Origin of the sequence: Kurthia sp. YJT4 (assembly GCF_030219945.1) — a bacterium.
In the GTDB taxonomy this organism is placed as follows: Bacteria; Bacillota; Bacilli; order Bacillales_A; family Planococcaceae; genus Kurthia; species Kurthia gibsonii.
Genome location: NZ_CP126689.1, coordinates 2737672 through 2853014 on the forward strand (window position 1 = coordinate 2737672; position 115343 = coordinate 2853014).

Annotated in this window: 121 protein-coding genes, 4 pseudogenes and 3 riboswitches (3 of these 128 cut by a window edge); of the genes and pseudogenes, 50 read left to right on the forward strand and 75 right to left on the reverse strand. The window is 36.7% G+C overall.

What is annotated here, in order from left to right; translation table 11 throughout:
• Positions 1-328 carry the start of an MFS transporter gene (locus QN089_RS13630; protein ID WP_121177165.1) on the reverse strand. It extends 881 nt beyond the left edge of the window, so the window shows 328 of its 1209 coding nt (coding positions 1-328); the start codon lies at positions 326-328; the stop codon falls past the left edge of the window.
• 227 nt (positions 329-555) lie between these two features.
• On the opposite strand from QN089_RS13630, the gene thrC reads away from it, so the two are divergent.
• On the forward strand, positions 556-1608 hold the full coding sequence (thrC, locus tag QN089_RS13635) for a threonine synthase (protein ID WP_285215514.1): 1053 nt from the start codon (positions 556-558) through the stop codon (positions 1606-1608).
• A complete protein-coding gene (gene thrB / locus QN089_RS13640; protein WP_285215515.1) occupies positions 1605-2510 on the forward strand; it encodes a homoserine kinase in 906 nt (301 codons plus the stop codon). Before thrC ends, thrB begins: the two co-directional genes overlap by 4 nt.
• Before the next feature lie 64 nt (positions 2511-2574).
• Here thrB and QN089_RS13645 read toward each other — a convergent pair whose 3' ends face one another.
• The gene (locus QN089_RS13645) at positions 2575-3465 is read right to left on the reverse strand and encodes a LysR family transcriptional regulator (protein ID WP_285215517.1); all 891 of its coding nucleotides are present in this window, start codon (positions 3463-3465) and stop codon (positions 2575-2577) included.
• A 118-nt stretch (positions 3466-3583) separates the two neighbouring features.
• Here QN089_RS13645 and QN089_RS13650 point away from each other — a divergent pair, with 118 nt between their 5' ends.
• Entirely contained in the window at positions 3584-4822 is a 1239-nt protein-coding gene (locus QN089_RS13650) for an MFS transporter (RefSeq protein WP_285215518.1), read from the forward strand.
• A 40-nt stretch (positions 4823-4862) separates the two neighbouring features.
• On the opposite strand, the gene QN089_RS13655 is transcribed toward QN089_RS13650, so the two are convergent.
• The gene (locus tag QN089_RS13655; RefSeq protein ID WP_087681089.1) at positions 4863-5462 is read right to left on the reverse strand and encodes a phosphatase PAP2 family protein; all 600 of its coding nucleotides are present in this window, start codon (positions 5460-5462) and stop codon (positions 4863-4865) included.
• A 110-nt stretch (positions 5463-5572) separates the two neighbouring features.
• On the opposite strand from QN089_RS13655, the gene solA reads away from it, so the two are divergent.
• The gene (gene solA, locus QN089_RS13660; protein ID WP_285215519.1) at positions 5573-6697 is read left to right on the forward strand and encodes an N-methyl-L-tryptophan oxidase; all 1125 of its coding nucleotides are present in this window, start codon (positions 5573-5575) and stop codon (positions 6695-6697) included.
• Positions 6698-6747: 50 nt separating this feature from the next.
• Here solA and QN089_RS13665 read toward each other — a convergent pair whose 3' ends face one another.
• The 8 genes from QN089_RS13665 to putP form a co-directional block, all read right to left on the reverse strand.
• Positions 6748-7737 (reverse strand): siderophore ABC transporter substrate-binding protein, encoded by a 990-nt coding sequence (locus QN089_RS13665; protein WP_068450495.1) that lies wholly within the window; start codon positions 7735-7737, stop codon positions 6748-6750.
• A gap of 16 nt (positions 7738-7753) precedes the next feature.
• Entirely contained in the window at positions 7754-8518 is a 765-nt protein-coding gene (locus QN089_RS13670) for an iron ABC transporter ATP-binding protein (RefSeq protein ID WP_068450493.1), read from the reverse strand.
• Positions 8515-9468 carry an iron chelate uptake ABC transporter family permease subunit gene (locus tag QN089_RS13675; protein ID WP_087681087.1) on the reverse strand — a complete coding sequence of 318 codons (954 nt, stop codon included), beginning with the start codon at positions 9466-9468 and terminating at the stop codon, positions 8515-8517. Before QN089_RS13675 ends, QN089_RS13670 begins: the two co-directional genes overlap by 4 nt.
• On the reverse strand, positions 9455-10411 hold the full coding sequence (locus QN089_RS13680; protein WP_068450486.1) for an ABC transporter permease: 957 nt from the start codon (positions 10409-10411) through the stop codon (positions 9455-9457). The genes QN089_RS13675 and QN089_RS13680 overlap by 14 nt, the downstream gene beginning before the upstream one ends.
• Positions 10412-10731: 320 nt before the next feature.
• Positions 10732-12219 (reverse strand): peptide MFS transporter, encoded by a 1488-nt coding sequence (locus tag QN089_RS13685; RefSeq protein WP_068450485.1) that lies wholly within the window; start codon positions 12217-12219, stop codon positions 10732-10734.
• A 308-nt stretch (positions 12220-12527) separates the two neighbouring features.
• A complete protein-coding gene (gene hflX, locus QN089_RS13690) occupies positions 12528-13799 on the reverse strand; it encodes a GTPase HflX (protein WP_285215521.1) in 1272 nt (423 codons plus the stop codon).
• A 240-nt stretch (positions 13800-14039) separates the two neighbouring features.
• Entirely contained in the window at positions 14040-14744 is a 705-nt protein-coding gene (locus QN089_RS13695; protein WP_068450481.1) for a VOC family protein, read from the reverse strand.
• A gap of 76 nt (positions 14745-14820) precedes the next feature.
• Positions 14821-16302 carry a sodium/proline symporter PutP gene (putP, locus tag QN089_RS13700; protein ID WP_285215523.1) on the reverse strand — a complete coding sequence of 494 codons (1482 nt, stop codon included), beginning with the start codon at positions 16300-16302 and terminating at the stop codon, positions 14821-14823.
• A gap of 283 nt (positions 16303-16585) precedes the next feature.
• On the opposite strand from putP, the gene nhaC reads away from it, so the two are divergent.
• The 5 genes from nhaC (at position 16586) to QN089_RS13725 (ending at position 23326) form a co-directional block, all read left to right on the forward strand.
• Positions 16586-17977: a Na+/H+ antiporter NhaC gene (nhaC, locus tag QN089_RS13705; RefSeq protein WP_087681086.1), complete on the forward strand. Its 1392-nt coding sequence runs from the start codon at positions 16586-16588 to the stop codon at positions 17975-17977.
• Between the two features lie 81 nt (positions 17978-18058).
• The gene (locus QN089_RS13710; RefSeq protein ID WP_068450473.1) at positions 18059-19219 is read left to right on the forward strand and encodes a class I SAM-dependent methyltransferase; all 1161 of its coding nucleotides are present in this window, start codon (positions 18059-18061) and stop codon (positions 19217-19219) included.
• A 252-nt stretch (positions 19220-19471) separates the two neighbouring features.
• The gene (gene efeO / locus QN089_RS13715; RefSeq protein ID WP_285215524.1) at positions 19472-20344 is read left to right on the forward strand and encodes an iron uptake system protein EfeO; all 873 of its coding nucleotides are present in this window, start codon (positions 19472-19474) and stop codon (positions 20342-20344) included.
• Between the two features lie 5 nt (positions 20345-20349).
• Positions 20350-21618: an iron uptake transporter deferrochelatase/peroxidase subunit gene (gene efeB, locus QN089_RS13720; protein WP_285215525.1), complete on the forward strand. Its 1269-nt coding sequence runs from the start codon at positions 20350-20352 to the stop codon at positions 21616-21618.
• On the forward strand, positions 21593-23326 hold the full coding sequence (locus tag QN089_RS13725) for an FTR1 family iron permease (RefSeq protein ID WP_068450467.1): 1734 nt from the start codon (positions 21593-21595) through the stop codon (positions 23324-23326). Before efeB ends, QN089_RS13725 begins: the two co-directional genes overlap by 26 nt.
• 28 nt (positions 23327-23354) lie before the next feature.
• Here the strand turns inward: QN089_RS13725 and QN089_RS13730 are convergent, their stop codons facing one another.
• Entirely contained in the window at positions 23355-24173 is an 819-nt protein-coding gene (locus tag QN089_RS13730) for a LysR family transcriptional regulator (protein ID WP_285215526.1), read from the reverse strand.
• Between the two features lie 112 nt (positions 24174-24285).
• Here QN089_RS13730 and QN089_RS13735 point away from each other — a divergent pair, with 112 nt between their 5' ends.
• Entirely contained in the window at positions 24286-25242 is a 957-nt protein-coding gene (locus QN089_RS13735) for a TDT family transporter (RefSeq protein ID WP_285215527.1), read from the forward strand.
• 45 nt (positions 25243-25287) lie between these two features.
• Here the strand turns inward: QN089_RS13735 and QN089_RS13740 are convergent, their stop codons facing one another.
• Positions 25288-25680, reverse strand: coding sequence for a DUF3139 domain-containing protein (locus tag QN089_RS13740; protein ID WP_285215528.1), 393 nt, complete (start codon positions 25678-25680; stop codon positions 25288-25290).
• Between the two features lie 94 nt (positions 25681-25774).
• Entirely contained in the window at positions 25775-27154 is a 1380-nt protein-coding gene (fumC, locus tag QN089_RS13745; RefSeq protein ID WP_068450459.1) for a class II fumarate hydratase, read from the reverse strand.
• Between the two features lie 363 nt (positions 27155-27517).
• On the opposite strand from fumC, the gene QN089_RS13750 reads away from it, so the two are divergent.
• The 3 genes from QN089_RS13750 to QN089_RS13760 all read left to right on the forward strand — a co-directional run bounded on the left by QN089_RS13750 (position 27518) and on the right by QN089_RS13760 (position 31486).
• Complete coding sequence (locus QN089_RS13750; protein WP_068450458.1) at positions 27518-28138, forward strand: DUF47 domain-containing protein; 621 nt, start codon at positions 27518-27520, stop codon at positions 28136-28138.
• Positions 28139-28149: 11 nt separating this feature from the next.
• A complete protein-coding gene (locus QN089_RS13755) occupies positions 28150-29151 on the forward strand; it encodes an inorganic phosphate transporter (protein WP_068450457.1) in 1002 nt (333 codons plus the stop codon).
• A gap of 220 nt (positions 29152-29371) precedes the next feature.
• Entirely contained in the window at positions 29372-31486 is a 2115-nt protein-coding gene (locus QN089_RS13760) for an MMPL family transporter (RefSeq protein ID WP_087681080.1), read from the forward strand.
• Between the two features lie 157 nt (positions 31487-31643).
• Here QN089_RS13760 and QN089_RS13765 read toward each other — a convergent pair whose 3' ends face one another.
• The 4 genes from QN089_RS13765 to QN089_RS13780 form a co-directional block, all read right to left on the reverse strand.
• Positions 31644-32249: an alpha/beta hydrolase gene (locus QN089_RS13765; RefSeq protein ID WP_285215529.1), complete on the reverse strand. Its 606-nt coding sequence runs from the start codon at positions 32247-32249 to the stop codon at positions 31644-31646.
• An 88-nt stretch (positions 32250-32337) separates the two neighbouring features.
• Positions 32338-32802 carry a hypothetical protein gene (locus QN089_RS13770; protein WP_068450452.1) on the reverse strand — a complete coding sequence of 155 codons (465 nt, stop codon included), beginning with the start codon at positions 32800-32802 and terminating at the stop codon, positions 32338-32340.
• Between the two features lie 43 nt (positions 32803-32845).
• Positions 32846-33925: an AI-2E family transporter gene (locus QN089_RS13775; RefSeq protein WP_068450451.1), complete on the reverse strand. Its 1080-nt coding sequence runs from the start codon at positions 33923-33925 to the stop codon at positions 32846-32848.
• 111 nt (positions 33926-34036) lie between these two features.
• Positions 34037-35737 (reverse strand): M3 family oligoendopeptidase, encoded by a 1701-nt coding sequence (locus QN089_RS13780; protein WP_285215531.1) that lies wholly within the window; start codon positions 35735-35737, stop codon positions 34037-34039.
• Positions 35738-35928: 191 nt separating this feature from the next.
• On the opposite strand from QN089_RS13780, the gene QN089_RS13785 reads away from it, so the two are divergent.
• The gene (locus QN089_RS13785; protein WP_068450447.1) at positions 35929-36945 is read left to right on the forward strand and encodes a YecA family protein; all 1017 of its coding nucleotides are present in this window, start codon (positions 35929-35931) and stop codon (positions 36943-36945) included.
• 43 nt (positions 36946-36988) lie between these two features.
• Here the strand turns inward: QN089_RS13785 and QN089_RS13790 are convergent, their stop codons facing one another.
• The 11 genes from QN089_RS13790 to QN089_RS13840 form a co-directional block, all read right to left on the reverse strand.
• Positions 36989-37564 carry a YdcF family protein gene (locus tag QN089_RS13790; protein ID WP_285215532.1) on the reverse strand — a complete coding sequence of 192 codons (576 nt, stop codon included), beginning with the start codon at positions 37562-37564 and terminating at the stop codon, positions 36989-36991.
• 107 nt (positions 37565-37671) lie between these two features.
• A complete protein-coding gene (locus QN089_RS13795) occupies positions 37672-38388 on the reverse strand; it encodes a YebC/PmpR family DNA-binding transcriptional regulator (RefSeq protein WP_068450444.1) in 717 nt (238 codons plus the stop codon).
• Positions 38389-38580: 192 nt separating this feature from the next.
• Positions 38581-39036, reverse strand: coding sequence for a low molecular weight protein-tyrosine-phosphatase (locus tag QN089_RS13800; RefSeq protein WP_285215533.1), 456 nt, complete (start codon positions 39034-39036; stop codon positions 38581-38583).
• Positions 39037-39050: 14 nt separating this feature from the next.
• Positions 39051-39557 (reverse strand): signal peptidase I, encoded by a 507-nt coding sequence (gene lepB, locus QN089_RS13805; protein WP_231726969.1) that lies wholly within the window; start codon positions 39555-39557, stop codon positions 39051-39053.
• A 179-nt stretch (positions 39558-39736) separates the two neighbouring features.
• A complete protein-coding gene (locus QN089_RS13810; RefSeq protein WP_068450438.1) occupies positions 39737-40006 on the reverse strand; it encodes a helix-turn-helix domain-containing protein in 270 nt (89 codons plus the stop codon).
• Between the two features lie 90 nt (positions 40007-40096).
• Complete coding sequence (locus tag QN089_RS13815) at positions 40097-40702, reverse strand: lysophospholipid acyltransferase family protein (RefSeq protein WP_068450436.1); 606 nt, start codon at positions 40700-40702, stop codon at positions 40097-40099.
• 502 nt (positions 40703-41204) lie between these two features.
• Positions 41205-41729 (reverse strand): DUF2179 domain-containing protein, encoded by a 525-nt coding sequence (locus QN089_RS13820; protein WP_068450434.1) that lies wholly within the window; start codon positions 41727-41729, stop codon positions 41205-41207.
• A gap of 67 nt (positions 41730-41796) precedes the next feature.
• Positions 41797-42003, reverse strand: a complete 207-nt coding sequence (locus QN089_RS13825; RefSeq protein WP_068450431.1) for a hypothetical protein — start codon at positions 42001-42003, stop codon at positions 41797-41799.
• 21 nt (positions 42004-42024) lie between these two features.
• Positions 42025-42345: a DUF7662 domain-containing protein gene (locus QN089_RS13830; protein ID WP_068450429.1), complete on the reverse strand. Its 321-nt coding sequence runs from the start codon at positions 42343-42345 to the stop codon at positions 42025-42027.
• A gap of 146 nt (positions 42346-42491) precedes the next feature.
• The gene (locus QN089_RS13835) at positions 42492-43511 is read right to left on the reverse strand and encodes a YcjF family protein (RefSeq protein WP_068450425.1); all 1020 of its coding nucleotides are present in this window, start codon (positions 43509-43511) and stop codon (positions 42492-42494) included.
• Between the two features lie 55 nt (positions 43512-43566).
• Positions 43567-44508 (reverse strand): YecA family protein, encoded by a 942-nt coding sequence (locus tag QN089_RS13840; RefSeq protein ID WP_068450423.1) that lies wholly within the window; start codon positions 44506-44508, stop codon positions 43567-43569.
• Between the two features lie 104 nt (positions 44509-44612).
• Between QN089_RS13840 and QN089_RS13845 the strand changes: the two genes are divergently transcribed.
• Complete coding sequence (locus tag QN089_RS13845; protein WP_068450421.1) at positions 44613-45086, forward strand: VanZ family protein; 474 nt, start codon at positions 44613-44615, stop codon at positions 45084-45086.
• A 39-nt stretch (positions 45087-45125) separates the two neighbouring features.
• Here the strand turns inward: QN089_RS13845 and QN089_RS13850 are convergent, their stop codons facing one another.
• The 3 genes from QN089_RS13850 to QN089_RS13860 all read right to left on the reverse strand — a co-directional run bounded on the left by QN089_RS13850 (position 45126) and on the right by QN089_RS13860 (position 47561).
• The gene (locus QN089_RS13850; protein WP_231726968.1) at positions 45126-45632 is read right to left on the reverse strand and encodes a GNAT family N-acetyltransferase; all 507 of its coding nucleotides are present in this window, start codon (positions 45630-45632) and stop codon (positions 45126-45128) included.
• 96 nt (positions 45633-45728) lie between these two features.
• Positions 45729-46571 (reverse strand): putative RNA methyltransferase, encoded by an 843-nt coding sequence (locus QN089_RS13855; RefSeq protein ID WP_068450419.1) that lies wholly within the window; start codon positions 46569-46571, stop codon positions 45729-45731.
• 60 nt (positions 46572-46631) lie between these two features.
• Positions 46632-47561, reverse strand: coding sequence for a 1,4-dihydroxy-2-naphthoate polyprenyltransferase (locus tag QN089_RS13860; protein ID WP_068450417.1), 930 nt, complete (start codon positions 47559-47561; stop codon positions 46632-46634).
• A gap of 114 nt (positions 47562-47675) precedes the next feature.
• Positions 47676-47777: riboswitch (guanidine-I (ykkC/yxkD leader) on the forward strand.
• A gap of 58 nt (positions 47778-47835) precedes the next feature.
• Here QN089_RS13860 and QN089_RS13865 point away from each other — a divergent pair.
• Genes QN089_RS13865 through QN089_RS13875 form a run of 3 tightly spaced genes read left to right on the forward strand, consistent with a single transcriptional unit; the run spans position 47836 to position 48968 of the window.
• Positions 47836-48174 carry a DMT family transporter gene (locus QN089_RS13865; RefSeq protein WP_269465201.1) on the forward strand — a complete coding sequence of 113 codons (339 nt, stop codon included), beginning with the start codon at positions 47836-47838 and terminating at the stop codon, positions 48172-48174.
• Complete coding sequence (locus tag QN089_RS13870; RefSeq protein ID WP_068450411.1) at positions 48174-48488, forward strand: DMT family transporter; 315 nt, start codon at positions 48174-48176, stop codon at positions 48486-48488. The genes QN089_RS13865 and QN089_RS13870 overlap by 1 nt, the downstream gene beginning before the upstream one ends.
• Positions 48489-48533: 45 nt before the next feature.
• Positions 48534-48968, forward strand: coding sequence for a GNAT family N-acetyltransferase (locus QN089_RS13875; RefSeq protein WP_068450409.1), 435 nt, complete (start codon positions 48534-48536; stop codon positions 48966-48968).
• An 18-nt stretch (positions 48969-48986) separates the two neighbouring features.
• Here QN089_RS13875 and QN089_RS13880 read toward each other — a convergent pair whose 3' ends face one another.
• From QN089_RS13880 to QN089_RS13895, 4 genes are all read right to left on the reverse strand, one after another.
• A complete protein-coding gene (locus tag QN089_RS13880; protein WP_068450407.1) occupies positions 48987-49877 on the reverse strand; it encodes a DMT family transporter in 891 nt (296 codons plus the stop codon).
• 81 nt (positions 49878-49958) lie between these two features.
• Positions 49959-50390, reverse strand: coding sequence for a GyrI-like domain-containing protein (locus QN089_RS13885; protein ID WP_068450405.1), 432 nt, complete (start codon positions 50388-50390; stop codon positions 49959-49961).
• A 71-nt stretch (positions 50391-50461) separates the two neighbouring features.
• Positions 50462-52282 carry an APC family permease gene (locus QN089_RS13890; RefSeq protein WP_285215537.1) on the reverse strand — a complete coding sequence of 607 codons (1821 nt, stop codon included), beginning with the start codon at positions 52280-52282 and terminating at the stop codon, positions 50462-50464.
• A 119-nt stretch (positions 52283-52401) separates the two neighbouring features.
• A riboswitch (cyclic di-AMP (ydaO/yuaA leader) is annotated at positions 52402-52546 on the reverse strand.
• A 57-nt stretch (positions 52547-52603) separates the two neighbouring features.
• Positions 52604-53848, reverse strand: a complete 1245-nt coding sequence (locus QN089_RS13895; protein ID WP_068450401.1) for an MFS transporter — start codon at positions 53846-53848, stop codon at positions 52604-52606.
• A 130-nt stretch (positions 53849-53978) separates the two neighbouring features.
• Between QN089_RS13895 and QN089_RS13900 the strand changes: the two genes are divergently transcribed.
• The 4 genes from QN089_RS13900 (at position 53979) to QN089_RS13915 (ending at position 57933) form a co-directional block, all read left to right on the forward strand.
• Positions 53979-54653 carry a response regulator transcription factor gene (locus QN089_RS13900; protein ID WP_285215538.1) on the forward strand — a complete coding sequence of 225 codons (675 nt, stop codon included), beginning with the start codon at positions 53979-53981 and terminating at the stop codon, positions 54651-54653.
• On the forward strand, positions 54650-56038 hold the full coding sequence (locus tag QN089_RS13905) for a sensor histidine kinase (protein ID WP_285215539.1): 1389 nt from the start codon (positions 54650-54652) through the stop codon (positions 56036-56038). The genes QN089_RS13900 and QN089_RS13905 overlap by 4 nt, the downstream gene beginning before the upstream one ends.
• A gap of 126 nt (positions 56039-56164) precedes the next feature.
• The gene (locus QN089_RS13910; protein WP_285215540.1) at positions 56165-57253 is read left to right on the forward strand and encodes an ABC transporter permease; all 1089 of its coding nucleotides are present in this window, start codon (positions 56165-56167) and stop codon (positions 57251-57253) included.
• Positions 57253-57933: an ABC transporter ATP-binding protein gene (locus QN089_RS13915; protein ID WP_068450392.1), complete on the forward strand. Its 681-nt coding sequence runs from the start codon at positions 57253-57255 to the stop codon at positions 57931-57933. Before QN089_RS13910 ends, QN089_RS13915 begins: the two co-directional genes overlap by 1 nt.
• A gap of 46 nt (positions 57934-57979) precedes the next feature.
• Here the strand turns inward: QN089_RS13915 and cydC are convergent, their stop codons facing one another.
• The 4 genes from cydC to QN089_RS13935 form a co-directional block, all read right to left on the reverse strand.
• Entirely contained in the window at positions 57980-59683 is a 1704-nt protein-coding gene (gene cydC / locus QN089_RS13920) for a thiol reductant ABC exporter subunit CydC (protein ID WP_285215541.1), read from the reverse strand.
• The gene (gene cydD, locus QN089_RS13925) at positions 59667-61385 is read right to left on the reverse strand and encodes a thiol reductant ABC exporter subunit CydD (RefSeq protein WP_285215542.1); all 1719 of its coding nucleotides are present in this window, start codon (positions 61383-61385) and stop codon (positions 59667-59669) included. Before cydD ends, cydC begins: the two co-directional genes overlap by 17 nt.
• Positions 61386-61766: 381 nt before the next feature.
• Positions 61767-62249, reverse strand: coding sequence for a hypothetical protein (locus QN089_RS13930; RefSeq protein ID WP_285215543.1), 483 nt, complete (start codon positions 62247-62249; stop codon positions 61767-61769).
• A 51-nt stretch (positions 62250-62300) separates the two neighbouring features.
• Positions 62301-62765 (reverse strand): GNAT family N-acetyltransferase, encoded by a 465-nt coding sequence (locus QN089_RS13935; RefSeq protein WP_285215544.1) that lies wholly within the window; start codon positions 62763-62765, stop codon positions 62301-62303.
• Positions 62766-62843: 78 nt separating this feature from the next.
• On the opposite strand from QN089_RS13935, the gene QN089_RS13940 reads away from it, so the two are divergent.
• Together QN089_RS13940 and QN089_RS13945 are read left to right on the forward strand one after the other, a co-directional pair.
• Entirely contained in the window at positions 62844-63653 is an 810-nt protein-coding gene (locus QN089_RS13940) for a lipid II flippase Amj family protein (protein ID WP_285215545.1), read from the forward strand.
• Positions 63654-63750: 97 nt separating this feature from the next.
• Positions 63751-64365, forward strand: coding sequence for a trimeric intracellular cation channel family protein (locus tag QN089_RS13945; protein ID WP_285215546.1), 615 nt, complete (start codon positions 63751-63753; stop codon positions 64363-64365).
• A gap of 44 nt (positions 64366-64409) precedes the next feature.
• Here the strand turns inward: QN089_RS13945 and QN089_RS13950 are convergent, their stop codons facing one another.
• The 13 genes and pseudogenes from QN089_RS13950 to QN089_RS14010 all read right to left on the reverse strand — a co-directional run bounded on the left by QN089_RS13950 (position 64410) and on the right by QN089_RS14010 (position 73272).
• Positions 64410-64907 (reverse strand): DNA-deoxyinosine glycosylase, encoded by a 498-nt coding sequence (locus tag QN089_RS13950; RefSeq protein WP_285215547.1) that lies wholly within the window; start codon positions 64905-64907, stop codon positions 64410-64412.
• On the reverse strand, positions 64900-65241 hold the full coding sequence (locus tag QN089_RS13955) for a hypothetical protein (RefSeq protein ID WP_068450373.1): 342 nt from the start codon (positions 65239-65241) through the stop codon (positions 64900-64902). The genes QN089_RS13950 and QN089_RS13955 overlap by 8 nt, the downstream gene beginning before the upstream one ends.
• A gap of 91 nt (positions 65242-65332) precedes the next feature.
• Positions 65333-66004, reverse strand: coding sequence for a leucine-rich repeat domain-containing protein (locus tag QN089_RS13960; RefSeq protein WP_285215548.1), 672 nt, complete (start codon positions 66002-66004; stop codon positions 65333-65335).
• 222 nt (positions 66005-66226) lie between these two features.
• Positions 66227-67156, reverse strand: a pseudogene (locus tag QN089_RS13965) (IS256-like element IS256 family transposase); the annotation flags it as partial.
• A 31-nt stretch (positions 67157-67187) separates the two neighbouring features.
• A protein-coding gene (locus QN089_RS13970) for an IS3 family transposase (protein ID WP_285215549.1) occupies positions 67188-68542 on the reverse strand; the annotation gives its coding sequence in 2 pieces (ribosomal slippage) (positions 67188-68089 and positions 68089-68542; 1356 coding nt in all).
• 52 nt (positions 68543-68594) lie between these two features.
• Positions 68595-68843, reverse strand: a pseudogene (locus QN089_RS13975) (transposase); the annotation flags it as partial.
• Positions 68844-69072: 229 nt separating this feature from the next.
• On the reverse strand, positions 69073-69381 hold the full coding sequence (locus QN089_RS13980) for a hypothetical protein (protein ID WP_131004906.1): 309 nt from the start codon (positions 69379-69381) through the stop codon (positions 69073-69075).
• A 3-nt stretch (positions 69382-69384) separates the two neighbouring features.
• Positions 69385-70011, reverse strand: coding sequence for a class I SAM-dependent methyltransferase (locus QN089_RS13985; RefSeq protein ID WP_285215550.1), 627 nt, complete (start codon positions 70009-70011; stop codon positions 69385-69387).
• Positions 70012-70131: 120 nt separating this feature from the next.
• Positions 70132-70647 carry a GNAT family N-acetyltransferase gene (locus tag QN089_RS13990; RefSeq protein ID WP_068450365.1) on the reverse strand — a complete coding sequence of 172 codons (516 nt, stop codon included), beginning with the start codon at positions 70645-70647 and terminating at the stop codon, positions 70132-70134.
• Positions 70648-70952: 305 nt separating this feature from the next.
• Positions 70953-71501: a histidine phosphatase family protein gene (locus QN089_RS13995; RefSeq protein WP_285215551.1), complete on the reverse strand. Its 549-nt coding sequence runs from the start codon at positions 71499-71501 to the stop codon at positions 70953-70955.
• Between the two features lie 251 nt (positions 71502-71752).
• The gene (locus QN089_RS14000) at positions 71753-72376 is read right to left on the reverse strand and encodes a LysE family translocator (protein ID WP_285215552.1); all 624 of its coding nucleotides are present in this window, start codon (positions 72374-72376) and stop codon (positions 71753-71755) included.
• A gap of 137 nt (positions 72377-72513) precedes the next feature.
• On the reverse strand, positions 72514-72714 hold the full coding sequence (locus tag QN089_RS14005) for a cold-shock protein (protein ID WP_068450358.1): 201 nt from the start codon (positions 72712-72714) through the stop codon (positions 72514-72516).
• A 222-nt stretch (positions 72715-72936) separates the two neighbouring features.
• Positions 72937-73272: a nuclear transport factor 2 family protein gene (locus tag QN089_RS14010; RefSeq protein WP_068450356.1), complete on the reverse strand. Its 336-nt coding sequence runs from the start codon at positions 73270-73272 to the stop codon at positions 72937-72939.
• A 143-nt stretch (positions 73273-73415) separates the two neighbouring features.
• On the opposite strand from QN089_RS14010, the gene QN089_RS14015 reads away from it, so the two are divergent.
• Together QN089_RS14015 and QN089_RS14020 are read left to right on the forward strand one after the other, a co-directional pair.
• Entirely contained in the window at positions 73416-74306 is an 891-nt protein-coding gene (locus tag QN089_RS14015; protein ID WP_285215553.1) for a 3-hydroxyacyl-CoA dehydrogenase, read from the forward strand.
• Positions 74307-74420: 114 nt separating this feature from the next.
• Entirely contained in the window at positions 74421-76169 is a 1749-nt protein-coding gene (locus tag QN089_RS14020; protein ID WP_285215554.1) for an ABC transporter ATP-binding protein, read from the forward strand.
• A 51-nt stretch (positions 76170-76220) separates the two neighbouring features.
• On the opposite strand, the gene QN089_RS14025 is transcribed toward QN089_RS14020, so the two are convergent.
• The 4 genes from QN089_RS14025 to QN089_RS14040 all read right to left on the reverse strand — a co-directional run bounded on the left by QN089_RS14025 (position 76221) and on the right by QN089_RS14040 (position 79411).
• Positions 76221-76709 carry a GNAT family N-acetyltransferase gene (locus QN089_RS14025; protein ID WP_285215555.1) on the reverse strand — a complete coding sequence of 163 codons (489 nt, stop codon included), beginning with the start codon at positions 76707-76709 and terminating at the stop codon, positions 76221-76223.
• 73 nt (positions 76710-76782) lie between these two features.
• Positions 76783-77526, reverse strand: coding sequence for an alpha/beta hydrolase (locus tag QN089_RS14030; RefSeq protein WP_285215556.1), 744 nt, complete (start codon positions 77524-77526; stop codon positions 76783-76785).
• 159 nt (positions 77527-77685) lie between these two features.
• On the reverse strand, positions 77686-78807 hold the full coding sequence (locus QN089_RS14035) for an RNA-guided endonuclease InsQ/TnpB family protein (protein ID WP_285215557.1): 1122 nt from the start codon (positions 78805-78807) through the stop codon (positions 77686-77688).
• Positions 78779-79411, reverse strand: a complete 633-nt coding sequence (locus QN089_RS14040; protein ID WP_285215558.1) for an IS607 family transposase — start codon at positions 79409-79411, stop codon at positions 78779-78781. Before QN089_RS14040 ends, QN089_RS14035 begins: the two co-directional genes overlap by 29 nt.
• Before the next feature lie 204 nt (positions 79412-79615).
• Between QN089_RS14040 and QN089_RS14045 the strand changes: the two genes are divergently transcribed.
• Positions 79616-79894, forward strand: coding sequence for a hypothetical protein (locus QN089_RS14045; RefSeq protein WP_068450348.1), 279 nt, complete (start codon positions 79616-79618; stop codon positions 79892-79894).
• Positions 79895-79990: 96 nt separating this feature from the next.
• A complete protein-coding gene (locus QN089_RS14050) occupies positions 79991-80338 on the forward strand; it encodes a YxeA family protein (protein WP_285215559.1) in 348 nt (115 codons plus the stop codon).
• A gap of 37 nt (positions 80339-80375) precedes the next feature.
• Here the strand turns inward: QN089_RS14050 and QN089_RS14055 are convergent, their stop codons facing one another.
• A complete protein-coding gene (locus QN089_RS14055) occupies positions 80376-81284 on the reverse strand; it encodes a DMT family transporter (protein ID WP_141274183.1) in 909 nt (302 codons plus the stop codon).
• A gap of 112 nt (positions 81285-81396) precedes the next feature.
• Here QN089_RS14055 and QN089_RS14060 point away from each other — a divergent pair, with 112 nt between their 5' ends.
• On the forward strand, positions 81397-82278 hold the full coding sequence (locus QN089_RS14060; RefSeq protein ID WP_068450342.1) for a LysR family transcriptional regulator: 882 nt from the start codon (positions 81397-81399) through the stop codon (positions 82276-82278).
• Between the two features lie 20 nt (positions 82279-82298).
• Here the strand turns inward: QN089_RS14060 and QN089_RS14065 are convergent, their stop codons facing one another.
• From QN089_RS14065 to QN089_RS14095, 7 genes are all read right to left on the reverse strand, one after another.
• Positions 82299-83252 carry an aldolase catalytic domain-containing protein gene (locus QN089_RS14065; protein WP_068450340.1) on the reverse strand — a complete coding sequence of 318 codons (954 nt, stop codon included), beginning with the start codon at positions 83250-83252 and terminating at the stop codon, positions 82299-82301.
• Between the two features lie 135 nt (positions 83253-83387).
• Positions 83388-84029: a hypothetical protein gene (locus QN089_RS14070; RefSeq protein WP_068450338.1), complete on the reverse strand. Its 642-nt coding sequence runs from the start codon at positions 84027-84029 to the stop codon at positions 83388-83390.
• Positions 84030-84075: 46 nt separating this feature from the next.
• Positions 84076-84723 (reverse strand): P-loop NTPase family protein, encoded by a 648-nt coding sequence (locus tag QN089_RS14075; protein ID WP_285215560.1) that lies wholly within the window; start codon positions 84721-84723, stop codon positions 84076-84078.
• Complete coding sequence (locus tag QN089_RS14080) at positions 84716-85906, reverse strand: hypothetical protein (protein ID WP_285215561.1); 1191 nt, start codon at positions 85904-85906, stop codon at positions 84716-84718. The genes QN089_RS14075 and QN089_RS14080 overlap by 8 nt, the downstream gene beginning before the upstream one ends.
• A gap of 150 nt (positions 85907-86056) precedes the next feature.
• Positions 86057-87397: a branched-chain amino acid transport system II carrier protein gene (brnQ, locus tag QN089_RS14085; protein ID WP_285215562.1), complete on the reverse strand. Its 1341-nt coding sequence runs from the start codon at positions 87395-87397 to the stop codon at positions 86057-86059.
• Between the two features lie 218 nt (positions 87398-87615).
• Entirely contained in the window at positions 87616-88053 is a 438-nt protein-coding gene (locus tag QN089_RS14090) for a transposase (RefSeq protein ID WP_141274190.1), read from the reverse strand.
• A 370-nt stretch (positions 88054-88423) separates the two neighbouring features.
• Positions 88424-88666 (reverse strand): hypothetical protein, encoded by a 243-nt coding sequence (locus QN089_RS14095; protein WP_285215563.1) that lies wholly within the window; start codon positions 88664-88666, stop codon positions 88424-88426.
• Positions 88667-89104: 438 nt separating this feature from the next.
• Here QN089_RS14095 and QN089_RS14100 point away from each other — a divergent pair, with 438 nt between their 5' ends.
• The 17 genes and pseudogenes from QN089_RS14100 to QN089_RS14180 all read left to right on the forward strand — a co-directional run.
• Positions 89105-89419 (forward strand): YdcP family protein, encoded by a 315-nt coding sequence (locus QN089_RS14100; RefSeq protein ID WP_000420682.1) that lies wholly within the window; start codon positions 89105-89107, stop codon positions 89417-89419.
• Between the two features lie 18 nt (positions 89420-89437).
• Positions 89438-89821, forward strand: coding sequence for a YdcP family protein (locus QN089_RS14105; protein ID WP_001234286.1), 384 nt, complete (start codon positions 89438-89440; stop codon positions 89819-89821).
• A 28-nt stretch (positions 89822-89849) separates the two neighbouring features.
• Positions 89850-91235: an FtsK/SpoIIIE domain-containing protein gene (locus tag QN089_RS14110; protein ID WP_285215564.1), complete on the forward strand. Its 1386-nt coding sequence runs from the start codon at positions 89850-89852 to the stop codon at positions 91233-91235.
• 177 nt (positions 91236-91412) lie between these two features.
• Positions 91413-92618 (forward strand): MobT family relaxase, encoded by a 1206-nt coding sequence (gene mobT / locus QN089_RS14120; protein ID WP_285215565.1) that lies wholly within the window; start codon positions 91413-91415, stop codon positions 92616-92618.
• Positions 92619-92660: 42 nt separating this feature from the next.
• Positions 92661-92882 (forward strand): hypothetical protein, encoded by a 222-nt coding sequence (locus tag QN089_RS14125; protein ID WP_001009056.1) that lies wholly within the window; start codon positions 92661-92663, stop codon positions 92880-92882.
• Positions 92883-92998: 116 nt separating this feature from the next.
• The gene (locus QN089_RS14130; protein WP_002324555.1) at positions 92999-93496 is read left to right on the forward strand and encodes an antirestriction protein ArdA; all 498 of its coding nucleotides are present in this window, start codon (positions 92999-93001) and stop codon (positions 93494-93496) included.
• A gap of 87 nt (positions 93497-93583) precedes the next feature.
• Positions 93584-93976: a conjugal transfer protein gene (locus tag QN089_RS14135; protein ID WP_002324554.1), complete on the forward strand. Its 393-nt coding sequence runs from the start codon at positions 93584-93586 to the stop codon at positions 93974-93976.
• Positions 93960-96407, forward strand: a complete 2448-nt coding sequence (gene tcpF / locus QN089_RS14140) for a conjugal transfer ATPase TcpF (RefSeq protein WP_285215566.1) — start codon at positions 93960-93962, stop codon at positions 96405-96407. Before QN089_RS14135 ends, tcpF begins: the two co-directional genes overlap by 17 nt.
• A 2-nt stretch (positions 96408-96409) precedes the next feature.
• A complete protein-coding gene (locus QN089_RS14145) occupies positions 96410-98587 on the forward strand; it encodes a CD3337/EF1877 family mobilome membrane protein (RefSeq protein WP_285215567.1) in 2178 nt (725 codons plus the stop codon).
• Positions 98584-99585, forward strand: a complete 1002-nt coding sequence (locus QN089_RS14150) for a bifunctional lytic transglycosylase/C40 family peptidase (protein ID WP_000769868.1) — start codon at positions 98584-98586, stop codon at positions 99583-99585. The genes QN089_RS14145 and QN089_RS14150 overlap by 4 nt, the downstream gene beginning before the upstream one ends.
• On the forward strand, positions 99582-100514 hold the full coding sequence (locus QN089_RS14155; protein ID WP_001224318.1) for a conjugal transfer protein: 933 nt from the start codon (positions 99582-99584) through the stop codon (positions 100512-100514). Before QN089_RS14150 ends, QN089_RS14155 begins: the two co-directional genes overlap by 4 nt.
• A gap of 283 nt (positions 100515-100797) precedes the next feature.
• Positions 100798-100875: a tetracycline resistance determinant leader peptide gene (locus QN089_RS14160; RefSeq protein WP_078372222.1), complete on the forward strand. Its 78-nt coding sequence runs from the start codon at positions 100798-100800 to the stop codon at positions 100873-100875.
• A 15-nt stretch (positions 100876-100890) separates the two neighbouring features.
• Positions 100891-102810 carry a tetracycline resistance ribosomal protection protein Tet(M) gene (gene tet(M) / locus QN089_RS14165; protein ID WP_285215568.1) on the forward strand — a complete coding sequence of 640 codons (1920 nt, stop codon included), beginning with the start codon at positions 100891-100893 and terminating at the stop codon, positions 102808-102810.
• 102 nt (positions 102811-102912) lie between these two features.
• Positions 102913-102975, forward strand: a pseudogene (locus tag QN089_RS16040) (tetracycline resistance efflux system leader peptide).
• Positions 102976-103008: 33 nt separating this feature from the next.
• Positions 103009-104385: a tetracycline efflux MFS transporter Tet(L) gene (gene tet(L) / locus QN089_RS14170; RefSeq protein ID WP_285215569.1), complete on the forward strand. Its 1377-nt coding sequence runs from the start codon at positions 103009-103011 to the stop codon at positions 104383-104385.
• Positions 104386-104948: 563 nt separating this feature from the next.
• Positions 104949-106211, forward strand: coding sequence for a MobV family relaxase (gene mobV / locus QN089_RS14175; protein WP_000119405.1), 1263 nt, complete (start codon positions 104949-104951; stop codon positions 106209-106211).
• Positions 106212-106272: 61 nt separating this feature from the next.
• Positions 106273-106950 (forward strand): annotated as a pseudogene (locus QN089_RS14180) (site-specific integrase); the annotation flags it as partial.
• A 153-nt stretch (positions 106951-107103) separates the two neighbouring features.
• Here QN089_RS14180 and QN089_RS14185 read toward each other — a convergent pair.
• The 8 genes from QN089_RS14185 to QN089_RS14220 form a co-directional block, all read right to left on the reverse strand.
• Positions 107104-107469, reverse strand: coding sequence for a hypothetical protein (locus QN089_RS14185; protein WP_285215570.1), 366 nt, complete (start codon positions 107467-107469; stop codon positions 107104-107106).
• A gap of 745 nt (positions 107470-108214) precedes the next feature.
• Positions 108215-108382, reverse strand: coding sequence for a hypothetical protein (locus tag QN089_RS14190; RefSeq protein WP_170214782.1), 168 nt, complete (start codon positions 108380-108382; stop codon positions 108215-108217).
• A gap of 180 nt (positions 108383-108562) precedes the next feature.
• Positions 108563-108747, reverse strand: a riboswitch (cobalamin riboswitch).
• A 167-nt stretch (positions 108748-108914) separates the two neighbouring features.
• Complete coding sequence (locus tag QN089_RS14195; protein ID WP_285215571.1) at positions 108915-109358, reverse strand: GNAT family N-acetyltransferase; 444 nt, start codon at positions 109356-109358, stop codon at positions 108915-108917.
• Positions 109359-109598: 240 nt separating this feature from the next.
• Positions 109599-110057, reverse strand: a complete 459-nt coding sequence (locus QN089_RS14200; RefSeq protein ID WP_285215572.1) for a nucleoside deaminase — start codon at positions 110055-110057, stop codon at positions 109599-109601.
• An 86-nt stretch (positions 110058-110143) separates the two neighbouring features.
• Positions 110144-110800 carry an O-methyltransferase gene (locus QN089_RS14205; RefSeq protein ID WP_285216439.1) on the reverse strand — a complete coding sequence of 219 codons (657 nt, stop codon included), beginning with the start codon at positions 110798-110800 and terminating at the stop codon, positions 110144-110146.
• The gene (locus tag QN089_RS14210; RefSeq protein ID WP_068450322.1) at positions 110800-111084 is read right to left on the reverse strand and encodes a hypothetical protein; all 285 of its coding nucleotides are present in this window, start codon (positions 111082-111084) and stop codon (positions 110800-110802) included. Before QN089_RS14210 ends, QN089_RS14205 begins: the two co-directional genes overlap by 1 nt.
• A 43-nt stretch (positions 111085-111127) precedes the next feature.
• Complete coding sequence (locus tag QN089_RS14215; RefSeq protein WP_285215573.1) at positions 111128-111799, reverse strand: GNAT family N-acetyltransferase; 672 nt, start codon at positions 111797-111799, stop codon at positions 111128-111130.
• Between the two features lie 21 nt (positions 111800-111820).
• Complete coding sequence (locus QN089_RS14220; protein ID WP_068450318.1) at positions 111821-112327, reverse strand: YfiT family bacillithiol transferase; 507 nt, start codon at positions 112325-112327, stop codon at positions 111821-111823.
• Positions 112328-112564: 237 nt separating this feature from the next.
• Between QN089_RS14220 and QN089_RS14225 the strand changes: the two genes are divergently transcribed.
• Together QN089_RS14225 and QN089_RS14230 are read left to right on the forward strand one after the other, a co-directional pair.
• Entirely contained in the window at positions 112565-112861 is a 297-nt protein-coding gene (locus QN089_RS14225) for a type II toxin-antitoxin system Phd/YefM family antitoxin (protein ID WP_285215574.1), read from the forward strand.
• The gene (locus QN089_RS14230; RefSeq protein WP_285215575.1) at positions 112858-113121 is read left to right on the forward strand and encodes a Txe/YoeB family addiction module toxin; all 264 of its coding nucleotides are present in this window, start codon (positions 112858-112860) and stop codon (positions 113119-113121) included. The genes QN089_RS14225 and QN089_RS14230 overlap by 4 nt, the downstream gene beginning before the upstream one ends.
• 130 nt (positions 113122-113251) lie before the next feature.
• Here the strand turns inward: QN089_RS14230 and QN089_RS14235 are convergent, their stop codons facing one another.
• Both QN089_RS14235 and QN089_RS14240 read right to left on the reverse strand, forming a co-directional pair.
• Complete coding sequence (locus tag QN089_RS14235; protein ID WP_068450317.1) at positions 113252-113725, reverse strand: FixH family protein; 474 nt, start codon at positions 113723-113725, stop codon at positions 113252-113254.
• A gap of 10 nt (positions 113726-113735) precedes the next feature.
• Positions 113736-115079 carry a PepSY-associated TM helix domain-containing protein gene (locus QN089_RS14240; protein WP_087681040.1) on the reverse strand — a complete coding sequence of 448 codons (1344 nt, stop codon included), beginning with the start codon at positions 115077-115079 and terminating at the stop codon, positions 113736-113738.
• A gap of 96 nt (positions 115080-115175) precedes the next feature.
• Between QN089_RS14240 and QN089_RS14245 the strand changes: the two genes are divergently transcribed.
• Positions 115176-115343, forward strand: the 5' portion of a protein-coding gene (locus QN089_RS14245; RefSeq protein ID WP_285215576.1) for a hypothetical protein. It continues 18 nt past the right edge of the window; 168 of the gene's 186 nt are visible here — the first part of the coding sequence; its start codon is at positions 115176-115178; the stop codon falls past the right edge of the window.
• Positions 115342-115343 carry a 2-nt sliver of a hypothetical protein gene (locus tag QN089_RS14250; protein WP_285215577.1) on the forward strand. It continues 187 nt past the right edge of the window, so a 2-nt sliver of its 189-nt coding sequence is all that appears in the window; the start codon is cut by the window's right edge — 2 of its three bases fall inside, at positions 115342-115343; the stop codon falls past the right edge of the window. The genes QN089_RS14245 and QN089_RS14250 overlap by 20 nt, the downstream gene beginning before the upstream one ends.

Genomic DNA, 115343 nt, shown 5'->3' on the forward strand with positions numbered 1-115343 from the left:
AGAATCGTAGTACCATGAAAGCTGCTAGCGTTGTTGTAGCAGCTGATAGACCACTTGCTACAGAAAAAATAACGAGCGTCCACATGAATACAGATTTTCGTCCAAAACGATCTGCCATCAAACCAAATGCGAGTGCACCAACAGCCATACCAATCGAGTTGATACTACCAATCCATCCCATCTCTGTCGGCGTTAAATTCCACTCTACTGCTAAAGCTGCAATAACGAATGATAAAATTCCTACGTCTAATGCATCAAAGAGCCAGCCAACTCCTGCAATTGCTAATAATTTATTTCGTGTAATCGGCTTCTTTTTGCCTTTTGTCATTGTTGTCACGTAAAACCCTCCAACTGTCTTGTCACTAGAATATACATACTATAACCTTTTTCATTTATTGTGACAATCCCTTTACAAATTCAAATTGTTCCGAAAATTTCTAAAGAACTATAGATATAAATGCAAAAATAAGTTAAAATGTCTTTTATAGAAAAACAGTTGTCTTTTCAAGATGAACAACTGTAATTGAAGAACGTACAAAAAAGGAGCGCATTTATATGTGGAAAGGCTTAATTGAACAATACAAAGAATATTTACCCGTAACTGACAAAACACCAGCATTAACTTTACATGAAGGGAATACACCTTTAATCCGTTTAAACGCATTATCAGAAGAATTAGGAATCGATCTTCACGTAAAATATGAAGGATTAAATCCAACAGGTTCATTTAAAGACCGCGGTATGGTAATGGCTGTAGCCAAGGCTGTAGAAGATGGTAGTAAGTGCGTCATCTGTGCTTCAACAGGGAACACATCAGCGGCAGCGGCAGCATATGCAGCACGCGCTGGTATTCAATCGCTTGTTGTAATTCCAAAAGGAAAAGTAGCAGCAGGTAAATTAGCTCAGGCATATATGTACGGTGCAAAAATTATCGAAATCGACGGCAACTTCGACGAAGCATTACAAGCAGTACGTGATATTTCTGAAACAACAGACGTAGCACTTGTAAACTCTGTAAATCCTTATCGTTTAGAAGGTCAAAAAACAGCTGCTTTTGAAATTTGCGACCAATTAGGTGCTGCACCTGATATTTTAGCAATTCCTGTAGGTAACGCAGGTAACATTAGCGCTTACTGGAAAGGCTTTAAAGAATATAACCAGAAGAAAGGTACAACACTTCCAAAAATGTTCGGTTTCGAAGCTGAAGGTGCTGCAGCGATTGTACAAGGCGCACCAATTGCAAAACCTGAAACAATTGCAACAGCGATTCGTATCGGTAACCCTGCAAGCTGGAAATTAGCTGAAGCAGCACGCGATGAATCACATGGTAAAATTGGTGCTGTAACAGACGAAGAAATTTTAAATGCATACCGTTTAATCGCTGCAAAAGAAGGTATTTTTGCTGAGCCAGGTTCAGCTGCTTCTGTGGCAGGTGTTATTCAATCCGTTCAAAATGGTTCAATTCCAAAAGGCAGTAAAGTCGTAGCCATTTTAACAGGTAACGGTTTAAAAGACCCTGATACAGCTGTTTCTGCGTCAACAATCAGCATGGTTTCTTTACCAAATAACGAAGAAAAAATCCGCGAATACATCGAGGGTGTTCTATGAGTAAAATGTGGTCCATCTCCGTTCCTGGAAGTACGGCAAATCTTGGACCGGGATTTGATTCGGTTGGACTCGCATTAGGTCTTTACTTAAAACTAGACGTTACATTACAAGATGAATGGCAGTTTGTGCACCATTCAACTCATTTACCAGTTGAAATCATCGTGGAAGATCACCTTGTTTATCAAGTGGCGCAACAAGTAGCTCAAAAATTCAATGTACAACTACCTGCTTGCAAAGTGGACATGTATAGTGAATTACCACTCGCACGTGGTTTAGGCAGTAGTGCTTCTGCGATTGTCGCTGCAATCGAACTTGTCAATGTCGTATGTGATTTACAATTAGATGAACAAGCAAAATGTGCATTATCTTCTGAGATTGAAGGTCATCCAGATAACGCTGCTGCTTCTGTATGTGGTGGATTAGTTGTAGGGGCGACATTACCAAATGGCGAACTCCACTTAGTTAATGAAAAACAAGTAGACGCTGCTTTCGCTGTCTTTATTCCAAATGTCGAATTAAAAACAGCCGAGGCTCGTAAAGCGCTCCCTACTACATATGAAAAAGGATATGCAGTACATGCAAGTGCATATAGTAACCTACTTGTCGCAGCACTTTTAAAACAAGACTACGCATTAGCTGGACAATTCATGGAAGCAGATTTATTCCATGAACCGTTCCGCGCTCATTTAATTCCAAACTATGAAACGATTCGTACATTAGCACGCGATCATGGAGCTTTCGGTACTTCTATTAGCGGTGCAGGCCCTACGATGATTTCATTAATTGAATCATCTAAAGTAGAGGCATTCGTTGAAAAGATGCAACAGTACTTACCTGACTATACAATCAAAGCAGCACATGTGGATACACAAGGTGTGCAAGTGACTGTTCAAAACGGATAGATAAAAAGTATTCATTATAAAAAGGTAGGAGTCATATCAAATGGCTTCTACCTTTTATGTTTTTTTATAGTTGTGTAAAATGATATAAATGTTCACTCACAAATGCTTCAAATTGTTTCGCAACTTGTGGAATGTAGCGGTCTTTCATCGTCGCAATCCCAATTCGACGCTCGCAAACTACATCGGTTACATGCAGCCTTTTAATTTGATAGCCATCAATTCTCTGTAAATCAGGTAACAAGCCCACTCCAAAACCTGCTTCTACAAAACTTGCGACCGTATGAAATTCTTCCCCTTCAAATACGATATCAGGAGAAATACCAACCTGTTCAAAAACATGATTCTGAATTTGTCGTAAAGAGTTTCCTTCTTTAATCGTCACAAAAGGATCTTCTGCTAAATCTTGTAATCGAACCGTATCTTGTTTGGCAAAACGATGATGAAGTGGCACAATAACATATACTTCTTCACGCCACAGTTCCCGCCAATCAATCGGAATATCTGTTTCTAAATGGGGAATTAGACAAAGATCACATAGACCTTTATTTAAGTCTTGTACAAGAGGTAACGAGTTCCTTTGAACAAATTCAAAATCCGTCTCCGGATACTCTTTTTGAAATGCCTGAACAGCTCTTGAAACTAATCTCGTTCCCATCGAGTGTGTAAAACCAATCGCAACAGTTCCAGAATTCGGTGCAACCAAATCACGTATTTCCTGTTTAGCTTCATCTAGTATTTGAGTGATTGGTTCTGTTCTTTCTAAGAATAAAGCGCCATAACGATTGAGCCGAATCGCGCGTCCTACTCGTTCAAATAGCGGCGCCCCCACCTCATGTTCAAGTTGTGAAATTGCCTTACTGAGCGCTGGTTGTGATATATTCAAAACCTCTGCTGCACGCGTCATATGTTCTAAACGTGCAACCGTCTGAAAATACTTTAACTGTTGTAAGTCCATGTCCCCCACCCCTTCCATCCATAACCAAATCGAATGAATTCAATCAATATAATAGATTGTTATTATGAATTGTAACTCATTATAATAAAAAGAAACAAGAATTTCGGAGGTTGCTATCGTGAAATACATTGAAAAAGGATCACGCGCTTTTCGTTTTACCACATTCGCTTTATTTGCGGGTGCTTTTAGTACGTACGCCAATCTTTACATGACGCAACCTGTTCTTCCCATGATTGCTGATACATTTAATATCTCACCCGCAACAGCCTCTCTCTCGCTCTCTTTAACAACTGTTGCACTTGCTATTTGTATGTTAATTGTCGGCTCTGTTTCTGAAGCATGGGGACGAAAAAATTTAATGACTTTCTCAATGATAGCTGTAGCCATTTTATCAATCGCAATTGCCTTTGCTCCTTCCTTTGGCGCACTACTCACATTACGCATTATCCAAGGCGCTGTGTTCGCTGGTCTCCCTGCAATCGCCATGGCTTATTTAGGAGAAGAAATTGAGCCAAAAAGCTTAGGCATTGCGATGGGCCTCTACGTGAGTGGTAGCTCAATTGGTGGCCTTGCAGGACGCGTTATGATGGGGGCTGTTAGTGATGTCTATGACTGGCATATCGCGATGCTCTCCATCGGTGTTTTAAGTTTAATTTTGGCTGTCGCATTCTATCTTTTACTACCAAAATCAAAACATTTTGTCCCTGCAAAATTAGCCTTTAAACCTTTAGCACATTCTATGGTTGAACACTTAAAAGATCCAGGTCTACTTCTGTTGTTTAGTCTTGGTTTTGTTTTAATGGGTTCATTCGTAACGCTTTATAATTATATTAGCTTTTTACTAATCGCCCCTCCCTATAACCTAAGTCAGACACTTGTAGGCAGTATCTTCGTTGTCTATTTAGTGGGAACATTCAGTTCTACATGGATGGGAAAATTAGCAGATCGACATGGTCAATTCGCGATGATTTTACTAGCGATTCTACTCATGTTAAGTGGTGCTGTTTTAACTCTTTTCAATAGTCTACTCTTTATTTTAATTGGTATTGCATTATTCACATTCGGCTTTTTTGGCGGACATGCGATTGCAAGTAGCTGGGTGAGTGCGCGTGCTTCACATGATAAGGCGCAAGCTTCATCGCTTTATTTATTCTTTTATTACGTCGGTTCCAGTGTCGGTGGAACAATTGGCGGTTTCTTCTGGCTATCATTCGGTTGGTTCGGCGTTGTTTGTTTCCTAAGTGGTATTTTAATACTTGGTGTCGGATTAACATTCGCCTTACACAAATACATTCTATTTGAACAACGCGAAAAGCGTGTAGCTCTAAAACGATTATCACATAAAAAAAGCACATAAAGAAAAGGTGAATCGCTCTCACAAACGATTCACCTTTTTTCTACTTTTCAAGTTGTTTAAATACTCGTTTTCGACGCTCGTACCATAATAAAGCAAGTGCAAATACCGTATATCCCAGTGCCCAACCACTCACCACATCTGATAAATAATGTCGAGACTCGGCAACACGTGATAAACCGATACAAAATGCAATAACAATCGCAATACTCATCGCGATAACTTTTGTCTTTTTCGTTTGATATTCTGTCGTAATGTACGCCACTGTTAACAGATAAAGTAATCCCGTCATTGCATGTCCTGAAGGAAAACTAAAACTTGTCAATTGTTCTAAAATGTATGGTCGATCTCGTTTAATAAGACCTTTCACAAATAAATTCACGAGATTGCCACCTGCAATCGTAATTAATACAAAAATCATACCACGAAAGTTTTGTGCTTTAACCCATAGCCAGATTAACAAGAGAACCGCGACGATGACAACAAATATCGGTTCACCAATATAGTGGAACGGAATTAAAAACTCATTCCCCTTTAATAAATGACTTCCCCACTCATCAAAGTCATATACCCAAACTGATTTTAAATTAAATGCGAAAATAAGGAATACAATAAATGTGAGAATTCCTAAAATATATTTCACCGAAAAACACTTCCTTTTCTTTTCTCGTTACTATTTAACCACCTTTTATTCCAAAATATATTTTTCAGATTATTCTTTACATTATACTGGAGGAAAAGGAGGAATTCATTATGCATTATCATACGATTATTATCGGTGCAGGTTCCATGGGAATGCCGACAAGTTACTTTTCTGCAAAAAATGGTCACAAAACGTTACTAATTGATACATATGAACCACCTCATACATTTGGAACACATCATGGGGATACACGTATTATTCGTTATGCCTATGGCGAGGGAGCTCAGTATGTACCTCTTGCGCTTCGTGCTGCTACATTATTTACAGAAGCTGAACATCTCACAAAAAGAAAACTTTTAGAAGAAGTTGGGGTATTGAATATTGGAAAAGAAGATACCGATTTCATGCAAAATGTATTTAAAAGTGCGGAACGTTTTCAATTACCGATCGAGAAACTTTCGACAAGTGACATCGAAAAGAGATGGACAGGTATAAATTTAGTACACAATGAAATTGGGGCTTACGAGCCGAATGCTGGGTTTTTACATGTAGAGGAATGCATTCGTGCCTATAAAGACTTGGCGTCTCAAGAAGGCGCTGTATTTGCTTTTAACGAAAAGGTTGTATCCATTACAGAAGGAGATGGGCATGTAGAAGTTAAAACGAATAAAAGTTGCTATACCACAGACTATCTCATTGTAACGGCAGGTGCTTTCGTAAAAGAATTGATGTCTTCTATTCATTTACCCCTTCCTGTCACAATTTTGCGCAAAACATTTGCATGGTACGATTCAGATGAACGATTTTCAGAACAAAACTTTCCTTGCTTTAGTTTTGAATTAGAAAATGCAACTTACTATGGATTTCCAAGTGTAAATGGTACAGGGCTTAAAATTGGGCGACATGATGGAGGCGTCGTCATCGATCCAAATAAAGACAGAGACGATTTTAACCTTTCAGACCAAGAAGAATTAGATGAATTCTTACATGAATACATGCCCAGTATTCAAAATTTGAAGTTCGGTAAAACTTGTATGTATGATATGACACCGGATGAAGACTTCATTATTGACTATTTCCCAGGAAATGACCGAATTGTTTTAGCGAGTGGCTTTAGTGGACATGGCTTTAAATTCGCGAGTGCTATTGGAGAATTACTTGTGGATATGACGAATAAAAAAGATGTAAACTTTGACTTATCTCTCTTCTCTTTAGAGAGATTTAAAAATTCATAACATAAAAAGGGTAATCGCTTTATATCGCGATTACCCTTTTCTCATCATTATTATTTTAATGCTGCTGAAGCGTCTGTTACCATTTGTGATACTGATTCGATACCGCCACCTGCTAAGTACCAAGTTTCAGCATTTAGGTAAACAATTTTACCGTTTTTATAAGCATTTGTTTTCTTAATTAATTCGTTCTCTAAATCTTTTTTAACTGAAGATTTTTCGCCGATTGCTGAATCACGGTCGATTACGAATAATACATCTGGATTTTTCTCATAAACATATTCTGAAGTAACTGTTTGACCATGTGTTGATACTTCAATTTTCTTGTCTGTTTGACCAAAGCCAAATACATCATGAATTAAACCAAAACGAGAACCTGCACCGTATGCACTTAAGCTACCTTGTGTACCTAATACGATTAATGCTTTTTCATTTGCTTTTGTTGCTTTTTCATTTAATTCTTTAATTTGATCATCTACTTTTGCTAATTCTGTTTTTACAGCGTCTTCTTTATTGAAGATTTTACCTGCTAATTCAGTGTTTGCTTTGAATGAATCCATGTAGTTTGTTGTATCAATACCTACATATACAGTTGGAGCGATTTCGTTAAATTCTTTGAATTGAGAAGCTTGACGACCTGAGATAAAGATGACATCTGGATTTAATTCAGCGATTTTTTCAAAATCAGGCTCTTTTAATCCACCAACATTTGCATATTTTGAATCTTTATATTGTTTTAAGTAAGCAGGAATGTTTTGTTGTGGTACACCTACTACGCGATCTGATAATCCTAAAGCATCCAATGTATCTAAATAACCCATATCAAATACGACAACTTTTTTAGCGTCTTTTGGTACGTTTACAGTTTCTTTTACTGTGTTTGTTGATTTACCATCTTCACTTGTTACACCGAAGTTATTTTCGATTTTAATTGTATCATCATTTGAAGCTGCGTTTGATTTTTCATCCTTTGTTGAAGAACCACATGCTGCTAAAGCTAATACTAAACACATTAATACGGCTGCGAATGCCCATTTTTTCATGATTAAAAATCTCCTTTTATTTTGAATTAAAGTACACACAAATACGACAATCATTCATTTCTTGAATTGGAATGTCCATATCATAAATCTCTTTCAATGAAGCGGTGTTAATAATATCTTCTGTTGGACCATCTTTAACGATTCGTCCATCTTTTAAAGCGACAATGCGGTCTGAGTAAACAGATGCAAAGTTAATATCATGTAAAACAATGACAACTGTTTTACCAAGTTCATCGACTAATTTACGAAGAATTTTCATAATTTGAACGGAATGTTTCATGTCTAAGTTATTAAGTGGTTCATCTAATAGCACGTATTCTGTATCTTGTGCAATAACCATTGCGATAAAAGCACGTTGGCGCTGACCACCTGATAACTCATCTAAAAATGAATGTTGCATATCTTCTAAGTTCATATAAGCAATCGCTTTGTCTACCATTTCCTCATCCTCTTGATTCAAGCGACCACGCGAATAAGGAAATCTACCGAAGGCAACAAGTTCACGAATGGTTAAGCGAACATTCATGAAGTTCGATTGCTTTAAAATCGAAACACGTTTTGCGAATTCATTTGATTTAAATGATTTTACATCTGAAGCATCTAACAATACTTCACCTGAATCGGCATTCATCAAGCGACTCACCATTGAAAGTAATGTCGATTTACCTGCACCATTTGGTCCGATAAAAGATGTGATTTTTCCTGGTTGGATATCAACCGTTACCGCATCAACTACCTTTTTCTTACCGAACATTTTTGAAATATCTTTTACTGAGATCATGATGCACGACTTCCTTTCAATAATAAGTAGATAAAGTAAATACCACCGACAAAGTTAATAATGACACTTAGCGTTGTCGAGAATGTAAAGATTCTTTCTACAATAAACTGACCACCAATTAAAGCAAATAAGCTAAAAAGGATCGCCCCTGTGATTAATACAGAGTGTTTATATGTATGGAAGAATTGATACGATAAGTTGGCAACAATCAAACCAAAGAATGTAATTGGACCAACAAGAGCTGTCGATGTAGCAATTAAGATTGCTGATAGAACTAGCATTGTTTTCACAACGCCATCGTAATTCACACCCAAGTTACGAGCATGGTCACGACCAAGAGAAAGTACATCGAGTTCACCCATCTTCGTCCAACCATATGCAATCGTTAGTACAACAATTACAAGTGATAGCCAAACTAAGTTTTGATTGACGTTGTTGAAGCTCGCAAACATCTTATCTTGTACATTCATAAATTCATTTGGATCAATTAGTACTTGAAGGAATGTTGATAGACTTCCGAGTAAAGTCCCAATGATAATCCCAACAAGTAATAAGAAGTAAATAGGCTGCCCTTCTTTTCTAAACATAAAGCGGTAAAGTATTAATGCGAATGCAATCATACCAACCATCGAGATAAAGAAGTTCAATGTTTGATTTAATACGAAAATACTTGCTGAACCGAATAAGAAAATAATAACGGTTTGCAGCAGCATGTACATCGAATCAAGCCCCATAATACTTGGTGTTAAAATACGATTATGTGTAATCGTCTGGAATGTAACGGTTGCATATGCAATCGCTACACCCGTAATCGCCATCGCTAACACTTTGATTAAGCGACGTGGAAATGCATAATGATAACTACCATTCAAGTTATAAAACACATATAAAGCTGCTGAGATTAATACTAAAACAGCAAGAATCGTAAGTTTTAATTTATTGTTGCGCATATGCTCGCCCCCTCATTAATAGATAAAGGAAGATGGCACTACCGATGACGCCTACCATGAGACTGATTGAGATTTCATATGGATAGATGAGCACTCGACCTAAAATGTCACAAATGAGTAGGAAAATCGCGCCTAGTAAAGCAGTATGCGGCAATGTTTTCGCTAAGTTATCGCCTTTGAAAATCGAGACGATATTTGGAATGATTAATCCAACGAATGGAATCACACCAACTGTTAATACAACAGATGTTGAAATAAGTGCCACTAACACTAAACCAAAGTTTACAATACGTTTGTATTTAATCCCTAAGTTTTTAGCAAAGTCTTCTCCCATTCCTGCAACTGTAAAACGGTTGGCATAAAAATAGGCAATGATGAGAATCGGAACACTTATGTAAAGAAGTTCATAACGACCTTTCAGAATCGTTGAGAAATCCCCTTGTAGCCAAGTTGATAAGTTTTGAATAATATTCATCTTATACGCAAAGAATGTCGTAATTGAATTTAGAATATTACCAAACATCATCCCGATTAAAGGAATAAAAATGGCGTCTTTAAATTTGATTCGATTTAAAATTTGCATGAATAATAGCGTGCCGGCTAGCGCGAATACAAAAGCAACGACCATTCTCTCAAGTAGGGTTGCATTCACAAAAATCATCATGGATACTAAAATACCAAGTTTGGTTGCATCGAGCGTACCAGCAGTAGTTGGTGATACGAACTTATTACGGCTCAAGCTTTGCATGATTAAACCTGCAATACTCATCCCTACACCTGCTAAGATGATCGCTACAAGTCTTGGTACACGACTAATCAAAAAGATTTGTGTCTCTTCTGAACCGAAGTCCAGTAAGTCCATTGGTGATATGCGACTCACTCCTACAAATAATGAAAGAAGTGATAACAATATAAGCGCTATAAAAAGATATCTTTTCTTCATTGTAATCCCCAATGTCGTTATTTATTTGAGTAGATGAAATGATAATGACTATCATTTACTCACTTCTACATTATAGCATGTTGATAATCATTTTCAATGACTAAATGATAAGTATTATCAGTTAATCCGTTTACAAATGATATATTCATACGATAAAAACCACTGTAAATCCTTACAATATAAGGATTCTTCAATACTATAATTTATTTCTGTTTACAGTAAAATTACATGAAAAGACACACTTTCGACACATTTCAATTGTGTACAATCAAAAAAGGAACCGTATCAATGAGATACGATTCCTTTTATATAGAAAGAACTTATTTAATTGAGCCCATCTTACGTGAAATCCATGGACTTAACATTAACATAATTAAGAATAGAACAATGGCTGCTCCACCTAAGAAACCGAAGTATTGTACTTCAGATACTTTATCAAACACTTTTGCAAATTGTGCATTTAGTGCTTGTGCTGCTGTACTTGTTAAGAACCATAATGCCATTGTTTGTGCAGCAAAGGCTTCTGGTGCTAATTTAGTTGTTGCTGATAAACCAACAGGTGACATTAATAACTCACCAAATACAACTAATAAGAATGATGCAACTAACCAGAATGGACTTACTAATGTTTTACCATCAGATAGAACCGCTGGGATAATCATAATTAAGAATGATGCACCTGCAAAGAATAATGAGAATGAGAATTTGATTGGTGTCGATGGTTGACGTTTACCTAATTTCACCCATAATGCTGCAAAAATTGGTGCAAAGATGATAATGAATAGTGGGTTCAATGATTGGAACCAAGCTGGTGCAATCTCAAATGAACCGATTGTTAAATCTGTACGACCTTCTGCATAACGCGCTAAAATCGTTGATCCTTGCTCTTGAATAATCCAGAACATAACACCTGTAATGAATAACGGAATATATGCAAGTAAGTGCGATTTTTCTTCTGCTTTTGTTTTCTTCGATGTAAACATCCAAATGAATACAGTGATTGGTGCTAATAAACCAACTACTGTGAAGAAGTTTACAGCATTACTAATTGAAATCCAGCCAAAGAATCCAGCAATCGCTAATAAAATTGCTGCAACAACTAAGACAACAATTGAATTTTTAATTAATTTCGCACGTTCTTCTTCATTTAATGGATTTGTCGGTTTTGCTCCAGCCATACCCAAGTTTTTCTTCTCTGTAATTTTATACATGACAAGACCTAAGAACATACCGATTGCAGCAATACTAAAACCTGCATGATAGTTATAGTTCTTTTGAACAGCCCCTACAACTAATGGCGCTAGGAATGAACCCAAGTTAATCCCCATGTAGAAAATACTGAAACCAGCGTCACGACGGTTGTCGCCTGGCTCGTAAATATCACCTACAACTGATGATACGTTTGGTTTTAATAGACCTGTACCTAAAATAATAAATACCATTGAGATGAATAATAATGTAATACCGCCTGGTAATGCTAAACAGATATGACCAAGCATAATCAGTACCCCACCCCAGAAGATGGTTCTACGTGATCCTAAAATACGGTCGGCAACCCAACCACCGATGATACCAGACATGTAAACCAATGAACCATAGATTGACATGATTGATGTAGCGGTTGTTTTATCAATACCTAAACCGCCATTTGCTACTGTATCGTACATGAAGTAAAGTAAGATGGCTCTCATACCATAGTAAGAGAAGCGCTCCCAAAACTCTGTAAAGAACAGTGTGAAAAGACCTTTCGGGTGACCGAAGAAGCCTCTTTGTGGAACTGACTTCGCAATTTGCTCTTTTGTTTCCATATAAACTCCTACTTTCAATTTCTTAAATAGTCAAATAATTTAATCAATATCTTTTTTTGAAAAGAGTATGTCCATTATACACACACAAAAATAACTTGTCAAAATTTAGAAAATTCTCATTTTTCAATAAAAAAGACTTAATTTTTACGTTAAAAACGCTTTATTAACAACAAACGTCATAAAATTTAAGTCTTTTCTTGTATTTCCATCATATACACTTTTTTCTATATGTCCTCTCTAAAAATACACATCCATATAAAAAAGCATTCCATAGAGGAAATATACCCCACTATAGAACGCTTCTAACTTTATTCTGTTATGATAAATGGCTTTAGTTTCGGTTCATGTTCTAAACGAACTTCCACTTTTAAATGCGTACCATCCTCTTCATAAGCTGTTTCTTTAATGCTCGCCTTTTCATTTAAAAATGAAACTAAATCGCCGCGATCATATGGAATACATACGTGAAGTGTGACATAGTCTGAGAAAACTTCTGAACGAATCATACCGATTAATTCATCTAGTCCTTTACCATCACGAGCCGATAACCAAATGCGATTCTGATTCACATATGGATACGTAATTTCTGTACAATCTGCTTTATTATAAACATAGATCGTCGGTACACCCTCTACGCCAACTGCTTGTAATGTTTTATTCGTTACTTCCATCATATATTCATGATCTTCATTCGAGACATCCACTACATGTAATAGTAAATCTGCATCGCGTGCCTCTTCAAGTGTCGAGCGGAATGCTTTCACCAAATGGTGAGGTAGTTTACTAACAAAACCCACTGTATCCGTAAGTAAAAACTTTTTACGGTCTTCTAATTCAATTTGACGTACTGAAGTTTCTAGCGTCGCAAACAGCATATCTTTTTCAAATACTTGCTTGTGTTCTTCATCACTCGTACGCGCCAATAGTTGATTCATAATCGTTGATTTCCCTGCATTTGTATAACCGACAAGTGATACAACCGGAATATTATTTTTACGGCGTTGTTTACGCTGTGTTTCACGTTGTTCTTTTACAACTTCTAAATCGCGACGAAGTTTTGTAATTTGCTCCTCGATTTTACGACGATCAAGCTCTAACTTCGTTTCACCAGCACCGCGGTTCGCAAAACCACCGCCAGTCGCACCACCTTGACGCGACAATGAGTTATACATACCGACTAGACGTGGTAGCATATATTGTAACTGTGCAATCTCAACTTGCATCTGTGCCTCTTTTGTTTTCGCTCGACGCGCAAAAATATCTAGAATTAGCATCGTACGGTCAATGACTTTACAATCTAAGTCTTTTTCTAAATTACGAATTTGTGCTGGTGACAATTCGTCATCGAAAATAACTAAGTTAGCGTCCATTGCTTCATATAAACTACGTACCTCATCAATTTTCCCCGTACCAACGTAATGCGAAGCTGTCACACGTTCTAAATTTTGCGTGATCACACCGACTACCTCTACATTTAATGCCTCTGCTAAATTCGCTAATTCTTCCATTGAGTATTCAAAGTGTGGGTCGTGACGTAAATTCACACCAACTAATATCGCTTTTTCTATAATTTGATCCAAAAAATTTCCTCCTTCATCTACTATACGGGCAAATTACATCTACCCTTTTTTGACAAAATAAAAAAAGGACAGAGCAAACATACGCTTACTCCCTCCTTTTAAATTGATGACTAATCGAATAGAAGACGTAATTCGCCGTATATGATGTATTTAATTGCATGTTGCATCATTCAATCGAATACGAATTACCATTTCGAAAAGCCTCCCGTCCTAAAAAGTTAATTTTATCCTATCATACTGCTATTCAATTGTCCAAGCCTTCACAACTTCAATCGTATGTAGGCGTTCTTTTTCATCTGCTGATTCCACGAATTCAAAAATTGTATTATCAAGTCGTAATGTATGATCCTTTGTTGGCAATGATAATAAGCGCGCCCATTGCGTTAGTTTTTGTTCAACATCATGTACATGGAAGATACATTTTTTAATCGTCAATTCTTCGTTATCTGGTTTTAACGTACCATCTTCACGCAACGTTTCAAGACGTTCTTCCATTCCTTGCTCCCATTCAATGAAGAACGGATATGGTAACGCATTTCCCACTTTTTGATCAATGAAAAGCATTTTCCAACGACGAATTTCTCCGCTCGCTGTTTTACGTTCAGATGGCAATACTCCACTTGTTTTATAGCCCATCTTTTTAAAGTAGCGATCCATCTTCTCTAAATTCTCAGAACGTAAACAAATTGAAGCAAATCCTTCACGTCCATCTACATCAAATAGTAATTGTTCGATTAACGGATGACGACTTTCTTTTGCTTTAGTTTCATTTTCGACTGATAGCCATTCAATGTAACTTGACTTCGTATAAAATAACGCATTATGTGTTCCCCATTGTAGATGTTGTCCGCCTACAACAGGATGAATGCCTGAAATCAATTCATTCGCTGCTACTTCTTCAGGACTTTTCTTCGTAAAATAAACGACATGATCTAATTCAAACATACAAGCACCCCTTATTTTTTAAAAAGACCGTAGCCCACTAAAATATGGAACTACGGTTTGTTAGTTTGATTATACCCTATTTATCGCGGCGTAATATCTCTTTTGTCTCTTCAAATTCACGTTCAATCTCTGGATTTGGTTTATATGTCATCAGACTGACAATAATCACAACAACGAATGCCGAGAAGAAACCTGGTACGATTTCATAAAGCATTCCATGCAGTTCTTTATTTTGTCCCCATACATAAGCAACAACTGCTCCGACAACCATACCTGATAGAGCACCCCAACGTGTGATTTTCTTCCAGAATAATGTTAAAAGAATGACTGGACCGAATGCTGAACCGAAGCCAGCCCATGCAAATGCAACTAATTCTAAAATTGTATTATCTTGATCCCATGCACCCCATAACGCAAATAATGATACAACTAATACAGCTAGTCGTCCCATAAATACATAGTGCTTATCTGACGCACTTTTATTAAATACTGCTTTGTAGATATCTTCAACTAATGCTGAAGATGTAACGATTAATTGAGAGGCAATCGTACTCATAATCGCAGCTAGAATTGCGGCTAACATAATACCTGCTACAAATGGATGGAATAGAATTTGTCCTAACGCGATAAATACCGTTTCAGGATTTTTCAGTGTCAAACCATGTTGTTGATAGTAAGCAATACCGACTAATGCTGTCGTCATCGCACCGAATAAACTTAATATCATCCAGCCGATACCAATGCGACGCGCTTGTTTTGTTTCTTTTACACTTGAAATCGCCATAAAACGCACGATGATATGTGGTTGACCGAAGTAACCTAATCCCCAAGCTAATGAAGAAATGACACCTGCTGTCGTAGCAGTCGCAAAGAAGCTTAAGTAATCTGGATTAACCTCTTTAATCGATGTTACTGTTTCACCAATGCCTCCTGTTACAAATACACCGACAATTGGTACTGTAACTAGAGCTAAAAACATGATTAAACCTTGAATAAAGTCTGTATAGCTTACGGCTAAAAATCCACCGAATAATGTATAGGCAACTACGACACCTGCTACTAGTAATAAACCTGAATGATAGCTATAACCGAATGAACTTTCAAAGAATACACCGCCGGATACCATACCTGACGATACATAAAATGTAAAGAATACTAAAATAATAAGTCCTGAAGCAATACGTAATAATTTAGATGAATCTTTTAGACGGTTATCTAAGTAACTCGGAATCGTAATCGAGTTATTCGATACTTGTGTATATACACGTAGACGTGGTGCAACTAATAACCAGTTCAAATATGCACCGACTGTTAAACCTACTGCAATCCAGCCTTCTACTAATCCAGAAGCATATACCGCCCCTGGTAACCCCATTAATAACCAACCTGACATATCAGATGCCCCTGCACTTAGTGCTGTTACAGCAGGTCCAAGTGAACGACCACCTAACATATAATCTGTTAAGTTACTCGTCTTTTTAAACGAGTACCAGCCAATTGCAAGCATTGCAACCATATAAAGAATAATCGCCAATAATTGATATGTATTATCTGTCATATCATTTCCCCCTTATGTAAGAATTAGGTTTCCCTTTGTATAATAACCATTAAATGGGTATTATTGTGATGTATAAAAATCATACCATAGGGAACATAAAATGTATATTATACGTACAAAATTTCTCGTTCAAACGTATAAATAACTATTTTAAAGAAACATTTCAGTTTTTCTATATTGACTATCTAATGAACTATGCTAAAATTTAGCTTATACTTCAATGCGTTGAAGCAAAAAAGTAGAACATGACACATTTACATAGATTTTTAGAGGAGGTCACACTATGTTTCGTATTCAAGCTAAAATCGCTCCTTCTGTATTAGAAGCCCTCCTTCTAATTTTAGGAATTATTGCGATTATGAGTGTATCCATTATTAAATTTGGTGCACTTCCACATATTCCGATTTTAATTTCCATTTTGTTATTACTTATTTATGGTGCATTTAAACGGATTTCATTTAAAGATTTAGAACTCGGCATGATGGACGGTGCGCGTGCGGGATTAGGCGCTATTTTTATTTTCTTCTTTATCGGAATTTTGATTAGCGCACTGATGATGGGAGGTACAATTCCTTCATTAATCTACGTCGGTTTCTTAACAATCTCACCACACTTCTTTTTCGCGATTGTCTTTTTAATTGCTTGTGTAGTCGGTGTAGCAGTCGGTAGTTCATTGACAACAACCGCTACAGTCGGTGTGGCATTCATCGGTATGGCTTCTGCTATGGATTTATCATTAGCGATTACAGCGGGTGCTATTGTCTCAGGTGCTTTCTTCGGAGATAAGATGTCACCATTATCTGATACAACAAATTTGTCATCATCTATTATGCAAGTTGATTTATTCGATCATATTAAAAATATGGCTTGGACTACTATTCCAGCACTTGTTATTTCAACCATTTTGTTTGCAATTTTGTCGCCAACGAAAGAATTAAAACAGACGGAAGCAATCGACCAATTCAAAGAAGCATTATTAAAAACAGATTTAATTCATTGGTATGCTTTTATCCCTGTCGCACTACTTGTCATCATGGCATTTAAAAAAGTACCTGCCATTCCAACATTAGCGATTACATCATTTGTTGCAATTATTATTGGGCTGTTTATTCATCCTTATACAGCTACTGAAGTGATGTCTATTCTATACGATGGCTTCAAATCTAATACAGGTTTAAAAGAGATTGATTCCTTACTAACACGTGGTGGTTTAGTCAGTATGTTCTCAACAATCGGTTTAGTATTACTTGCGCTATCAATGGGTGGATTACTCTTCACACTAGGTATTATTCAAGCCATTCTATTAAAAGTTGAACATTTATTACGTCGTCCACGCTCAGTAATTGCTGGAGCTGCTGGTACAGCGATCGGTATTAATACATTGATTGGTGAACAATATTTATCAATTTTATTAACAAGTGAAGCATTCCAAGATCAATTTAAAAAAGCAGGACTTCATAGTAAAAACTTAGCACGTGTAGTAGAAGATGCTGGTACGGTTGTAAATCCACTCGTTCCATGGAGTGTTTGCGGTATTTTTATTACAACTGTTTTAGCTGTTCCAACAACTGAATACTTCCCATTCGCTTTCTTCTGCTTATTATCACCGATTTTAACCGTTCTATTCGGTTTTACAGGCAAAACATTAACGTATTTAAAGTCAGACGAATCATAAGCGACTGTCATACTCCTTCTATTAAAAATGTGTTAAACTTACCCATAGTTTAAACGCATATAAAGTAGAAGGAGTTTTTATATGGAATTTCAAGAAATGTTAGAGCGTGTAACGACTTTACTAACAACCGAACAACTTATTTCTGCAACGATTAGTCAACCGCGTCAAAAATCAAATGAAGTAAAGCGCGTAAAGTTAAAACCGATTGCACTCAAAGGAATTTATCACATTCAATTCGAATATCAATACGAACGTATTTTAAAACATGAGAATGTGACACTGGACCAAGTAGCTGAAAAAGTCACACAGCTATTTGAAGACTTCCGACAGCTACAAGGTGAGTTCAAAGAAGAAGCGATTCAAATTCAATTATCAAAAAAGAATAAAGTACTCTTCAAAACGAATAAACAACAAAGTACAAAACAAGTGAACCTATCACATAACCGTAAAAAACAATATATTTTAGATCCTGATGTCCCACATCCATTCCTTATACGACTTGGTGTGCAAACAGAAGATGGCAAAGTCAAAAAACAAAAATACGATAAGTTCAAGCAAATTAATCGCTTTATTGAATTTATCGATGATTCACTTGAACACTTACCAAAAGACCGCACAATTCGTATTTTAGATTTCGGTTCAGGTAAATCCTATCTGACATTCGCGCTATATCACTATTTACACGAAATGAAAGGACTCGACTTACGTGTGACAGGTCTCGACCTTAAAAAAGAAGTCATTGAACATTGTGCTGAGATTGCACGCGATCTTCAATACGACCAACTTGAATTTTTAGTTGGTGATATTAATGACTACAATGATGAGAATGCAGTCGATATGGTCGTTACGCTTCATGCATGTGATGTTGCAACAGATATGGCATTATCGCGCGCGGTCAAATGGAATGCAAACGTCATTCTAAGTGTCCCTTGTTGCCAACATGAGCTGAACCGACAACTCGACGCTTCTCCACTCGATATCATGTTGCAACATGGTTTAGTGAAAGAACGCTTTGCTGCACTTGCCACAGACTCCATTCGAGCTGAAATTCTTCAACTTGTAGGTTATGAAGCGCAATTACTAGAATTTATCGATATGGAAAACACGCCTAAAAATATTCTCATTCGCGCTTATAAAACAGGTAAAAAACCGACCGAAGAACAACGTGCGCGTTACGATGCTTTCACGCAATTTTTACATGCAAAACCTTTCTTAGAAAATGAATTAAAAGATTATTTGTAAACGACTCGCACACCTATTTTCCAAGCGAAAATATGGTGTGTTTTTTCTATTTCACACACGCTTTCTTCCTATTTATTTATTTTGAAAGGATTTTCGAAAAACTTCTATAATTCTTCACTTTTTCGTGATACACTTTTTGAGAAATTTCTTAAAACATTCTTCTCTCTTTTTATTTATTGAAAAAGTATTGACTTCCAACTGATAATGATTATCATTGTTAGTAATAAATAACGAATCGAAAGAAGGATCATAATGAAATCAAAATCAATTTTAGCTACTATTCTTTTAGCAGGAACAGTATTAACAGCAGCATGCGGAAACACAGAAGATGCAAAAAAAGAGGATGCAACAGCTAAAACAGCTGAGCAACCTAAAACAGAGCAAGTTCAACTTGATCAAGAAGTTGCTGCTTACAAAGAATTTGCAATTGATCAATTAGACAAATTCACATCTTCTACTGAAGATTTTGTAAACGCTGTAAAAGCTGGTGATATGAAAAAAGCAAAAGAAATTTATCCAGTAGCTCGTATGTATTTTGAACGTTCAGAGCCGATTGCTGAAAGCTTTGGTGATTTAGATCCACGTATTGATGCACGTCTAGCTGATATAAAAGATGAAGGTAAGGGCGAAGAAGATTGGTCTGGTTACCACAAGTTAGAGCGCGCATTATGGGTAGAAAAAACAACTAAAGGCTATGAAAAAGTTGCAGATCAATTATTAGCCGATTCAAAAGAATTACGCGCACGTGTTGAAACAGTTGAAGTAACACCAAAACTAATGGTCAACGGTGCGGTTGATTTATTAAATGAAGTATCAACATCAAAAATTACAGGTGAAGAAGAAATCTATTCTCATACTGACTTATATGACTTTAAAGCCAATATCGAAGGTGCAGAAAAAATCTTTACAATCTTAGAAAAGAAAATTCAAGATAAAGACCCTGCACTTGCTGAAAATCTAACAAAACAATTTAAAAACGTAAACGATTTATTAGCAAAACATGAAACAAAAGATGGTGGTTTTGTATCTTACACAAAATTGAAAAAAGAAGATACACAAGCTCTTTCTCTAGCTGTTAATCAACTTGGCGAGCCATTAGCTCAAATGGGAACAATCTTGGAGTGATTTAAATGACCGAAGAAAAAAAAGATAATTTGTTTGAAAAGAAAATCTCACGTCGTCAAATGTTAAAAATGACTGGTGTGGGCGCAGCAGGTGTAGCCATCGGTGCTTCAGGTATGGGTGGTATTCTCTCTGCATTTGGTAGAAATAATGCAGTTGAAGAAGACAAGACAAACGTAAAAAATAAAGTAAAGTTTTATGGGAAAAATCAATCAGGTATTATGACGCCTTCACAAACAAATATTTATTTTGCTTCGTTAACTGTTCTTGTGAAAACAAAAGCAGAATTAGCCCAATTATTTAAAGATTGGACACCTGCTGCTGTAAAACTAATGAATGGCGAAACAGTTGGTGATGTCACAAACATCATGGTACCTCCTGCAGATACAGGTGAAGCGGTTGGTCTTGATGCGAAGAACCTAACACTGACATTCGGTGTAGGTCCATCGCTATTTAAAAAATTCGATTTTGGCGATCAAAAACCAAAAGAATTAAAAGACTTACCACACTTCCCAAAAGATCAGTTACAAGAAGAATATTCTGGTGGCGATATTTGCATTCAAGCATGTGCAGATGATCCACAAGTAGCCTTCCATGCAGTGCGTAACTTAGTTCGTATCGCAACAGGTCGAGTTTCACTAAAATGGTCGCAAGCTGGATTCAATGCCATTCCAATGAAGAATGGCAAACCTGAAACACCACGTAATCTATTTGCATTCAAAGATGGTACAGAAAACCCACGTGACGCAGCAGATGCAGATCGTGTTGTATTTATCCAATCAGGTGAATCAAAATCATGGCTTACAGGTGGTACATACCTTGTGGCACGTAAAGTTCAAATGCACTTAGAAACATGGGATCGTACAGCACTTGATGAACAAGAAGCAACATTTGGACGTCATCGTGATACAGGGGCGCCACTTGGTAAAACAAGTGAATTCGAAGCGATGGAAATTGATCGCAAAGATAAAAGTGGTGAAAATGTAGTCCCTGAAACATCACATGTCTTTTTAGCAAAGAAAGCAAATGTGCGCTTATTACGTCGTTCTTATTCATATGCTTCTGGTGTTATGGACTCAACGGGGACACATGATGCAGGCTTATTATTCATTTCGTTCCAAAAAGATCCGAATCAGTTCATTAAGATTCAAAATAGTTTAGGTCGTATGGATAAAATGAATGAATATATTACCCATCGAGGCAGTGCTCTATTCGCTTGCTTCCCTGGTGTGAAAAAAGGGAGTTTTATCGGTGAAGCACTTTTTAACACGCTTTAGTTCTATCTTATTAATCTTTTTATTACTAGCAGGCTCTTACACAAAGCCTGCTTTTGCAGAACCTGCTAATAACTATAGTCATCTATTTATTTCAATTAGTGATGCCATCACGAATTCGAAACAAGGAAATGATGAAAAAGCAAAAGAAGCCATTGCCACATTCAAAAAAGACTGGGAAGCTTCTAATCGTAAAGATTCAAAAGCAGCAACTGAGGTAAATAATGCGCTTGCTGCTGCTGAAAAAGCGAAAAATAAAGAGGAACGTCTCGCTGCATTAACAGCTCTTTCAACAGGGATTGCAAATCTTGAAACAGAAGAAAATCCCGTAGATGAAAAATCAGAGCGCCAAGACGTATTAATGGCGATGACACCTGCTCTAAATCAATTAGAACGTGCGATTCAATCAAAGAATGTCGAAACTGCCTTAACAGGTTATAAAACATTCAATGCTTTTTGGACAAAAAATGAAAAACCAGTTCGTCAATTTGATATGACGGCATATGGTGAAATTGAAGTTCAAATGTCGCTACTTCGCTTAGAATTAGAAGGTGACAATCCGAACTTTGATTCACTACAAAATACATTTAATACATTAAAACAAGACGTAACAGACTTTGCGAATGGTAAAGAAGTTGGTGCTGTAAAAAAAGGCTATTCACTTAAAACCTTAACGGATTTAATTGATGAAGCGAATGATTACATAGACCAAAAAGAATACTCAAAAGCTTCTGCTACGATTACAGAATTCATTAAAGTATGGCCAAATGTTGAAAGTGATATTAGTACAAAAAATGCAGGTCTGTACACAAAAATTGAAAGTGATATGCCCATCATTGCTGGTAAACTAACAAAATCATCGGTGGATGCAGACGCACTAAAAAAACAATTAACAGACTTTAAACAACAAATCCAATTAGTTGATGGTGATCAAAACTATACGATGTGGGACGCTGCATTAATTCTTCTACGCGAAGGTTTAGAAGCACTATTAATTATTTTAGCGCTCGTTGCATTCTTGAAAAAATCAAATCAAGAACATATGGCAAAATGGATTTATATCGGTGCTGGCGCTGGTATTGGCTTGAGTGCCGTGGCAGCTATCTTAATGTCTACACTGTTCAATTCTGATTCTATTGCCTCAAGTCGTGAAATGATTGAAGGTTACGTTGGGCTTGCAGCAGCTGCTATGATGATTGGTGTCGGTGTCTGGATGCATAGTAAATCAAACGTCAAAGCATGGAACGCTTATATTTCAAAACAAATGAACCATGCTATGTCGAAACAATCGGTATTCGCCATGGCAGCAATTAGTTTCTTATCCGTATTCCGAGAAGGTGCCGAAACATTAATTTTCTATGCAGGAATCGCACCAAAAATGGCCACAAGTCAATTCGCTCTTGGTATTGCCGTAGCCATCGCAATTCTAGCAGTAGTCGCATTCTTCTTATTAAAAGTGAGTGCGAAAATTCCTGTACACCGTTTCTTCGCTGTAGCGACTGTACTAATCTACTTACTCGCATTTAAAATTATCGGTGTAAGTATTCATACACTTCAATTAACAGACCGTATGAGTACGAACATCATTTCAGGTTTACCTGTCTATCCGAATATCGGGTTCTATCCGACGTGGGAAACCATCATTGGACAACTTATTTTAATCGTACTAGTGATTGGTACAATCATCTATAAACGAAAAAATGAAAAGTAATATAAAAAATGAGATTCTTAATTGAATCTCATTTTTTTAATGCATATTTTTGTTCTATATAGGCGTTTAAATCATTTATTTGGCTCGTAGCTGGATGTGTTCTCGTCACACAATAAAAAAGACGATGATACGTATAATGTTCATCATATGGAATGTCTGGTACAAGCGAATCTTTCGATAAAATAGTGAGACCTTCTCCCTGCTTTAATAATTCTACAATTAAGGCATTTGAATTCACTTTTAAAATCGGTAAATAGACGTTTTGTTCTTCTAAAAAACGTTGATTGTAATAATAAATACCCGACTCTGCTTCCCTCATCAACCATTGTGTTGCGTCCTTTTTCCCCGCTAACACTAGCTCATCTTCAAAGATTGGAAAACGTCGAAATGTTTCATGCATAAGTGGTTTTTCAATTAAGCCAATATGCGCCTCATGTTGTTCCATCTGCTTCATGACATCATCTGAATTCATCTGCTTCAATTCAAAAATAATATTCGGAAAAGCATCTTGTAAATCACGATATATACGCGGCATATAATTCGTCGCACATGTATTAGAACATGCAATAACACATACTTCCTTCTTCTCTTTAATATGCTGTAGTTGTTCCAATACATGATCCCATTCGTCACGCAAATTTAATAACTGGCGATATAAATAGTCTGCTTCTTCTGTCGGAATCACTTCTTTCGGACCTTGTCGAATAAATAGCGTAACATGTAATTCTTCTTCAAGCTTTTTCAATTGGACAGAAACTGTTGGTTGCGAAATGAACAATGTATTCGCGACTTCTGAAAAGTTTCGTAATTTATATGCCTGCATAAAAATTGTAAAACGCTGAAACATATTTTCCACCTCTATTATTAATTTTTATAATAATTATGATTTTAATGATTTATTTTTATTATAATACATTTCGTTTTATAATATAGGTATCAACTAAGAAAGAGATGATTCGATGTCATTCATCAAAAAAATTCCGATTCCAATGGCTGGTCTAATTTTAGCGATTGTATCACTTGGAAACTTCATGTTACAACGCCAATTCGAAGTAGTGGGACATATTTTCGTATGGATTGCCATATTACTAATCGCATTTCTGACACTACGCGTTGTAGTAGACTTCCAATCAATTAAACAAGAATTAAAAAATCCAATGATTGCAGCTGTTGCACCGACGTTCACAATGGCAACATTCGGTATCGCTGCATACATTCATCAATTTGAAAGTTTTGTCTTATTAGCTAATGTCTTATGGTATGGTGCGATTGTATTACATCTTGGCTTTATGGCACACTTTACCTATCATTTTGTGATTAAACATGACTTAACTTTACAAAGTTTATACCCTAGTTGGTTCATCACATATATCGGTATTGGTGTTATTACATTTACATCACCAACATTCAATTTATTAATCGGTCAAATCTTTTTCGTACTAGCGATTATTAATTACGTCGTACTCGTACCAATGATGATTTACCGTTTAATTAAAACACATTATAATGAACCAGCTGCTATGCCACTTCTAACGATTCTAACTGCACCTACATCATTATGTTTAGCCGGCTATTTAGCAATCACAGATGCGCCGAATACAGCAATTGTAGCTAGTAGTTTAATCGTTAGTCAGATTCTATTCTTTGTCGTATTGTATTTCTTACACAACATTTTCAAACTTGCTTTCTATCCAAGCTTTGCAGCGTTCACATTCCCGCTTGTGATTACAGGGATTGCAGCAACACTTGCACATGATGTTCTACAATGGCCTTACTTCCAATTTGTCGCTTATACAGAAGTGGCTCTAGCTATTGTTATTACAGGCATTGTGTTGGTACGCTACCTTGCTTTCTTATTCATTCAAAAGAAAGAAGCACCTGTTGCAAAGACTGTTAAAAAAGAAATTGAAATTTAATAAAAAAAACATCGCTTTCAGACGCGATGTTTTTTTTATTAAATACTACTTGGTACAGTTACTTTCACTATGTTTTGTAGTTGTTGTAATGTATTCTGTTGCATCATTTTGCACTGTTTCTTTCTCACAAAACTGCTTTACTTGTTTGCCCTCTTTTTCTACACCATAGTAATACGTTATATTCGGCTCATCTTTAAAAACCACTTTATACTGTCCTTGATAAAAACCATCTTGTCCTTTTTCTTTCGGTTCTACATAAACTTGTTCATGTAAATCTTTTTCTGTGTAACCTTGCTGTTCTAAATGATTCGGGACATGTTTTTTTACTATGTATTTTGTATAAGGGTTGCCATTATTCAACACAAAAATAAATAGCAGTGGTACAACAATGATACAAATTCCGATTATAATTGCTAACGTATAAAATAATTTTTTCATATAAATCCCCTCCTTTTCTATAAAATAACATATTTATACAAAAAGAAACGCATAGATGAAAAGAATCATGCTTTTCACCTATACGCTTTTTTAGTTATTTAATCATCTTACTTGGAACAACCCATTCGTTGAATTGTTCTTCTGTTAATAGACCACTTTGAATCGCAGCTTCTTTTAAAGTTAAGCCTTCTTTGTGCGCTAACTTCGCAATTTTCGCTGCATTTTCATAGCCAATATGAGGGTTTAAAGCTGTTACAAGCATTAGTGAATTGTTTAAGAAATGTTCTAGCTTATCTTCATTTGCCGTAATCCCTACTAAACAATGCTCATTAAAGCTACGAATTGCATCTGATAATAGTTCAACAGACTGCATGAAGTTGTGTAAAATCACTGGTTTAAAGACATTCAATTCAAAGTTACCTTGTGAAGCCGCAAAGCCAATTGTTACATCATTCCCCATTACTTGTACGGCTACCATTGTGACAGCTTCACATTGAGTTGGGTTGACTTTACCTGGCATGATGGAAGAACCTGGTTCATTTTCTGGAATCGAGATTTCACCAAAACCTGAGCGTGGACCAGACGCTAACCAACGTACATCATTCGCAATTTTCATTAAGTCTGCTGCTAATGCTTTCATCGCACCATGTGTCGTTGTAATTTGATCATGTGATGTAAGTGCATGGAATTTATTTGGAGAAGGAACAAAATCAAGACCTGTTTGTTTTGAAATTTCAGCAACTACTTTTTCATCGAATCCTTCTGGTGCATTTAATCCCGTACCAACTGCTGTACCGCCAATCGCTAATTCGCGCATATGTTGTGCAGCTTCTCGAATCATCTTTTCAGACGCTTCAACCATATACAACCAACCACTTACTTCTTGTCCTAATGTAAGAGGTGTCGCATCTTGTAGATGTGTACGACCGATTTTAATTAAGTGCATAAATTCTTCTGATTTCGCTTGTAGTGTTGCTTTAATTTGCGCTAAAGCAGGTAATAAATTATGTTCAACAGCTAGAGAAGTTGCGATATGCATCGCTGTTGGGAAAGAGTCATTTGAAGATTGAGATTTATTAACATCATCATTTGGATGTAGACGTTCTTCTACACCTTTTTCAGCTAGATATTCATTACCGATATGTGCAATGACTTCATTCACATTCATGTTCGTCTGTGTACCTGAACCTGTTTGATAAATAACAAGTGGGAATTGGTCGTCATATTTACCTGCAATGATTTCATCTGCTGCAAAAGTGATAGCTTCAGCTTTCGCTTCTGAAAGTGTTCCTAAATCAACACAAACTTTTGCGACTGATTTTTTCAAAATCGCATATGCATGTATAAAAGTAATTGGCATACGGTCTGAACCGATGCGGAAATTTTCTGTACTTCTTTGCGTTTGAGCGCCCCATTTACTATTTGCCGGGACTTTGATTTCTCCCATAGAATCATGTTCAATACGATATTCCATATTGTTCATCTCCATTTCTTCAATCTATACTACTCTTTTATCATAACGCTTTTAAGAAGTTTTATCTTGCCATTTGCTTGAAGTAAGTCGAAATGGAACGCGAACTAGTTTTTAACTTACTTTTTGTAACCTTTATAGATTTTTGCCTACTTTTATATAAATTCTTCCTATTTAAATAAACAACTGTTTCTTGAATACGCACCACATCAATCTATAAACCGTATTTCCCTAAATATGTATGTTACAAGATTGTAAATTTTATTAAGATTAATTGCTTTTTTTATACGGTATTCGTTTTGAATTTGTTATTATTATAGTTGCGTTTAAAAACTTATATGGTTGTTTCAAACTAGGAGGATTTACATGTTCAGCTCAAAAAAAGAAGATCCATTCTTTGCCGCACTTTATCAAATTGCTGAAAACCTAAATGCTGCATCACACTATGCAGACGATTTTCGCATCACAAGCATCGCTGATTTAAAGGAACTTAGCGTTACACTAAAAAAATACGAAACAGATGGTGATAAACTGATTCATCAGTTAATCCAAATGTTAAATAAATCATTTATGACGCCAATCGAACGTGAAGATATTTTAGAGTTAGCCGTTCGTATGGATGATATTTTAGATGGAATTGAAGGATGTATTGCACACTTTGAGATGTTCTCGTTAACAGAAGTAGATGACTACATGCGTGATTTCTTAAAGTACATCACACTTAGCACAGATGAAATTGTCGCTGCGATGAAACATTTATTAAATCGTAAATTGTTAAACATGCGTGAACACGCAATTGTTATTAAAGACTACGAACGTAAATGTGACGAGGTATTACGTACATCAATCAAACAATTATTCTCACATGAAAAAGATCCAATTCGTATTACACAATTCAAAGATATTTACGAACAACTTGAAGAAGTAGCTGACTACTGCCAAAACGTAGCCAATGCGATGGATACAATTATCATGCGTAACGCATAGGAGATGTCGAAATGGATACTGTATTTCTATTAACAATCGTCGTCGTCATCGCTGCACTTACGTTCGACTTTATCAATGGCTTTCATGATACTGCAAATGCCATTGCTACAGCCGTTTCTACGCGTGCATTATCGCCTAGAGTGGCTGTAACAATGGCTGCTATAATGAACTTTATCGGTGCAATCACTTTTACAGGTGTGGCAACTGCAATCGCTAAAGACATTGTAGACCCATTTGCTTTAAATCATGGTGTCGTTATCATTTTAGCAGCATTAATTTCCGCGATTATTTGGAACTTGGCAACGTGGTACTTCGGTATCCCTTCTAGTTCATCGCATGCTTTAATTGGCTCACTTGCAGGTGCTGCCGTCATCGCTGGTGGTATGGGCGTTATTAATTTTGAAGGTTTCCTTACAATTATTAAGGCGTTAATTCTATCACCATTCATGGCAATTATTTTAGGATTTTTAATGATGTCTCTATTCAAGGTCATCTTTAAAAATCGTAACTTATATCGCTCAAATAAACGTTTCCGTCATGTACAGATTGCGACTGCTGCACTTCAGTCTTTCTCACACGGAACAAATGATGCACAAAAATCAATGGGGATTATCGCTCTTGCCTTAATGTCTGGTGGCTATTTATCAGCAGATGCTGGCGTACCAATGTGGGTACGAATTGCTGCAGCAACTGCGATGGGTCTTGGTACATCAATTGGTGGTTATAAAATCATCAAAACAGTTGGTGGTAAAATCATGAAGATTCGTCCAGTAAACGGCGTAGCAGCTGATTTATCTTCTGCTTTAATCATTTTCGGTGCAACACAAATTCATTTACCGGTTTCGACAACACATGTCATTTCATCTTCTATTATGGGTGTAGGTGCAGCGCAAAATGTCAAAGGCGTTAAATGGGGTGTGGCACGAAATATCGTCATTACATGGATTATTACACTGCCAATTTCAGCAGCACTTGGTGCATTAATCTTCCTATTTTTCAATCTATTCTTATAAAAGTCTACTCACAAAGAAATTGCGCGATGGCGTGATTTCTTTTTTTGTTGCGAGCACTCGACTTATTTTGTTCCGTACTTTTTCTGTTTACCAAATAATTCTCGAAAATACATCTATTCCTTTTAATCTTCTAAAACGGTAAAAAAGTGATTTCTTTTATTCGTATTCCTTTTTGAAATTTTGTAAACTGAAAACAAAGTATGTTAGAAAGGGTGTCACCATGGTTCGCTACTCACAATTTATTACGAAACATGCGAAAAGCATTGTCGCTCTCTGGGTGATTTTTATCGTCATCAGTGCTTTCTTCGCAGTCAAAATCCCCGATTATTTAAAAGGTGACGGCTTCAAAGTAGATGCTGAGCATCAAGCTGTCATGAAAGAACTAAACAAAAATTTTGATGTACCTGCCGATTCTATTCTTGTTGTTTTTAACGATGTATCTGATAAGAAAATTAAAAGTACATTGGATGAATTAAAAAAAGAAGAGCCTGAAATTGACTCCATCATTTCACCGCTCAAAGAAAAAGATCAATATTCTAAAAACCTGTCGTATGCAGTTTTAAACTTTGATGAAAGTTCTCAAGATTTAGGTCCTGTCGTAGAACATGTTCGTAATCTCACAAAAGATGACAAAAATATTGAATATACAGGTGGACCTGTCATTTCAAAAGATATGAATGAAGCGAGTCAAAAAGACTTAATGCAAGCAGAATTAATCGGTTTACCAATCGCAGTTATTGTTCTACTATTAGCATTCGGTTCTGTTGTCGCTTCGATTCTTCCTATTTTAATCGGGATTTCTACGATTATCGTGACATTCTTTGCAATGGTAATTATCGGTGATTCTGTTTCGCTGTCCGTCTACATTTTAAATATTATTCCGATGCTCGGACTCGCCTTAAGTATTGACTTCTCGCTACTCTTCATTAATCGTTATCGAGAAGAAAGACAACGGACATCTGTCGAGCATGCTGTTCAAATCGCGATTCAAACAGCGGGTAAATCCATTATCTTCTCTGCTATTTGTGTCATGATTGGTCTAGCCGCGATTAGTGTTATTCGCGTCGAACTATTTGAAAATATCGCATTAGGTGGTTCAGTTGTTGTATTCTTCGCTGTTTTTACAGCTCTGACATTATCTCCAGCAATTTTAACACTACTAGGTGATCGTCTAAACAAGTGGACAATTATTCGTGTAAAACCAACTGCTACATCACGTTGGCATGCTTTCGCTTCAACAGTTATGAAGCGACCTGTACTCGTTGTCATCGCATCACTTGCAGTACTTGTGCTTATGATGATTCCGATTAAGGATATTAAATTAACAATTCCACAAATTGATGCACTACCGAAAACATATGATGCACGTGTCGCATATGAAAAATTAGATAAAGAGTTTAAATTAGATAGCCAATCAACGGTTTATGCCTTAGTTGAACGTAAAGATGGCTGGGATAACGATGGTGGTCGTAAAGAAATTCTTTCACTTCAGAAAAAACTTGAGAAAGACTCACTCGTAAAAGATGTAAAAACAGCTTTCACGACAACAGACATTAAAACAGTGAAAGAATGGGATCAAGCTAGTCAAATTCCACAGGTGAAAACGAATCTAGAAAAAGCACAGGATGCTTTTATCCACAAAGATCAATTAATGATTCCTATTACATTAAATGTGGCGGGTGATTCTTCTGAAGCACAACAATGGGCGCGTGATTGGTCAAAACCAAACTTTAAATTAGCCGGTGCGCCAAAATATAATCAAGAAATCTTCGATGAAATTTCAGATCATGTTGTTGAAGCAGGTCTCATTATTATCGTGACGACGTTCATTATTCTTTTAATCGCTTTCCGCTCGATTATAATCCCTTTAAAAGCGATTATTATGAATATCTTTGGATTAACTGCTGCATTCGGTTTACTCGTATATATCTTCCAATACGGTCACTTTGGATTAGATGCAGGTAGTATTGTTTTAATCATTCCTGTCATTACATTCTGTCTTGTATTCGGATTGAGTATGGACTATGAAGTATTTTTAATCTCTCGTATTCAAGAAGAATATGAAAAAGGAAGTAGTAACACGAAAGCTACAATTGATGGTTTAACGCAAACAAGTAAAATCATCACATCTGCGGCACTCATTATGATTGTACTAACGGGCTCATTCGCATTTACAGATATTATGCCTGTAAAACAAATCGGTGTTGCGATTGCGATTGCTATCGCAATTGATGCAACGATTATCCGTCTTCTTCTAGTACCAAGTTTAATGAAGCTATTCGGTGATTGGAACTGGTGGTTACCATTCCGTAAAAATAAAAGAAATGCAAAATAATTAAAACGAGCCTGGGATAAAACATGTCATCTTCTCTTTTTAGAATTCGCAACGAAAAACTGGAACCGCGCCACAGCGCGATTCCAGTTTTTCTTATGCTCATGTGGAATGTGTTTTTTACACTTATGTCCCAGGCTCGTTTATTTATTGAATCATTTTAAAAAGAACGCTCTACCCATTCTTTTGCAGCCTGTACTTCATCCATTGTTAATTGATGACCATATTGATGCCAATACATTTTTACATCTGCTCCTGCGTCCTCTAAATAGTCTTTTAAGCCCGTTGATTGCTCAATTGGACACATCTGGTCGTTTTCTCCTGCTGTAATGAATACACGCAACCCTGTAAGGTCTGGTAGTGTCACATCTTCACGTGGAATCATTGGATGATGTAAAATTGCGCCTTTTACGACTTTTCCTACTTGGAAAAATAAGTTCGCAGCAATATTCGCACCATTTGAATAGCCAATCGCAATGACATTGTCACGATCAAAATCATACTCTTTCGCTGCTTCATCAATAAATGCTGCCAATTCTTTTGTACGTAGTTCTAAATTATCTAAATCAAAAACACCCATTCCTAAACGTTTGAAAAAGCGTGGCATACCATTCTCTACTTCGCTGCCTCGTACGCCAAGTAATGATGCTTCTGGATTCATCTCTCGTCCTAAACCAAGTAAATCTTTTTCATTACCACCTGTTCCATGCAGTAATAAAAATGTTGGGGCTTGTTCATTTGAGCCTTTTATAAATACATGTTCCATTTAAATCCCCCTCTTCATAATTATCTCGAATTCAAGATAATTATATAAAAAAAGAGCAAGTTCGTCAATGAACTCGCTCCTTCTTCTATTATTTCTCTTTTTTAAAGCCTTCTTCACGTAGATACTGTTCTGCATCTTCCTTCGTTCCAAAGCTTTCTTCTAAGTTGAATGCATGGTACACATTCCAAAATGGTTCTTCATGCACAAGAAGTAATTGGTCATTTTTATGGTTCTTCCAACTTTCTTCAATGACAACTTCTTCTTTCGGTTCATCTACTTCTGATAAATACATAATTGCATCTTCGATTACTTCAACTAATTGTGTTTCATCAAAGTCACGAATGTTCACAAGACCACGATCATCTGCATCATAAGCAAGTAAATCCCCTACATAGACAAAGCCATTACCATTCGGGTGTAACTTCTCTACAACAATTTTCTTCTCGTAGCGACTACCTTCAAAATGATAGTTCAAGCGATTCATTGAAATCGGTTTTTCCGTTAATTCTGGAAAGCGACGGATAATCTCTTTTTTTTCTTCAAATGTTAGCATAATAAACTCCTTTAAAATCAGTTGTTATTAAGTATAACACTCCTTATATTTCTTTGGTGACGGCTTTCCGAATTTCTAATCGACGCGCATAAATATTTTTGATAATTGCCTTCATAACTGCATAGAACGGTACACCTAACAGAATACCGAGGAAACCAGCGATATTTCCTGCTGCTAAAATAATCGTAATAACTGTTAATGGATGAATATCTAATGTTTTCCCCATCACATTCGGCGTAATCAAGTTACCATCAATTTGTTGCGCAACGAGTGTCACAACACATACCCATAATGCTTGAATTGGACTATCCAGAAAACCAATTACAAGTGCCGGAATAAAGGCAATCCATGGTCCAATGAATGGAATGATATTCATAAAGAATGCGAAAATCACTAATAATAATGCATAGTCTAAACCAATGATTAAATAACCAATGAACATCATCAGCGCAAGTAAGAAACTAATTAATAACTGACCTTGAATGTAGCTACGTAGCACTTCATTCACATCTGCAATCGTCTTCTTAACCCACTCACGGCGACTACCTGTAAACAAATTATAAATACGCGGTGCAAATTTCTCATGATCTTTTAGCATATAGCCAAAGAAGAATGGAATTAAAATCAGAACAAATGCCCAGGCAACGACTTTTGAAATCACATCAAGTACAAATTTACTCGTTGATAGTGCATAATCCTTAATTCCATTAATCGCTCCATCAATCGATTTTTGAACTTGTTCTGGTAAATGCTCACGTTGGTTCACGACATATTTCGACCACTTTGTTACTTCGTCGATAAATCCAGGTAATGCAGCTAAGAAGTTATTCAGCTGAGTAGCAATTAATGGCCATACATATGATACAAAGATTGCCACTAATCCAATCAGTAGTAAGAAGATACTGAGAATACTCGACCAACGCGGGAATTTCTTTTTCTCTAAAAAACGTTGTAGTGGTTCCGTAATGTAGAACAAAACTCCACCAATTAATAAAGGTGTAAAAATCGCACTTAGAATAACAGCAATTGGATAGAAGATATGTTTAATCTCCATAAAATACTTAATAATTAATAATGTTAAAAGGAGTCCAATACCTGCTTGGAACCACACTTTTTTCGTCAACGTACATCACTCCATTTCCTGTACATATTATAGAATATTTCCACAGAATAGGAAAATCTAACATCAAAAAAATGAGAAATCGTTTTATTTACGATTTCCCATCTCATTGATTTATAATTTCGTATCATCAACATTATCTAAATATGCTTTAATCGCTACTACAACATCTTCTAAACATCCTGCTTCAAACGGAGACGTTAAATGAGCTGCCTCAACTAGCTTTGTGAAAGACTTTGAACCGCCTAAGCGACACAGTGCTAAATAATCTTTCCACGCTGCTTGATAATCCTCTCGTGAACGTTTCCAGAATTGGAATGCACATACTTGCGCTAATGTATAATCGATGTAATAGAATGGACTTGCAAAAATATGACCTTGGCGTTGCCAGAAGCCACCCTTCTCTAAATACGCATCGCCATCATAATCACGATGTGGTAAATATTTCTTCTCGATTTCGCGCCATGCAGCTTTACGCTCGTCAGGTGTCATCTCTGGATTCTCATACACAACATGTTGGAATTCATCGACAGATACACCATATGGCAAGAACATTAATCCACTTTCAAGATGTGAGAATTTATATTTCTCTGTGTCTTCTTTGAAGAATAGCTCCATCCAAGGCCATGTGAAGAATTCCATACTCATCGAATGAATTTCTGCTGATTCAAAAGTCGGCCATAAATACTCTGGAATACCAATATGACGACTTGAATATACTTGGAATGCATGACCTGCTTCATGTGTTAAAACATCAATATCTCCTGATGTTCCATTAAAGTTAGAGAAAATAAATGGTGACTCATAATCTTCGATGAATGTGCAGTAACCGCCACCTTGCTTTCCTTTTTTCGCAACTAGGTCCATTAAGTTACGCTCTTGCATATAACGGAAGAATTCATTCGTTTGCGGTGACAGTTCTTTATACATTTGTGCACCTTGTGCAACAATCCACTCAGCATCACCTTTTGGCGTAGGATTTCCTGTTGCATATGTGAATGCTTCATCACAGAATTTTAATGTATCAACGCCAATTCTTTTACGCTGACGCTCACGTAATTCTGTCACATATGGTACAACAACATCTCGAATTTGGTCGCGGTATCCCTTTACCATCTCTGCATTATAATCGACGCGGTTCATACGGACATAGCCTAACTCCACATAGTTTTTATAGCCTAACTTAACTGCCTGTGCATGACGATTTTTTACTAATTCATCATAGATGCGATCAAACTCTGCTTCATGTTTTGCGAAGAATGATGAACTTGCATCGCGTGCTGCTTTACGCGTTGCACGATCTTTTGATTCAGCGAATGGTGCAAGTTGTGCCAATGTATATGTTTCACCTTGAAACTCAATTTGAGCCGAAGCAATTAAGTTTGAATACTCCGTGCTTAGTTTATTTTCTTGTTGCATCAATTCAATCACTTCTTTTGAAAAACCTTTTAGTTCATAATCAGCTAAAGAAAAGAGCTGTGAACCATACTTCTCTTCTAATTCTTTACGGAATTTCGAATTAACTAACGCTTCATAATAAGCTGTTTGCACTTCTTGTAGAATTGGACCGTTTTCATCTAAAAATTCACGCTCTTTACGGTAATATGTATCGTTCGTGTCGATTGAAGAACGAATATATGCGATATTATCCATTGTTCCGTAGTGATTGCGAATAACATTGATTTCATCTAGTACTTGTTCCTGTTCTTCTACTGTTGAAGCTTCTTTAAACTTTGTTACAAGTTGCATTAAATCTTTTTTCATTTCTTCAATATCTGGTCGTGCATATTGATACTCATCAAATGTAATTGTCATGTATGTCCCTCTTTTCTATTCTTTTCGATTTTCGAAATATTTATTATATTATTCAATAAATTTTGGAAAATTGCAACGAATTGTAGCGCTTATTCTTCCTATATTTAAAAATAAAGGTTAAGAACTTATATTTTCCTCAGATTTATGCTAATCTATTTCTATGCCCAATTTTTAAAGTGAGGTGCTAGACATTGGTAGGTCGTAACGATCCATGTCCATGTGGCAGTGGTAAAAAATATAAGAAGTGTCACGGTAAGAATGCTGATGGCAATCTTATGAACTTAGTAAATGATGAATTGAATCGTCTAGAGCGTACATTCATCCAAGAGGTTAATCCTGCTTCAAACTACAAAATGAATCAACGTTATCAACAATTGCTAGGAGAACTTTCTTCAGTTTTCCCTGATTTTTTAATCAATGCAATTAACATTGAAACATCTGTATATATTGAAGAACCAGCGCAATGGCAAGCTTTCATTGCAAACCAAAGTGAAACAACAATGCGTCAGCAAGTAAAAGAGATTATCCAAAATTGGCATAATCCTCGTTTCATTTTGGCACACGTTGAATCATATGATGAAAAAGTGATTACACTTTTAGATGAAGTTGATGGCAAGACATATCAAATCCCTGCAACTTCTGAAGGTAATACACCAGGCGAATGGTTATTCGGTATCGCATTACCAGACCCTCGTCTAGGTGAAAATGGCTTACTTGTGAAGAGTTCTGCTTTATTCATTCCTAAGAATGACGAAGTAACAAAGAACGCTTTATTAGAAAAGCTAAAAGCAGGTATTACAGATTCATACGAACTGTATAAAGTATTCGGTGAAAGCAATTCGCCAATGGTAGAAGAAGCAACGGAAGTTGTAGAAACAGAAGCTGTTGTAGAAGAAGCTCCGAAAAAAGAAGTGGCTGTAGCAGACGAAGAATCATCTGTTCAAACACTTGCTGAAAAATACTTAGCTGAATATAACTTAGAAGCAGCTGCTTTCTTAGAAAAACTTCAACAGTTCTTAGATTCAGAAACAGTGAAGGCGAAGAAACCAGAAACAGTTGCAGCAAGTGCGATTTTAGCTGGACAAGCAACGAACATGATTCCAGAGGGCGGCTTGTCAAAAGTAAAAGATGTTGCTGAATATTATGGTGTTTCTGCTTCATCACTTTCTAAATACCGTAAGCAAATTACAGAGTTTTTAGAAGCTTAATCAAAAAAGAGAGCTCGTTCCGTAAAGGATCGACTCTCTTTTTTTAACGCCATAATTTTACTTTTTGTAAGATAAGACCTGCGCGTTCTCTCGCGCGTGCAGTAAATTCAATTGTTTCCGGTGTAGGAGCAGCTACTACATCTACATTAAAACCAAAATGTTTTGCAATCATTTGTGCGCGTGCTAAGTGGAAGTCATTTGTAATCAGTGTAATTTTTTCTTGATTAAGTGGAATGAATTGAGATGAGAATTTAATATTTTCATAGGTGGAAGTTGATTTCTTTTCTACAATTAAGCGATGCTCTTCAATCCCTTGCTCGATTAAATAGTCACGCATGACAACTGCCTCTGCCTCGTCTTCATCATCGCCTTGACCACCAGAAACAATGAGTTGTACATGTGGATATTGTTTAGCGTATTCTGCTGCTGCATCTAAACGATTTTTTAAGGACTTTGACGGAACTGCACCTGGGTTCACTTTTGCACCTAATACGATAGCATAGTTACTTTTACCATCTGCTTTTGGTTTCGTACCTTTATTCATTATATAATCCGTACCAAGCCAAAAGATTACGCCTGATGCTATACAGCTCAACAAAGTTATCTTTTTCCAACCCATGAAAATCACTCCTATTCTATAGAATATAGAACGCTCCAATCAATTGTATGTTGCGTAATATAAAAAAAGAGGAACCACTTTCAAATATCGTGATTCCCCATTCTATATTAGGCTTGTTCTACATTATGATACACTTGTTGGACATCTTCTAGTTCTTCTAATGCATCAATCATTTTTTCAAACTGAGCCATCGACGCTTCGTCTAATTGAACTTCTGTTTGTGGAAGCATTGAAATTTCAGCAACTGTGAATTCTTCAATACCTTCTGCTTTTAACGCTTCATCTACACGCGCAAAATCAGTTGGTTCTGCATATACAATCGTTACATCACCTTCTTCAAAAACATCACGTACATCGATGTCTGCCATGATGAATACTTCCAGTAATTCATCTGCTGTTTTACCTTCTACACCAAATACAGCTGTTTTATTGAACATATAATCAACAGAACCTTTAACACCCATATTCCCACCGTTTTTACCGAATGCTGCACGAACGTCTGAAGCTGTACGGTTTACGTTGTTTGTTAAGGCATCAACAATTACCATTGAACCATTTGGACCAAAACCTTCGTAGCGTAGTTCGTCATAAACTTCGTCTACATTTCCTTTTGCTTTATCAATCGCACGATCAATAATATGTTTTGGTACACTATATGTTTTTGCACGCTCTAAAACGATTTTTAAAGCGCCATTTGATACTGGATCTGGTTCGCCTGATTTAGCTGCTACATAGATTTCACGACCAAATTTAGCATTAATTCGACTAGTATCTTTATCTTTTGCGGCTTTCTTTTCCTTAATGTTATTCCACTTACGTCCCATTAAAATTCACTCTCTTTCAAAATTAGAATACCTAAATTGTCGACGGGTGGGCAGTTATACTGTCGCCCGACATGGACGAGCCATTAATTTACTGTAGTATTATACACCAAATTCATTCAATTGCCTATTTATCATTGTTAACAAATAAAGAGCTAATTCACTTCACTCACATGAAATCAATTAACTCTCTTTTTATGCCTTCATTATTTCATCATATAAACGCTGATTTGCTTCCATACACAATTGATAGGTTTCTTCAAAATCACCCGTGTAATAAGGGTCTGGTACATCTTTTGGTTCGTCTATAACATCTAAGTAGCGCATAATTTTTGCATGGGTCTTACTGATTATTCGTTTCGTCTGTTCGATATTATCATGATCCATACAAACAATGTAATCGAATTTTTGTCCATCTTCTTGTACAAGAGGTCTGCTGACCATTCCATCTGTTGAAATAGCGTGTTCTTTTAACTTTTGATGCGTCCCTCGGTGTGGTGGTTCTCCTTCATGCCAACCACTTGTACCTGCTGAATCAATCACCCATCCATCTAGCTGACCTTTTTGTTGAACCATCGCTCGAAAAGTAGCTTCAGCCATCGGTGAGCGACAAATATTCCCTAGACAAACAAATAAAATACGATGTTTCATATTCTACGAACTCCTTAATTCCAAGGGAAGAATTTGAATAGTACAACGCCACTAACAGCTGACTTTTTAATAAAGCCATAATCACGACTGTCACTACTATTTTGGCGGTTATCCCCCATTACGAAATAAGAGTTATCTGGCACTTTCACATCGCCTGTTACATCTTTCATCGTAAAGTCTTCTGTGAAGTTTAATCCATCCGCTTGATATTCTTTTACATGATCTTGCTCATAATCTTCTTTGTATTTTTTACCGTTAATAAATAATTCATCATTTTTGAATTCGATATTATCACCTGGTAAACCAATTACACGCTTGATATAGTAATCATCTTCCACTGGTGACTTAAATACAATGACATCAAAACGCTTAATTTTACTTACCTTACTAATAATTACACGATCATTATCATGATATGTGTTCTCCATTGATTCACCTTTTACTGTTACAGGTGCAAATAAGAAATAACGTACACCCACTGCAATTAAAATCGCAATTAGAATTGGCCAAACCCATGACATAACCTCTTTACCCTTACTTGTCTTCTTCTTTTCCTGTTCCATTTCATCACCTTAATTCTGTTATTTCGTTCTTCTAATTATGACATTTTCTCACATTCATAATCAATATATACCCCTATTTCCTATAAAAAAGACTATTCAAACGATGAATTTGTTCCGCTTGAATAGTCATGAGTTTATTATTTTAATTCTTCTAAGTGCTGTGCTGTAATGCCAAGCACTGCATAAACCTTTTGTAATGTCGTTTCACGCACCTTTGTATCGCCACGCTCAATTCGACTTACTGTTTTTTGTGTAACATTTGCACGCTCAGCAAGCTGTGACTGTGTTAGTCCTACTGTCATACGTTGTTTGAAAATAATTTGGCTTCTTTTCTCAGCCATTTTCTCTAATGCCGTTTTTTCAACCACTACATTATTTTCTTGTTCATATAACTCTACTGATACCATTACACTACACCCCTATTTTGTTTTATTTGTTGTCATTTCTCCATTCCATATGTTTCGCTCGGCTCATTTGAAATCCCCTGTATTCAAATATCACTTGCTGTCTTGTCTAATGTTGTCTTGCAATTGTGTCAGTAACTCCCCAAGTTGCTGCTCTAACAGTTGCGTATATGCTTCTCTGCCTTCTTTTCCTTTTGCATTGACATAAATAGGTTCACCATAAATGATGTAACCCTTCTTTTTAGAAAATACTTCTTTTGGTGTGTTCGGTCCTATGTATGCAGCTGGAATAATTGGCGCTTTGCTCAGCTGTGCAATCGTAATTGCACCTTGTTTCAAATTAGAAGCCTCTGCATTTCGTGTTCCACTCGGAAAAATCCCGACAATCTCACCATCTTTAATTAGTTTCATTGGGACTTTTACGACACTTGGTCCTGGATTATCACGATCTACAGGAAAAGCATGCATTTTTGTAATGAACCACCCTAATGCTTTTTGATCGAACAGTTGCTTTTTGGCCATAAAATGAATGGGTTTCGGGTAGATAGAAATTCCAAGATTCAACATATCAATCCAGCCACTATGTGTACATGCAAGCACATAACCACCATCAGTTGGTAAATTATTTCTACCGTACACCTTCACCTTATTGAATATGCCTAAAAACCATCGAACTAAAAATCCTACAACGCGATACATAATACTCTCCTTCATACGTAAACAATCTAATCGTTTATTATTAAAAAATTTATATCTTTTTACTAGTATAAACGATTCTAAATATAAAGTGCGAATGTATCAGTGAATCTGTTATCTATTTCCCCTTAATTCCATTGTAAAATAAAATGGAAAAAATGTGTACTGAATGTACAAAAAAATTTAAAATTGTTATTCAATTCAAAATCTTTATGACACATTTTCGATAAATATTAATAAAAGTTGTTATATCAATGATTATACAGCTTATGAAAACGGTAACAACATTCACTTTTTTGTAAGAAACGATTATTTTGTCCTTCTGGAGTGGAATATGTCGAATTTTTCATTACTATCTATTTAACTCCCTACTATTTACATCATAAATTTTTACCAAAAGGAATACAAGTATTTTGCTATTTTTTACAATAAAAGGGTAACCATATACGCTACGGTTACCCTTTTTTCTCCATATTATGCATAAAGTAAAATGAATTTTACGTCTTTATTTTTTTCTAACTTTCATCTGTTTGACTAAAAATCCACCACTTAAATTACTTGGCTCGTAAGAAATGATGAATGCTTTCGGCCACATTTCTAAAACGGTATTTCGTAATTTTTTTTCATTTTTACGTTTCGCAATAACCGTCATACAAATTTTTTGACCGTCTTTTCCATCTGCTAACCAAGATGTAACCCCATAACCTTTTGAGCGTAATTCATGAACAATTTCAGCATCTTCTAAATTGATAATAATCTCAAATAAAATATAACCTAGCGCTAGTTTACCTTCGATTAAACTACCAATATAAACACCTAATCCCCAACCTAGACAGTATGCAGCCATATTCCAAGGATTATCTAAATTATCAAGCACCATTGTCAAACCCATTAAGTAAATAAAGACTTCTAAAACAGATAAAATAGAGGCTGCTTTTGGATATCCTTTAATAACGAGAATCAGGCGCAATGTTGTCATGGTCATATAAGCTACGTTAATCACAATAATAAGGATAATCGTATCGAGCATAAAAAGCCCTCCTAACCAATATACGAATTGTTTTAACTGATTCCCTTAATTTCCCTTAGAAAACATATCACAATTTAGTGCGCTTTGGTTCTTGAATACGGTCTAATTTTTTTAACGTGATATATAAAATCAGTACACCGACAAGATTACAAATTGTACCCAGACTAAATATAGTCCAAAATACTGTAGCTTCTAAATTGCGCGTAAAGGCAAATGTAATACTTAAAGAGCCTATGACGACAAGTGAAATAATCCATACAAATTGTTTAAACATGGATCACACTCCTTTATGCTGTTAGTTTTCTATAAGATGCATTTCAATTTTTCGACTCGCCCGACTTCTTTTCTTTGTTAATAATGCCTTTGCAGATTTCCGAAACTCGACATATTCACCGAATTGTATATATTCTACCCGAAAACCAGCTTCTAACCAAGCAGCAGACTGCACATATGTACCACTTCTTGTATTTCCCCACCATGCTTGATACTTATATGCAGACTGTGGAAGCGAGGTTTGTAGGATTTCTTCAATTTTTTTAAAACTTAAAATTACTTGTTCCTTTTCTTGTTGTTGTAAAAATTCATGGAGTGGAAAATATTTTCCGTTTCCTTTCATTCTATAACGTCCTTTCTATATTAGGGTTCGATTTTATAATTCTAACATAAAATGAAAAGAATATTCTAAAAATTCTAAATTAATGGAAAAGAAACGTTTTACTTACAGAAAAAGGACTTCAAGTGAATGAAGTCCTACTTACACATTTATTTTTTCTTCTTTTTCTCTTTTTCTTGTTCTTCTTTTAAGAACATATTATAGAGTGGCTGTAATGAGTTTGCATCTAAGTCGATATCACGTTCATATGCATATTTTACAGCATAACCGAGTGAAATCGTCATCGTCGCTGCAACCGACCCAGCTGCAACTGAACCAGCTCCAGGAATCAACTTCACAACCTGACGGAAGATGGTTCGTCCAACACTTCCGACAACAGTCGCAATAATCATCTCTTTTGCGCGATCTTTTGTAATTGGCTTATTATATAATTTCGCTAATTTGATCATCATCGCTACTTGTAATGCTGTTAAAGGTCCAAAGTCTGCTCCTGGTAGAGGAATTGCACCGATTGCAGCAGCAGAAGCCCCAGAAGCTAAAATCCACTTTTTCGCAGTAGATGACTTATCTGCCATGTGTGTTGCCATCAGTACGTCCTTTTTTCCTTTTTCTAAAATACGCAAAATTTGATTTTGTAACATCGACATGTTCTCACCTGTACGTGAAGAAATCGGTACGACTGGATAGTTGTAAGCTGTATTATCTTGAATATATTTAACCAACTCGCCTACATCTTCAGCGGCATCAATCTTATTTAAGACAATTAAAATATCTTGATTGACTTCTCGAATTTGCTTTAACGTTTGTAATTCATAGTCTGATAGCACCGTTCCAGCAGCATTTAAAAAGAATAAGACGACATCAGCTTCTTTGAAAAACTTCAATGTTTGTTGTGAATTTTCACTGTTTACATCTTGTAACCCAGGTGTATCCACAAAAACAATTTTGTCATGCAGTGCATATTTTTCAATCGACACCGTCTCACCTGGTTTTGCACCTACACGCGCTACTTCCCCATCCATTAGACGATTAATTGTTGAAGATTTTCCTGCATTAACATCACCAATCATCGCAATTAAAATCTCTTGATCCAATTGTTTATTAATTTCGGCTGACTGCTCCGCAAAAATTTTATCAAATTGCTCATCTGAAAAAGGTTGTTTTTCCATGTATTGCTCACTCCTTTTATAATGCCGAGCTATGTGACTGACTAGTTCTTATAAATTAAATACCCGCATACTCGGCTAATTCACGTTCATATTTATTTAATGACGATGCTGAAACATCAAAATACTCCGCAATCGCTTTTACCGTTGTATCGATTTTTTCGAAATAACCATGGTCATTACCGAAACGAATTGCGCCTGCTGCAATTGCGACTGGTTTACGCGCTTTTGGTTGTTTTTCAACAACAAAGTCTTGCGTCAGTTGTAGAATACGCTCTGCGTCGCGTCCCTGTTCTTCTAAGTATGCCATGATTCGATCGAAAACTTCTGTTTCAAAATCTGTAAATTCATTACCTTCAAAACCATTCTCAACAAGTTTCTTCCATAATTCCATTGAATCGCCCATTGTTTTTTCTTTAAAGAACTGTTCAAAAATCGCTGTATGATCGACTGGGAAGAAAATCATACTCGAAATCGCTAAATGACGCTGTTCATCAATTGGCAATATGAAGCAAAATACATGAACATTCTCTGGAATAGGACGTTCACCTTCGCGTCTTAGTTGCACAAGAGCCTTTGTATCGCTCTGTTCAACAATCATATAGTCGTCTTTTACTTCTTTAATTTTTCCGATTAATAAAGACGGGTGTGACCACTTCTCTAAGCGTTCTTTTAAAGCTGGGCGAATCGTATCTTTTAATACTTTTTCTAAATAGCCTGTCCAAATATCTAAGCGTTCTTCAAAGAAGAAATAGTCAATGGCAATTGCTTCTACTAATTCGATATCGAGTTTGTCACCCAGTGCTTCATTCCATTTTGCGCCTACCGCATGATATGCTTCAAAATCTTGTTTTTTTGGATATAACTCATAGAAATTTTGAAGTACACGCTCCATTTCTTCGTCTACAACAACGTCTACTGTTACTGCCTCTTTATTCGCACAACACTTTTTATATTTTTTTCCACTACCACATGGGCATGGGTCATTACGTCCAATCATTTTTCCTACTCCTTTTAAAAAAACTTTTACTGTAACACTATAACACCTTTAGAAACATTCCGCTAAACAATGAAATTCACCTTAAAGTATGCTATTTTTTTAATATGAAAAAATATATTCCGTTACTTTTATTAATCGTTATTATTTTCATTTCATCTAGTCAAAGTTATGAGCAACAATCTATCGTACCAACCTTGCAACAACTCTTACCAAATCAACCGTTCTACAACTTCTTATCACTATTTAAAATTCCCTATTGGGGAATTACAGTGTCTGTTGAAGAACGTGGTTACTATTACTTCATTGAATTTTTAGTACGAAAAGCTGCACATATGTTATCTTTCGGTGCGATGGCAATCGCCATCTATATCGCGTTATTCCCAAGAAAATATCGCTATGTATATGCGCTTATCATCACATTCATCCTCGCCTTAGCAGATGAATTCCATCAGTACTTCACAGATGGTCGCACAGCTACCATGTCAGATGTGTGGTTAGATACATTCGGTGGATTTTTACTACTGACATTATTTGTTCTTATTCTAGCGTTGATTCGTAAATGGAAATCAAAACGATAAAACACATCCTTTCGTATATGGAAGGATGTGTTTTATCGTTTAGAGTAGAAGTGTCATCAAATATTCATCATAATACTCTTGTCCTTTTTTCATAGACTTCTTTTCAATGCCTACTACTTCAAAACCTAATTTTTTATAGAGTGAAAATGCTGGTTCATTCGTTGTCACAACACTTAAATTCAATTTCTCAATATCAGGATCTTCTTTAGAATCATCAATGATTTTTTGAATTAACGCGACACCTGCACCTGTACCTCGTGCTTTTCCTGACACATACACTGCGCCAATTTGCGCACGATGCGACATTTTAATCATTTTCTCTTTTTGCAATGTAGCTGCACCAACTAACTCCCCATCTAAAAAAGCACCATAAAACTGCTCGGCACTCGAGCGTGTCACTTCACGTACGAGGTCAATTGGATTTTCAATTGCTACTGCTTCCTCATAAGACATCGCAAAAGCTTCTGGGACTTCTTGTAATGCTTCTTTTCGAAGCGCCCAGTAAGCATGTGCATCATCTTCTACTAATTTTCGTATTTCTAGCATGATTTTAGCTCCTTTAGCGATTTAAACATCGCAAAGTTTTCGACAGATTACCTTCCATCCTTTACCCACAGCTAAACCATTCTAAAACACTTTCTTTTATAAAGAACCAACCAATATATCGACATCAATTGTAATTTCATCTAACTGTAAGTCTTCGATTTTCTTCTCTTGATGCCAACCCATCGGTGTCATATGCGCAAGTAATGGGACAAGTTCTGTGGATATCTTTTTTGTCGTTGTCACGCGGAAGATATCCACATGTGGAAAACTCTCTTTAAATCGTTCAACTGTTTGACTGTTCGAGTAATCCTCTTTCTCGGATGTCGCATAGAATTGTTTTCGTAACTCTTTTAAATAGCCGCTCTGTGGAACGACTTTAATCACTTTGCCATTCGGCTGTAATAAACGCTTAAATTCCTCATAGTTCGCAGGCGATAAAATATTTAAAATGACGTCGAATTTCTTCGATGCATAGGGGCTTTTCGCTAAATCTCCTACAACCCATAAAATATCGGTATAGTTCTTTGCAGCCGCCACGATTCCTTCTTTTGAAAGGTCAATCCCTGTCGCAATCATTTCGTGTTCACATTGTTCTTTTAATTTATAAAGATGCGTTCCTTCACCACAACCTGTATCTAATACCGTCATCACTTCAGGTAAGTTCGTCAGCTGTTGTAAAATCACATCATATACATCCGCATATAACATGGCATCAAGCACTTGTTTACGCGCTTCAAATAATTTTTGATCGTACATTGATTGAACTGGATGCGTTAGTAAATTAACATAACCTTGTTTTGCTAAATCAAAGCTATGACCATTTTTACATACAAGTGTTTTTTCCTCTTGTATGTGAAATGCTTGCTCACAATGTGGGCAGCGAAATAGCTGTGCATTCTTTTGAAGCCACTGTGCGCTCATTTGTTTTTTAGATAACATTCTTCACATTCCTCTCAAAAAAAGAAGCAGAAAACGCGTATTCGTCTTCCGCAACTTTTGTTATTTTATAAGATATTCAATGATTAAACCAATTGATAATAAGAAACCAAAGAATGTATTTGTTAAAGCAGTTGATTTCATCGCCAAACCTTGTTTCATCGGGATGCCTTCGCCTTCTTTAAAGTTCTTAATTGCTGCAATCGGTTTTGGCACACTGATGAATACGAGTAGTAACCACGGACTAACAACACCGAATACGACTAAACCGACAATCCACGCATACGATACGATGAACGAAATCGCCAGCAACTGAATCGCTTTTTCACGTCCTAGTAGAATCGCAAGTGTTTTACGACCACCAATTGTATCTTCTTTAATATCACGAATATTATTCGACATATTAATACCACCAACTAAAATACCCAGTGGTACAGATACTAAAAAGCTCGTCATACTCACGTCACCTGTTTGGATGAAGTAAGCAATAAGAATAAAGCCAATTCCCATACTCAGTCCTGCAAAAAGTTCACCAAATGGTGTGTAAGCAATCGGCATTGGACCACCTGTGTACAAGTAGCCGATTAACATACCAATAATTCCGATGACCACAAGCCACCAACTAGAATTCATACAAATATAAATTCCGATTAATACGGATAGACCGTATAAGATTAAAGCGAATGCCAATACAGAAGACGGCTTTGTACCATGTCGTACGAGCGCACCACCAATCCCTACTGAATCAACAGTATCTAAACCTCTTTTAAAATCATAATATTCATTGAATAAATTCGTCGCAATTTGTAAAAACAAACCGCAGACAAGCATTGCCGTAAATAAAAGCCAATTAATTGGACCATCATTAAGCGCGAGCATTGTCCCTAAAATAACAGGCGCAAAAGTTGCTGTTAATGTGTGTGGACGTGTTAATTGCCACATCAATTTTAGCGTGCTAATATCTTCAATCGGCTGATTTGTTTGTTTCGCCATAACTTACTTCCTTTCGTACTTTCTATAACTCTATTATTCTACATGATTTTTCGTTTGATTGCTAAAGTTGAATTTCAACAAAAAGTTTGATACAGTAAAGGCAACTAAAGCGTACAGAAGGATTTCTAGGGTTCCGTAAACAAATTTGTTTAGACTGGTCCGAGAGAAATCCCGCATCAATTTGATGTGCCACGGAAGGACAAAAGCCTGGGAGTTTCACTGCATGATGCAGTCAAGCTCTCAGGTTTTTTTATGTACATTGAAGGAGGAATTTATAATGAAGCACTGGGCAGTTGTTGTTTTTGCTGCTGTACTCGAAACTTGTTGGGTTATTGGTTTAAAACATGCAGATACTTGGTGGGAATGGTTACTTACCATTGCCGCACTCGTTTACACATTCAAATTATTATTAAATGCAGGTGATCACCTACCTGTTGGAACAGTTTATGCTGTCTTTGTCGGATTAGGTACAGCTGGAACCGTACTAAGCGATATCGTTCTCTTTGATGCACCAATCGAATTTATGAAAATCGCATTAATCGGTGTATTACTAATCGGTGTGATCGGACTCAAAATGGTAACACCCGACCATACAGAAGGAGGTCAATCATAATGGCATGGATTGCGCTTATTTTAGCAGGTTTTTGTGAAATTTTTGGCGTTGCCATGATGAATCGCTGGCAACTTTATCGTAATTGGCAAACGATTGTAGCACTGATTATTGGTTTTGGTATTAGTTTAGCCTTACTCTCTTACGCAATGGAAACAATTCCTATGGGAACTGCCTACGCTGTTTGGACGGGTATTGGCGCTGCTGGTGGTGCACTAGTTGGTATGATTTTCTTCAAAGAATCGAAAGACTGGCGTCGCATTGTATTTATTACACTCATTTTAGCTGCTGCTATCGGTTTAAAATTATTTTCTTAGCGTTTATAATGAGAACACTTATGAAGTTTGAAGGGGTGTTTTAATATGGAGATTTTTAAAATTACAGATGCAGCAGATTTAGAAAAGGCATTCTCAATCCGAAAAGAAGTATTTGTAGAAGAACAGCATGTGCCAATTGAAGAAGAAATTGATGCCTATGACACATTAGACGGTGAATGTGAACATGTTCTATTAACAAAAGACGGTCAAGCTGTTGGTACAGGTCGAGTTCGCTTAGTAGACGACTACGGAAAAATCCAACGTGTTGCGATTCGATTAACAGAGCGTAAACATGGTTATGGTAAGGTCATCATTCAAAAACTAGAAGAACTTGCAGCAGCACGTGGTGCAACTAAAGCAAAATTAGATGCACAAGTTCACGCTATTGGTTTTTACGAAAAGTTAGGCTACACTGTTCAATCTGACGTATTTATGGATGCTGGAATTGAGCATGTACTCATGACAAAATCGCTACATTAAAAAAGAAGTCGTTTCTGTTTAGGAAGCGACTTCTTTTGTTATATTTTCTTTTTTCGGTGGTTTTATCACTGTATAAATAATCCCTCCAAAGATGAACAGCATACCGAGAATCTGCGTCATCGTTGGTCGGAAATCTAAAATCCAAATATCGAGTAAAATAGCGACTAATGGATCGACAAATACAAGTGCAGATACGAGTAATGTGGATAAGTTACGAATACTATTAAAGAATAAGTAATACACAAAACCTGTATGAATAAAGCCCGTTCCTAAAATATATAACCAATTACTCGTCGTCAATCCATGAAATACATCAAACTGCACCATTGGGAATAAGATGACAATCCCAACTATCGTTTGAACAAACGTTAGTGCATATGTAGATAAATGCTTTACCCCTCGCCCCACAAACATCGTCATCGCATAGCAAATAGCCGATAACATCGCATAGATGAAACCCTCATTCCATAGTAAATGAAGCGAATCAACTTGTTGTACCCCTACGATTAAGATACTACCTAAAAAGCATACGACAATGGCTAAAATTGCCGGAATCGTTAGACGCTCTTTTAAAAAGATTCCGCCCAAAATCAGGACAAAAATCGGCGCTAAATTATAAATCGAAATCGCGAGCGAGATCTCCATTTCATTGAATGCTTTAAATAAAAACACCCAGTTAAATACGAGAAACACACCGCAAATTATCGTTTGAATAACTTCTTTTCGTGACCACTGCTCTGTTTTATAACTCTTCGTTATAAGCCATAAACCACCTAAAAACAATGTCGCACAAATACACCGCACAAATACCAATTCTTCTGCTGGAATACCTGTTTGAATCGTAAAAAAACCAACCGAACCGAAAATTGCCATCGAGATTGTGAGCTGAATGGCTGCTTGCATATTCATGTTGTCCCCTTCTCTCTATTCAGGAATATTCTGACTATTATACCATGAAAAAAGAGTAAAAAGCAGAATGCCTTTTACTCTCTAGATAATCGGAACCCACAGCTCAACGGATTCCTCACCTGTTTCCTTGTTATATGCGTATTGCTCTAAAATCGGTGCCTTTCGAAAACGAAAATAATCCGCTTGACGAATCCGATGAAAGAAAGCAAAAGCATCATACTTTTCATTTGTACTCGTCGCAATCACATAACGCCCTGACGAGATGACAACATCTTCTGCATTCTCGAGTGGAATCGTTGAAGCACCTACAATTCCTGCATAATAAGCTGCGACGCTTAATTCCTCATGTTCTTTGGGAAAGAATACACCATACGTCACTCTCGGTACACGATGTTGTATTTTTAAAGCTTGGTTTAACTTCTTTCGTATCTCCATAATCGATGCTTGCGTTACCACATTCGTACGAAAACCGCGAATTCTAAACCCTACCTGTTCCTCTATCCGTACATACATAACGTCTACTCCCTTGGCCTTAAACTATCCATTTAAAACAATTCGTTTCCCTTTTCAACCATTTTAAAACATTATTTCTTTAAACGGAATGGAACGGTAATTAAAATAACATTTCTCTTATAAAGTAAATAGGTACGAATTAATAAACTTGATTGATTATGCAACATATTATGCCAGCCTTTTTTTACAATGAATTGTGGCACAATAACGGAAACATAATAATTTTTTTCACGTGCTTTTTTCTCCACTTTATCAATAAATTTTGTCAGTGGATTCACTAAACTACGATATGGTGAATACAGTGTAACTAAACGAATGTCTGCTTGCCACTTCTTCCATTTCGCTTCAAATGCCTTTAAATCTTCCTTATCGAAAGAAACATACACTGCTACAATCATATCGGGATTCAATGTTTTTGCATAGTTTAATGAATTACGCACCATCTTTGTAATGCCTGAAACCGGAATAATCATGACGTTCCCGTTCATCTCTGGTAACACTTCATCTGTTAACTTCAGTTGTGGACCAATACTATCATAGTGCGATTTTATACGATGGAAGATGATGACCATAGCCGGAACAAAAATGAGAATCGGCCATACATATCCGAATTTAGTAACAAAGAAAATGGCTGCGACAGTAAATGAGATAATCGCTCCCACTGTATTGATTGTCAGTTTCCCTTGCCAGCCTTTTGGGCGTTCTCGTAACCATTTTCGCATCATTCCTGCCTGTGCCAGTGTAAATGGAATGAATACACCTGTCGCATAGAGTGGAATAAGACTCTCTGTTTTACCCCCGAATAAAATAATTAAGACAATCGCGCCAATCCCTAGTAAGACAATCCCGTTGGAATAACCTAAACGGTCACCACGTACTTGGAACATGCGTGGGATATAACCATCTTTTGAAAGATTAACAGCGAGTAATGGAAAAGCTGAGAAACCTGTATTAGCAGCCAATATCAAAATTAACGCTGTCATTCCTTGAATAATGAAGTAGAAAATCCCTCTACTTACACTTTCCTGTGCAATTTGAGATACAACTGTCTGATGTCCATTCGGAGTTACACCGTAATAGTACGCTAGAAACACAATTCCTGAAAAAAGAAGAGCGAGTAAACCACCCATTGCTAACAATGTTTTTGTCGCATTGACAGGCTCAGGCTTTTTAAAATTTGGAATCGCATTAGAGATGGCTTCAACACCTGTTAAAGCCGAACTACCAGAAGCAAAAGCTTTTAGTAATAAAAAAAATGTAACCCCAGCAACCGGTGTTCCAATTGCTGTATGATTCGTTGTCGGTACTTCACCATTTAGAATACGATAAATACCTACGCCAATTAAAATGAATAAAGATAAAACAAACAGATACACTGGATAAGCTAAAATCGTCGCTGATTCCGTTACACCTCGTAAATTTAAAATCGTTAAGATGATGACAAATACCACTGCCATCTCGACATTGTAATTATGAAGCGCTGGAAAAGCTGATGTAATTGCATCTGCTCCTGCTGAAACACTTACTGCAACGGTTAAAATATAATCAACAAGTAAGGCGCCACCTGCGACTAAACCTGCATTCTTCCCTATATTTTCTTTTGAGACGACATATGCGCCACCACCATGTGGATAAGCATGAATCACTTGTCTGTATGAAAAAATCAGTGCGACCAATAAAACAATTACACCGACAGCGATTGGAATGGAGTACCAAAATGCAGCTGCACCAACAGCCATTAATACGATGAGAATTTGCTCTGGTCCATACGCGACAGACGACAATGCATCTGAAGATAAAATCGCAAGTGCCTTTGTTTTACTTAATCTTTGATCCATCAACTCAGTTGACTTTAATGGGCGACCAATCACATATCTTTTCCATAAACCCATTTTTTACACTTCTCCTTCATATGTTTCAAACTCCATGATTCGCTAAAAAGAATATAAAAAAGCCTACAGGCACGAGAAATAGACCTGTAGACAAGTAATTTTTTGCCTAACAAGTTTCCATCTCTTCTCTGTAACGCTTACGAGGTTAGCTGTCGGATTCGGGCTGAGAGTAGCCCTACCTTTTTCAAAAGGATTCACCCCAAGGAATACATTTTCCTGTTTATGTGGTTCCCCCGCGTTTTTTAACTTCAGCGATTTAGAAATTTGAAACTTTTTAAATTGTGTTGTAATAATACTCCCACTTACGTCATTTGTAAATATTTAAGTTGAATTTTTTTCGTAAATTCTTAGCGCTCGATTTGCATAGTGCATCATGAGTAAGAATAAAGTAAGGGCAATTCCTACGAATAAAAATTTTGCGTCAATAAAATCAAATAATGCACCGAATAATAAAGAGCCTATCGGTCCCATGCCGACAGAGACCGTTTCAATCAGTCCAAATACACGTCCACGATAATGATCTTCTACCGAACGCTGAATAAGTACGCCAATCGGGGTATTCGAGCAAATATTCATTGCGGATATACTGAATAAAACCATCATATAAAAAACAAAAGTTAGCTCTTTTGAAAAATCGAAAAAGAGTGGAATTGCGATACTTCCAATGAACATACAAGCGAGAATAACTGCACGTCGAATGAAAATAAGTGGTCTTCGTAAATCACTACGAACAGATAAATAAATGGACGCAATCAACATTCCAACAGCACCTGCTCCTTGTATAATCCCTACATTCGTAGAAGGCATTTTTAATTGCTCTACAAGGATAAAAACAATGCCTACACTAATTGCTGAATTGAAGAAGTTTAACCAAATATTCATCCATAAAAGAGACTTCACAAGTGGTTTTTCTTTTAAATACTTTACCCCTTCTTTCATACTTTGTAGCATGCTTTCTTTTTCACGTTTTTGATGTTGTTCAAATAATGTAAAATCCATTGTGGCTTCTAAAATTAACGCGATAAAATAAGCGACTGCCATCGAAATTAAGAATACTTGCATCGAGACAAAACCATATAACATCCCCCCGATAACAGGTCCACCAATCCCGCCGATTGAATAGGAAATTTGATTAAATGATAAGGCTTTTTGTAGACGCTTTTTCCCCACCATATTAGGGATCGCACTTGAAAATGCTACGCCATTAAATGCACCAATCGTTGAGAAAATAGCGGTAATTGTATAAATTGCAACAACAGATAAACCAAATAGCCATGTATGTATAATTAATAAAACAACAGATAACGTAATACCTGTCATACTCGCGACAACAATTCGTTTTTTCGGAAAACGATCCGCGACATATCCTGCAAATGGTGCCGCTAATGCACGCGGTACAACATTAAATACGATATTCGTTGCGAATGATAATGCCGAGCCTGTAATCGATAAAATATAGAGACTAATACCAAAGCTGAATACCGTAAAACCAAGAGATGTAAGCATTTTACTAATAAAAAAAGTAATTAAATTACGCGTTGCACGCCTTTCAATTTGAAAATCCACAGATGTCCTCCTTTATTTCGGTTATCGTAACATTTTACCAGATACAGTCATTCTGTAAAGAGGATTTAGTTGGCAGACACACACTTTCCGTATTATATTGACACTATAGATGAAAAAAGGAGTTTTAAATATGACGACTATTTTAATTGTCGATGATGACTCGCGCATTGTAGAACTAGTGGAAACACACCTACTCGAAAAAGGCTATCAAACAATCAAAGCTGCAAATGGTATGGACGCATTGGACCAACTAAAAAAACATAGCTGTGACTTGGCAATTGTTGATGTCATGATGCCTTTCATGGACGGTTTACAACTCACAAAAGAGATTCGAAAAAAATACAATATCCCGATTTTATTATTAACAGCGAAAGACCAAATTACGGATAAAGAAGCAGGTTATGAAGCAGGTACAGACGATTATCTCGTCAAACCATTCGAACCACTCGAACTATTATTCCGCGTTAAAGCACTTCTTCGTCGCTATGATGTACAAGAAGATACATTACTTCGCATCGGAAATATTACGGTGAATACGAACACATTTGAAGTAACGGTCGATCAGCGTTCATTGTTCTTACCACCGAAAGAATTTGATTTACTTGTTTATTTTATTCAGCATAAAAAACAAATTTTAAGTCGCGATCAATTGATTGAACAAGTATGGGGCGCTGATTTTTCAGGAGATGAGCGTACAGTTGATGTACATGTAAAACGTCTGCGCGAACATTTTAAAGAGATTTCGCCATTCGTTCAAATTAAGACGATTCGCGGCGTTGGTTACATGTTGGAGGAAACAGAATGAAATCGCTCTATACAAAATTCGTCGTTTATACAGTAGCGATTATGATTGGTAGCGGTGTTATTGCCTTTCTCATTTCAAATGGTTATTATCAACAAAAGCTAAAACCAGTAAATGATGCAAAGAATACACGAATCGCACTCGATATTGCAGAATTTGCAGATCGTCATCCAGATATGAACTTAACCGAATATCTCGAAAATACAGCAGCAGTTGGCTATCAATTCTACCTCGTAAAACCGAATCTAAAAGGTGAATTTTTCGGCTCAGATTTCCGTGAAAAAAATCTAAGTAAAAAAGAAATCGAATCAGTTTTAGACGGTAATATCTTTCATGGTATTCAAAACTTCCCTCAATCCACCTTTGTTACAGGGTTCTTTGCGAATGAATTGCAAAACTCGATTGGTGTTCCTTTAAAGCATGACGGCAAAAACTATGCACTCTTTATTCGCCCTGATATTAAACTACTCTTCGGCGAAATGCATATTCTCTTTGGTATTCTCTTTGTTCTCACGATTGCACTTAGTATTGTTTTTGTATTCATTAGCACAAAATATTTAGTGAAGCCGATTCGCACATTAACATCTGCAACACAACAACTCGCTAATGGTAAATTTGATGTAGCATTGAATGTGACACACCGCGATGAAATTGGACAGCTTGCAAAAAGCTTTACACATATGGCAGAACAACTTGAAAAAAATGAAACCACACGTAAAGAATTCATCTCCAATGTGTCGCATGATATTCAATCACCATTATCTAATATCAAAGGCTATACGAACTTATTAGAAAAAGAAGATTTACCAGAAGAACAAAAGAAACAATATATTCAAATCATTAACCGTGAGATTACACGACTATCTGAACTAACGAAACAACTTCTTCTTCTCACATCGCTCGATCAAAATAAATCAATGATTCAACCAACTGAAGTTGATATTGCTCAGCAAATTCGTTCACTCATCAGACAGTACCAATGGCAAATTGGCGAAAAAGGATTAATGGTCGGTTACACACTCCCTTCTTCTTGCGTCATTGAAGGCGATGCAACTTTCCTAAATACCATTTTCGATAACCTTTTAACGAATGCGATTAAATATAATGAAGAAGGTGGGCAGATTGATGTTTCGCTTCGTGAAACAGACTCGCGTGTTATTCTACAATTTAAAGACACTGGAATTGGTATGACAAAAGAACAGCAAGAACGTATTTTTGACCGTTTTTATCGTGCAGATACTTCACGCACACATACTGTTACAGGAACAGGACTAGGTATGGCGATTGTGAAATCAATGGTGCAATTACATCATGGCTCTATTTCAATTGATAGTGAGTTAGATGAGGGTACAGTCTTTACTATTTCATTACCAAAACAACTAAAATAATCAAAGAAGAAATCGCTTCATCGAACGGTTTCTTTTTTTATTCCATTTTTCACCTCCATTTATTCATATTCTATTCATATTCCGAACGTATAGTAAGAGTATCAAGAAAAACGGGAGGAAAAAATTATGTTTTCACTATCACTAAAAGAAATTAAATTCTTTAAATTACGTTATATCCTCATCGGGTTTATTTTATTCTTCGTTGCAGCACTTGTATTTATCATCAGCGGCTTAGCAAATGGCTTAGCGAATGATAATGCTTCATCTATGAAAAATATGAATGCTGTTTCGTATTACGTTTCAAAAGACTCCGATAATCGAATGGATCGTTCACGCTTTACAGCTACTGACGTTGAAAAGATTAAAACGAACGATGCACAACCTTTAGGTATTCAAATGATGACATTAAAGGATAAAGAATCAAAAGAAAAATTAGACGTTACATTAATGGGAATTAACCCTAGTCAATTCTTAATGCCAACTGTTGTAGATGGCAAAACCATTTCAAACACATCGAATAATGATGTCGTTGTTGATAAGACATTAGAAAAACAAGGCGCAAAAATTGGTGACAAACTATATGCGGAAAACTCAAAAACAACATTAACAATCGTCGGTTTTACAGAAGACCAAACATATAGTCATACACCAACAGTAATCATGAATACAGACACATGGTATAAAATTTTCGGTGGTAAAGAGAATGCTGGATTTAATGCAATTGCCCTAAAAAATGATAATGCCACAACAAAAGCAGATGTAAAAAATGCCGTAGCAGACGGTAAATTCGTTCCAAAACAAGACCTAATCGATACAATCTCTGGTTATAGTGCTGAACAAAGCTCATTGATGATGATGCTTGCGTTCTTAATTGTCATTGCGGTATTCGTACTTGGTGCGTTCTTCTACATCATGACAATTCAAAAAGTAAATCAATTCGGGATTTTAAAAGCGATTGGCGCAAAAAACAAATTCTTAATCGGTTCAACAATGCTACAAGTACTTGTATTATCTGTTGTCAGCATTGGCTTAGCAATTGGCTTCGCATTCGTTTTACAACAAATCATGCCGAACGGAATTCCATTCGTCTTTGACTTTGCGTTAATTCTAAAATTCGGTGGCGCATTACTTGTTGTTTCACTATTAGGTGCTTTATTCTCAACAACAAGTATTGTGAAAGCCGATCCACTACAAGCAATGGGGAGAGCTGAATAATGAATACACCATTACAACTTGTAAATATTCAAAAACATTTTAAAGATGGCGATAACGAAATCGAGATTTTAAAAGACTTAAACTTGAGCGTAGAAAAAGGCGAGTTTGTCGCAGTTGTCGGTCCATCAGGTTCAGGGAAAAGTACAGTATTATCCATCGCAGGCGCTTTACAAAGTGCCGATGGTGGTGAAGTCGTAATCAACGGTCGCGATATTAACCAATATAGCGATAAAGATAAATCAGACGTGCGTTTAAAATCAATCGGCTACATTTTCCAAGCAGCTAATCTTGTACCATTTTTAAATGTGTACGATCAATTAAAGCTTGTGACTGAACTTGCAGGTGATTGGAATGACGAAACGAAAAAACGTGCAGATGATTTACTAGAATCAGTTGGTTTAGCAAATAAAGCGAAAAAGACAGTTCAACATTTATCAGGCGGTGAAAAACAGCGTGTTGCAATCGCACGTGCTTTCATGAACGACCCTGATATCATCCTTGCCGACGAACCAACTGCGGCACTTGATGCCAATCGTAGTAAAGAGATTGTTGAATTAATCGCTAAAGAAGTTCACGATAAAAATAAAGCAGCCATCATGGTAACACATGATGAATCTGTCCTTCACTACTGCGATAAAATTTATGAAGTACATGATAAAAAATTAAGATTACGTAAATAACAAAAAGAGCCGAATCCATTATTTCAAAATGGGTTCAGCTCTTTTTTCATTCTTGTAAAACATGTTCATCAATTTGTTTCAAGTGATAATAGATGCCTTGTTGTTCAATTAAATCTGCATGTGTACCTACTTCTGCAATACGTCCCTCATCCATTACAAGAATCTGGTCCATCTGTTCCAACCCTTGTAGGCGGTGGCTAATCATGACAACCGTTTTCCCTTTCGTTTTTTGAATGAGTTTATGATGCAAACGTTTGGTTGTTGCAGGGTCAAGTGCAGAAAATGGCTCATCTAGTAACCAAACAGATGTATTTTTCAGCCACATGCGACCTAGTGCAAGTCGCTGCTTCTCCCCACCTGATAGGTTTTCGCCATGCTCTAACACTTGCATGTTTAAATCAAAATCAAGTTCCATCTCTTTTAATACATAGTCTAATTCTTCGTCTGTAGCAATTGGTTTTGCGATACATAAATTATCACGAATTGTACCATAGAAGAAGTGATTTTGTTGTAACAATACCGTTGTCTTCTTCCATAAATCTTCGGATTGAATTTCTTCAAGCGGTTGTCCTGCAATTCGAATTTGCCCACTTGTTGGGTTATAGAGGTCGAGCATCAATTGGAAAATAGTCGATTTACCAGAGCCACTCGCGCCGACAATCGCTGTTCGCGAACCTTGTAAAGCCATAAATTGAATGTGTTGTAATGTGTCTTCAGCTTGCCCTTCGTATCGAAAAGATACATCTTGAAAAGCAATTGAAAATGGTTGCTTTTTAATAAATGTACCAACATCTGTTTCTTTACCAAAGTCCTCTTGTTCAATCATTTGTAAACGGGTCATCGCTTGATCCGACTCTTTCTCAAATGTAGGAACGAGTGCCATTGGAATCGCTAAATCAAATACCGTCAATGTAATTAACACGAGCATCGCTAAATATAAACCATTCAATGAACCTGTTGTCACAAAGTATGCACCAATCACGAGTACCGAAGCGACAGTCAGCATGGATATGAATGCATTGAGTGCTTGGTCACGAATAAGTGCCTTACTCTCCTTATGTTGTTCCTCTGCATAGACATCCGCAATCGCTGCTACTTCATCCATTTTTTCATGTAATGTATGACTAATCGTTAAATCTCGATAGCCATATAAAACTTCTGTCATCTCCGTTGAAAGTGCCGCACGCTTTTCTAACTTATGTTGTCCTACTTTTTCATGTCTTTTCGTTCGTAGTGTAGGAATAACAACTGCAGTTAAAATGAGACTGACTAGAATAACGAGCGCAATCCATACCGAGTAAAACATCGTAAAGAAAATCGTACAAATAAAGACAATTGCCAAAACAATCGGTGGATAAAATACTCGTAAAAAGAAATTTTGAAGTGACTCTACATCGCTGACAATACGCGATAGTAAATCACCACTACGATATTTTGTGAAGATACGTGGTGCTAGTCGTTCGAGTTGGTCATAAAAGGTCATACGAATATTACTCAATATTTTCAACGTACCTTCATGTGAGATAACTCGTTCAAAATAGCGACTTACTGATTTTGTAATGCCAAATAGTTTTAAACAAGCTGCTAAAATTAAAATAACGTAAAGTGGTGGTTTTAAAGAGGCTTCCGAAATGATATATCCACTCATCGCAAATAGCCCTGCAGCTGTAATACCACCAATACTTCCTAAAAGAATGGAGATGAGAACAGCTTTTCTTTCTTGCATGACTAAATTAACAAGTACCTTCATGTCGCTCGCCCCCTACCATTTCACGATAAATCGCACTCTTTTGAAGTAATTCCTGATGTGTACCTGTCTGTTCAATTGTTCCATTATGAACGAGTAGAATTTGATCTGCTTGTTGAATCGTATGCAAACGATGCGCCACTGTAATGACGGTTCGTGTTTGTGCTAATTCATCCATTACACGCTGTAACAATTGTTCTGTCTGCACATCTAAGCCCATCGTCGGCTCGTCAAAGAAGACAATTGTACATTGTTTATAGAAAGCACGCGCAATCGCTAGGCGCTGCTTCTCGCCGCCCGACATACCGCGACCTGCTTCGCCTACTGCTGTATGCATACCATTCGGTAATGTCGCAATCCAATCGCCTAATTGAGCCTGTTCAATTGCTCGCTGAATGGCTACTTCATCACAAGCACCTTTCTTCATTTGAATATTTTCTGCAATCGTTCCCGTAAATAAATACGGATGTTGTGAAATATAGGCAATCTGCTCAAACCAAGCATCTTTCGAGACTTCTTGACGCAGCTTCCCATCGATTTTCACATGACCTTCTGTTAATTCATATACACCAGCCAGAATGTTTAGAAGCGTCGTCTTACCCTGTCCTGTGGGTCCTACAATCGCTGTTCGACTATTCGGAGGGACTTTCACATTCAGTTGTTCTAATTTGAACGCATCACCATATTGAAAAGCACCCTGTTCAATCGCAATACTTGGTTGTTGTTCAAGTGACTGTGTCCCCCATTTTACTGGCTCGATTGGACGCTCTAATTCCTCTTCTAAAATTTCAGCTGCAGCCATAGAACCACGCCCTGAATGGAATGCACTACCTAAGTCTTTAATCGCATTATAAAACTCAGGGGCAATCGCTAAAATGAAAAATGCAGGGGCAAATGTCATCGTTTCAAATGTAATCATTTGATACGCAATTTCGATGGCAACTAGTCCAATTCCAAGTGTTACAACTAATTCAATGAAAAATGTCGAAGCAAACGCAACTTTTAAAATACTCATCGTCGATGTTTGAAAAGCACGATTATTCTCAGCTAGTTCTTCGCGTTGTTGCTTCCCTTGACCAAATAATTTTAATGTTTGTAGTCCTTGTACTAAATCTAAAAACTTCCCTGAAAAAAAGGTCAGTTCTTTTAATTGTCGTTCTGATTTTTTTTGCGTTTGTAAACCAACAATAATATACGCAACCGGAATAAGCGGCGCTGTACATAAAAGAATCAACCCGCTATAAATATGTGTCATAAATACGGCTATTAATAGGATGAACGGTACGAGCATCGACTGGATTACTTGTGGCACATAATCTCGGTAATAACTTTCTAACTGGTCAATCATCTCAATTAACATTGTCACTTTGCTACCGGTCTGTCCTTTGACGGATATCTGAAGCGGGTCTTGTTGCCACTTTTTAAGCAGTGACTGGCGGACACGTTTTTTCACATTCGTTGATAGACGGACACCTAATTGGCGATTTACACTCGTGCAAATAACACGAATAATAATCGCACCAATTAATACTGCTATATAAGGAAATGTCGCTGAAAAAGCAGACTTTTTAATAAACACTTCATTGACAATTTGAACAATTGCATAAGACTGCGCAATAATTGCTAACCCTATACAAATAGAAAAAATAGCATTCCCTACTAAAACACCTTTTTGTCTCATTGCCCATTTTTGTAGCCATACCATGAAATTGCACCTTCTCTCTTAATTCCACTATAGAAGAATTTATTATGCTTTTCTTGTTCCAATACCCTTTTCTAGACAGAATTACTTTTTCATTCACAAAAATTACATCGCTTCTTCACAAACGTGAAAAGTTTTTGAAGTTTCGTCATAATTTTTAGAATGAGAGGCGAATGATTCGATTCCACAACCCAATGTCCCGTTCCGCCGAACCAATGTCTCGTTTTGTTGAGCGAATGTCTCTTTCTACAAACCAATGTCCCATTCCACACTCCAATGTCCCATTTCTCCGAGCGAATGTCCCGTTCCGCCGACCCAATATCCCCTTTCGCTCACAATAAAAAACCAGCATAATGCAAACATTATACTGGTCCGTTACAGGGCTTATTCATGCCATGTGTACGTATAGAGTTGTTTTTTCTCTTGGATTGCTAAGAAATAGTCCTTACCATCGTTTTTCGCACGATAATATGCATAATCTCCTACTTCAATTGTTGGTTCATGATCCTGTAAAGATTTTTTCATATCACTTTTCAAACCTGTATCAATTGCATCCTCTTTAAACTTATTTAATAGCTTTTGATAATAAGCTTGGTTCTCTGTCGTAACTTCTTCCATCTCTGTATTCGTCATAGAGGGTATTTTATCGTATTCATATAATGTAACCCATTGCCCACTTCCTGTTTGGGCTAATTCATGCGCTAGAATGGGTGATTCCGCAGTTGGTGGTGGAATCGTCACGCCCCATTCTTGTTTATATGCATCCACAACAACTTTCGGATCCATACCGCCTTTTCCAGTCAAAATGTATAGAGAAGCTGTAACCAAAATAATAAAGAGTAAGATAAAATAATATTTCTTTTTCATGTAGAATCTCCCATAGTAAGTGATATAGTAAGATTATCAAAAAATGGCGTTCTATACGAATGAATACTGTAAAATATGCAAATTTGATGTGCGACCTGCCATGCGAAGTTCGGTATCGGTATAACCTTGCTTTATATATAAAGCACGCGCACGTTCATTTCCTTCATCCAATGCTAAAATAATACGCTCAATATGTGGAAAATTCTCTTGCACATAGCTTGGAATTTTTTCAAGAACTTTTGTCGCATAGCCACGTCCTTCATAACGAACATCTGTTGAAAAAGAACGTAATAAAATATCATGTTCAGTACCTAAAAAATCAAGAGGGCCTTTTCCTTCATGCAAAACAAAAAATGTTACAAATAAATCGTCATCCAACGCTAAAATAGGGTGTCTCTCACTATCTTCTATTTTTATAACTTCACGTGGTGAGGCAGTGTAAAGCAGTTGATCTTCTGTTAGTAAATAGTTTTGAATACGTGGCTCATCTTCAACCGTAAATTTTTTAAAATACATACATTCATCCCCTTTTCTTCATTTTACAGAAAGAACGCTTGTTCGTAAATTTTAAACTATAAAAGAGGTACTACATTTATGGAAATCATCACAACTCAATTAATCTTCATCGCGATTTTCATTTTGATGATTCACTCAATTGAAACACTCGCTTATGCAGTTCGCTTATCTGGTGCGCGAGTTGGCTTACTTGCCTCGGCACTCTCATTATTTAATATTCTTGTGATGGTGTCACGTATGGCAAATATGGCGCAACAACCATTCACAGGAAACTTACTCGATGAAGCACCTCAAGATGACGGTTCTTTTTTAGAGACACAATTTCGCTTCATTATCGGCGCTTCAACAGTTGGCACACTTGTAGGTATTCTTCTACTTCCAACATTTATCGCGGTATTCTCACGAGCAATCATCCATTTAACAGAGGTTAATGGTTCAGTTGGCGCTTTGTTTAAAAAAGGATTTACAGAAGGTTACTTTCGCCGCAGTTTAAACTATATTCGCTTACCCAAACGAAAAGACTGGCAAGAGATTGAATGGAAGGATGCACCGTATCGCCTATTCTTTATTAATATTTTTATTACAGCCATCTATACGATTGGTGTCTTATCTGCTTTATATGCGGCGCTCTTAATGCCTAGTCATAGTGCAACTGCTACAATGGCATCTGGATTGATTAATGGTGTAGCAACAATCCTTTTAATTATTTTTATTGATCCTAAGATTTCTGTCATGGCGGACAGTGTCATACGCGGAAAAGGGCGCTATAATCAACTGAAAACAGCAAGCATTTTTATGATTACATCAAGATTAATCGGTACTCTAGTAGCTCAATTATTATTTATTCCTGGGGCAAAATATATCGCTTGGTTCACAACATTCCTCTAGGAAAGGACATATATTGTCTATTTCAAACGTAAATTTAGTTGTATTTTTCAATAAATCTGATACAATACGAATGGTCATTTGAAAGGGGTGTCAGCCATTGACTTGGGAGATTTTTAGTGTCGTCGGAACGATTGCTTTTGCAATATCTGGTGCAATTATCGCTATGGAAGAAGAATATGATATTTTCGGCGTTTACTTACTAGGAATCGTCACAGCTTTTGGTGGTGGTGCAATCCGTAACGCATTACTTGATATTCCTGTATCTGCACTTTGGGAACAAACTTCATTATTCCAAATTGCGCTTGTATCTATAACACTCGTCTTTTTATTTCCCCATAAAAGTATCGCGCATTGGAATCACTGGGGGAATTATTTTGATGCGGTCGGTCTATCTGCATTTGCTATTCAAGGTGCCTTATATGCCGTCCACCTAAATCTACCTGTAGCAGCGGCTATCGTAGCAGGTATTTTAACAGGTTCTGGCGGTGGGATTATTCGTGATTTACTAGCAGGGCGTAAACCACTTGTTTTAAAACAAGAAGTATATGCCGTCTGGGCGGGAATCGCTGGTTTAATTATTGGACTTGAGTGGGTAAAAGATGATTGGGCGCTCTACACATTATTTGTCGTCATCACGATTTTAAGAATCATTTCATATATTTATAAATGGACATTACCATTTAAATCGTTAAAACCAACAATTGTAAAATGAAAAAAGCTAGGTTGTTTTCGATGAATCATCGAACAACCTAGCTTTTATTGTATAATTTGCTGCCAACAGATTACTTTTTCTTCAAAAGACTTTACGTTTTTTCCCGGAACAGGGCTTGTTGAAGGCATAAGCATATATGAAACTTGCTCTGAAAAAGTATGTTTAAAATACTTCAAAAAAACACGTTCTGCTTTCCCGCCATTAAAAACAATACGTTCAACATTCGGATAACGAACCAATAGCTTTTCAAAATCATTTGGCACTTCTTGTTTAATAGCTGAATCTAGACTTCCTACACGCTCACAAGAAGCAATCGCATCCCATAATCCAATCTGATTGTCTAATAACCATGCAATCTTTTTATCATATGTAGATGGTACATCTTGCTGTAAAATATGCGACATAATTCCCCAAAAATGATTTCGCTCATTTCCGTAATACTGCTGCTTCTCAAGAGAAATTTTTCCTGGCATCGAACCAACAATTAATACTTTCGTCTGTTCGTCAATAACAGGTGCTAGTACATTATTAATTTTAGCCATTAAAAGCTTGTTTTAGCTTTTCAAATTGTTCTTGAAGAGCTTCTAAATCCGGTTTTGATGCTTTTTGATCCGCCTTCACATTAATTTCATAACGTAATTTTGAATAATGTTCATCAAATTTTGCAACAGCTTGTTGGAAATCTTTTAATGGTTGGAATGATTCAAATTCCGGATCCATAAATGTATACACTTGGAATGAATGTACACTCGCACTAAAATGTGAATAGTTTTCCATACCTTTTTTACCTGTTGGCTCACCTTTTTGAAGCGCTACTGCATTGTCGATGATACTTTTAGCCGCATCAATTAATAATTGTGTATTAGTTGAATCCATATGTTACCCAACTACCTTTCTTTTAATCAAATTGACTTCTCTTACCAATTGTAGCATATCGACGCAAATTTTTTATATGTAAAACACTTGATTAAATTTGAACATTACAGCCCCTTTCAACTAATATATCCAGCCAAGGTGGAACATCTTCAATTGGATTATCACGTAAGTCAAGTTCTTGTAAATTCGTTAGTTGTAATAGCTCAGCTGGAACCTCTGTTACTTGATTGCCTCGCATATTTAATACTTTCAAAGCCTGACATTTAAACATCTTACCAGGGAATCTTTTTAATTGATTCGCTTGTAAATCGAGTACTTCTAAGCTTGAAAAACTTGGCGTAAAATCCTGTATCTCAGCAATTTGATTATATCCTGCATAAAATTCTTTTAGATGAACAAGTGTATAAAATGAACGTGGAATTGTCATAATTTGATTATGGTCGATTGATAAATGTGTTAATTGAATAAGCATACCAATCTCTTCAGGGATTTGAACAAATTGGTTGTGTGAAATATTTAAAGATTTTAGTTTATGTAAATTCCCAATCGTACTTGGCAATTCTTTCATTTGATTATATTCAACGTGTAATGCTCCTGATAAATTTTGTAATAACCCTACCTCTGCTGGCATCTCTTCAATTTGATGATGGGATAGATTCAATTCTTCCAATTCAGTTTGTAAAAATAATTCATTTGGAAAACAAGTTAATTGTTGTTCAGATAAATCGACACATGTCATTTGACCTTCTGCATTAGAAAACATCTATTTAAAACCTCCTATCCTTTATTTTTATACAATCTTAGTATGCTAGTTATATCGTCACACTTATTTCATTATATAGTATAAAAGGTCTTTAATTATATAAAAAAATGGATATCATTGAAATGTAAGCATAACATCTCTATTAAAAATATAAACAAAACGTTATTGAATCAGTCAAGTCCAGACTCCTGTGTAAAATGCTATACAATGTTTTTACCATTTCTACTTATCAAAATTGATGTATTTTCTTGAAGAATAAATCCATTCATCATGTAGGTCCATAAGAACGGCTCCAATTAAGCGATTGGCTGATGTTTGATTGGGGAAGATGCGAATAATCTTTTCTCTTCTGCGTACTTCTTGATTCAGTCGTTCAATTAGATTGGTACTCTTTAGTCGATTGTGGGAATTTCCTTGTACGGTATATTGAAAGGCGTCTTCGAATCCATCATCCAATGATGCGCAAGCTTTTGAATATTTTGGTTGATCGATATAATCATGAATCAATCGATTTTTAGCCTCACGCGCTAAGTTAATATCTGTGAACTTAAAAATTCCTTTAACAGCTTCTCTGAAAGATTTTGAATTTTTTTTAGGAATGGTGGTAAAGATATTTCTTAGGAAGTGAACTTGGCATCTTTGCCAACTTACGTTGGTGAAGGATTTTCTAATGGCAGAGACTAATCCTTTGTGCGCATCAGAAATAACGAGTTCCGTACCTTGTAAACCGCGTTCTTTTAGGTATTCAAAAAATGTTGTCCAGGTCTCTTCGCTTTCGCCACTTTGAATCATGAAGCCGATAATTTCACGGTCGCCATCTTTGGTTATTCCAATCGCTATATGACAGCTTTTTGAGAGTACTCGATTTTCTTCTCGTACTTTTATATAGAGTACATCGGTCATTAAGTAAGGATAATTTTTTTCTGATAATAAACGATTCTGCCACTCGTTAACCATAGGTTCTAGCTGTTCTGTTAAGCTAGAAACGAAGGACTTAGAGACGGATTTACCACAAAGTTCTTCCACAATTTTTGATACTTTACGAGTTGAAACGCCTGATACATACATTTCCAACATTGAAGCCATGAGGGCTTTTTCGTTTCGTTGATAACGTTCAAACACTGTGGGTGAAAAATGGCCATCACGTGTTTGAAGTGACCCCTAAAAGTTAGACACGGTTATTTTAGGCAGCTTGGGTAAATTGAGTTCGGTATTGCACTGGACTCATCTTTAATTTTGCCTTCATGCGTTTCGTGTTGTAATAATTTATATATTTTTCAAGTTCCAATTTAAACTGCTCTACACTTTCAAATTCTTTTAGGTAAAGGAATTCGGACTTCATAATCCCAAAGAAATTCTCCATCACTGAATTATCGTAACAGTTACCCTTTCGAGACATACTTTGCACAATCCCTCTCGATTGAAGCGTGTGGCGATATTGTTTCATTTGATAATGCCATCCTTGATCCGAATGCATTAATAGCTGGTGGTCTTCTGGTAAACGTTCTAAAGCCTTATCTAACATGTCTGAAACAAGTGAAAAGGTTGGTCTAGAGCCAATCGTGTACGTGATGATTTCTCCGTTAAATAGGTCTAAAACAGGCGATAAATAAAGCTTTTCGCCAAATAATTTAAACTCTGTAATATCCGTTACCCACTTCTCATTTGGAGCTTCTGCTGTAAATTGGCGGTCTAAAATATTTGGGACAATTTCGCCCACTGTGCCTTTATATGATTTATATTTTTTCATGCGGACAATACACTTTAAGCCAAGCTCTTTCATGATGCGCTGAACCTTTTTATGATTCACTTTTTGCCCACGATTCGCCAGCTCATCACGAATGCGACGGTAACCGTAACGACCTTCATGTTCATCGTAAATGGCTTGAATGTCAGCTTTTAAATCAGCGTCTGGGTCTGGTTGATCCATCTTCTTCACGATAGCGTAGTACGTACTGCGTTTGATTTTGGCGAATGCCACAAGCGCCTTCACCGAGTATTTATGCCTTAATTCATAGATGACCTTTACTTTGTCTTCTTTGGTGATTTTTCCTTGGCTTGAACTAAGGCATTCAACTTTTTTAAATACTCGTTTTCCATTTCAAGCTGCTGAATACGCGCTTGAAGAGCTTTAGTAGAGCCTTCTGCTAGTACGTTTTTAGGTTGTTTAGTCGATTCTTTTTTCATGGATTGACGCCCCTTTTTCTTTGGCTGAAGGGCATCCTCTCCTAAAGTTTCGAATTGTTTTTTCCAATTCTGTATCGATGAAGCACCTGCAATATTAAAGATCGCAGCTGTTTCATTAAAGGACGTACCATTTTCAGTCATATAGTTAAGTACGTCTAGTTTAAACGCTTTTGTATAGTTTGTATATCGTCTGACAAAAACCTCTACACCATTGTGCTGATATTGTTTCACTAAGCCTAATAAATAACGATGTGAAATACCAAAATCCGCAGCGACCGTTCTAGAGCTTTCCTTGCCATTTAGATAGCGTTCAACCGCTGCTAATTTATCTTCAGGGCTCATTTTTCCCATAGAAAAACCGCACCTCCTTGTTAGTATGTGTCTAACAAATGGGGTGCAGTTCAGTTCTGGGTACTTTTAATTCTAGCGTGCCTACACGTGTCGTAAAGCTGCGCTCATAATAGCCATTTCGTTGACTTTGTCGGTTTTCTGTTCGTTCATATTCTTTTGCTTGAATATATTCTGTTCGTTGATTTTCCATTAGTTGATTAAATACCGTTGTTAAAATATTTTTAGAAACGTCATCCTTTACAGAATATTCAATAATGCTTTGAATCTCTTCGCTTTTCAGTGTAAAATGTACTTGGGTCATGTAAAAGTCCTCCTGGGTATGTTTTTGTCGTTAAAAACATTGTACCGTAAAAGGACTGTTATATGGCCTTTTTACTTTTACACAATTATACGGACTTTATCATTGAATCTGTCTTTCCACTATGTATTTGTTAGAAATCAATATTTTTATTATTATACTAATAATATGATTTACCCAAATTATGTTATAAAAAAACCTCGAATACACTAATGTACTCGAGATTTTAAAATTACTTTTTTTGTTTTTGAATATAGATAACTAAACTTAACACACTAATTAAAATAATGATTAAATGTAGTGCTAATAAAAGTCCACTTGTTTGTTCTGATATTGGTAACAATACCGTTAAAATACCGATACCTAATAAAAAATAGGCACTATTCGTTGCGACTTGTAATAGTGGTTTTTTTATTTGAGTTACTTGCATACCAATAAGCATTTGCAAATTTTTAGTGCGCCATAAATAAATAGCTAATAAAATAAGTGCCGTTCCAATAACGGTTGTTGGCACAAAGTCCATCGCCTTCATATTCTTCATTCCTTACCTCGGTTGAATTGTCCATAGCCCACAACAATGAGCATATTTCTTAAATTGTACCTTGGCAAATGTCGAAATGATAGGTAAAAGCTTTGTCACGATAAAATAATATTCGCTATCATCCCACTCATCAATATGCTGTTTACGACATTTACTCTGTAAAAAGTGTGTTTCAAAGCTAATGTCGCCAATATAGACGACACCACCTTCATTTAGATGTGTCAATAATTCACGCAACAGCCTAACTTTGTCGTCATCTGTTAAGTGATGCATCGCATAGGTACTGATAATAACATCGAATTTTTGATTCGTAATCAACTTCGATGTATGGTGTAAATCGCCTTCGATAAAAGTCGCTTTTGGCATTTTATCGCGTGCAATGTTCAACATCTCTTCCGAAAAATCAATACCTGTAATATGATGTCCTGCATCATATAAACGTTTCGTTAGTTTACCTGTTCCAACGCCTAAATCGACAATGTTTTGTACATCCTTTGTACAAACTTTTTCGTATAAAGCTTCCATCATTGGTTCATACCCCGCAAAAGGATATGCCTCTTGTTCATCACTTAATTTAACTGTTTGATCATAGCTTGAAGCCCATAAATCAAAACCTTTATTATCCAACATCAATGTAGAACTCCTCCAGATTATTCCGGAGAATTTACATGTGTAAACCCTCCTTATTTGCTGTAATTGTTTTCATTGATTTAATCATGTCCAACACTCCTTCATTTTTTCTTTTTTTATTTAAGCTTCATCCCATTCATCAAAATACAATGCCATATGGTACTCATCAATATATTGATGATTTGGCATCTTTAAAATATCTTTTTCCATACCGATAATTTCAAAACCAAAAGATGTATACACACCTTTTGCAATTTGATTTTTCACATTAACTTTGAGATGAATTTGCTCACAACGTAATTCTTTTGCACGCATAATCGCTGCGGCAATAATTGGCTTACTAATGCCCTCTCCTTGATAATCTTGATGCACATAAATTCCTTTTAAAGAAGCGATATGACGCAATTTCAGCCTTGTATTTGTCTTTAATGTGACCATTCCTACAAGTTGTTCTTTCTCAAATGCGCCAAACACAATATGGTTTTGATTATTTAGAAAATTTTCAAAATAATGAGGTTCATATGTTACTTCTTCTTCATAAGATGCGGCAAACGCGGTTGGAGAGTGTTCAAGTGCTTGTAATCGTAATTCTCGATAGATCTGTGTATCTTCTTTCGTTAACACGCGAATACGCACAAAAGACCCTCCTTTATTTTTTGATATTATACCACATTTTAGCAATTACAAGCCATTATGACCCAAAATGAAAAATGAGCTATAACGAGTCGGGTAACTCGTTATAGCTCATTTAGATTCAAAAAGTGTAAGCGATTTTTTTGGAGAAAAGTGGCTTACCTTTTTGTTTCCAATATCTATTTTACTAAACATATGCAATAAAAACTAGATATAACTTTGTATAGGATGTAACTCTTTATCCTCGATTTAAAGCATTTTCTTCTAAAGCTACTATTTTAGAATTATTCACTATTGCTTGATTGGATTTACTTTGTAAAAATACGCTCATATTGGAATTCTTTTGTTGCTTCATCTCGTGTAATTAAGAAGACATCTGGATTCGTCATCTTCTGCCAATCTTCAAAGCTAAACTGATCATTAATTGTTTGTAAGAACATCGAGATTAAATTACCATGACTGACAACGACTGCTGCTTCTTCAGGTCGTTCAATTAACTCGTTCATCACTTCTACAATGCGCGCTTGTGCTGCACGACCTGATTCGCCACCCTCAAATTCTAAATCCATCTCTACAAAGCCTCTTTGCATCCATGTCAGCCAATCATCCACTTTTAATGTGCTAAATACACGCTCTGTTAAACGCTTTTCTTCATGAATAGGTAAATCACGTGATGCAGCAATTGGTTCAGCTGTCTGAACTGCTCGGTCATATGTACTCGACATAATTAAATCGATGGGATGCTCTTCAAAGAATGGAATTAAGTCTTGTGCTTGTTGACGTCCTTCTTCTGTTAATTGTGCTTTAGGCTGTTGACCATCCGCTTTACAATGACGTACTAGGTAGATTTTTTCCATAGAATCTCCTTCTTTCTAATTGATTGTCTCATTATACAAAAAGTGTGCCCGAATGAATAGTTATAACCTTTCATTCGGACACACATCTTAGCGTATAAAAAGCCACCATATAATATACAGCGGTAGTAAAAATCCTAAACTATATAAAACAATGCTTTTCCACATACACTTTAATTTATTAACCCATAACTGCATAGAAAACTTCCTTCATTCATTTTCTATAGTATAGTAAAAATCATTAGAAAATGCGATTAAAGTAGATTACGAATACCTAATATGAATTCATAAAGGAAATACAATGCGAAACCAATTAGAAGAATACCTGCAACAATAGAGACGTTTCGAATCACTTTGCGACTCATTGCCCGTCTTGAAATCGATACAATCGCTAACAGACCGACATCATGTAAAAGAATACCTGTTAAAATACCGAGCCCTGCAAAACCGAATTCATGGACACTATATGACTTTGCGAGCACTGCACCAAATACGGATACCCAAAAGACTAAGTTCCCTGGCGATATAGCTACTAAAATTCCGTTTTTATATGTACGCCAAAAAGACTGATTCGGTTTTTCTCCTGCTAAACTAATTCCTTGATCTGCATTTTTAATCGAATCATACGCTAAATAAAATAAAAAAGCGGCGCCAACAATCCATAGTGGTAATTGAACAAATGGAAGTGCTAAAAATGAAGCTAATCCAAAATACAGTGCAATAATTAATGCGGCATCAATCGTCATGCCGCCAAGTCCAACTGCCCATCCATGAATAAAACCATTTTTCAAACCTTGTTTTGTCATTTCAACAGTCATGGCTCCGATAGGTAAAGCAATTGTAAATCCAACAATTAAATAAGAAATATATGTTTCCATAACTTTACCAACTCCTTACTTGATTATAAGGAGAATAAGTGTGAATATCAATACATAAATAAGAATATTTATACTTACAAAATATAAAAAAAGCAACTCTCCTAAGAGAGTTGCTTTTTACGGACAAACTTTAAAAATTAAAGTTTAGTTACGTTAGTAGCTTGTGGTCCGCGGTTACCTTCTTCAACTTCGAATTCAACTTTTTGACCTTCGTCTAAAGTTTTGAAACCGTCGCCTTGGATAGCTGAGAAGTGTACGAATACGTCGTTTCCACCTTCAACTTCGATGAAACCGAAACCTTTTTCTGCATTAAACCATTTAACTGTACCTTGTGTCATTATGAATGACCTCCTATTAATGAATTCAATAATAGATTGTTCAACCGAGAATAAAAATACACCTGCTAGAGTGACCGCATTATACAGTCTTCCAAACAGGTGAATGTATTGTATACGCTGAGCCAATTTCATTATTAATAACAGTATAACCTATTTTGTCCGATTTGTCTAAAAAAGACTATCCAATCATTAAAAATTTTCTGCTTTTTTATACAAAAATCTTTACTTAATCAAGGTTCCTTGATGGAAAAATAATTTCCAATCTTTCTCTTTTTTACGCCAAATCGAACTTCTTAAAGCTTGCTGTTTTGTTAAAATATTTGTTGTTTTATATGTTACTAGAATGACACTTTCATCTACAAAACGTTCTTCATAATCTTCTACACGGAAAAAACGTTCTGTTGGTGGTGATTCCTTACCGATGGCATTTAGCTGATCTTGTTTTGTGTATTGTGTGCCGATTGTGCCAAATTCGATAAAGTCTTCATCCATCATTTGATCAAACTCATCATACACATAATCTTGCAATCTCATCTCTAAGTCATATATTTGCATCATAAGCATCTCCCCTATACTTCACAATACACTTTACTTATACCCCTTTATCCATGAATTAAAATTGTCATTTGTATTTGATTAATTTATACAGTAACAGGGAATGTAGAATAGGGATGAAAAATCACTTTAAAGGAGCGTTTTAAATGAATTTTAAAAATGTTACGGTTGCTGGTAGTGGTGTTTTAGGAAGTCAAATTGCTTTCCAAACTGCTTTTAAAGGCTTTAACGTAAGTGTTTATGATATTAATGAAGGAGCGATTAAATCCGCACAAGAACGCGCGCAAAAGCTTGCTGAGACATATAAACACGAAGTTGCAAGACATCCTTCAGAGGTAGACGATGCCCTCGCTCGACTTTCTTTCTATACAGATTTAGGTGAGGCTGTAAAAGATGCTGATTTAGTTATTGAAGCTGTTCCAGAACGAATTGATATTAAAACAAGTTTTTATGAACAATTAGCAAAAGTAGCACCTGAAAAAACCATCTTTGCAACGAACTCTTCTACAATGATTCCAAGTCAATTCCGCGATGCAACAGGACGACCTGAAAAATTCCTAGCACTGCACTTCGCAAACGAAATTTGGAAAAATAATACGGCTGAAATCATGGAACATGATGGAACAGATCCAAAATACGTAACAGAAGTAATTGATTTTGCTCGTGCGATTGGCATGGTTCCACTGCATATTTTAAAAGAACAGCATGGCTATATTTTAAATTCATTACTTATACCATTACTTAATGCTGCACAGGCATTGTACGCAAACGGTATTGCTGAACCACAGACCATTGATAAAACTTGGATGATTGCGACTGGCTCACCAAGAGGGCCATTTGCTATTTTAGATGTAGTCGGCTTACAAACCGCTTACAACATCGTATCTGCAAGTGCAGATAAAAATCCGGTTGCTGGAAAAATTGCTGACATTTTAAAACATGACTTTATTGATAAAGGAAAGATGGGTGTTGCGACAGGCGAAGGGTTCTATAAATACCCAAACCCTGCTTATGCCGATCCAAACTTCTTAAAATAATTCGCTCAACAAAGGAGAAATTTCGCTATGACGAGATTTCTCCTTTTTAATTTGTATAATTTCATTTGATTACGCATACTTAGAGTATTCATATATGTAGAAAGGGTTAAATAAATGGCTGAAAAAGAAAAAATCTCAAAGAAAAATTTTAAAAAGTTCATTCAACTCGTTAAAAGTACCAATCCACCAAAACTTCTAATCGTGATTGCGCTTATACTAACACTCTCCACAACTGCTGTATCCTTAATGGTTCCGCTCTTCACAAAGAACCTCGTAAATGACTTTACAATTGATGATTTAAATAAAACAACGATTGCATTACTAGTCGGTGCGATTATTTTACAAGCATTATCAGGTGGATTCTCCATCTACATTTTAAATCGCATTGGACAAAGTGTTGTCGCTGGTATGCGTGACCGTCTATGGAAGAAGTTATTAGTTCTACCCGTTAATTATTTTGATGAAAACCCTTCTGGTGAAACCGTAAGTCGTATGACGAATGATACGACCGTCGTTAAAACACTCATCTCAGAACATCTTGCCAACTTCTTATCGGGTATCATCTCGATTATCGGTGCAATGATTGTCCTGTTCATTTTAGATTGGCGCATGACAACTGCCATGTTTATCGCCATTCCGTTAGCTGCGGCCATTCTAATTCCGCTTGGTCGTAAGATGTATAAAATCTCAAAGAATACACAGCTTGAAACAAGTAAATTCACAGCACTTTTAACACAGGTACTCTCTGAGATTCGTCTTGTGAAATCTTCAAACTCTGAGAAAATTGAATACAATAACGGCGCAACAGGTATTCGTAACTTATTCAATTACGGTTTAAAAGAAGCAAAAGTCTATGCTTTTATTGGACCGATTATTAATCTAGTTATGATGATTTTATTAGTGGTATTACTCGGTTATGGTGGTATGCGTGTATCTTCTGGGGCGCTATCAGCAGGTGCATTAGTAGCTTTCATCATGTACCTCTTCCAAATCATTATGCCAATGGCACAAATTGCAGAGTTCTTTACGCAATTCCAAAAAGCTTCAGGTGCAACCGAACGCATTATTGAAATTTTAGAAGTTGAAGATGAAAAAGATGGTTATGAAGAAGTTAAAAAAGTTGATGAAGCGATTCAGATTGAGCGTTTATCTTATAACTATCCAGATAAAGAACCTGTATTAAAAAATCTAAACTTTACGATTCCGCCGAATCAAGTAACCGCAATTGTCGGTCCGAGTGGTAGTGGTAAAACGACCTTCTTCTCTCTTATTGAACGTTTTTACCAACCACAAGAGGGAGCGATTCTTCTTGGTAATCAAGATATTCAAAACTTCTCTCTACTATCTTGGCGTAAGCAGATTGGCTATGTGTCACAAGAAAGTCCGATTATCGCAGGGACCATTCGCGACAATATCACATATGGATTAGAACGAGAAGTATCAGACGAAGAAATCAATCGCGTTATTAAAATGGCCTATGCCGATCAGTTTATTGAAAACTTAGAAGGTGGCATTTTAACCGAAGTAGGTGAACGTGGCATGAAGCTGTCTGGTGGACAGCGCCAACGTATCGCCATTGCACGTGCGTTCTTACGTAACCCGCAAATTCTAATGTTAGATGAAGCAACATCGAGTTTAGATAGTAAATCCGAACAAGTTGTACAACGTGCGTTAGAGGAGCTCATGAAGGGGCGTACAACAATTGTAATCGCTCATCGCCTCTCAACCGTTATTCATTCCGATCAAATTGTCTTCCTAGAACAAGGTGAGATTACAGGGATTGGTACACATCAAGAACTTTATGCAACACATGCACTCTATAAAGAATTCTCTGACCAACAACTAAAAGGTTTACAAGCCTAATCAAAAAGAAGAATCGTTCCTCACGTGAAGGGGCGATTCTTCTTTTAATATTTAAGATTGTACTGCATAGCTTTCAACCTGTGCTTGAACTTTTTTCTTCATATGAACAACAGGCATTTGGTGTCCTAATAAATTCGTCGTTTCAAATGTAGATTCAATGTGCATACCATAAGATTCATAGAGATGAACATTACGTGATTCATTCGCGCGAACGTCGCAAGCAATCCATTGTACAGACTGTTTTTTTGCGATATTTTCTAAATGGGCAACTAGCTTTTTCGCATATCCTTTTCCACGTTGAGTTGGTAAAACACTCACACGAGAAAAAGTGAGTGTACCTTCTTTTATCTCATAGCGTGCCATCGCCACAGGACCTTCATTATTCAATCCAACAATTGCTTTTTGACCACGAGCTAACGCTTTTTTAACATCACGCTCTGTTTCCATGATGGCGCTTGATGGCGGATTCATATACTCTTTAAATGCTTCATGCATGAGCTCTACGATTAATTCCTCATTTTCTGTATGCACAATAATCATCTCTACACATCCTTTAACGAATTTTTATTCATTATTATACATAAAAATTCTATAAAAATGCAAGAACTATGATTTATTTCTTCCAGTGAAGTTGTTGTAAAAAGTGTAAAAAGTCTTCATACATTGTTTTAGCATCTTTTCCATATGTCATTAAATGTCCTGCTTGTTCATAACATTTTACAACTTTTTGTGTTGAACCGATCTGCTCGGCTACATAATTAGCTGTCTCTTCATATAACGCATCATCTTGTCCACCATATGCTAAATAGATGGGTACTTCGATTTGCGCTATATATTGCATTTGTTGTTCAATCATCTCAATAAAGGCTGGTATAATCTCCATCGGATGTGCTTTTAAAGCTTGTCGTGCCGCTTCTTTTTCTTCATCTGTACCTTCTTCATATTGTTGATGTTGTTTTGCATAATAGACCACTCTTTTTCGCAAGGTCACTTCATCACGCGTCATCGGTAGTGACATTGTAACAATTGCAAGTGGGTTTAATTCATGTGCTACTTTTAATGTGAGTACAGCTCCTAAAGATAGCCCCATCACAACAATTTCCTCATATCCCTCATCTTCTAGAAACTCATACGCTGATTGAACATCCCCCCACCAAGTAGATGGACCATACTGTAGTAATGTATCTGCCTTTTGGCCATGCCCCGTATACATCGGTGCATGAACCGTATATCCTTCTTTATTTAAAAACTTCCCAAGTTGTCGCATATCAATCGTCGATCCCGTAAATGAATGAAGTAGTAAAATCGCTTTACTACCGCCTTGAAAATAAAATGATTCCGGTGCTTTATATTTCATAAGTCCCGTTGCCAAAAACCTATAAAAATCTATAAGCAATGTTTATTTCCTGTTTCTTTGTATCTGCTTTTACCGAAGCTACTCACATTTGATATGATACTCCACAGGCGTTAATTCGGGTACAACGAACCCTACACATTAGTAGTATCTTGTAAGTGACTAAGCTACTAATTCTCCAAATTTAGCTAAATTTAACGCAGCATTCATATCTCTGTCTATCTCTAATCCACAGTCACACTTGTAAACTCTATCAGATAATTTTAAATCTGATTTAATTTGTCCACAGCACGAACATGTTTTAGAAGATGGGAAGAAACGCCCAACTTGTATAAATTCAATTCCGTATTTTTCACATTTGTATTTCATTTGACGGAGAAATTCATACATCTTTTGTTTAGCTACTGCTTTAGCTAAATGACGATTTTTCATCATTCCAACTACATTCAAATCTTCCATCACAACTTTACAAGGTTTGGTTTTCACTATTGTATTTGTCGCTTGATGAATGTGGTTGTTTCTAATGTTAGCTAACCGTCTGTGTAGATTTCGTATTTGCTTTTCGATTTTTATAATGTTACATGTTTTGACAAATCGGTTTCCCTCCTTATTCATCTCGTATTTTCGAGAAACGCTTCGCTGTAACCTACGTAAACGTTTCTCAATCTTTTTCACTTCTTTTGTTTTGTTAATGTTTTTGAACACCATTTCATTCGAGCAAATTGCTAATTCTTTAACTCCTAAATCTACTCCAATTACTTCATTCGTTAATTCTTGTTTTACTTGTTCTTTCTCTACTCCAACAGAGATATACCAATACTTTCCGTCAAAAGATACTCTAGGATTAGTATATTTCACCCCCATTGGTATTTGTTCAGAAGTTGCAACCCATCCTACTTTCTCAATTAACACCGTGTTCTTTTTTACTTTAAGTTTCACATTATCATTATAGAAAGAAGGTTTAGATTTCTTTTTAGATTTGAATCTTGGACGTTTCGCCAAACCTTTAAAGAATCTCTTATACGCATTACAAGCATCTTTAACAGCTTGTTTAGCCACATTATTTGATACTTCACTCAACCATTGGAAGTCCTCTTGCTTTTTAATTTGTGTGATTTCTTTTCTTAAAACATTGTCAGATAAGAATTTCAACCCTCGTTGATAATTTTCTTGTTGTCTAGCTAATGTCCAATTGTATACCCATCTTGCCACACCAGTAGATTTCCATAATTGAATTTCTTGTTCTTTAGTTGGTTTAATTCGTATCTTCTTTGCTAGTATCATTCTCTTTCAACTCCTTAATTAATTTCTTAGCCTTATTCGCCCGTCTCCCTTGTAATTTGCAACTAAATACAGTAACAATCTGAATTAAATCTTCGACCAACTCTTGATCATCTGTCTTTGGAGTATTGTCGATAACCTCAATCTTTGTTCCGTATTTAGCAAATAAATTTTCCAAGATTTCAAATCCGAATCGTAATAACCTATCTTTGTATAAAACTACAACTCGATCTACTTTGTAATTTAGGACTAAATCAATAACATCATTTAACCCTTTTTTGTTGTAGTTTATGCCACTACCTATATCTTTCACAATCTTAAATGGATTACCTTGAGACAGTAAGTATGATTCCATGTTTTCCACTTGTCTCTGCAAATCATCCTTTTGCTGATGAGAAGATACTCGACAGTAGCCTATAGTTATTCTCGATTCTGATTCAGGAGAATGTAAACCAAGAAAATATTCAAGTTGTTGTTGAGAGTAATAACGGTGTCCAGAAGGTGCTGTATATTGGGGATTTAATTTATTTGTCTTATCCCAGTTTCTTAAAGTCTGAACTGTTACTCCGATTTCTTTAGCGAATTGACCAATACTATATTTTTTCATACATTACATTCTCCTTTGAATTAGTAGATAATTCTATTATATTATGAAATGTATGAAAAATCAATAGTTTTTTATAGATATTTATATATTTATTCTAACTGTTTGTTACCTCCTGTTAGGTTTAAATATTAAAAATAATTTGCATATCTTCTGTTTTTTTAATAGACTAGAAGACGTCAGTTTTTTAGAAAAGAAGGTGATTTTGTGGAAGACGCGTTGCATTATTTCGTCATTTCTACAACCGCAGGCTACTATGCACAATCTGGATTTGTAGCAGATATTGAAGAAGCACAAGCTTTTTGTTCTGAAATCGAAGCCGAAAGAGCTGCTCAAATTATTAAAGGTACAGTCTGCTCGCAATCTGTATCTTACGACGAACTTGAACAATCTTTTTTAGAACTCTCAGCACAATACGATATACTTTATACATTAGATGAGCAGCAAGCCATCCAAAGCATTTGCGTGGAGCTTCAAGCAATCTAAGTCTCTGGTCTTAGACAAAGTTACAGTCTGAGACCTTTTTGTTTTCCTTTCTTTCTTTTTATAATAATAAATATAGAAAGAAAAAGGAGGCTTAACATGAAAACCATCTTGAAGCAGTTAGGTATCTTCTCTTTTGCTGTATCGATGATGTTCGGAATTACATACTTACTCACAGGTGACCGATTCATGCCCTTCATTCCATCTGAACACTTCTATGCAGTAGCACATACAGCAGAAGAACAACAGCGCGTCAGTGGTCATTACATATATGAAACCTACGCTGTAAATACAGCAGGTAAAAAACAATTCCTTGCATTCCAAACAGAACGTCCACTTCCAGAAGGTACATATGTGAAACTCTACGTAAAAGGCAATTATATCAAACTCATACAAGAAACTACCGCAGAAAGTATTCCATCAACAATGCGGAATTCACTCCATTAAAAAATATTCTAACGTCACATGGACGCTAGAATATTTTTTATTTGACTATTTTTTCTTTTAGCGCGATTTTTCGATATGCGACTCGCGGTTCTTTCACTTTCTTTTGATAGTTGGCAATTGTTACACCGAGCATGATAAATACTGCACCAATATAACCCGTCATGCCCATTACTTCTTGTAAGAATAAGAAGGCAAAGAAAGCAGAGAAGATCGGTTCAAGTGAAAAGAAAAAGCCTGTATTTTCAGGTGTTGTATATTTCTGTGCAATGGGCTGCATAACAAAACCATATGCTGAACAGATGAACGCTAAACCCAAAATCGAAATCCAAGAACCCGATGTCGTCGGTAGAGCGGGTGTTTCAAATGTGAACGCAATAATAATGGCATATAACGAACAAAAGCCTAATTGATAAATTCCTAATTGCAGTACATCGACCTTACGCGCAAACTGATTCGTCACAAGAATATGAATGGCATAACACAACGCACCGATTAAACAATAAATAGCACCAAGCTGAATAGAGAAGCCATCTTTTAATGTTAAAAATGCTAGTCCCATCATGACCACCACAACACCGATCATAATTTGCTTCGCTGGTAGTCGCTTCGTTAAAAAGATTTGCAAGATTGGTACAAGTACAACCGTTGTACTCGTTAAAAATCCTGCTGTCGAAGCATCTGTATATTTCGTTCCTAATAATAATCCTAAAAATACACCGTATAATAATGCACCAACAATCGCACTGTACTTAATCGTTTGCCATGATACGCGAACCATCTTCTTCGCGAATAATAACCACATGAAGATGAATGCGATGATACTACGCATTGCGACGATTGTAAAAGAAGGCATTCCATCATCTGCGGCTACTTTCATAAATAAATAAGACGTTCCCCACGCCATCGAAACTGTAATTAATAATAAGTTCGCTTGTTTCTGTGTCATTCCATCACTTCCTTATTTTTTCTTTTTCTTAGATTATCACCGTTGTTTACATTAATAAAACGAATATTTATAATAGTAATATTAGTTTTACTAATGTATAGGAGATGATGAAATGAATATTTATGAGTCCTTCGTTAAAATTGTTGAGCTCGGTAGTTTTACAAAAGCTGCTGAAGCGCTTGGTTACACACAATCAGCAATTAGTCAGATGGTGAATAATCTTGAAAAAGAACTCGATACAACGCTGATCATTCGTTCTCGCAAAGGAATTTCTCTCACACCAGATGGTGAGGAAATGCTACCTTTTATTAAAAATATTTGTCATGCACATAGTGAATTAAAAGAAAAACATCAAGAAATGCAAGGTTTGGAACGTGGTCTCATACGGATCGGTACATTTTCAAGTGTTTCGACGAATTGGATTCCAACCCTATTACATGACTTTAAACAACTGTATCCAGGTGTTCACTTCGAGTTACAACAAGGTGAATATACAAGTATTTCAAAATGGATCTATGAAGGGACCGTCGATTTTGGTTTTGTGAATCCTGCTGCTGTATCGAATTTAACGACTATTCCATTAGCACAGGATGAGGTCTTAGCTGTGCTACCTTACGGACATGAACTTGCTGACCATGATGAAGTACATATTCATGACTTAACAAAAGACCCTTTTATTCAAATTGACGAAGGAGATTTTAGTGAACCACAACACTATTTTGAGAAGGCAAATCTTACACCGAACACACAATTTAAAGTGTATGACGACTACACAATCATGGCGATGGTCGAACAACAACTCGGTATTTCCATGTTACCGAAACTCGTATTAAGCCGCTGCCCTTATCATATTTTGACGAAACGCATCTCGCCACCTGTTGTCCGTACAATTAGTCTCGCTTATAAAAATAAAAAAGTGCTCCCAATCGCAAGTCGCTATTTCATCGACTTTATTACGGAACACTTCTCAAAAAAACAGGAAACACGCATATAAAGCGCATTTCCTGTTTTTATTTAAATATCACTATGTGTTTCTACGCTCGTTAGTTTATTGAAAAACGGGTAGAATTGATCTTTTTCAGGTGTTTTACGCATCGCAATCGCACTGCGTGGATGTTCATTGAATAATCCAGTCAAAGCGTAGGCTGTATTATATCCCCACTCTACTTCCTTACTAAGCGGTACAAAACGATCATCAATTAATTTTAAAAGTGGTTTCATATCATAACGTGAAGCGGTTAAGTGACCCACTACTAATTCTGTTTGACAGTTCCCTGCGCCGCGTCCCATACCGTAAACCGATGTATCTAAAAATTCAACACCTAGCTCAATGCCTTCTAATGTATTAGCAAAAGCCATCTGTAAGTTATTATGCGTATGAATTCCTAAACGTTTTGACGGTGCATGCTCTTTGAAAAGCTTCACTAAGTAAGCAATGTCTTTCGGGAAAAGGCTCCCGAATGAGTCGACAACATATAGTACATCGACAACACTATGTTCAATTTTCTCTAGTGCTTCAACTAAATGTGAATTAATTGAATTCGATACAGCCATAATATTTAATGATGTTTCATAACCTAGGTTATGGAATTGATTAATTAAATCAAGTCCTTTATCAATGTCTTTTAAGTAACAAGCGACACGAATCATATCGAATGGACTTTCAGAGCGTGGTGCACATTCGCTTGGATCTACGCGACCGATATCAACGATTGCTGATAGCTTCGTATTTTTCTTTTCTGGGATTACCTCACGAATGAAATCATCATCACAGAAACGCCAAGGGCCACAACCATCTGCATCTAATAACTTAGGTGAGTTTTTATAACCAATCTCCATATAATCGACACCTGCATTATTTAATGCTTCGTATGTATCACGCACGAAGTCTACACTAAAATCCCAATTGTTTACGAGACCACCGTCACGAATTGTACAGTCTAAAATTTTCACTTGATTTGAGTTCATTGTCATCACCTGTCCTATCTACGAAATAAAGTTGATTATAACACATATCTGAATTTTTAGAATATTAAATTTCTCAAAAATGATAATTTTTTATTTTTATATAAAATAAAGCTGTTCTATAAATCAAATACAAATTTATAGAACAGCTACTTCCCTTGTCCAAATCGTTAAAGGCCCGATCGCTGACCAACCACCACGCATAGCAGCAGCCAATCGTTCATCTGCTTCATACCCCACAATGGGTTGTTTCGGAAAAAAGTTAGCCAAGACAGCAGGAATATCTTGAAATACATGGTCTACGCCAAATACATTAAAAATCCCGATAATCCCATGGCTTTGATAAGCTGAAAAACCGCCATATCCTTCTTTATGAAATACTAAAACATGAGGATCATCAATAATTGATGGCTGTAACATACCTTCTAAATTAGCCGCCACAAGCCAATTTTGAAATGCTTCTTCATTTCGAACCCACTTCCACTCACTACAATATGGTACAACAGAAGATGACGTCATCCACTGTGCTTTAAAGAGTTTCGTGAATCCTGGAATTTGTAAGGTTGCATAACTATCCATAATCGTCGATACGCGGTCTAGAATTTTTTCCACAGTCGCTTCTCTCGTCTCTGTAATCATCTCTGGATAATAACTCGGTACATATTGATCCGCAATCCATACGTTATCCATACAGGCTGTTGTAATATCATGTGTTGCGCAAACAGCTTTCCACCAAGCAATCTGGTTTAAAACTGCTTTTCTTAATAGCTTTTCTGGCATTTGGATCACCTCTAAACTATTAGTACCCTTTATTAAATGTTTCATTCTAATTTGATAGAATTTGTTCCCCTGTTAATTCAAATACATCCTGACAACTCGCACATACCGTAGGATTTTCAGAACTAATAATGAGCGTGACACCTTCTGCTTTTACAGAACGCAGACACTGTATGAATTTTTCTAGCTGCGCTTCTGTTAATGCTTTTTCAGGTTCTTCTATTAACAAAATAGACGGTGCATGTAAGCATGCGCGAATAAGCGCCATACATTTAATTTGAAAAGCATCTAGATGTACTGCTTTCTTCCCTAGTAATTCATGAATACCAATAAGCTTGCTTAGCTGATCTAAACGCTGCTTTCTCGCTCCTGGCAACTTATTAGTACCTGTTTGAAAAAAGAACGATAGCTGAATATTCTCAAGTACGGTTTCATCTTTTAAAAATTCGTCTTGCGCAGGTAGATAGCCCATCTTCGTTTGTCTCAACACAGCTAAGTCGCCCACATCTTTTGTTTCATTTTGGTGGTATTCTAAGCGATATGTCCCGTTCGTCAAAACGCGGAAACAACCAATTGTCTGTAGTAATTCATTTCGATAAGCGCCTGTAATCGCTAGTGAAGCTCCCTTTTCAACGACTAAATTCACTTTTTGAAAATACGGTTCTACCGCTGCATATTTTAATTGAATTTTAGACATGCTCTTGCTCCATTTCTATCGTTGTTTTCCGTAATACACGCCATAAAATACCGCCACCAATCATGGCACCTAGAACGAGATATAACACGAGTGGAATAATGGCGAATTGTGAAATCACCATAAACGGTATGGCTGGAAGAATGAGTGCAATCCCTAGTAAAATCCCCACTTCAATTCGAATATACTTTCGAATTTCACGTTCTGCCATACCACTCGTCATCAGAATACGGAACAACTGCTTCGTCCCTTCATTTCTACGCTTTTGAATACGCTGTACAGCTATAAACATACCCACTAAAGCAATCAAAAATAATCCATAAACGAGTACAGGGTTTGCTTTTAAAATCTTATTATAGATATTAACTGTTATTCCACCTGCGCCACCAATTGTAAATGACCAGAAATCTGATTGCTGTGATACTTCAAGCATGATATCGCGAATACCAATCTTAGATGCATTCGTTACGAGCATTGTATTTGCAGATGCGATCAATGATTCTTTTGCGAATACATTGTCTTCGCTTGGTGTTTGACGATATTGCTGTGACGGAACTAACACTTGATGCCCTGCTGACATTTGAGGTAATGCTGTTGTCACAATCGTTTGTTCACTCTTTAAAAAGCCGATGATTTTCGCTTGAATATCTTGACCATGAATACGCATGCGAAGTGAATCACCAATATCATACAACTGATAATAGTCACTTCCTAACACAACGGGCATAACTTCTTTGTCATCATAATCCTTAAAATCTTCTTGTTTAAAAAATGTCCCTGCATCCATCTCTAACTTATTTAGCTTTTGTGCAGCTGCATTCACTTGAAGTCCATAAACAGGTATATATTGTCCATCTGCTTTTGCATTTTCAGGTGTAAATGCTTCATCACCGGAAAATTCCTGGATGAATACAGGAATCGGTGAAGCTGTATAAACGGTTAGTTGCTTATTATTTTGTAATGCTTGATTGAAGCGTTCCAATTGCTCAATTGTTGGTTCTTCTCCAATGAGTGTAAGATTGTAATTGTTTTGCCCTACAAATGTGGTTCCACCTTTTGCAGGTTCACTTTTATATGCTGTATGCAAAATCGTAAAATAGACAATTGAAAAACATAGCAGTGCGGCTGCCATAAGGATTAAATTCCATTTACGATTACGTTTATGCAAAATGTATAAAGCTCTCACTTATTTGTCCACCTTTATCTTTGTTAAATAAACACTTATAACAATTCTATACATAGGCAGCCAATCGGCGCAATGAAAAGCAATAAGTTTTAAAAACTTATTATAAAAAAACAAGGTATGTCTGATTAAACACACCTTGTCTTCATGCCATTATTTTTTTACAATTACCGCATAAATGAGTCCGATGATAGCACCTACCACAGCAGGAGCAGCCCACCCTAAACCGATATCATATAACGGTAAGTAATGCGAGTAGAATGTCTCAATTGATTCTAACACTTGTAATTTCGCACCAGGTACACTTTCAACCAATGCTTTGTAACCATCAATCACACTCACGAAGAATGTTAGGAACATCGACATCGCATATACACTTTGACGTGCTTTGAATAGCGGCGAGAACATCGTTAATAGAATTAAAACAATTGCTAATGGATATAAGAACATTAATACCGGAACAGCATATGTAATGATATTACTTAAACCAAAGTTCGCAATTAAGAATGATACAAACGTTAAAATGAATACAAACCACTTATAGCTGATGGCTGGAATAACTTCATGGAAGAATTCACTACATGATGTAATTAAGCCAATACTTGTTTTTAAACAAGCTAAGATAATGATAATCGCTAGTAAAATCCCACCGAATGAACCGAAGAAGTGTTTCGCAACAGCCGCAAAAATTAAGCCGCCATTTTCAAATGTTCCAACAGCGCCAACACTTGTACCGCCCATGTATGTGATAAAGCCATAAATAATCATCATTAAAGCCATTGCGAAAATTCCTGATTTCCAAGTTGCCATCGCAATATCTTTCGTACTTGTAATACCACGACTCTTAATCGCATTAATTACGACGATACCAAACGCAAGTGATGCTAATGCATCCATCGTATTGTATCCGCCTTTAAAACCTGTCATAAAGGCTTGATTCACATAGTCACCTACTGGCTTTTCAAAACTCCCCATCGGATTAACGACACTGACAATAATTAAGATGAATAAGAACACTAAGAATGCAGGTGTTAAATACTTACCGATATAATCCATTACTTTCGCTGGATTTAGTGAGAAGTAATATACAACTAAAAAGAATACAAAACTAAAAATTCCTAAAAATAATGATACTTGATCTGGATTTAAGAATGGTTCTAACCCTACTGTGAACGATACAGTCGCTGTACGCGGAATCGCAAAGAATGGTCCAATCGTTAAATATAGTACAACTGAGAATACAAGACCGAATAGTGGATGCACTCGATTCCCTAAGTCTCGTAAACCATTACTTCCTGATAAACCAATTGCTAGAATCCCCATGAACGGCAAACCGATTGCTGTAACTAGGAAACCAATTAAAGCCCACCAGAATTGCGTACCAGCCATCTGTCCAAGTTCGATTGGGAAAATTAAGTTCCCTGCTCCGAAGAACATACCGAATAACATCGTACCGATGATGGCGTATGTTGAAAATGGTACTTTTGTTTGCATATTTTTCCTCCTTATGACTTAAATCGTCTATTTAATATTGTAATTAGAGTATATTAACAATTTACTACAGACAATACAAGATGAACAGAGAATAAAGAGAAAGAATAAACGAAAAATAGATAATTTTGTATAATTTTTAGACTATTTTGTATTTTTGAGTATGAAAAAGTGTCGCTCTATCATTTATTTAAATTAAGATAAACGAATATGCATTAAGCTTATAACTCTATTTCCATTTGATTTTCCCATTCGCCGATCACTAAATTAAGTGAATCTTCTTCATCTGTCAATCTAAAATAAATAGGTAAAGGCAATGTAACCATGGCTTTATCAAAGCATTTTTTCACCCAATCACTTACTTCTTTCATCGTAATTTCTTCTAAATCATGATCATCAAAAAAATTAACAAATTTTTCAAACTGCTCCCCTGTGTCAAACTTTTTATACAACCTAAAAGGACCAACTAAATAAATGCCATCGCTATATCCACTATTTTCACTAACTTGATTAACACCATGATACTCATACTGTCTCACCCAATTAAGAATCGATTTATCATCTGTACCAATCGATCTCGCTATTGTATATAAACTTTCCGTACCGTTTATATACCTTAAAGCGGCTTGTATTTTTTCTTCTGATGAATATTTTGCCATATAAAAACTGCACCTCCAATTAGTAGATGTGTCTAATAATTGAGGTGCAGTTCAATCATACGGGATTTGTTCATTCAGATCAATTTCCGCTTCGAAAAACGAATAGCGGTAGGCAAGAAAAGAACGCAACGTCCTGTTGCAAATCTTGCCCCACTACATCACGTAGCGTTCGGGCATGGCTTCAAACTCCTCGTCACTGCGTTCCTGTGAGGTTTTCAGCTCACGCTATTCCCGCAGGAGTCGTTTTCTACGCGTTCAATTGATTTGATTATTCGTATTTGAGACATATTATTTTGTTCTGTACCAGGCTTTTTTCTATCAACTTTCTAAGTCTTACTTTATTCAATAAAGTATCCTTATAATTATAATTTTAATCCTCTAAATCGTATTCTAACTTTGAATAATAATAACTTGTATCAAAATTAAGATTTATTAATTTGCCTAAGTCATAACTTTTTTGTTTATAAATTTCTTTCATAAATTGTAAGAAAATATAACGACAACCATATAACTCACTTATTGAATCTAAATCTTCTCGTAAATCGATATAATCAATTTCATCACCTAAAGAATCATGTGTAATTGTTTCAAATTCTAAATTCGTATGCCACATGAAATCTAAAAACCCTTGTAAAACAGCTTTTTTATACTCATCTAATGAAAAAGTAGCAAATACTTGTTTTTTATAATGAAATTCAACTGTTTTTTTATGATAAAAAATAGCATAAAAATCTAGTTATCCGCATAAAAACTGGACTTATCACACTTTATCAAGGTCAAAACCACTCAATTTACTACTAATTTACTACTTATGAATGAGCTTTGATACGACGATTTATCCTTGAAAAGTGAAGATATAAAGATACTTCCAATAAAATTTGAATATTTAATAGGTAGACACTTCAAAAAATGAGGTGTCTATTTTTTTACCCGATTTTGAAAGGAAGTGAACTTATGAAAACAAAAAATCAAGAATCAAAAGGTCGTTCCCCACTCTTTAAGACCATCAAACATTCATTCAGCCAATAAAAAAGAAAGGATAGGTAAAAATATGGAACTTAAATTTGTGATTCCCAACATGGAAAAAACATTCGGCAATTTAGAATTTGCTGGCGAGGATAAAGTCGTTCAGCGAAGAATCAACGGACGGCTAACTGTCTTATCAAGAAGCTATAATCTCTATTCTGATGTTCAAAGAGCAGATGATATTGTGGTGGTGCTTCCTGCTGAAGCTGGCGAAAAACATTTCGGCTTTGAGGAACGTGTGAAGTTAGTCAATCCACGTATTACCGCAGAGGGCTACAAAATCGGCACTCGTGGTTTTACAAATTACCTTTTACATGCTGACGACATGATAAAAGAATAAAGAAAGAGAGGAAAAATGATGAGATTAGCAAATGGCATTGTATTAGATAAAGACACGACTTTTGGAGAATTGAAATTCTCTGCTCTACGTCGTGAAGTGAGAATCCAAAATGAAGACGGGTCGGTTTCAGATGAAATCAAGGAACGTACCTATGACTTAAAATCCAAAGGACAAGGACGCATGATTCAAGTAAGTATTCCTGCCAGCGTGCCTTTGAAAGAGTTTGATTATAACGCACGGGTGGAACTTATCAATCCCATTGCGGACACCGTTGCTACTGCCACCTATCAAGGAGCAGATGTTGACTGGTATATCAAGGCAGACGATATTGTGCTGACAAAGGATTCTAGTTCATTCAAAGCTCAACCACAAGCAAAGAAAGAACCGACACAAGACAAATAGTCGCTAGGTAGAAAGGAGACTTTTTCGCATGAAACAGCGTGGTAAAAGGATTCGCCCATCTGGTAAAGATTTAGTCTTTCATTTTACGATAGCGTCACTCCTGCCTGTTTTCCTGCTGGTTGTCGGACTGTTTCATGTGAAGACAATCCAGCAGATCAACTGGCAGGATTTTAACCTATCACAAGCAGATAAGATTGACATTCCCTATTTAATTATCAGTTTCAGTGTCGCAATTCTTATCTGCTTGCTGGTAGCGTTTGTATTCAAACGGGTTCGCTATGATACGGTTAAACAACTTTACCACCGTCAAAAACTGGCAAAGATGATACTTGAAAACAAGTGGTATGAATCTGAACAGGTCAAAACAGAGGGTTTCTTTAAAGATAGTGCTGGTCGTACAAAGGAAAAGATAACCTACTTCCCTAAAATGTATTATCGACTTAAAAATGGCTTGATACAGATACGGGTGGAAATCGCGCTGGGAAAATATCAAGACCAACTCTTACACTTGGAAAAGAAATTAGAGAGTGGCTTGTACTGTGAGCTGACGGATAAAGAGTTAAAGGATTCCTATGTGGAATATACTTTGCTCTATGACACCATAGCCAGTCGTATTTCTATTGATGAAGTAGAAGCTAAAGATGGTAAACTTCGCTTAATGAAAAACGTATGGTGGGAATATGATAAGCTCCCTCATATGTTGATTGCTGGTGGTACAGGTGGCGGTAAAACTTACTTTATACTGACACTGATTGAAGCCTTGCTTCATACAGATTCAAAACTGTATATTCTTGACCCGAAAAATGCTGATCTTGCGGACTTAGGTTCTGTGATGGCAAATGTCTACTATAGAAAAGAAGACTTGCTTTCTTGCATTGAAACATTCTATGAAGAAATGATGAAACGTAGTGAGGAAATGAAGCAGATGAAGAACTATAAGACTGGCAAAAATTATGCTTACTTAGGTCTCCCGGCACACTTCTTAATCTTTGATGAATACGTCGCTTTCATGGAAATGCTGGGAACAAAAGAAAACACCGCAGTTATGAATAAGCTGAAACAGATTGTCATGTTAGGTCGTCAAGCTGGCTTCTTTCTAATACTGGCTTGTCAACGTCCAGACGCAAAATATTTAGGCGACGGAATCCGTGATCAGTTTAATTTCAGAGTGGCTTTAGGTCGTATGTCTGAAATGGGCTATGGCATGATGTTTGGCAGTGACGTACAAAAGGATTTCTTCTTAAAGCGAATCAAAGGTCGTGGCTATGTTGATGTAGGAACAAGTGTCATATCAGAGTTTTATACTCCCCTTGTACCAAAAGGATATGATTTCTTGGAGGAAATTAAAAAGTTATCCAACAGCAGACAGTCCACGCAGGCGACGTGCGAAGCGGAAGTCGCAGGTGTGGACTGATCTTGCTGGCTGGTGTGGCAATAGCCACGCCAGCACTTAACCCCCCGTATCTAACAGGGGGGTACAAATCGACAGGAAACAGTCAAAAAAACATTAGAAAATCCTTTGGTTACAAGGGATTTACAAAATTTCAGCGTATGTCAAATGGGCTTTAAAAGTTGACATACGCCTTTTTGATTGGAGGGATTTTTACTGAATGAACAAACTTGGTTACAGCATTTAAAAGAAAAACGCTTGGCTTATGGACTATCTCAAAACCGTTTAGCTGTTGCGACTGGCATTACAAGGCAATATCTTAGCGACATTGAAACTGGCAAGGTCAAGCCATCAGACGAATTACAACTGGCACTTTTAGAAACGCTGGAACGCTTCAATCCCGACGCTCCCCTTGAAATGCTCTTTGACTATGTAAGGATTCGGTTTCCAACAACAGACGTACAGCATGTGGTCGAGGACGTTTTACGATTGAAACTTTCCTATATGCTCCATGAAGACTATGGCTTCTATTCCTATACCGAACATTATGCTTTAGGCAATATTTTCGTCCTATGCTCTCATGAGCTGGATAAAGGGGTTCTAGTGGAATTGAAAGGTCGTGGGTGCAGACAATTTGAAAGCTATCTCTTAGCACAACAAAGAAGCTGGTATGAGTTCTTTATGGACGCTTTGGTGGCTAGTGGCGTGATGAAACGCCTTGACCTTGCCATCAACGATAAAACAGGGATTTTGAATATTCCCATACTGACGGAAAAATGCCGACAGGAAGAGTGTATTTCGGTGTTCCGCAGTTTCAAGAGCTATCGCAGTGGCGAACTGGTACGCAAAGATGAAAAGGAATGTATGGGAAACACACTTTATATCGGTTCATTACAAAGCGAAGTCTATTTCTGTATCTATGAAAAGGACTATGAGCAGTACAAGAAAAATGATATTCCCATTGAAGACGCAGAGGTTAAAAACCGTTTTGAAATCCGACTAAAAAATGAGCGTGCCTATTATGCAGTACGTGATTTACTTGCCTATGATAATCCAGAGCATACAGCTTTTAAGATTATCAATCGGTATATCCGCTTTGTGGATAAGGACGATTCAAAAGCACGTTCCGATTGGAAACTCAATGAAGAATGGGCATGGTTTATTGGAAACAATCGTGAACGATTAAAACTAACCACAAAACCAGAGCCTTACTCTTTCCAAAGGACACTAAACTGGCTATCTCATCAAGTCGCCCCGACCTTAAAGGTTGCTATTACACTTGATGAAATTAACCAGACGCAGGTTGTGAAAGACATTCTCGACCATGCGAAACTGACAGACCGACACAAGCAGATTTTAAAGCAACAGTCGGTAAAAGAACAGGACGTGATAACGAACAAAAAATAACTTAAATACAAATTTACTGAATACAGAAAGGAGAACATTTTTATGAATTTTGGACAAAACCTTTATAACTGGTTTCTATCAAATGCTCAATCACTGGTACTTTTAGCAATCGTTGTAATTGGCTTGTATCTTGGCTTCAAGCGTGAGTTTAGTAAACTGATTGGCTTTCTCATCATTGCGATTATTGCGGTGGGCTTGGTGTTCAACGCTGCTGGAGTAAAAGACATTTTATTAGAGCTATTTAATCGCATTATCGGTGCTTAAATTAAACCGTTATTTTGTGGAATATAAGTGGTTTTCTTATGTTCCGCAAAAGAATGGCACACCAAACGAAGTGCGGTAGGGATTTTTGAATCTCTACACAGAAAGGACGTGAACACATGGACGATATGCAAGTCTATATTGCCAACTTAGGTAAATACAATGAAGGAGAATTAGTCGGTGCTTGGTTTACCTTTCCCATTGATTTTGAAGAAGTCAAAGAGAAAATCGGCTTGAATGATGAATACGAGGAATACGCCATTCACGATTATGAGTTACCCTTTACGGTTGACGAATACACTTCTATTGGCGAACTCAATCGCCTATGGGAAATGGTATCGGAGTTGCCAGAGGAACTACAATCCGAGCTATCTGCTCTGCTCACTCATTTTTCAAGTATTGAGGAACTAAGCGAACATCAAGAGGATATTATTATTCACTCGGATTGTGATGATATGGAAGATGTTGCCCGTTACTACATTGAAGAAACTGGTGCTTTAGGCGAAGTACCAGCCAGTCTTCAAAACTATATTGATTACGAATCCTATGGTCGTGATTTAGAACTTTCGGGAACATTCATTTCTACCAATCATGGGATTTTTGAAATCACTCATTAAGTCTGTCGGTACATTACTACTGGCAGAGTTTCTTGTTTGCGGGGTAGCTTAAACAGCTATCCCTATTTTTATGAAAGGATTGATTCTATGAAGAAAATACGAAGCTATACCAGTATTTGGTCTGTTGAGAAAGTGCTGTACTCCATAAACGATTTTAGACTTCCGTTTCCCATAACCTTTACGCAAATGACGTGGTTTGTCGTGTCACTGTTTGCGGTTATGATACTTGGCAACGTGCCACCTCTTTCCATGATTGAGGGAGCATTTCTCAAATACTTTGGGATTCCTGTCGCTTTCACATGGTTTATGTCTACAAAAACCTTTGATGGTAAAAAGCCTTATGGATTTTTAAAGTCTGTCATTGCTTATGCACTGCGACCAAAGCTGACCTATGCAGGGAAAAAAGTAACCCTTGGCAGAAATCAGCCACAAGAAGCCATTACAGCAGTTAGGAGTGAATTTTATGGCATATCCAATTAAATACATTGAAAATAATCTGGTCTGGAATAAAGATGGCGAATGTTACGCCTATTATGAGCTTGTTCCTTACAATTACTCATTTCTAAGTCCAGAACAGAAAATACAAGTGCATGATTCTTTCAGACAGCTTATCGCACAAAATCGTGATGGCAAGATTCATGCCTTACAAATCAGTACAGAATCCAGCATACGTTCAGCACAAGAGCGTTCTAAAAATGAAGTCACTGGCAAGCTCAAAGCGATTGCCTATGACAAAATCGACCAACAGACAGACGCTTTAATATCCATGATTGGCGAAAATCAAGTGGATTACCGTTTCTTTATCGGCTTTAAGTTGCTTCTCAACGATCAGGAGTTTTCTATGAAAAGTCTTACCGTTGAAGCAAAAAATGCTTTGTCTGATTTTGTCTATGATGTGAACCATAAGCTGATGGGCGATTTTGTTAGTATGAGTAATGATGAAATCCTGCGTTTTCAGAAGATGGAAAAGCTCTTAGAAAATAAAATCTCTCGTCGTTTCAAAATCCGCAGGTTAGATAAGGACGACTTCGGCTATCTGATTGAACACCTTTACGGACAGACAGGCACTGCCTATGAAGAGTATGAGTACCATCTATCAAAGAAAAAGCTGGATAATGAAACGCTGATTAAATACTATGACTTGATTAAGCCTACTCGCTGTTTGGTGGAAGAAAAACAGCGATATTTGAAAATCCAGCAGGAAGATGAAACCGTCTATGTAGCTTACTTTACCATTAACAGCATTGTCGGAGAACTGGACTTCCCGTCCTCTGAAATCTTCTACTACCAGCAACAGCAATTTACATTCCCGATTGATACGTCAATGAATGTGGAAATTGTAGCGAATCGTAAAGCCCTATCTACTGTCCGCAATAAAAAGAAAGAACTGAAAGACTTGGATAACCACGCTTGGCAAAGTGATAATGAAACCAGCTCCAATGTGGCGGAAGCTCTGGAAAGTGTGAATGAGCTGGAAACCAATTTAGACCAAAGCAAGGAATCTATGTACAAGCTGTCTTATGTGGTAAGGGTATCAGCAAATGATCTTGACGAACTCAAACGTCGTTGTAATGAAGTGAAAGATTTTTATGACGATTTAAGCGTAAAACTGGTACGACCATTTGGGGATATGCTCGGCTTACATGAAGAATTTTTACCTGCCAGCAAGCGTTATATGAATGATTATATTCAATACGTGACCTCTGATTTCCTCGCTGGTTTAGGTTTTGGTGCTACTCAAATGCTGGGGGAAAATGAGGGGATTTATGTTGGCTACAGCTTAGATACTGGACGCAATGTCTATCTGAAACCTGCTCTTGCCAGTCAAGGGGTTAAGGGTTCAGTAACCAATGCGTTAGCGTCGGCTTTTGTTGGTTCGCTGGGTGGTGGTAAATCCTTTGCGAATAACCTTATCGTCTATTATGCGGTGCTTTATGGGGCACAAGCAGTGATTGTAGACCCAAAAGCAGAACGTGGCAGATGGAAAGAAACCTTGCCAGAGATTTCCCATGAAATCAATATCGTCACTCTGACTTCTGATGAGAAAAACAAAGGCTTACTTGACCCTTATGTGATTATGAAAAATCCCAAAGATTCTGAATCACTGGCTATTGATATTCTGACATTCCTTACGGGGATTTCCTCTCGTGATGGGGAACGCTTCCCAATCCTTAGAAAAGCCATTCGTGCAGTAACCAATAGTGAAGTACGAGGGTTGATGAAAGTGATTGAGGAATTACGGGTTGAGAATACGCCACTAAGTACCAGTATAGCCGACCATATCGAAAGTTTTACAGACTATGACTTTGCACATTTATTATTCAGTAATGGTTATGTGGAGCAGTCTATCAGCTTAGAAAAACAACTGAACATTATACAGGTTGCGGACTTGGTACTTCCCGACAAGGAAACTTCCTTTGAGGAATATACCACTATGGAGCTTTTATCCGTTGCTATGCTGATTGTCATTAGTACCTTTGCTTTAGACTTTATCCATACAGACCGAAGCATTTTCAAGATTGTAGATTTAGACGAAGCATGGAGCTTTTTACAGGTAGCACAAGGAAAAACACTATCTATGAAGCTGGTTCGGGCTGGTCGTGCTATGAACGCTGGGGTATATTTCGTGACCCAAAATACAGACGACCTCTTAGATGAAAAACTGAAAAATAACCTCGGCTTAAAATTTGCATTTCGTTCCACTGACCTTAACGAGATTAAAAAGACCTTAGCCTTTTTTGGTGTAGACCCAGAGGACGAAAACAATCAGAAGCGATTGCGTGATTTGGAAAACGGGCAATGCCTTATCAGTGATTTATATGGTCGTGTCGGTGTGATACAGTTCCACCCTGTATTTGAAGAACTGCTCCATGCCTTTGATACCAGACCACCTGTGCGAAAAGAGGTGTAAATGTGAAACCATCAATAGTAAACAGAATAAAATCAAACTGGACGCTGAAACGTCTAGGTAAAGTGGCAATGACAGTGGCTTTCACACTTGTGATTGCCATTTTTCTTTTAGCCATGCTGGGAACGGTGGTTCAAGCTGCGGGCTTGGTAGATGATACGGTCAATGTGGCAAATGAATACAGCCGATACCCACTTGAAAACTATCAACTGGATTTTTATGTGGATAATAGCTGGGGCTGGCTTCCGTGGAACTGGTCGGACGGGATTGGAAAACAGGTCATGTATGGACTATATGCCATTACCAATTTTATTTGGACAATCAGTTTGTATGTTTCCAATGCGACAGGTTACTTAGTACAGGAAGCCTATTCCTTAGACTTCATTTCCGCTACAGCAGATTCCATTGGTAAGAATATGCAGACCTTAGCTGGTGTGAGTGCAAACGGATTTTCAACAGAGGGTTTCTATGTTGGATTCCTCTTACTCTTGATTTTGGTTCTTGGGGTTTATGTTGCCTATACGGGACTGATAAAGAGAGAAACCACAAAGGCAATTCATGCCATTATGAATTTTGTGCTGGTGTTTATCCTATCGGCTTCCTTTATTGCCTACGCTCCCGACTACATTAAAAAAATCAATGACTTTTCATCAGACATCAGTAATGCCAGTTTATCACTTGGCACGAAGATTGTCATGCCCCATTCCGATAGTCAAGGCAAGGACAGCGTGGACTTAATCAGAGATAGCCTGTTTTCCATACAGGTTCAGCAACCGTGGCTACTGCTTCAATACAACAGTTCAGACATTGAAAGTATCGGTATTGACCGTGTGGAAAGCCTGCTCTCCACCAGCCCAGATTCCAACAATGGCGAAGACAGAGAAAAAATTGTTGCGGAAGAAATTGAAGACAGAAGCAATACCAATCTAACCATTACAAAGACCATTAACCGTTTAGGTACAGTCTTCTTCCTATTTGTCTTCAATATTGGGATTTCCATATTTGTATTCCTATTAACAGGAATCATGATTTTCTCGCAGGTACTTTTTATCATCTATGCTATGTTTCTGCCTGTGAGCTTTATTTTAAGCATGATTCCATCATTTGATGGTATGTCAAAACGAGCCATAACAAAGCTCTTTAATACCATTTTGACACGAGCTGGAATCACATTGATTATTACGACAGCATTTAGTATTTCAACCATGCTCTATACCTTATCGGCTGGTTATCCGTTCTTTTTGATTGCTTTTCTACAGATTGCGACCTTTGCAGGAATCTACTTCAAGCTGGGCGATTTAATGAGTATGTTTTCTCTACAGAGTAACGATTCTCAAAGTGTGGGAAGTCGTGTGATGAGAAAACCTCGTATGCTTATGCACGCTCACATGCACCGTCTACAGCGGAAACTTGGACGTTCCATGACTACTCTAGGGGCTGGGTCTGCCATTGTTACAGGTAAAAAAGGACAGTCGGGTTCGGGGAGTTCTGCAAGGACACAAGCAGATCACTCCCGACCAGACGGAAAGGAAAAATCAACACTTGGAAAACGTATCGGTCAAACCATCGGTACAGTAGCTGATACCAAAGACAGAATGGTAGACACTGCTAGTGGTTTGAAAGAACAGGTTAAAGATTTGCCGACCAATGCAAGATATGCAGTATATCAAGGAAAATCCAAAGTAAAAGAGAATGTCCGTGATTTAACCAGTAGTATTTCTCAAACCAAAGCGGACAGAGCCAGTGGACGCAAGGAACAGCAGGAACAAAGGCGAAAAACCATTGCGAAGCGTCGCTCTGAAATGGAACAGGTCAAACAGAAAAAACAGCCTGCTTCTTCTGTTCATGAAAGACCGACTACAAGACAAGAACAATATCATGATGAACAGACCTCAAAACAGTCTAATATTCAGACTTCATATAAGGAATCTCAACAAGCCAAACAAGAGCGTCCAGCAGTTAAGTCCGATTTTTCAAGTCCAAAAGTGGAACGCCAAGGCAATACCGTTCAAGAAAAAACCGTTCAAAAGCCAGCAACTTCAACCACTACAGCAGATAGAACTTCACAACGTCCAATCACAAAAGAACGTCCGTCTACTGTTCAAAGAGTACCACTACAAAATACAAGAAGTAGACCACCAATCAAAACCGCCACCATTAAGAAAGTCGGTAAGAAACCATGAAGTTGAAAACTTTAGTGATTGGTGGTTCTGGATTATTCTTGATGGTCTTCTCACTGCTTCTGTTTGTTGCCATTTTATTTTCAGATGAACAGGACAGCGGAATTTCCAATATTCATTATGGAGGTGTGAATGTTTCCGCAGAAGTGCTGGCTCATAAGCCTATGGTAGAAAAATATGCCAAAGAATATGGCGTTGAAGAATATGTCAACATACTTCTTGCGATTATACAGGTGGAATCGGGCGGTACTGCGGAAGATGTTATGCAGTCCTCGGAATCCCTCGGTCTTCCACCTAATTCATTGAGTACAGAAGAATCCATTAAGCAAGGTGTGAAGTATTTCAGTGAATTATTAGCCAGTAGCGAAAGGCTCAGTGTAGATTTAGAATCGGTTATCCAGTCCTACAATTATGGTGGTGGTTTCTTAGGGTATGTGGCTAATCGTGGAAATAAATATACCTTTGAACTGGCTCAAAGTTTCTCAAAAGAGTATTCAGGTGGCGAAAAAGTGTCTTACCCCAATCCCATAGCCATACCTATCAATGGGGGCTGGCGATACAACTATGGCAATATGTTTTATGTGCAACTGGTAACGCAGTATCTTGTCACAACAGAGTTTGATGATGATACGGTACAAGCCATCATGGACGAAGCACTGAAATATGAGGGCTGGCGATACGTTTACGGTGGAGCTTCCCCGACTACTTCTTTTGATTGTAGCGGACTGACACAATGGACGTATGGAAAAGCTGGAATTAACTTACCACGAACCGCACAACAGCAATATGATGTGACCCAGCATATCCCACTATCGGAAGCACAAGCTGGCGATTTGGTTTTCTTTCATTCTACCTATAACGCTGGCTCTTATATTACTCATGTTGGGATATACCTTGGCAATAACCGTATGTTTCATGCAGGCGACCCAATCGGTTATGCCGACTTAACAAGCCCCTACTGGCAACAGCATTTAGTGGGAGCAGGACGAATCAAACAATGAGAAAGGAAGATTTAATGATGAAATTTAGAAAAAATCAGAATAAAGAAAAACAGATACCAAAGGAAAAGAAACCTCGTGTCTATAAGGTCAATCCTCATAAAAAGGTTGTGATTGCCTTGTGGGTACTTTTAGGGCTTAGTTTCAGCTTTGCGATATTCAAGCACTTTACAGCTATAGATACTCATACTATTCACGAAACAACTATCATAGAAAAGGAATACGTTGATACTCATCATGTAGAAAATTTTGTAGAGAACTTTGCGAAAGTCTACTATTCATGGGAGCAATCCGATAAGTCCATTGATAATCGAATGGAAAGTCTAAAAGGCTATCTGACAGATGAACTTCAAGCTCTCAATGTTGATACAGTACGCAAAGATATTCCTGTATCGTCTTCTGTAAGAGGATTTCAGATATGGACGGTAGAGCCAACTGGCGACAATGAGTTTAATGTAACCTACAGTGTAGACCAGCTCATTACAGAGGGAGAAAATACAAAGACCGTCCACTCTGCTTATATAGTGAGTGTCTATGTAGATGGTTCTGGAAATATGGTACTGGTTAAGAATCCGACCATTACCAACATACCTAAGAAATCAAGTTATAAACCAAAAGCCATTGAAAGTGAGGGGACGGTTGATTCCATTACAACCAATGAAATCAATGAGTTTTTAACGACGTTCTTCAAGCTCTATCCTACAGCGACAGCCAGTGAACTTTCCTACTATGTGAATGACGGGATATTAAAACCAATCGGAAAAGAGTACATCTTTCAAGAACTGGTAAATCCTATTCACAATCGTAAGGATAATCAAGTCACGGTATCGCTGACAGTGGAGTATATCGACCAGCAGACCAAAGCAACGCAGGTATCTCAATTTGATTTGGTACTTGAAAAGAACGGGAGTAATTGGAAGATTATAGAATAACAAATATTGGTACATTATTACAGCTATTTTGTAATCACGTACTCTCTTTGATAAAAAATTGGAGATTCCTTTACAAATATGCTCTTACGTGCTATTATTTAAGTATCTATTTAAAAGGAGTTAATAAATATGCGGCAAGGTATTCTTAAATAAACTGTCAATTTGATAGTGGGAACAAATAATTGGATGTCCTTTTTTAGGAGGGCTTAGTTTTTTGTACCCAGTTTAAGAATACCTTTATCATGTGATTCTAAAGTATCCGGAGAATATCTGTATGCTTTGTATGCCTATGGTTATGCATAAAAATCCCAGTGATAAGAGTATTTATCACTGGGATTTTTATGCCCTTTTGGGCTTTTGAATGGAGGAAAATCACATGAAAATTATTAATATTGGAGTTTTAGCTCATGTTGATGCGGGAAAAACTACCTTAACAGAAAGCTTATTATATAACAGTGGAGCGATTACAGAATTAGGAAGCGTGGACAAAGGTACAACGAGGACGGATAATACGCTTTTAGAACGTCAGAGAGGAATTACAATTCAGACAGGAATAACCTCTTTTCAGTGGGAAAATACGAAGGTGAACATCATAGACACGCCAGGACATATGGATTTCTTAGCAGAAGTATATCGTTCATTATCAGTTTTAGATGGGGCAATTCTACTGATTTCTGCAAAAGATGGCGTACAAGCACAAACTCGTATATTATTTCATGCACTTAGGAAAATGGGGATTCCCACAATCTTTTTTATCAATAAGATTGACCAAAATGGAATTGATTTATCAACGGTTTATCAGGATATTAAAGAGAAACTTTCTGCCGAAATTGTAATCAAACAGAAGGTAGAACTGTATCCTAATATGTGTGTGACGAACTTTACCGAATCTGAACAATGGGATACGGTAATAGAGGGAAACGATGACCTTTTAGAGAAATATATGTCCGGTAAATCATTAGAAGCATTGGAACTCGAACAAGAGGAAAGCATAAGATTTCAGAATTGTTCTCTGTTCCCTCTTTATCATGGAAGTGCAAAAAGTAATATAGGGATTGATAACCTTATAGAAGTTATTACTAATAAATTTTATTCATCAACACATCGAGGTCCGTCTGAACTTTGCGGAAATGTTTTCAAAATTGAATATACAAAAAAAAGACAACGTCTTGCATATATACGCCTTTATAGTGGAGTACTACATTTACGAGATTCGGTTAGAGTATCAGAAAAAGAAAAAATAAAAGTTACAGAAATGTATACTTCAATAAATGGTGAATTATGTAAGATTGATAGAGCTTATTCTGGAGAAATTGTTATTTTGCAAAATGAGTTTTTGAAGTTAAATAGTGTTCTTGGAGATACAAAACTATTGCCACAGAGAAAAAAGATTGAAAATCCGCACCCTCTACTACAAACAACTGTTGAACCGAGTAAACCTGAACAGAGAGAAATGTTGCTTGATGCCCTTTTGGAAATCTCAGATAGTGATCCGCTTCTACGATATTACGTGGATTCTACGACACATGAAATTATACTTTCTTTCTTAGGGAAAGTACAAATGGAAGTGATTAGTGCACTGTTGCAAGAAAAGTATCATGTGGAGATAGAACTAAAAGAGCCTACAGTCATTTATATGGAGAGACCGTTAAAAAATGCAGAATATACCATTCACATCGAAGTGCCGCCAAATCCTTTCTGGGCTTCCATTGGTTTATCTGTATCACCGCTTCCGTTGGGAAGTGGAATGCAGTATGAGAGCTCGGTTTCTCTTGGATACTTAAATCAATCATTTCAAAATGCAGTTATGGAGGGGATACGCTATGGCTGTGAACAAGGATTGTATGGTTGGAATGTGACGGACTGTAAAATCTGTTTTAAGTATGGCTTATACTATAGCCCTGTTAGTACCCCAGCAGATTTTCGGATGCTTGCTCCTATTGTATTGGAACAAGTTTTAAAAAAAGCTGGAACAGAATTGTTAGAGCCATATCTTAGTTTTAAAATTTATGCACCACAAGAATATCTTTCACGAGCATATGACGATGCTCCTAAATATTGTGCGAACATCGTAGACACTCAACTGAAAAATAATGAGGTCATTCTTAGTGGAGAAATTCCTGCTCGGTGTATTCAAGAATATCGTAATGATTTAACTTTCTTTACAAATGGACGTAGCGTTTGTTTAACAGAGTTAAAAGGATATCAGGTTACCACTGGCGAACCTGTTTGCCAGCCCCGTCGTCCAAATAGTCGGATAGATAAAGTACGATATATGTTCAATAAAATAACTTAGCACATTTTATATTGTTATATAAATGTGGCTTCTTGTTAAACGAAACGAGATGAAATATTTTTTAATAAAGATTTGAATTAAAGTGTAAAGGAGGAATTAATTATGAAGTGAAATGAATGTAACAGGGTTCAATTAAAAGAGGGAAACGTATCATTAGCCCTATAAACTGCGTTTACCCTCATTATTGGAGGGCGAAATGTGAATACGTCTTATTCACAATCAAATTTACGACACAACCAAATTTTAATTTGGCTTTGCGTTCTATCTTTTTTTAGCGTATTAAATGAAATGGTTTTGAACGTCTCATTACCTGATATTGCAAATGATTTTAATAAACCACCTGCGAGTACAAACTGGGTGAACACAGCCTTTATGTTAACCTTTTCCATTGGAACAGCTGTATATGGAAAGCTATCTGATCAATTAGGCATCAAAAGGTTACTCCTATTTGGAATTATAATAAATTGTTTCGGGTCGGTAATTGGGTTTGTTGGCCATTCTTTCTTTTCCTTACTTATTATGGCTCGTTTTATTCAAGGGGCTGGTGCAGCTGCATTTCCAGCACTCGTAATGGTTGTAGTTGCGCGCTATATTCCAAAGGAAAATAGGGGTAAAGCATTTGGTCTTATTGGATCGATAGTAGCCATGGGAGAAGGAGTCGGTCCAGCGATTGGTGGAATGATAGCCCATTATATTCATTGGTCCTATCTTCTACTCATTCCTATGATAACAATTATCACTGTTCCGTTTCTTATGAAATTATTAAAGAAAGAAGTAAGGATAAAAGGTCATTTTGATATCAAAGGAATTATACTAATGTCTGTAGGCATTGTATTTTTTATGTTGTTTACAACATCATATAGCATTTCTTTTCTTATCGTTAGCGTGCTGTCATTCCTGATATTTGTAAAACATATCAGGAAAGTAACAGATCCTTTTGTTGATCCCGGATTAGGGAAAAATATACCTTTTATGATTGGAGTTCTTTGTGGGGGAATTATATTTGGAACAGTAGCAGGGTTTATCTCTATGGTTCCTTACATGATGAAAGATGTACATCAACTAAGCACTGCTGCAATTGGCAGTGTGATTATTTTCCCTGGAACAATGAGCGTTATTATCTTCGGTTACATTGGTGGATTACTTGTTGATAGAAAAGGTCCATTGTACGTGTTAACCATTGGAGTTACATTTCTTTCCGTTAGCTTTTTAATTGCTGCCTTTTTTTTAGAAGTAACACCATGGTTACTGACAATTATATTAGTTTTTGTTTTTGGTGGGCTGTCATTCACCAAAACAGTTATATCTACAATTGTTTCAAGTAGTTTGAAACAAAAGGAAGCTGGTGCCGGAATGAGTTTGCTTAATTTTACCAGCTTTTTATCAGAGGGAACAGGTATTGCAATTGTTGGTGGTTTATTATCTGTACGCTTGCTGAATCAGAAGTTGCTACCTATGGACCTTGATCAATCCACTTACTTGTATAGTAATATGCTATTCCTTTTTACAGGAGTCGTTGTCACTAGTTGGCTGATCACCTTGAATGTATATAAACATTCTCAAAGGGATTTCTAAATCGTTAAGGGATCAACTTTGGGAGAGAGTTCAAAATTGATCCTTTTTTTATAACAGGAATTCAAATCTTTTTGTTCCATTAAAGGGCGCGATTGCTGAATAAAAGATACGAGAGACCTCTCTTGTATCTTTTTTATTTTGAGTGGTTTTGTCCGTTACACTAGAAAACCGAAAGACAATAAAAATTTTATTCTTGCTGAGTCTGGCTTTCGGTAAGCTAGACAAAACGGACAAAATAAAAATTGGCAAGGGTTTAAAGGTGGAGATTTTTTGAGTGATCTTCTCAAAAAATACTACCTGTCCCTTGCTGATTTTTAAACGAGCACGAGAGCAAAACCCCCCTTTGCTGAGGTGGCAGAGGGCAGGTTTTTTTGTTTCTTTTTTCTCGTAAAAAAAAGAAAGGTCTTAAAGGTTTTATGGTTTTGGTCGGCACTGCCGACAGCCTCGCAGAGCACACACTTTATGAATATAAAGTATAATGTGTTATACTTTACTTGGAAGTGGTTGCCGGAAAGAGCGAAAATGCCTCACATTTGTGCCACCTAAAAAGGAGCGATTTACATATGAGTTATGCAGTTTGTAGAATGCAAAAAGTGAAATCAGCTGGACTAAAAGGCATGCAATTTCATAATCAAAGAGAGCGAAAAAGTAGAACGAATGATGATATTGACCATGAGCGAACACGTGAAAATTATGATTTGAAAAATGATAAAAATATTGATTACAACGAACGTGTCAAAGAAATTATTGAATCACAAAAAACAGGTACAAGAAAAACGAGGAAAGATGCTGTTCTTGTAAATGAGTTGCTAGTAACATCTGACCGAGATTTTTTTGAGCAACTGGATCCAGGAGAACAAAAACGATTTTTTGAGGAAAGTTATAAATTATTTTCCGAACGATATGGCAAGCAAAATATTGCTTATGCAACAGTTCATAATGATGAGCAAACCCCTCACATGCATTTAGGTGTTGTGCCTATGCGTGATGGAAAACTGCAAGGAAAAAATGTGTTTAATCGTCAAGAACTGTTATGGCTACAAGATAAATTCCCCGAGCATATGAAAAAACAGGGTTTTGAGTTGAAGCGTGGTGAACGTGGCTCTGACCGTAAACATATTGAGACAGCTAAATTTAAAAAACAAACTTTGGAAAAAGAGATTGATTTTCTAGAAAAAAATTTAGCAGTTAAAAAAGATGAATGGACTGCTTATAGCGATAAAGTTAAATCAGATTTAGAAGTACCAGCGAAACGACACATGAAAAGTGTTGAAGTGCCAACGGGTGAAAAGTCCATGTTTGGTTTGGGAAAAGAAATAATGAAAACAGAAAAGAAACCAACCAAAAATGTTGTTATATCGGAGCGTGATTATAAAAACTTAGTGACTGCTGCGAGAGATAACGATAGGTTAAAACAGCATGTTAGAAATCTCATGAGTACTGATATGGCGAGAGAATATAAAAAATTAAGTAAAGAACATGGGCAAGTTAAAGAAAAATATAGTGGTCTTGTAGAGCGATTTAATGAAAATGTAAATGATTATAATGAGTTGCTTGAAGAAAACAAGTCTTTAAAGTCTAAAATAAGCGATTTAAAGCGTGATGTGAGTTTAATCTATGAAAGCACTAAGGAATTCCTTAAGGAACGTACAGACGGCTTAAAAGCCTTTAAAAACGTTTTTAAGGGGTTTGTAGACAAGGTAAAGGATAAAACAGCACAATTCCAAGAAAAACACGATTTAGAACCTAAAAAGAACGAATTTGAACTAACTCATAACCGAGAGGTAAAAAAAGAACGAAGTCGAGATCAGGGAATGAGTTTATAAAATAAAAAAAGCACCTGAAAAGGTGTCTTTTTTTGATGGTTTTGAACTTGTTCTTTCTTATCTTGATGATGATACTGTCCCTAAGACCGTACTAACAGAAGAACAGGAAGAAAAACTGTTAGCCTTTGCAAAAGCTGATAAAACCTACAGCAAAAATTATGATGAAATTCTGATACTCTTAAAAACAGGTCTTCGTATTTCAGAGTTTGGTGGTTTGACACTTCCAGATTTAGATTTTGAGAATCGTCTTGTCAATATAGACCATCAGCTATTGAGAGATACTGAAATTGGGTACTACATTGAAACACCAAAGACCAAAAGTGGCGAACGTCAAGTTCCTATGGTTGAAGAAGCCTATCAAGCATTTAAGCGAGTGTTAGCGAATCGAAAGAATGATAAGCGTGTTGAGATTGATGGATATAGTGATTTCCTCTTTCTTAATAGAAAGAACTATCCAAAAGTGGCAAGTGATTACAACGGCATGATGAAAGGTCTTGTTAAGAAATACAATAAGTATAACGAGGATAAATTGCCACACATCACTCCACATAGTTTGCGACATACATTCTGTACCAACTATGCAAATGCAGGAATGAATCCAAAGGCATTACAGTACATTATGGGACATGCTAATATAGCCATGACGCTGAACTATTACGCACATGCAACATTCGATTCTGCAATGGCAGAAATGAAACGCTTGAATAAAGAGAAGCAACAGGAGCGTCTTGTTGCTTAGTAGTACAAATGAATTTACTACTTATTTACCACTTCTGACAGCTAAGACATGAGGAAATATGCAAAGAAACGTGAAGTATCTTCCTACAGTAAAAATACTCGAAAGCACATAGAATAAGGCTTTACGAGCATTTAAGAAAATATAAAAAGATAATTAGAAATTTATACTTTGTTTGTGTAAAAAAATTCTAATTTTAAAATTATCCATAACATAATCGTCTGCATAAAATATTAGATGATCGAGTTTTTCAATAGATTTATCTTTTGGTAATAAAGTTAAAACCAAATTATACCAAAACCTATATAATTCAAATACTTCTGTATTAAAAGGCAAGGGTTTTCCATCTACACAAAAAACTACTTTACCTCCAGGATATCCTCCAGATCGTCCAAATTCATAATTAAATACATCTAAACCTTCTAAATGGGTCATTTCTATGTAGCCTGGGTACTCTTGATTTTTATTTAACTCTTCTTTTTCAGGGGGGATTGTAATATACGATTTAATTTCTAATTTCATATGTTTTACTCCTTAATTTCAAGATTTAGGATAAAAAGAAGATACTGTAGTATGGTACCTGTAGTTAGGACACTCGATAAAAAGAGTGTTTTAATCACAGGTATTTTTTTATATACTTTACATTCAAGCTATAGGAAGAAGGCGACGTCATGAGTAAAATCATATTTACAAAACAAGAAATCGAAACACTTCTTTCATTAAAAAAGTTTAAAACCTAATCATACCATTAAAATTCAAAATAAATCATTTTTTTATTAAAAAAGGGGAAAATAGATTAAATTAACAAAAAAGAGCATCTAGAGGGTTTTTAACGTTCTTCAAGTTTGAAAGGAGTAATTGGCTCGTCGTGTGGGGCGGAAATCCCACAGAGTATCTTTATTTACGTTTAAGGATTATATCTGGAATAGCTGAGAAGCGTTTTTGACGGTTACGCTGAAAAGTCCAAGTTGACCTAGAAGGTTAAATGTGTTTGAAAGTCGCCTTGGCGAAGTCCAAATAACCGTCAAAATTTCGGAATGCAAGGGCTTGAGGGTGGAGATTTTTTGAATGTCTTTATCAAAAAATACTACCCATCCCTTGCGTGGAGAAAAGCCCTTATATAGAGAGTGAGAGTATAAGACCTATTAAAAGTTTAATAAAAATTGTTATATCAATAGTTTTGGAGATTTAGCACCGTATCAAAGAAAATACCGTATGATTTTTTGAAATCATACGGTATAACGAATGTAAATTGATATTTGATTAATTAACCAACTAACTCATTTTTCACTTGTTCATATGCTTGCCAAATCATTGTAGCATCTGTCGTAGATTGTGAAGCGAGTTGTTCAGCTGTTTCTTGTAAAGATTGTGTATCATGTCCTGCAAGCTTCATCATGACTTGTTGTTTAAATTGTTCTACATAAGATTCCATACGTAATTCCTCCTCTATTGAATCATTTATTCATAGTGGCAGAATTACGTATTGTTCGTAGTACAGCACAAAAAAACAGTGGGATGATTTAGACATCTCCATCGGTTTTTCGTCGTACTGTGAGTATGTAATCCATATTGTGTTCGCATACTCAAACACCTCCTATCCGCGTAGGTTTTTGGTTGTACTCGAAGATTGGCAGGTCTCCTGGCTCGTATTCAATGCACTTTTCACCTTCCCATCTCATAAGACAGTGGTTTATCGAAAAGCACTCCTACTTACAGTTGCGGGACAGCGACGGACTTTCACCGTTCTTCCCTTTTAAACAAGTGCCATACACTTGTACCAACTTCTATTATTCCGTTTGACTTTATTATACAAGAAAAGAAAACAGGCTGGGACAAAACATGTCATTTTCCTTTTTTAGCGTTCGCAACGAAAAACCGGAACCGTGCTACAGCGCGATTCCAGTTTTTCTTATGCTCATATAAGATGTGTTTTTTGCCCTTATGTCCCAGCCTGTTTTCACGTTCTATTTAAATTCTTTCGTATAATGCCAATATTCATCATCTCGTTGCATACCGATATCTTCATATAGTTTTTGAGCATCTACATTATCTGGATGTGTCTCAAGCGTGATGTACGCTGCACCCATTTGTTCACAAAATACAAATGCTTCCTCCATCAAGGCTCTCGCCGCACCTAACTTTCGGTGAGACTCTTCAACGAATAAATCATTTAAAATATATGCGCGTTTTAATGCAAGTGATGAAAAACTTGGATAGAGTTGCGTAAATCCAATTGCTTTTCCTTCATGTTCTGCATATAAAATGATGGCATCATCGTTTGTTAAACGCTTTTTAATAAAAGTCACCACTTCTTGTTCTTCAAATTGGCGACCATAAAACTGTAAGTATCCTTGAAATAATGGCACAACCTTTTCTAGATCCGCTTTCGTTGCATATTGAATTTCCACATCATCCACCCCTTTTCCTTATTGTACCAAAATGCAGCTTTTTTAAAATAAAAAAAGAACCGCAATATGCGATTCCCTTTCAACTTCTTAATTCGTAGACTTTCGTGTTGCTTTTAAGATTGAACGTACTGCTAAAACGAGACCTGCTGTAAAGGCGACAAAAATAATGGACGCTGTCATACAAAAACCTCCTTTGTCAAAAAAAGAACCGTATATGCACGATTCTTTCTGTTTTTAAACTTATTGTTGTTTTTCAATCCATAATGCAAACGCATCATTCGTTTCTGCTTGGCGTTCAACGTGCTGCAATTGAATCTCACGTTCTTCACGTGGTAAAGCAAGTTGTGCATAGACATGTGATGTTCCAAGACCTGCTTGTTCTTCTTCTTCTGAAGAATAGGCATAATATACATCTTTAAAGTTTGCCCAGTAAATCGCACCCATACACATCGGGCATGGTTCACCACTTGCATATAGCTGACAATCCGATAAATCTGTTGTTTGTAACTTCTCTGTTGCACGACGAATCGCGAGTAATTCAGCGTGTGCTGTTGGGTCATGTGTTTCTAACACTTCATTCACACCAACTGCTACAATATCATCATTTTTGACAATGATGGCACCGAAAGGCTTTCCACCATTCACTGTATTCTCATAAGCTAGTTCAATTGTTTTTTGCATCCACTGTTCTTTTGTCATCTGTGTACCTCCGAATTTGCCTATTTTGCTCTCATATTATATGAAAAAAACATTTATTTAGACAATCGCTATATGTTTACTTCGAATCACTTTTTAACAATAGAACAAATTAACCCATCACCGATTGGTAGTAGTACTGAAAATAGATGTGGGTGCTGTGATACATATTCATTATATTCACGCATAATACGTGTACGTTCTTGTAAATGTTCAGGTAAAGAATCTTTAACCGTTTCGTCTGCTACGCCACCTAGCACCAACACGTTATCCATAACAATAACTGTACCATCTTCTGCAATGTCTACGCAAGCATCTAAATAATGTTTATAACGCTCTTTATCCGCGTCAATAAGGAAGAAATCAAATGTTTCTTGGTCTTCTTTTAACTGCTTCAAAGATGTTAACGCATCTCCAATACGATAGTCTACAACTTCACCATATCCTGCGCGCATGAGGTTTTCTTTCGCTAGTTTCGCATATTCTGGCTCTAATTCTAATGATAGAAGTGTGCCACCTTCTGCTAAACCTCGCGCAATACAGAGCCCACTATAACCACCTAAAGCACCTATTTCTAATGCTTTTTTTGATTGCTTTAATGTCGCAAGAAGCGTCAGCCATTTTCCTGTCGCATTTGAAACCGAGATATTTTTCATACCATGCTCTTCAATTGTTTTTAAAATATGTTGTAAATGCTCATCTTCATTTCCAAAGTACCTATCTGCGTATTTATTTACTTGTTCCATCATTCGTTTTCCCCCTCCTCTATTTCAGAGCGTTCCACTTGAAAGACATTTTTAAACTCTTCGATAATCATTTCAACCGCTTTTAATTCGCCTTCAATCACTGGTCGACTACTCGCAAATTCTTCCCGCTGTAGTTGATCTTTTAATGTTTCTTGTTTCACATAGAGCATCTCCAAAAAGCCAAGTGCGCGTTTACGACGAAATGTTTGCGTACGTTGTTCTTCTCCACCATGATGATCTCGATCATTTGGTTTTTCTCCCCGACGATATTCTCGCATTTTCATCTTTGAATAACCCCTTTCTAAAATTGAAAGTGTTGTTCTTTACTTATTCAATCGACACGTCCACACCGTATTGGCTCATGTTCAATGTACGGGCGATGCCTTGTGAAGCAAAGTTATCCCATGTTGTGCTGTAGAGTGCGACGCGTCCTTGGCGTTGCACATCTCTTGCCCACGCTTGTGCCACTGCTGCACCGTACCCTTTTCCTCTTGATTTAGGATGTGTGTAGACGCTTGCTTCAGCTGCTACTGCACTTTGTCTAGCTGTACAACAAATCGATGCAATGCGGTCTAACTCCATGACTACATAACAGGGTTGCTTCATATCAAAATTCATATAAGTGAATAGGAAATCGTCTTTTAATAGCTCTTTATGTTGCTCCGTTACGTGTAAAACCTTAGGCGAGATTTCTTCAATTGTAGGGAACACATAGGTTGGTCCCATACGGAATTCATGTAAATCTGCGCGATTCATTAGCTGATGAATTAAATCAACGAGTAAATCTTCATCTGCATCTTGAATCGTATTTTCTAAACGCTTTTTAAATACTTCATCTACTCGCGACGAAAAGCGCATCTGCTTCCCATCTCTTGTTACACCAATATGAACTGTCGGTGCTGGTTCAAATGGTGGTTCATTCATTACCGTTAATGCGCCTGCTTCATTTTGTTGGTACAGTACATCTAAATGTAACTGCATTAAATCTTCATCACGCACGTTCATCACTCCCTTTTGGATTTATGAAATGGCTTGTTTAATATGCGCTAAATGGTGATTGCCATGCCATGCATATAAACCAATAGCTTGCTTTACTTGAATCGCTTCTCCATTTGGATAGACGAATTTCTTTTGCAATTGTTCTTCCGTCAATGAGCGTAAAAAGTGTAACCAGCGTTGATGAAGCGAAGCAATTAATTGTAATGATACTTCCACAGGTAATGTATAGTCTGCTAACTCAGCCCATAACTGTTCTTCATATGTTGAAATCGTCGGATTATTTTCTGTCACCGCTAGCTTCATACGAATATAACTATTCATATGACTATCCGCAATATGATGCACCACTTGCTTTACCGTCCAACTACCCTCACGATATGTTTTTTGTAATTGATCCTCTTCTAAATGCATAACCGTTTGATTTAATAAACGTGGTAGTGCTTCAATCTCGTATAGCCAAGCTGTTAATTTCGCACCGTCCACTTCTTCTGGTACATCAAAGCGACCAATCGGATAACGTTCATCCATACTTTCTCATCCCCTTTGTATAAAATAAAAAGTACGTCCTATTTATATAGTAACGTACTTTTCAAATATATTTCCATTCACAAAGGAAAAACTTTTTCTACTCATCTAATATTTATTTGTATTGACGATTTCATATAATCTCCTATACCACAAATATTTTTGTACAGAATATTGTACAAAAATATATTATCACCTATAATAAAAGTACCATCTGATTCGCAAAAGGAGGCAATAAAAATGGCAATCCATGCATATACAGTAAGTGATTTTCGCGAAAATCTAAAAGCGATTACCGATGATGTGTTTGATTATAATGAAACGGTTATTATTACACGCCCTAAAAAAAGAAATGTCGTAATGATTTCTGAAGCTGAGTATAACTCGTGGCAAGAAACACTTCATTTATTAGGAACAACTGCCAATCAAGAAGCTCTTACTACTTCTTTAAAACAACTAGATCATCAAAATACGCATATACTAACACCTGAAGATTGGGCAAACCTGAAATTGCAAGATGATGACACAGACGAATGAAAAAATTAAATCTAGAATTTTCGCAGCAGGCTTGGCAAGAATATGTATCTTGGCAAAGCGAAGATAAAAAAACATTAAAACGTATTAACAAATTAATCGATGCTATTTTACGCGAACCATTCGAAGGGATTGGAAAGCCTGAACCCTTAAAATTCGGTCTCTCAGGTGCATGGTCACGTCGAATAGATGATACGAATCGACTCGTCTATATTGTGACGATTGATAAAATTCAAATTGTACAAGTTAAATATCATTACTAATATGAAGAGAGTCTGGAGCATAAGTGCAAAAAAACACATCCCACATGAGCATAAGAAAAACTGGAATCGCGCTGTAGCGCAGTTCCAGTTTTTCGTTTCGAACGCTAAAAAGAGATCTCTTCTTATTTTTCTAATGATGGTGTCCTCCACCGCCATTTGAAGATGGTGTATTCGATTGTAATGCATCTGTATCTTTTTTCGATAGTTTCCCAACTAATAAACGTTGTGTTGGTGAGATGGTTTCTGTTTTTGTTCCTGCGTGAATCTGTACATAGTATAGTCCAGGTTTTTTAAAGTCGAATGGGAACGTAAATGTCCCGTCTTTCTCCTCTAAAGCGGCTGTCATATCTAATGTCACCGAGCGATCTACATTCCAAATCGAGATATGTGTAAACTGAAGATCTTTCGCAGATTGACCATCTTGTAATAGTTTAAAGTGAATCGTATGCTCTCCCTCTTTTTCATACGCTTCTTTCGATAAAAATTGAACTTCTAACGGTTGTTCTTTTTTATATAGTGTATTTGCATCGGAACGTGTTTCACAGCCTGCTAGCACGAAAATCAATGCGAAAACGACTACATACATGAGTTTTGATTTTATCATTTCGTGCCTCCTATGCATTAAAGAATTTTTTCAGTTTTGCTACGCGACGAATTACTAAAAAGTCGAGTAAGAAAATCACAATAAGTGATAAACCAACTAATGGGAAGATGATTCCTAATACGACTAATAAGATGTAAAAACCATAGGCATGACGTGCGCTACCTGATTTTGGTGCACCTAATTGATGGCTCGGTTTTCGTTTCCACCATAAATAAATACCGCTACATACTACTAACACAATGCCAATACAGATAAGCACACTAATTAATTGATTGATAAGTCCAAACTGTGTTCCTTTATGAAGTGTAATACCGAGTGCAATCGCCTTACCCATCCAACCATAGTTGTCATAACGATAATCAGTTAATACCGCACCTGTGTACTGATCTAAATGCATTGTTACTTCATCTTGTGCTTTATTCGGGAAAGCAGAGATTGTGTACACACCTTCTGCTGTTTGCGGCATGACAATTTTATAGCCTTCTGGTACACCACGTTTTTCAGCATTTTCTTCAATTGTTGTAAGTGATACACGTTCATAATTTGGAATTACGGTTGACTTAGGAACTTCTAATGTTTCTGCTGCCCACGGTACTTTTGTTAAATCTTTCGTCTGTGTCACAGAATCAGGGGGATTACCTGTCCAAATACTTGGTGGATACCCCTGTCCTGTGTTCGTTACGATGGATTGGAAGTTTGTACCCCAAAAGCCCGACCACGGTAACCCTGTTGCGATTAAAAAGGCAATACCTGCTGTTAACCAAACGGCTGGAACTGCATGCAAGTCGCGACGCAATGCACGTCCACCTTTATTAAAACGAATAAGGAATGTACCGCCTTTTTCTTTTTTTGATTTACGAGGGAACCATAAATAAACCCCTGTAATGATTAAAACAATGACCCAACAAGTTACGAGTTCAACCAGACGGTCACCCCATGTTCCCACCATTAATTCACCATGTAATTCTTCAATTCGATCCATAATACGATCATGGTTATCTAATTTTTTAATCACTTCACCATTGTAAGGATTTAAAAAGACTGTATACGTGGCATCACCTTCTGCCAAACCGACTTCGCTTGAACGTGTAGGCGAACTACTTGGTTTGAAAGATGTAACTGTTCCTTCTGGGTATTGTTTTTGGACGACAGCTACCTGTGCATCTGCATCCATCTTTGTACTTTCTTCTTTCACTTCATAATATGAATGATAAAGTGCTTGTTCAATCTGTGGTTTAAATAAATATGTACCGCCTGTAATCGCTAAAACAATTAAGAAAGGCGCAACAAAAATTCCTGCGTAAAAATGCCATCGCCAAATTGTTTTATACAGTTCTGTTGTCTTCTTTTTCATTCATGTAATCTTCCTTCCTTTTTTCAATTTGTTTAATATACCAAGAAAATGTGAAATAACAATGAAACAATGTATTTAAATGAAGATGATTTTTTTGTGAAAAAAATAATGACAACAATCATTTGTACGAGCCTATTTTTAACAACTTGTAGTAATGAAAAAGAGAGCAAGGAACCTTCAGAAAATACTATCTTTAAAAACGCCGTGGAACAAAGTAAGCTCGCTTTTGCAAAAGGTGATGTGGAAGAGGCTTTGGCATCATTT

Bases quoted from the DNA above. Each gene is read 5' to 3' on its own strand.
- thrC (WP_285215514.1), top strand. From the start codon at position 556: ATGTGGAAAGGCTTAATTGAACAATACAAAGAATATTTACCCGTAACT.
- thrB (WP_285215515.1), top strand. From the start codon at position 1,605: ATGAGTAAAATGTGGTCCATCTCCGTTCCTGGAAGTACGGCAAATCTT.
- QN089_RS13645 (WP_285215517.1), bottom strand. From the start codon at position 3,465: ATGGACTTACAACAGTTAAAGTATTTTCAGACGGTTGCACGTTTAGAA.
- solA (WP_285215519.1), top strand. From the start codon at position 5,573: ATGCATTATCATACGATTATTATCGGTGCAGGTTCCATGGGAATGCCG.
- QN089_RS13665 (WP_068450495.1), bottom strand. From the start codon at position 7,737: ATGAAAAAATGGGCATTCGCAGCCGTATTAATGTGTTTAGTATTAGCT.
- QN089_RS13670 (WP_068450493.1), bottom strand. From the start codon at position 8,518: ATGATCTCAGTAAAAGATATTTCAAAAATGTTCGGTAAGAAAAAGGTA.
- QN089_RS13675 (WP_087681087.1), bottom strand. From the start codon at position 9,468: ATGCGCAACAATAAATTAAAACTTACGATTCTTGCTGTTTTAGTATTA.
- QN089_RS13680 (WP_068450486.1), bottom strand. From the start codon at position 10,411: ATGAAGAAAAGATATCTTTTTATAGCGCTTATATTGTTATCACTTCTT.
- QN089_RS13685 (WP_068450485.1), bottom strand. From the start codon at position 12,219: ATGGAAACAAAAGAGCAAATTGCGAAGTCAGTTCCACAAAGAGGCTTC.
- QN089_RS13695 (WP_068450481.1), bottom strand. From the start codon at position 14,744: ATGTTTGAATTAGATCATGTCGTTTATTTTACGAAGAAAAGTCCTGAA.
- putP (WP_285215523.1), bottom strand. From the start codon at position 16,302: ATGACAGATAATACATATCAATTATTGGCGATTATTCTTTATATGGTT.
- nhaC (WP_087681086.1), top strand. From the start codon at position 16,586: ATGTTTCGTATTCAAGCTAAAATCGCTCCTTCTGTATTAGAAGCCCTC.
- QN089_RS13710 (WP_068450473.1), top strand. From the start codon at position 18,059: ATGGAATTTCAAGAAATGTTAGAGCGTGTAACGACTTTACTAACAACC.
- efeO (WP_285215524.1), top strand. From the start codon at position 19,472: ATGAAATCAAAATCAATTTTAGCTACTATTCTTTTAGCAGGAACAGTA.
- efeB (WP_285215525.1), top strand. From the start codon at position 20,350: ATGACCGAAGAAAAAAAAGATAATTTGTTTGAAAAGAAAATCTCACGT.
- QN089_RS13730 (WP_285215526.1), bottom strand. From the start codon at position 24,173: ATGTTTCAGCGTTTTACAATTTTTATGCAGGCATATAAATTACGAAAC.
- QN089_RS13735 (WP_285215527.1), top strand. From the start codon at position 24,286: ATGTCATTCATCAAAAAAATTCCGATTCCAATGGCTGGTCTAATTTTA.
- QN089_RS13740 (WP_285215528.1), bottom strand. From the start codon at position 25,680: ATGAAAAAATTATTTTATACGTTAGCAATTATAATCGGAATTTGTATC.
- fumC (WP_068450459.1), bottom strand. From the start codon at position 27,154: ATGGAATATCGTATTGAACATGATTCTATGGGAGAAATCAAAGTCCCG.
- QN089_RS13750 (WP_068450458.1), top strand. From the start codon at position 27,518: ATGTTCAGCTCAAAAAAAGAAGATCCATTCTTTGCCGCACTTTATCAA.
- QN089_RS13755 (WP_068450457.1), top strand. From the start codon at position 28,150: ATGGATACTGTATTTCTATTAACAATCGTCGTCGTCATCGCTGCACTT.
- QN089_RS13760 (WP_087681080.1), top strand. From the start codon at position 29,372: ATGGTTCGCTACTCACAATTTATTACGAAACATGCGAAAAGCATTGTC.
- QN089_RS13765 (WP_285215529.1), bottom strand. From the start codon at position 32,249: ATGGAACATGTATTTATAAAAGGCTCAAATGAACAAGCCCCAACATTT.
- QN089_RS13770 (WP_068450452.1), bottom strand. From the start codon at position 32,802: ATGCTAACATTTGAAGAAAAAAAAGAGATTATCCGTCGCTTTCCAGAA.
- QN089_RS13780 (WP_285215531.1), bottom strand. From the start codon at position 35,737: ATGACAATTACATTTGATGAGTATCAATATGCACGACCAGATATTGAA.
- QN089_RS13790 (WP_285215532.1), bottom strand. From the start codon at position 37,564: ATGGGTTGGAAAAAGATAACTTTGTTGAGCTGTATAGCATCAGGCGTA.
- QN089_RS13795 (WP_068450444.1), bottom strand. From the start codon at position 38,388: ATGGGACGTAAGTGGAATAACATTAAGGAAAAGAAAGCCGCAAAAGAT.
- QN089_RS13800 (WP_285215533.1), bottom strand. From the start codon at position 39,036: ATGAAACATCGTATTTTATTTGTTTGTCTAGGGAATATTTGTCGCTCA.
- lepB (WP_231726969.1), bottom strand. From the start codon at position 39,557: ATGTCATGGGTTTGGCCAATTCTAATTGCGATTTTAATTGCAGTGGGT.
- QN089_RS13810 (WP_068450438.1), bottom strand. From the start codon at position 40,006: ATGGTATCAGTAGAGTTATATGAACAAGAAAATAATGTAGTGGTTGAA.
- QN089_RS13815 (WP_068450436.1), bottom strand. From the start codon at position 40,702: ATGTATCGCGTTGTAGGATTTTTAGTTCGATGGTTTTTAGGCATATTC.
- QN089_RS13820 (WP_068450434.1), bottom strand. From the start codon at position 41,729: ATGCTCGATACGATTATCCTTATTATTGTGATTAACGTAGCTTATATG.
- QN089_RS13825 (WP_068450431.1), bottom strand. From the start codon at position 42,003: ATGTTTAAACAATTTGTATGGATTATTTCACTTGTCGTCATAGGCTCT.
- QN089_RS13830 (WP_068450429.1), bottom strand. From the start codon at position 42,345: ATGAAAGGAAACGGAAAATATTTTCCACTCCATGAATTTTTACAACAA.
- QN089_RS13835 (WP_068450425.1), bottom strand. From the start codon at position 43,511: ATGGAAAAACAACCTTTTTCAGATGAGCAATTTGATAAAATTTTTGCG.
- QN089_RS13840 (WP_068450423.1), bottom strand. From the start codon at position 44,508: ATGATTGGACGTAATGACCCATGCCCATGTGGTAGTGGAAAAAAATAT.
- QN089_RS13845 (WP_068450421.1), top strand. From the start codon at position 44,613: ATGAAAAAATATATTCCGTTACTTTTATTAATCGTTATTATTTTCATT.
- QN089_RS13850 (WP_231726968.1), bottom strand. From the start codon at position 45,632: ATGCTAGAAATACGAAAATTAGTAGAAGATGATGCACATGCTTACTGG.
- QN089_RS13855 (WP_068450419.1), bottom strand. From the start codon at position 46,571: ATGTTATCTAAAAAACAAATGAGCGCACAGTGGCTTCAAAAGAATGCA.
- QN089_RS13860 (WP_068450417.1), bottom strand. From the start codon at position 47,561: ATGGCGAAACAAACAAATCAGCCGATTGAAGATATTAGCACGCTAAAA.
- QN089_RS13870 (WP_068450411.1), top strand. From the start codon at position 48,174: ATGGCATGGATTGCGCTTATTTTAGCAGGTTTTTGTGAAATTTTTGGC.
- QN089_RS13875 (WP_068450409.1), top strand. From the start codon at position 48,534: ATGGAGATTTTTAAAATTACAGATGCAGCAGATTTAGAAAAGGCATTC.
- QN089_RS13880 (WP_068450407.1), bottom strand. From the start codon at position 49,877: ATGAATATGCAAGCAGCCATTCAGCTCACAATCTCGATGGCAATTTTC.
- QN089_RS13885 (WP_068450405.1), bottom strand. From the start codon at position 50,390: ATGTATGTACGGATAGAGGAACAGGTAGGGTTTAGAATTCGCGGTTTT.
- QN089_RS13890 (WP_285215537.1), bottom strand. From the start codon at position 52,282: ATGGGTTTATGGAAAAGATATGTGATTGGTCGCCCATTAAAGTCAACT.
- QN089_RS13900 (WP_285215538.1), top strand. From the start codon at position 53,979: ATGACGACTATTTTAATTGTCGATGATGACTCGCGCATTGTAGAACTA.
- QN089_RS13905 (WP_285215539.1), top strand. From the start codon at position 54,650: ATGAAATCGCTCTATACAAAATTCGTCGTTTATACAGTAGCGATTATG.
- QN089_RS13910 (WP_285215540.1), top strand. From the start codon at position 56,165: ATGTTTTCACTATCACTAAAAGAAATTAAATTCTTTAAATTACGTTAT.
- QN089_RS13915 (WP_068450392.1), top strand. From the start codon at position 57,253: ATGAATACACCATTACAACTTGTAAATATTCAAAAACATTTTAAAGAT.
- cydC (WP_285215541.1), bottom strand. From the start codon at position 59,683: ATGAAGGTACTTGTTAATTTAGTCATGCAAGAAAGAAAAGCTGTTCTC.
- cydD (WP_285215542.1), bottom strand. From the start codon at position 61,385: ATGGTATGGCTACAAAAATGGGCAATGAGACAAAAAGGTGTTTTAGTA.
- QN089_RS13930 (WP_285215543.1), bottom strand. From the start codon at position 62,249: ATGAAAAAGAAATATTATTTTATCTTACTCTTTATTATTTTGGTTACA.
- QN089_RS13935 (WP_285215544.1), bottom strand. From the start codon at position 62,765: ATGTATTTTAAAAAATTTACGGTTGAAGATGAGCCACGTATTCAAAAC.
- QN089_RS13940 (WP_285215545.1), top strand. From the start codon at position 62,844: ATGGAAATCATCACAACTCAATTAATCTTCATCGCGATTTTCATTTTG.
- QN089_RS13950 (WP_285215547.1), bottom strand. From the start codon at position 64,907: ATGGCTAAAATTAATAATGTACTAGCACCTGTTATTGACGAACAGACG.
- QN089_RS13955 (WP_068450373.1), bottom strand. From the start codon at position 65,241: ATGGATTCAACTAATACACAATTATTAATTGATGCGGCTAAAAGTATC.
- QN089_RS13960 (WP_285215548.1), bottom strand. From the start codon at position 66,004: ATGTTTTCTAATGCAGAAGGTCAAATGACATGTGTCGATTTATCTGAA.
- QN089_RS13980 (WP_131004906.1), bottom strand. From the start codon at position 69,381: ATGAAGAATATGAAGGCGATGGACTTTGTGCCAACAACCGTTATTGGA.
- QN089_RS13985 (WP_285215550.1), bottom strand. From the start codon at position 70,011: ATGTTGGATAATAAAGGTTTTGATTTATGGGCTTCAAGCTATGATCAA.
- QN089_RS13995 (WP_285215551.1), bottom strand. From the start codon at position 71,501: ATGGAAAAAATCTACCTAGTACGTCATTGTAAAGCGGATGGTCAACAG.
- QN089_RS14000 (WP_285215552.1), bottom strand. From the start codon at position 72,376: ATGGAAACATATATTTCTTATTTAATTGTTGGATTTACAATTGCTTTA.
- QN089_RS14005 (WP_068450358.1), bottom strand. From the start codon at position 72,714: ATGACACAAGGTACAGTTAAATGGTTTAATGCAGAAAAAGGTTTCGGT.
- QN089_RS14010 (WP_068450356.1), bottom strand. From the start codon at position 73,272: ATGATGCAAATATATGACTTAGAGATGAGATTGCAAGATTATGTGTAT.
- QN089_RS14015 (WP_285215553.1), top strand. From the start codon at position 73,416: ATGAATTTTAAAAATGTTACGGTTGCTGGTAGTGGTGTTTTAGGAAGT.
- QN089_RS14020 (WP_285215554.1), top strand. From the start codon at position 74,421: ATGGCTGAAAAAGAAAAAATCTCAAAGAAAAATTTTAAAAAGTTCATT.
- QN089_RS14025 (WP_285215555.1), bottom strand. From the start codon at position 76,709: ATGATTATTGTGCATACAGAAAATGAGGAATTAATCGTAGAGCTCATG.
- QN089_RS14030 (WP_285215556.1), bottom strand. From the start codon at position 77,526: ATGAAATATAAAGCACCGGAATCATTTTATTTTCAAGGCGGTAGTAAA.
- QN089_RS14035 (WP_285215557.1), bottom strand. From the start codon at position 78,807: ATGATACTAGCAAAGAAGATACGAATTAAACCAACTAAAGAACAAGAA.
- QN089_RS14040 (WP_285215558.1), bottom strand. From the start codon at position 79,411: ATGAAAAAATATAGTATTGGTCAATTCGCTAAAGAAATCGGAGTAACA.
- QN089_RS14050 (WP_285215559.1), top strand. From the start codon at position 79,991: ATGAAAACCATCTTGAAGCAGTTAGGTATCTTCTCTTTTGCTGTATCG.
- QN089_RS14055 (WP_141274183.1), bottom strand. From the start codon at position 81,284: ATGACACAGAAACAAGCGAACTTATTATTAATTACAGTTTCGATGGCG.
- QN089_RS14060 (WP_068450342.1), top strand. From the start codon at position 81,397: ATGAATATTTATGAGTCCTTCGTTAAAATTGTTGAGCTCGGTAGTTTT.
- QN089_RS14065 (WP_068450340.1), bottom strand. From the start codon at position 83,252: ATGAACTCAAATCAAGTGAAAATTTTAGACTGTACAATTCGTGACGGT.
- QN089_RS14070 (WP_068450338.1), bottom strand. From the start codon at position 84,029: ATGCCAGAAAAGCTATTAAGAAAAGCAGTTTTAAACCAGATTGCTTGG.
- QN089_RS14075 (WP_285215560.1), bottom strand. From the start codon at position 84,723: ATGTCTAAAATTCAATTAAAATATGCAGCGGTAGAACCGTATTTTCAA.
- brnQ (WP_285215562.1), bottom strand. From the start codon at position 87,397: ATGCAAACAAAAGTACCATTTTCAACATACGCCATCATCGGTACGATG.
- QN089_RS14090 (WP_141274190.1), bottom strand. From the start codon at position 88,053: ATGGCAAAATATTCATCAGAAGAAAAAATACAAGCCGCTTTAAGGTAT.
- QN089_RS14095 (WP_285215563.1), bottom strand. From the start codon at position 88,666: ATGTGGCATACGAATTTAGAATTTGAAACAATTACACATGATTCTTTA.
- QN089_RS14100 (WP_000420682.1), top strand. From the start codon at position 89,105: ATGGAACTTAAATTTGTGATTCCCAACATGGAAAAAACATTCGGCAAT.
- QN089_RS14105 (WP_001234286.1), top strand. From the start codon at position 89,438: ATGAGATTAGCAAATGGCATTGTATTAGATAAAGACACGACTTTTGGA.
- QN089_RS14110 (WP_285215564.1), top strand. From the start codon at position 89,850: ATGAAACAGCGTGGTAAAAGGATTCGCCCATCTGGTAAAGATTTAGTC.
- QN089_RS14125 (WP_001009056.1), top strand. From the start codon at position 92,661: ATGAATTTTGGACAAAACCTTTATAACTGGTTTCTATCAAATGCTCAA.
- QN089_RS14130 (WP_002324555.1), top strand. From the start codon at position 92,999: ATGGACGATATGCAAGTCTATATTGCCAACTTAGGTAAATACAATGAA.
- QN089_RS14135 (WP_002324554.1), top strand. From the start codon at position 93,584: ATGAAGAAAATACGAAGCTATACCAGTATTTGGTCTGTTGAGAAAGTG.
- tcpF (WP_285215566.1), top strand. From the start codon at position 93,960: ATGGCATATCCAATTAAATACATTGAAAATAATCTGGTCTGGAATAAA.
- QN089_RS14150 (WP_000769868.1), top strand. From the start codon at position 98,584: ATGAAGTTGAAAACTTTAGTGATTGGTGGTTCTGGATTATTCTTGATG.
- QN089_RS14155 (WP_001224318.1), top strand. From the start codon at position 99,582: ATGAGAAAGGAAGATTTAATGATGAAATTTAGAAAAAATCAGAATAAA.
- QN089_RS14160 (WP_078372222.1), top strand. From the start codon at position 100,798: ATGCCTATGGTTATGCATAAAAATCCCAGTGATAAGAGTATTTATCAC.
- mobV (WP_000119405.1), top strand. From the start codon at position 104,949: ATGAGTTATGCAGTTTGTAGAATGCAAAAAGTGAAATCAGCTGGACTA.
- QN089_RS14185 (WP_285215570.1), bottom strand. From the start codon at position 107,469: ATGAAATTAGAAATTAAATCGTATATTACAATCCCCCCTGAAAAAGAA.
- QN089_RS14190 (WP_170214782.1), bottom strand. From the start codon at position 108,382: ATGGAATCTTATGTAGAACAATTTAAACAACAAGTCATGATGAAGCTT.
- QN089_RS14200 (WP_285215572.1), bottom strand. From the start codon at position 110,057: ATGACAAAAGAACAGTGGATGCAAAAAACAATTGAACTAGCTTATGAG.
- QN089_RS14205 (WP_285216439.1), bottom strand. From the start codon at position 110,800: ATGGAACAAGTAAATAAATACGCAGATAGGTACTTTGGAAATGAAGAT.
- QN089_RS14210 (WP_068450322.1), bottom strand. From the start codon at position 111,084: ATGAAAATGCGAGAATATCGTCGGGGAGAAAAACCAAATGATCGAGAT.
- QN089_RS14220 (WP_068450318.1), bottom strand. From the start codon at position 112,327: ATGGATGAACGTTATCCGATTGGTCGCTTTGATGTACCAGAAGAAGTG.
- QN089_RS14225 (WP_285215574.1), top strand. From the start codon at position 112,565: ATGGCAATCCATGCATATACAGTAAGTGATTTTCGCGAAAATCTAAAA.
- QN089_RS14230 (WP_285215575.1), top strand. From the start codon at position 112,858: ATGAAAAAATTAAATCTAGAATTTTCGCAGCAGGCTTGGCAAGAATAT.
- QN089_RS14235 (WP_068450317.1), bottom strand. From the start codon at position 113,725: ATGATAAAATCAAAACTCATGTATGTAGTCGTTTTCGCATTGATTTTC.
- QN089_RS14240 (WP_087681040.1), bottom strand. From the start codon at position 115,079: ATGAAAAAGAAGACAACAGAACTGTATAAAACAATTTGGCGATGGCAT.